Raw genomic sequence first — 103253 nt, 5'->3', positions numbered from 1 at the left:
TACGGCGACAAGAAGCCGTTCGTGCGCCGCGATGGCGATGCACCGCGTGAAGGCGGCTACGGCCAGCGCGACCGCAGCGAACAGCCACGCGGCAACTCCGGCGACAAGAAGCCGTTCGTGCGCCGTGATGGCGATGCCCCGCGTGAAGGTGGCTTTCAGGGCCGCAGCAGTGGTGCATTTGGCGACAAGAAGCCGTTTGTGCGTAGCGAGGGGCCGAAAGTGCCGCGCGCCAAGAAACTGGCTTTGCGCGCGCCAACCCAGGCGATCGCCGAGAAGGCGCAGCGTCTGCGCGAGACCCGCGTAGATCTGGACAAGATCGAGCCGGTCCGCCTGCAAAAAGCGCTGGCAGCATCGGGTTCCGGTTCGCGCCGTGAAGTCGAGGAGATGATCGAAGCCGGCCTGATTCTGGTCAACAACAAAGTGGCCGTATTGGGCGATCGCGTGGGTCCGCATGATCGCGTGACGGTGAAAGGTCATCCGGTCAAGCTCAAGTGGGCCGACCGTCTGCCGCGCATCATCATGTATCACAAGCAGGAAGGTGAAATCGTTTCGCGCGACGATCCGGAAGGCCGTGTGACTGTATTCGACCGCCTGCCGCAGGCCAAGTCCAGCCGTTGGGTGGCCATCGGCCGTCTGGACGTGAATACCTCCGGTCTGTTGCTGGTGACTACTAGTGGTGAGCTGGCTAACCGCATGATGCATCCAAGCTTTGAAGTCGAGCGCGAGTATTCGGTACGCGTGCTGGGCGAGCTGACACCGGAAATCATGAAGGCGATGACGCAAGAGGTTGAGCTGGAAGATGGTACGGCGCATTTCGAGCGCGTCTATCAGCTGGGCGGGCGTGAAGAAGGCGCCAACCACTGGGTGAATGTGGTGATCAAGGAAGGCCGTAACCGCGAAGTGCGTCGTATGTTCGAACACTTCAACCTGACCGTCAGCCGCCTGATCCGTATCCGTTTCGGTACCGTCGGCTTGCCGGGCCGCCTGAAGCGCGGCCAGTTCTACGAGCTGAACGAAGCTGAAGTGGCCGGCGTGATGAAGTGGTCGGGTCTGACCTCGACCGGTTTGCAAAAGCGCCGCTAAAACGCCGTCTTGTTGATGGCAGGCTAGCCGATAACCGCCCGTGCACTTTGTGTTGCGGGCGGTTTTTTTGTAGAAAGGGCAAGGGATGAATAAAGCATTTACACGCGAAAGTGATGATGACGATCTCGAGGAAGGCTTGCCGGCCGAGAGCCGACTGCCCGCCACTGGCAAGAACTACATCACGCCGGCCGGCTGGCGCCGCCTCAAGGATGAGCTGTCGCAACTGGTGCACCGCGAGCGTCCGGAGGTGGTGCAGATCGTCAACTGGGCGGCTTCCAATGGCGACCGTTCGGAAAACGGCGATTACATCTATGGCAAGCGCCGCTTGCGCGAGATAGACCGCCGCATCCGTTTTCTTACCAAGCGTCTGGAAGTGGCCGAAGTGGTCGACCCCGAGTTGCGCGAAGCGTGTGACCAGGTGTTCTTTTCGGCCACGGTCGATATCGTGCGCGGGGATGGCAGGGCGCAAACCCTGAGCATTGTCGGTGTGGACGAGATTAATCCCGAGCGCGGCCATATCAGCTGGATTGCCCCGATTGCACGGGTTTTGCTCAAGGCGCGCGAGGGCGACGTGGTGGTGCTGCGCGGGCCGGACGGGATGGAAGAAATCGAAATCTGTGCCGTGCGTTATCAGCGTCTAGATTGACGCCGCACCCTCGCGTGCAGCCAGGGCCTCGTTCAGTGCCAGCCAGTGGCTGCTGGCCTGGGGGCCCAGCTGCTTAAACGTCTGCGTCAGCAGGCGTTGTTGTTCCTGGAATAAAGCTTGCTCCAGCGCCTGGCCTGCTGGGCTGAGCTGTAAAAGTTTGACCCGGCGGTCGTGGCTGGCGCTATGGGTTTCAATGAGCCCGTCCGCGATCAGCCGGCGTAGCGGCAAGTTGATGGCTTGTTTGCTGACGCCCAGCGCCTGCAGCAGTTCGCCCACATTCAGCCCGGGCTGGTGAGCAATAAAAAACAGGATGCGGTGATGCACGCGCGCCAAGCCACGTTCGGCCAGCATCTGGTCAGGCTTGGCAGTAAAAGCCTGATAGGCGTGGAAAAATGTCGCCATCGTGTGGCGGATTTCTTTGTTGCTGTAATTATCAGGCATATTGACAGCAGCCTAGGTGCTCGGTAAATTGGTCAAATATATTGACATTAATGTCCGAGACTATCAAGAGGCTGCCATGTTTTCTCAACGTATCGAACGCTTGTCCGGCTCGCTGATCCGCGAAATATTGGCGGCAGCACAACGCCCCGAAGTGATCTCTTTTGCCGGCGGCCTGCCGGCTTCGCAGTGCCTGCCCGAACTTGACTTTAGCGATATGCCGCAAGCGCTGGCGCAGTATGGCACCACCGAAGGCGAGCCCGAGCTGCGGGAGGCCATCGCCCGCGAGGCGCAGAAAATGGGGATAGCGTGCGGTGCAGATCAGGTCCTGATTCTGTCCGGCTCGCAGCAGGCGCTGGATCTGGCTGCCAAACTGTTTGTTGACCCGGGTACGCCTCTGGTGACCGAAGGGCCGACGTATCTGGCGGCCTTGCAGGTTTTCAATCTGTTTGGCGCCAGCGTGCATGCTGTTCCCCAGCAGCAGGGTTCGCTAGATCCAGCTGATCTCGCGCAGGCCTTGGCCGAATTCAAGCCGCGCATGACATATCTGATTCCAAGCTTCCAGAATCCGTCCGGTGCCTGTTACGACGAGGCTACCCGTGCTGCGCTGGCTGAGGTGATTGATCAGGCCGGTGTCCCCCTGTTCGAGGATGATCCCTACCGTGCATTGTCCTACGACGGGGATGCGCCTGCGCCTCTGGTTTCGCATCTGAAGAAGGCCTCGTGGATCTATGCCGGCTCTTTTTCCAAGACGCTGGCACCGGGCTTGCGCGAAGGTTATCTGATTGCCACGCCCGACCTGTATCCCTACCTTGTCAAACTCAAGCAGGCGGCCGATCTGCATACCAACCGTGTCGGCCAGTGGTTTGCGGCGCGGGCATTGAATGATGCCGCTTACCCCGCCCATATTGCCCGCTTGCGTGCGACTTACCGTGCCGGGCGCGATGCGATGCAGGCTTCGCTGGAAAAGCATTTTGCCGATCTGGCTGACTGGCAGTTGCCTAGCGGCGGTCTGTTCTTCTGGCTGACCCTGAAGCAGAAGCGCGATACGCGCAGTCTGCTTAAGCTGGCGCTGGAGCATGATGTCGCCTTTATGCCGGGCGAGCCGTTTTATCCGGTGCCGGAAGAGGGTATCGGCCATCTGCGCTTGAATTTCAGCCATACTCCGGCGCATAGGATTGAAGAGGGGATTGAGCGCCTCGCCGGCTTGATTCGCAACTCGCAGCCGTAACGCCATATCAGCGGGCGGGTGTCTGTCGCGCGCAGGGAAAAGCCCGTACCTATTGGTGCGGGTTTTTTTGTTTAGCGGGTGGGACGCAGGAGAATGCAGACCGGATCAGGGGCAGGCGGCTGGCGCAGGCTTTTACTTCAGTAATGGGCGCAGTGCTTTTTCTACCGTTGCGGCCATCAATGGTTGCGCTTGGGCGTTCGGATGGATACCGTCGTTTTGGAACAGAGCCAGCTTGCTTTCAAAGCCGGCAACCAGTACCGGGACATACGCCGTCTTGTGTTTTTTTGCCACATTGTCGTATGCCTTGCGGAACCTTGCCGTGTAGTCCGGGCCATAGTTGGGGGGCAGCGCCATGCCGACCAGTACGACTTTGGCCTTGCTGCGCTGGGCCAGCGCAGCCATTTGTGCGAGATTGGCTTCCATTACAGACAGTGGCAGGCCGCGCAGGCCGTCGTTGCCACCCAGTTCCAGTACGACGATATCGGGCTTGTGCCGTGCCAGTGCCTGCGGCAGGCGGGCGAGGCCGCCGGCGCTGGTTTCGCCTGATTGCGAGGCATTGACGACCTTGTGTTTGGGTGCCAGACGTTTTTCCAGTAGCGAGACCCAGCCCTGGCCGGAGGCCAAACCATAACCGGCGGACAGGCTATCGCCGAATACCAGTACGGTGGCGGCCATGACTGGCGTGCACCACAACATACAACATACAACAAGCAAGCGGAACATGATGAATCCATCCGGAGAAACGACCGCCATTTTGCGTGCCAGCGCCGTGGGCAAGCAAGTGGCTTATCACGGCGAGATGCTGACTATCTTGCGCGATGTCAGTCTGGCGGTGGCGCGTGGCGAGACCATCGCCATCGTTGGCGCATCCGGTTCGGGCAAGTCCAGCCTGTTGGCCATTCTTGCCGGGCTGGATCAGGCAAGTTATGGCGAGGTGACGCTGTTTGGCGAACCCTTGTCAAAACTGGATGAAGATGGCCGCGCCGCGCTGCGCCGTGCGCGCGTGGGTTTCGTGTTCCAGAGTTTCCAGTTGCTGCCGCAGTTAAGCGCGCTGGAAAACGTGATGCTGCCTCTGGAGCTGTGTGGCCGCAAAGACGCCGCTGCACTTGCGCGGCAAAGGCTGGAGCGGGTGGGGCTGGGGCATAGGCTTAAGCATTATCCGCGCCATTTGTCCGGCGGCGAGCAGCAGCGTGTGGCGCTGGCGCGTGCCTTTGTGACCGATCCCGAGCTTCTGTTTGCCGACGAGCCCACCGGCAGCCTGGACCCGGTGGCGGGCGAGCAGGTGATCGATCTTTTGTTCCGGATGAATGCCGAACAAGGCACCAGTCTCGTGCTGGTGACGCATGACCCGGATCTGGCCGCGCGTTGTGACGCCATCTATCGCCTGCATGATGGTTGTTTGCTGGGGGCGGGGGTATGAATCTGCTGCAACGCTGGGCTTTTGCCTTGAGATTGTTGCTGCGCGAATGGCGTTCGGGCGAGCTGGGGGTGCTGCTGCTGGCGCTGGTGGTGGCGGTGGGGGCGATGACCAGCGTGTCGTTTTTTGCCGACCGTATCGAACGCGGGCTGAGCCAGCAAAGCGCGCGCTTGCTGGCGGCCGATCTGGTGGTCAATGCCAATGCACCGCTGCCGGCACCATGGCAGGACGAGGCGCGGCGCCTGGGGCTGAGTCTGGCCAGCAGTGTGTCTTTCCCTTCGATGAGCTTTGCCGGCGATGAGGCAGCGCTGTCCAATCTGAAGGCGGTGAGCGCAGCCTATCCGCTACGCGGTGAAGTCAGCCTGCGCCTGATGAATGGGCGCGAGCAGAACGGACGCTTTGCGCCGGCGCAAGGGGAAGCCTGGGTGGATGCACGCCTGTTGTCGCGTCTCAAGCTTAAATTAGGAGACCGCCTGGGTGTGGGGCGCTTGCAGTTGACCATAGCGGGCGAGATTTTGCGCGAGCCGGACGGTGCGCTGGATCTTTACAATTTTGTGCCGCGGCTGGTGTTCAATCAGGCCGATCTGGCCGCCAGTGGCCTGATTCAGGAGGGCAGCCGTGCGCGCTACCGTTTGATGGTGGCGGGCGATGGCCGCCAGGTCGAGGCGTTCCGGCGCTGGGCAAAAAGCCATCTGACGCCCGGAATGCGGCTGGAAAACATAGAAGAAGCGCGGCCCGAGGTGAAAACCGCACTGGAGCGGGCGCGGCGCTTTCTGGGTATCGCCACCATGCTGACGGTGGCGCTGGCGGCGGCCGCGGTTGCGATGGCGGTGCGCCGTTATCTGGCGCGCCACTGGCAAAGCGTTGCGGTGATGCGTGCGCTGGGCATGGGGTCGGGCGAAGTGTGGCAAGTGTTTGCCTTGCTGTTCGCCATGCTGGCGCTGGCGTGCGGGGTGATCGGTGCCGGGCTGGGTTATGGCTTGCAATGGCTGCTGATCAGCGTGGCTTCGGGTCTGGGTGTCGAAACCCTGCCGCAACCGGCCTGGTGGCTGGGTTTGCTGGGGCCGCTATCGTCTCTGGTTTTGCTGTTGGGACTGGCTTTGCCGCCCATTCTTGCCCTGCGCCAGGTGTCGCCATTACGGGTGATGCGTAGTGAAACGGGGGCGCCGCGTATCGGTGCGCTGGCGCCGGTGCTGGCCTTGTCGGCTTTATTGCTGCTGGCGGCATGGCAGGTGGGCGATGCAACGCTGGGCCTGTGGTTGCTGGGAGCATTGGGCAGTTTTTTTGTCGCGGTCGCGCTGGTCAGCATGGCTTTGCTTGCGCTGGTGCGGCGACTGGCGCGCCGTTCGGGCAAGCTTGGCTGGCGCTATGGTGTTGCCAACCTTGCGCGGCGGCCGTGGTTGGCGCTGATTCAGCTGGTGGCCTTGTCGGTGGGGCTGATGGCCTTGCTGCTGCTGACCGTGGTGCGCGGCGATCTGATCAATAGCTGGCAGAACAGCATTCCGCCGGATGCGCCCAATAAATTTGCCATCAATATCCAGGAGGATCAGCGCGCGGCGCTTGGCGACAGTTTCGTGCAAAGCGGCAGGCCCGCACCCGAGCTCTCGCCCATGGTGCGGGCGCGCCTGCTGGCCATCAACGGCAAGGCGGTTAATCCGGCCAAGCTGGCAGATGAACGTGCACGGCGCCTGGCCGAGCGCGAATTCAACCTGTCCTGGCGCGACAGCCTGCCGGCCGGCAACCAGATTGTGGCTGGGAAGTGGTGGGAGGGCGCCCGCGTCACGCCACAGTTTTCGGTGGAGGCGGGACTGGCCGACACGCTGGGCATACGCTTGGGCGACAGTCTGTCGTTCGATATTGCCGGCACGCCTTACCAGGCCAAAGTCACCAGCTTGCGCAAGGTGGCTTGGGATAATTTTCGCGCCAACTTTTTTGTACTGGCGCCGCCAAACTGGTTTGCCGGCGAGCGCGCCAGTTATATCACCAGCTTTCGTCTGCCGCCCGAGAGCGAGGGCTTTGTCAGCCAGTTGCTGGCACGTTTTCCCAATCTGACGGTGATAGACATCGGCGTCATCATTACCGAAGTGCGTGCGGTGGTCGAGCGCCTGTCGCGGGCGGTTGAAGTGATGTTTTTATTGTCACTGGCCGCCGGTGTGCTGGTGTTGTGGGCGACTTTTGCCGCAACACGGCATGAGCGGCTGGCCGATATGGCGCTAATGCGGGCGCTGGGTGCCTCGCGCCGCCAGTTGCGCGTGGTCTTGCTGTCCGAACTGGCTTTTATCGGTGCCTTGTCCGGTTTTCTTGCCGGCGCTGGCGCCATGCTGACTGGTGCCGTTATTGCCAAAGAGCTGCTGGCCTTGCCGTTTACGCCCAATCTGTGGCTGCTGCCCGGTGGCGTGCTGCTGGGCATGTTGGTGGTGTGCGGCGCGGGCTGGCCGCTGGTCGGCCGTGTCGCCAATGCGCCACCCTTAGCGGTATTGCGGGCGGAGTTGTGAGTGGGGATCAGGAACTCGGGAATGGGGAATGGGGAATGGGGAATGGGCGCTCCCAACCCCTGATCCCTGATCCCGCCCTCGCGCGTGCGGGTTTGTGAATCGACAGGGAAAAATCATGGATCAACAAGTGCTGGCCGCGATGGCCAAGTGGCCGGATGTACCTGCTGTGTATGGCTGGCTGGCGCTGGATGCGCGCGGGCAATGGCGGCTGAAAGGCGAGCTGCTGAGCCAGCCGGCGATGACTTCATTTTTCGGGCGTAATTATCAGGCGGATGCGGCCGGGCGCTGGTTTGTGCAGAACGGCCCGCAGCGCGTGTATGTCGCGCTGGAGGCGGCGCCGCTTGTCTTGCGTCGTCACCCCGGCGCCTGGCAGGCGGCGCCGACTGGCGCCAGTGCCAAGGCGAGTGCCTTTTTTGTGACAGCGGGCGGTGAGATGTATGCCGCTTTTGCCGGGGTGCTTGCCTTGGTGGACGACAGGGATCTGGCTGGCGTGCTGGCTGAATGCCTGCCCGATTGGGATGGCGAGTTGGCGACTTTGCCGGCAGAGCTGGTGTGCGATGGCGTGGCTATTGCGCTGGAGCCATCTTGCGCTGCCGATTTGCGGGCCCGTTTCGGGGTGTGCATGACACCGACGGCGGATGCCGGTTAAGCCGTGCGGATGGTATCATCCGCTTTTATTCAATCATTGATTGACTTCGCTTTATGCGCATTTTGTTTGTTCGCTTTTTTGCCGCTTTGCTTGCCGCCGCTGCCTTGTGGCTGGCCTGGGTCGTCATCGTGCCGGTGCCGCTGCCCGCCACCCCTTACAATGTGACCGTTGGTCCTAACCGTACCCTGTCGCAAGTGGCGCGGGCGCTGGAGGCCGATGGCGTAATCCGTAACCGCTGGGTGATGGTGGCCCTCTCGCGCATGACCGGCGCCGACCGCAAGGTCAAGGCCGGCTTGTACGAGTTTTCCAGTCCGGTCGCAATGTGGGAGATCCTCAAGCGTCTGGCCGAAGGCAGCCCGGATCAGCCCAGCGTAACCGTGATCGAAGGCTGGACTTTCCGCCAGTTCCGCCAGGCGCTGGCGCGCGAACCGGGGCTTGTGCAGACATCGGCCGGCTGGAGCGAGTCGCGCATTATGGCCGAACTGGGGGCGAGCAATCAGGCGGCCGAGGGCATGTTCTTCCCCAGTACCTATTTCTATACGCCGGGCGCATCAGACCTGGAGGTGCTGCGCCGTGCTTATCGCACCATGCAGCAAAATCTGGAGTCGGCCTGGAATGCGCGTAAAGAGGATGTGCCTTATGCCACGCCTTACGAGCTATTGACCATGGCCAGCCTGATCGAAAAAGAAACCTCGAAAGACAGCGACCGCCCCATGGTGTCTTCGGTGTTTGCCAACCGGCTGAAAATCGGCATGCGCTTGCAGACCGATCCGTCGGTGATCTATGGCATGGGCGAGCGTTATCAGGGGCGCATCGGCAAGGAAGGCCTGCGTCGCGACACGCCTTACAATACCTATACCCGTAGCGGCTTGCCGCCTACGCCGATTGCCCTGCCGGGCGCGGCAGCGCTGCATGCGGCGGCGAATCCGGTCGAGAGCCGTGCACTGTATTTCGTTGCCAAGGGCAAGGGTGAGTCGCACTTCTCCGAGACGCTGGACGAGCATAATGCCGCCGTGCGCCAATACATTCTGAAGAAAGGGTCGTGATGCGGCCACGCTTTATCACGCTGGAAGGCGTAGATGGTGCCGGCAAGAGTACCCATCTGGGCTTTATCCGCGACACCCTGTCTGCACTGGGGGTGGATGCCTGTTTTACCCGCGAGCCAGGCGGCACCGCGCTGGGCGAGCATTTGCGCGCGCTCTTGCTGGCGGTGGAGACCCAGGTTTCGCTGGAAACCGAAACCCTGCTGATGTTTGCCGCGCGTAGCCAGCATCTGGACGAGGTGATACGCCCTGCGCTGGCAGCAGGGCGCTGGGTGGTGTCCGACCGTTTTACCGATGCGACCTTTGCCTATCAGGGCGGCGGGCGCGGCGTGGCAGACGCGCGTATTGCCGCGCTGGAAGACTGGGTGCAGCAAGGCTTGCAGCCGGATCTGACCTTGCTGTTTGATGTGCCCACCGAAATTGCAGCCCAGCGCATGTCGGCCACGCGCGAGCTGGACCGTTTCGAGCGTGAGCAGGGCGATTTTCATCGCCGCGTGCGCGCCGCCTACCTTGTACGCGCCAAGGATAATCCGCGTTTTTATGTGTTGGACTCGACCCGCAGCATTGCTGACATCCAGGCCGATATTGCCCGGCGCCTGGCGCTACTGGCGGAGCAGGCCTGATGCTGTATCCGTGGCATCAGGCCGACTGGGCGCGTATCAGCAGCGAGTTTTCGCGCCTGCCCAATGCCTGGCTGTTTACCGGCATGGCCGGCAGCGGCAAGCTTGAATTCGCCGAACATCTGGCGCAGGCACTGTTGTGCGACCAGCCTCTGGCCGACCATGGAGCTTGCGGCCAGTGCGAATCGTGCCGCTGGTTTGGTAGCGGCAGCCATCCCGATTTTCGCCGCTTGTCACCCATTATCGAGGGCGAGGAAGAGGGCAAGGAAGGCAAGCCGACGCGCAAGCTGGCTCAGATCAAGATCGAGGCGGTGCGCGAGATCATCGAATTCTCGCAATTGAGCTCGCACCGTCACGGCCAGCGCGTGGTGCTGGTGGAGCCGGCCGAGACGCTGAACCCTGCGGCGGCCAATGCCTTGCTCAAGGTATTGGAGGAGCCGCCGGATGATGTGCTGTTCTTATTGGTGGCACATTCGCCACAGCGGCTGCTGCCGACCATCAAGAGCCGTTGCCGCCAGTATCCGCTGGCGCGCCCGTCGCATGAAATGGCGCTGGCCTGGCTGAAGTCGCAAGGCATCGCGCGCGCCGAAATCGAGCTGGCACACAATGGCGGCGCGCCTTTGTTCAATCATGACCCGGCTTTGACGGCGCTGCGCGACCAGTTTGTCGCCGCGCTGGCCGCGCCCATGCTGACCGGCATGCTGGATATGGCCGAGCTGGTCGACAAGCAGAAATTGCCGCTCGCCGTGCCGCTGGACTGGCTGGCCAAGTGGCTGCATGACCTTGCCGGTTTGAGTCTGGCATGCAGACTCCGCTATTATCCCGAGCATGAAGATGCATTATCGTCGCTGGCGCGCCGTGCCAGGCTGCCCGAGCTGATGCGCTGTCAAAGCGCGGTGACGACACTGGTGCCTTATGGCCAGCACACGCTGAATGTCCGCCTGCAACTGGAGGCGCTGTTAATGGACTATCTCAAGGTATTTGCCTGATATGACGAGCCTGGAAACGCCTGCTGAACGTACTGATCCCGCTGCCCGCGCCGGTGTGCTATCGCTGTCCATCCGCGAGCGCAGCGCCTTGTTTGCCGCCTATATGCCTTTTCTCAAAAATGGCGGGATGTTTATTCCGTCGGCGCGGGAGTACACGCTGGGGGATGAGGTCTTCCTGTTGCTGACGCTGATGGACGATACGCAAAAGACTGCATTGCAGGGCAAGGTGGTGTGGCTGACGCCGGCCGGGGCCAACAATAACCGCACCCAGGGCGTCGGTGTCGAGTTTGCCGCCGGAGAAGCCGCAGATCAGGCGCGTGAGCGCATCGAAAAACTGCTGGGCGGGGTGCTCAACTCCAGCCGTAATACGCATACCATGTAATTAAGGGAGCCGCAGTCCGGTAGCAGCGATCCGGTTTGTTGATGTTATTGCCCCCTGTTCCCGAATCCCGAAAGAAAAACCATGCTTGTCGACTCCCACTGCCACCTGAATTTTCCCGATCTGGTCGCCCACTTGCCCGAAGTGCTGGCCAATATGCAGGCGGCGCAGGTGACGCACGCCATGGTGATCGGGGTGGCCATGCCCGAGTATCCGGCGGTATTGGCACTGGCCGAGGCACATGCCAACCTGTTTGCCACGGTGGGGGTGCATCCGGACAGCCAGGAGGCCGAGGTGCCATCCGAGGACGAGTTGGTGGCACTGGCCGCTCACCCGCGCGTGGTGGGCATAGGCGAGACCGGGCTCGATTACCACTGGTGCAAGGGCGATCTTGGCTGGCAGCACGCGCGCTTTCGTCGCCATATCCGCGCCGCGCGCCGCGCCGGCCTGCCCTTGGTGATTCACACCCGCGAGTCGGCACAGGACACCTTGCGCATCATGCGCGAGGAGAATGCGGGCGAGGCCGGCGGGGTGATGCATTGTTTTACCGAAAGCTGGGAAGTGGCAGAAGAAGCGCTGGATCTGGGCTTTTATATTTCGCTGTCCGGCATCGTGACCTTCAAGAACGCCAGGCAGATCCATGAGGTCGCGCAAAAAGTGCCGCTGGATCGCCTGCTGGTCGAGACCGATGCACCTTATCTTGCGCCGGTGCCATATCGCGGCAAGACCAATGAGCCGGCTTTTGTGCGCCATGTCGCCGGACATATCGCGTCTTTGCGCGGCATGACGCTGGAAGAAGTGGCCGCGGCAACAACTGAAAACTATTTCCGCCTGTTTGCCAAAGCCGGTGCGCAGCGTGGCTAGGCGCGGGCGTATCACCTTATTGGGGTGTGGCTCCAGTTCGGGTACGCCGGCGCTAGGCTGCAGCTGCCCGACCTGTGTGTCGGACAACCCTAAAAACCGCCGTACCCGCTGCTCGGCCTATATCCGCATCGATGAGCTGGGCCTGTTAATTGATACCGGGCCGGACTTGCGCCAGCAAGCCTTGCGCGAAGGGCTGACCCGGGTCGATGCGGTGCTGTATACCCACCCGCATGCCGACCATCTCAACGGTATCGATGATCTGCGCGCGTTTTGCTATGTGAAGCGCGGCCCTATCGATCTGCTGGGCAATAGCTTCACCATGGACAATATCCGTGCGCGTTTCGGCTACGGCCTGATGCCGGCCTCGCCAAGCTGGGATAAGCCGGTACTGGTGCCGCATGATGTCGAGGGGCCGCTGAGTTTTTCCGGGCTGAAACTGACGCCTATCCCGCTTAAACACGGCCACTGGCCATGTAGCGGCTGGCGCATCGGCGACATGGCCTGGCTGACCGATGTGTCGGACATTCCCGAAGAAAGTCTGGCTTTGCTGGATGGCGTACGCCTGCTTTTTCTCGATTGTCTGCGCGACACCCCGTATTTTTCACACCTGTCGTTTGCGCAGGCGCTGGACTGGGCGGCACGCATCGGTGCACAGCGCACGGTGCTGATTCATATGACGCACGAGCTGGAATTTACCGCTTTGTCGGCGCGTTGCCCGGCGGGGGTCGAGGTCGGCTTTGATGGTTTGCAGCTGGATTTCAATGTGAATTTTTAGCTTAAATGAATTTATAAATTCAAAACGAAATGATAAATAATTAATATTAGCCAGTATCTACTTGCCTTGTTGACGACAAACTAGCCTGCCTTATAGATTGCCCTATTCAAGTGATAAAGAATAAGGAGAGGCGTATGGCTTTGCGGTCCCCTTTGCCGATGTGGGCAAAAATTCTGATCGGCCTTGTTGCCGGTGTGGCGACGGGTTTTCTCGCCGGAGACTGGGCTCACTATCTTAAGCCGGTTGGCGACCTCTTTATCACCCTGATCCGCATGGTGGTGTTGCCGGTGATCTTTGTGTCGCTGGTGTGCGGCGTGACCGCGATGCACGACCTGAAGAAAATGGGGCGTGTGGCAGGCAAGACCATGCTGCTGTACATGCTGACCATGGCTGCAGCCGGTGCGCTGTCGATGACGGTTGCCAGCTATCTGGGTATCGGCTCCGGTCTGGGCTACACCATCCCTGCCGTGGCGCAGACTGCGGAAGTACCGTCTTTTGTCGACACCATCATGTCCATCGTGCCGGCTAACCCGTTCAAGGCGTTTGCCGATGGCGCCATTTTGCCGGTGATCGTGTTTGCCATCTTCTTCGGCCTGTCCATCAATCTGGCGGGCAAAGAGGGCAAAGTGGTGGCGGACTTTTTCCGTTCGCTTAACCAGGTCGTGTTTCAGCTGGTGAATATCGCGCTGTCTTTTGCACCTTATGGCGTGTTTGCGCTGATGGCCTATGTGACCGCGGATAACGGCTTTGCCATTTTGTCCGGTCTGGCTGCGCTGGTGGGCACTATCTACTTCTCCTGCCTGGTGATGCTGACCGTGGTATACGCCGTACTGCTGCTGGTGTTCGGCCTCAATCCGTGGCACTTCATCCGCAAGATGCTGCCGGTGCAGCTGTTTGCCTTCTCCACCACCAGCTCCAACGCGACCTTGCCGCTCAACCTTAAGGCCGCGGAAACCCAGCTGGGCGTGCATAACAGCATTGCCTCCTTCGTGCTGCCACTGGGGGCAACGGTGAACATGAACGGTCTGGCGACCTATCTGGGCGCGGTGGCGATCTTTGCCGCCAACGCCTATGGTATCGAGCTGTCCATGATGCAGAAGGTGACCGTGGTGCTGACCACTACGCTGGCTGCCATCGGTGCTGCCGGCGTGCCGGGTACGGGTCTGGTGGTGATGAGTCTGGTGCTGTCGTCGGTGGGCTTGCCGCTGGAAGTGATTGCTGCGATTGCGGCGGTTGACCGTATCATCGATATGATCAATACCCCGACCAATGTGTCCGGCGACACGCTGGCGGCGGTGCTGGTCGCCAAGAGCGAAGGCGAGCTGGAGCTGGATGTCTACAACGGTGACGTTGAGCTGGCCGAGGCGGCAGTCGTCTGAGTGGTGTTTTGAAATATTAAAAAAGGGATGCCTCGGCATCCCTTTTTTATGGCTAAGCCTGCTTAGAAGCGGCGGCTCAGGCCGGCCTTGTGCAGGATGGTCGTGGAGATTTCCTCGATCGACTTGTGGGTGGTGCTGATAAAGGGGATGGCATGCTGGCGGAACATGGACTCGGCCTCGTTCACCTCGGAGCGGCAGTTTTCCATGCTGGCGTAAGTGGAATCACGGCGGCGCTCGCTGCGGATATTATGCAGGCGTAGCGGATCGATGGTCAGACCGAAAATCTTGTTGCGGTAAGGCAGCAGGCTCTTGGGCAGGGTGGGGCAGCCCAAATCTTCCGGTGTAAGCGGGTAGTTGGCGGCCTTGATGCCGTATTGCAGCGCCAGATACAGGCAGGTTGGCGTCTTGCCCGAGCGCGATACGCCGACCAGAATCACGTCTGCTTCTTCCAGATCTTTCAGCTTGATCCCGTCATCGTGGTTAAGCGAGAAGTTGACGGCCTCAATGCGGTGATCGTAACGCTCTTCGTTAATCAGGCCATGTGCCTTGCCTATGGTTTGCGCCGCCTTTTGCCCCAGTTCGTTTTCGATCTGGCCGATAAAGCTCTCGAAAAAGTCGATGGACAGCGCGCAGTCGAGCTTGAGGTGGGCGCGGACTTCCGGATTGATGATGCTGGTAAACAGCAAAGGACGGTGATGGTCGCTGGCCGCACGGGTGCAGATTTTCTGTGCGACTTCGGCGGCTTTTTCAACCGTATCGATGTAAGGAATGGTTTCGCGCTTGAATTCCTGCATATCAAACTGGGTCAGCAAGGTGGAACCCATGGCTTCGGCGGTGATGCCTGTGCGGTCGGAAACAAAAAAGGCGGAGCGGCGGTGTGGCATGCGGGTACCTGTCGGAGTCGGGTCAGCCAGTCGGCAATGGCGCCATTATATCGCGGCTGAGCACTGCGGCCCTACCTCGTGGCATGGTTGTGATGCAAACTTATGATGCAGTGCAAAACGTTAGCCAGATTAGCCGTTATTCGTATAGAATTCCGGGCTTGATATCATCCCAATCCACTACAGGAAGAAGAAGTGATGGCTGAGAGCTACGTGATCTGGTTCGAGAAGCTGCGCATGACTGACGTTGAACAGGTAGGCGGCAAGAACGCCTCTCTGGGTGAAATGATCAGCCAGCTGGCCGGTTCCGGTGTACGAGTCCCCGGTGGTTTTGCCACTACGGCTGACGCATACCGCGTCTTTCTCAATCACAATGGTCTGGCTGACCGCATTAATGCCAAGCTGAACCAGCTGGATATCGATGATGTCAGCGAACTGGCACGCGTGGGTAAGGAGATCCGTCAGTGGATTATCGACACCCCGTTCCCGGAGAAGCTGGACGCCGATATCAAACAGGCTTGGGACCAGATGGTGGCTGACGCTGGCGGTGCCGATATTTCGGTTGCCGTGCGCTCGTCCGCGACTGCCGAAGACCTGCCGGATGCTTCGTTTGCCGGCCAGCAAGAAACCTTCCTGAATATCCGTGGCCTTGAGAACGTCAAGGACGCGATGAAGCATGTATTCGCTTCGCTGTATAACGACCGCGCCATTTCCTACCGCGTACACAAGGGCTTTGCCCATGACGTGGTGGCCTTGTCTGCCGGCGTGCAGCGCATGGTGCGCTCCGACCTGGGCGCTGCCGGTGTGATGTTCACCATCGACACCGAGTCCGGTTTTGACCAGGTGGTCTTCATCACGTCGTCCTATGGCCTGGGCGAAACCGTGGTGCAAGGGGCGGTCAACCCTGACGAATTCTATGTCCACAAGCCAACGCTGGCTGCCGGTCGTCCTGCCATTTTGCGCAAGACCATGGGCTCCAAGCTCTTGAAGATGGAATTCACCGACGCCTCGCAAGCCGGCCGTTCGGTACGCACCATCGATGTGTCTGCCGACGAGCAGAAGCAGTTCTCCATTACCGATGCCGAAGTGGCCGAACTGGCCCACTACGCCCAGATCATCGAAAAGCACTACCAGCGTCCTATGGACATCGAGTGGGGCCGTGACGGGGTGGATGGCAAGCTCTACATCCTGCAAGCCCGTCCAGAGACCGTGAAGTCGCAGGAAAACCGTGTTGATACGCTGCGTCGCTACCGCCTGAACAGCAAGGCTGCCGTTCTGGTCGAAGGCCGTGCCATCGGCCAGAAAATCGGTCAGGGCGTAGTGCGTCTGGTGCGTGATGTGTCCGAAATGGACAGCGTCAAGCCGGGCGATGTGCTGGTGACCGACATGACCGACCCGGACTGGGAACCGGTGATGAAGCGTGCCGCTGCCATCGTGACCAACCGTGGTGGCCGTACCTGCCACGCCGCGATTATCGCGCGCGAACTGGGCATCCCGGCCGTAGTGGGCTGTGGCGACGCGACCCGCGTGCTGCGTGACGGCATGGAAGTGACCGTTTCCTGTGCCGAAGGCGATGCCGGCCTGATCTACGATGGCCTGCTCGACATCGAAATCATCGATCTCAAACTCGACTCCATGCCGAAGAGCCCGGTCAAGATCATGATGAACGTCGGTAATCCGGAACTGGCCTTCGACTTTGCCCAGCTGCCGAATGAAGGCGTGGGCCTGGCGCGTATGGAATTCGTGATTAACCGCCAGATCGGCATTCACCCGAAAGCCCTGCTCGAGTTTGACCGCCAGTCGGCCGAACTGCAGGCGGTGATCCGCGAGCGTATCGCCGGTTACGCCAGCCCGGTTGACTTCTACGTCGACAAGCTGGCCGAAGGCATTGCCACGCTGGCCGCTGCCTTCTCGCCGAAAAAGGTGATTGTGCGTATGTCCGACTTCAAGTCGAACGAATACGCCAACCTGATCGGCGGCAGCCTGTACGAGCCGCACGAAGAAAACCCGATGATCGGTTTCCGTGGCGCCGCGCGTTATATCGCACCGGCCTTCCGCGACTGCTTCGAGCTTGAGTGCCGCGCGATGAAGAAGGTGCGCGACGACATGGGCCTGACCAATGTCGAAGTGATGATTCCGTTTGTCCGCACCCTGAGCGAAGCGCGTCAGGTCGTGGAAATTCTGGAAAGCTTCGGCCTCAAGCGTGGCGAAAACGGCCTGCGCCTGATCATGATGTGCGAGCTGCCATCCAATGCCGTACTGGCCGAGCAGTTCCTCGAGTACTTCGACGGCTTCTCCATCGGCTCCAACGACATGACCCAGCTGACGCTGGGCGTGGATCGCGACTCCGGCGGCCCGATCGCTACGACCTTCGACGAGCGCAACGAAGCCGTACTCGCCATGCTGTCGATGGCGATCAAGGCGTGCCGCAAGCATGATAAATACATCGGTATTTGTGGCCAAGGCCCATCCGATCATCCGGACTTCGCCAAGTGGCTGGTCGAGCAGGGTATCGAGACCATCTCGCTGAACCCGGACACCGTAGTCGAGACCTGGATCTATCTTGCCAAGGAACTGAACGCGTAAGCGTTGGCATCCGGAAAAAACCGCCCCGCCTCACGGCCCGGGCGGTTTTTTATGTGTAGCGCGGATTGGCTGGCGATGCAGATGGGCGCAATGGAGATATGGATGAACATATGAGATGCGTATTGTTGCTGTTGCTGTGCATGCCGCTCCAGCAGTAGTGCCGTCTCCACCTGTTCCATCGCTCCCCTGAGTTCAGCCGTGCGCGCCGCGACCTCCTGTCCCAGCCGGCTTTCCGCCTCGCGCGCTACCTTGAGCGCTTCGGCTTGCGCCGCCTCCTTTTCGGCGCGCAGGTCGGTGTAGCGCAAGGTGATGGCCGAATTCATGATCAGGAAAAAAGCCATCATTCCCAGATAGTGTGCATTGTCGGCCAGCAGCCCCGGTTCGATGGCGCCGATATTACGTGCCAGACGCAGGCAGGCGCCGCCTTGCTGTAGCACCAGTACCAGTACCAGCACCAGCGCATGTGCTGCTCGGTTGCCGTGTGCCAGTTGCCATCGCGAGACCAGCAACAGCAGCAGGTTGATGAGTATCGTCCAGACAAAATAGGCCGAGCGCAGCCAGACGACATTGACCAGGGGCAGCCACGGTGTAGCCAGCAGCGCGATGGCGATGCACAGGGCGCTGGCCCCCAGCGCGATACGCCGCCAGCGGCCGCGGTACAGCCCGAGGTAGTGGCAGGTGAACAGGGTGTTTAGTGGTGTGATGGCAAACCAACTGATGATGAACAGGTCTTCGAACAGCCCTGCTTGCCCGGGCAGCAGGTAGAGCAGGCCGTGTCCCTCTGCGTTGAGCATGCAGGCCAGATTGGCCAGCACACACAGGCCGAAGAGCGCGAAGGGCTGGCTGCGCGTGCGCAGCCAGAACCAGGAGCTGCTTACCAGCAGCACCAGATGGATGGCGTAGAACACGCCGAACAGCAGTTGCTCGCGCCCGACACCGGCAACCAGTTCCGAGGGGGTATTCAACTGCATTGCAAAGCTCAGCGTGCTGCTGCGTAGCCTCAGGCTGCGCGTCGGGCCAGTCTATGCGGAACACCGGATAGCGGCAGTCGAGCGGACGTCGTGCTGCCGGCGTGTGGTCGCCGGCCTGCTGCAGCTGCTAGCGGCCATTTGCCTCGCGCTGATACAGCACTGTGTCGTTCAGCAGGGGCGAGCGCAGTACCAGCTAGCTGTAGCCGCTTGGTGCGGAGTCTGGCGACAGAGTCAGCCGCAGCCACACCATGCCCGTACGATAGCCCAGCGCCGGCTCACCCGTGGCGGGGGTGAAGCGCTGGCCAGTCACCGTGTCTATGCTTTGCATGCTGTGCGGGTCGGCTAGCAGCGCCCAGCGGATAGATTCAGGCGCCGTACCTGCCTGTGCCAACTGCCAGAGCGTCAGCAGGAACAGTGCGAGCAGGCGTATGCCGAACAGCCAGTTCTCATGGGTGCGGCGTGGCGGAGAAGAAAGAGGCTTCATGTAAGGTCTGGTAAGTTTTGTACGGATTTTTATCTATACGATATGGGCATTCTTTAGTCTTGCATTGTATGCAATGTAAGCTTATGCCGCGAGCCGGTTGCAGTCGGCCGTTATCCCAAGGAAAACCCGCATGAACAAGATCCACCGCATCGTCTGGTCGGCCGCCCGCCAGAGCTACATCGTCGCCCACGAACACTCGGCTAGCTGCGGCAAGCCCAGCAGCGCCAAGCAGGTGGTCGTCACTCTAGGCCTGCTGGCCGCTACTACCTTCTCTAGTCCGCTACTGGCGGCCAATGTGCAGGTGGGGGATGGAGCGATGGCCACAGTGCAGAATTCGACTGCCGTGGGGGAGGGGGCGCAAGCTCAAGCGGTAAATTCGACCGCCGTGGGGAAGACCGCGAATGCCGCAGGGGAGGCTTCGACCGCCTTGGGATCGGGCGCGAATGCCACAGGGCAATATTCGACCGCCTTGGGGGTGATCGCGGAAGCCACAGGGCAATATTCGACTGCCTTGGGGGTTCAGGCGAACGCCGCAGGGGTGTCTTCGACCGCCTTGGGGACGTTTGCAAAAGCCACAGCAGATTCTTCGACCGCCTTGGGGATGAGTGCGAACGCCGAGGGGGTGTCTTCGACCGCAGTGGGGCAAGGGGCGCAAGCAATCGCAGAGAATTCGACCGCCTTGGGGGTGAGTGCGACCGCCAATGGGTTTAATTCGACCGCCGTGGGGACGTCTGCAAAAGCCACAAACCAGTCTTCGACCGCCTTGGGGGTGAGTGCGAACGCCGCAGGGTTGAGTTCGACCGCCGTGGGGCAGGGGGCGCAAGCCATCGCAAACTATTCGACCGCCTTGGGCATGGGGGCGAAAGCCGAAGGGGTGTTTTCGACCGCCGTGGGGGAGGCGGCGCAAGCCATTGCAAACTTTTCGACCGCCGTGGGGCGGGGGGCGCAAGCCACAGCAGAGTATTCGACCGCCTTGGGGATGAGTGCGAACGCCGCAGGGTTTGGTTCGATCGCCTTGGGATCGGATGCGAACGCCGCAGGGTTGAATTCGACTGTCTTGGGGACGGGGGCGCAAGCCACAGCAGACTATTCGACCGCCTTAGGCATGTGGGCGAACGCCGCAGGGTTGAATTCGACCGCCTTGGGGATGAGGGCGTTGGTGAGTGGGATAAATTCTGTCGCGATCGGTGCGTATTCTGTAGCCGATGCGGCGAATGTCGTGTCGTTCGGTAATGCCACGCAACAACGCCGTCTGGTCAATGTGGCTGAAGGCAGCGACGATAACGATGCGGTCAATATGAAGCAGTTCAATGCGCTGAAGACCCAGGTTGACGGTTTGAGTGCAGGCGGCGAGGTGGTCGACCAGGTTGCTCGCGATGCGGCGTTGGATGCGAAAAATGCTGCCAGTGCTGCCGATGCCAAGGCGAGTGCTGCGCAGACCGACGCGACGAGTGCGCAGAATAACGCCGGGACTGCGCAGTCCACAGCAGATCGTGCCGAAACCAAGGCAGATAAGGCGCTGGGCATACTGGAGGAGGGTACTTTGCGCGTGGCGGGTGCCCAGAGTTCGGGTGAGAGGAACTCGATTGCTATCGGTGCCGACGCGAAAGCGGATAAGGCCAACAGTATTGCTATCGGCGCGGGTTCTTATGCCAAGTCGTCCGTCGCCATCGGTGTGAACAGTGCTGCGTCTGGCACCAACACCACAGCGATCGGGGATGAAGCCAAGGCGCGTGGCGAATTCGCGGTAGCGCTGGGCAATAATGCCGAAGTGAAGGCTAATGCCAAAAATGCGGTCGCGCTGGGTAATGGTTCGGTGGCCACCGAATCCGACACCGTGAGTGTGGGTGCGGCGGGGGCGGAGCGTCGAGTAGTGAATGTGGCGGATGCAACCAGCAAGACCGATGCGGTCAATCTGGGGCAATTGCAGCAGTTTACCCGCGAGCTGGGTAGCCAGTTTGACCAGCGTATGGATAGCTTGGAAGACACGATCAAGAGCAGCCAGCGCGAGTACCGCGCCGGCATTTCGCTGGCTGGCGCCAATGCGGCGGCGGTGACCAATGCGATGCAGGTGCAGGGTGTCGGAGTGGGCCTGTCCAGCTTTGCCGGGCATGGCGCGCTGGCGCTGGCCTTGGGGCGCAGGCTGGAGAGTGGCAATTCGCTTAGCCTGAGCGTGGGCGTGAGCGGCAGCAAAACGCAGGTGTCGGGCGGCTTTGGCGTGCCGTTGAAATGGTAAAGTAGTTTTACCGGATGGGATGCTTGGGTTCGAAAGCGAGGGGAGATCCCTCGCTTTTTTGTTTTTACATGGTTAAGTATTCCTTAATCTCTAAATGATTAAATGCCGCCTATCGAAACCGGATGCACAAGGAACACCACCATGAAAAAACTCGCCATCACCACCCTGATCGTCACCGTTCTGCCACTGGCAGCCTATGCAGGCGATGCCCAGAACAGCTACACCGGCCCGAGCGCCGTACCGAGTGTGACGACAATTACCGCGGCGCAAAAAGCGGCCGACGATACCCGCTTCGTGCTGGAAGGGCAGGTCGTCAGGCAGCTCAGCAAAGACACTTACCAGTTCCGCGATGCCAGTGGCGAGGGCGTGGTCGAGATCGATGGCAAGCATCTGCCGACGGTCAAATTTGACGACAAGACCCGCGTGCGCCTGTCCGGCAAAGTCGACAAGGACTGGTATCAAGCCACGCCGGAAATCGATGTGAAAATGGTCGAAATCCTGAACTGAACCCATCCGGCTGCATGGCGGAATGGATAGCTTCAGGCGCCGGAGCGGCAGACTGAAACCCCTCTGCTATAACATTTAGCATGTGATAAATAATTTTTTATGAGTTTGGCTTGTTTGTATCTTGAGTGGGTATTGCCAGCAAGCTGATCTGGAGATGATGATGAAACGTTTTGCTTTGACTGCGATGATTGCCGCCCTGCCTTTTGCCGCACATGCCGAATATACCGGCCCGGGCGCTGTCCTTGCGGCACCCGCTACCGTGGTGACGGCCGCTGCGGCCGCCAGGCTGGCGGATCACGCCGCGGTGACGCTGGAAGGCAATGTGGTCAATAAACTGAGCAAGGACAAGTACACCTTCCGTGATGCCAGCGGCGAGATCCGGGTCGAGATCGACCATAAATATCTGCCGGCAGAAAACTTTGATGCAACTAGCCGCGTGCGTCTGAGCGGCAAGGTGGACAAGGAAATCAGCGGGGTGGAAGTCGATGTGAAGTCGGTGCAGATCCTGCGTTAAGCACGTCTGCTGTTGCAAGATGAAAAACGAGCCTCAGGCTCGTTTTTTTATGGAGCATGGTGTTAGCTTGTTTAAATATGCATTAAGGGTAGATAATGCTGTTTAAAATCATGTGAAGTTTACCTGCCATGCTGCCCTATCTTGCCCTGACACTGGCCATGCTGTTGTGGGCCAGTTCCTTTATTGCTCTCAAGTATGTGTTTGCCGTGTTCGACCCGGTATTCGTGCTGTTTGCGCGCATGGTGATTGCGTCGTTATGCGTGCTGCCGCTGATCCTGCGTGCCGGCAAGCGCTGGCGCTATCAGACAGGTGACTGGAAATGGCTGCTGGGGCTGGGACTGGCCGAGCCCTGCCTGTATTTCCTGTTCGAGGCCAAGGCCTTGATGCTGACCAGCGCCTCGCAGGCGGCGGTGATTACCGCCACGCTGCCGATTCTGGTGACCGCCGGTGCCATGCTGTTTCTGGCCGAACGCCACGGCCGTCAGGTGTGGGCCGGCATGGTGGTGTCGTTTGCCGGCGTGGTGTGGCTGACTGTGGGCGCCAGCAGCAGTGCCGACGCGCCCAATCCCTTGCTTGGCAATGCGCTGGAGTTTCTGGCCATGGTGTGTGGCGCCGGCTACATGCTGATCGCCAAGAAGCTGTCGCCGCGCTACTCGGCGCTGCTGCTGACCGGGGTGCAGGCGCTGATGGGTTCGCTATGGTTCGGCATCGGTATGCTGACGCCGTGGGGACAGTGGCCGGATACGCTACCACTCTGGCCTAGTGTGTGGGTGGTGTATCTGGGGGCATGTATCACGCTGGGTGGCTATGGCCTGTATACCTGGGCGGTGAGCAAGGTCGATGTGGCGCGCGCGGCCTCCTTTATCAACCTGATTCCGGTGTTTTCGGTGGCACTGGCCTGGCTGATTCTGGGCGAGATGCTGAATTTGTCGCAGTGGCTGGCATGTGCGCTGGTGTTCGGCGGGGTGCTGGTCAGCCAGAAGAAGCCGCAGACGGCAATGCGGATGCCGGTGCCAGCAAAAAGCTGATCGTTTTTGTGTTAAAGGAGTCGTTATGCCCCACCTGAATATCGAATATTCGGACAATTTGTCGGCATTGGATACTGGTGCGCTGCTGTTGGCGATGAATCAGGCACTGCTGGCTTGTGGCCAGTTTGAAGAGCGCGATATCAAGAGCCGGGCACAGAAGATGGATGCCTTTCTGATAGGTGTTTCGCTAGCGCAGCGCGCATTCGTGCACGCCAAATTGTCCATTCTTGATGGACGTACACCGGCTATCAGGCAGGATTTGGCGGCGTGCCTGCTGCAGGTGTTGCAGCAGCAGTGCTGGCCTGGTGGTATCGAAGTGCAACTGTGTGTAGAAGTGCTGGAAATAGAACGTGCCTCGTATGCCAAGGCGTGTATTGAGTGCTAAGCCATACTCTGTGGCAAACGGGCAGGGAATAGGGCGGAGTTGATGGCCGCGACAGACTTTCGTCACGGCCGTCGTGATGTTTACTGCTGGCCGTAGCTGCGCGCAACTTCGCCTGCCACCAGCGCCTTGAACTGGCCGACGCCGAATTCGGTCAGCGGCTTGCCGTTGACGAACAGCCCCGGCGTCATGTCGACTTTCAGTGCCTGACGGTCGGCCTCGTCCTGCTGCACGATGGCGTTGATGGCCGGCGAATTCATGTCCTGCGCCAGACGCGTCATGTCCACCCCCTCATGCATGAAGATGGCTGCCACTTTGTTGGCGTCGGCCTGATGGTTTTGCGCCCAGTAAGCCTGGTTCTGGTACAGGGTTTCCAGCAGCGGCCAGTACGGCTTTTGCAGGCGGGCCGCTTCCAGCATGCGCACGATCTGGTCCGCGCCGTGGTGCAGGGCGGCGTAGCGGATCACCACTTTCACCTGCCCGGGATACTGCTCGACCATGCCCTTGACCAGCGGCGAAAACGCGGCGCAGGTCTCGCAGGCCGGATCGGTAAATTCGACGATGGTCACCTTGGCGTCGGCGGGGCCGAGCACCGGCGCATGTGCGCGGACCAGTTGTTCGCTGTTGACGCTGCCTTGAGCAGCCATATTTTCGGCTTGCTGCGACTGGTAAAAACGGGCCGCGCCAAAGAAGGCAAGCAGTGCCAGCAGCACGCTGGCCAGCAGGATGGATTTATTTTTCATTTCGTGGTGCTTTCGAGGCAATAAACAATAAGGTGTTGATGGCGGCAAAGGCCAGCAGCGACAACAGCGGCAGGGTGATAAAGCCGAACAGCTGCAGGTCGATCTGGGCGCAGGACGTGCTGCCCTGGCCGCAGGGTTGCAGATCCTGCGGGATCAGACCGGCGTAGATCAGGTTGTGATAGAAGGCCGCCAGCGCGCCGATGATGCCCAGTGGCAGCGCATAGCGGATGGCCGCAGCATCCGCTTTGGCCAGCCCCTGGCCCAGAATCAATACCAGCGGGAACATGGCGATGCGCTGATACCAGCACAGCACGCAAGGTTCGATGCCGACGATTTCGCTGAAAAACAGCGCGCCCAGCGTGGACACGAGCGCGATCAGCCAGGCGATAAAGACCAGATTCCATTGACGCGGATACTGCATATATTTCCTTGTTAGCCGCCGGTCTGCGACATAAAGCGCACAACCTGATCCGGCGTTTCGTTAAAGTGGTGGCGTTCGGGCTTGCGGGCGATGGCATCAATAATGGCGGCGCTAAGCGTCGCATCATCGGCACCTGCACGCAGCATGCGCCCCAGTTCCAGCTTGTCGTTCTGCCCCAGACACAGATAGAGCGTGCCATCCACGCCCAGACGCACGCGGTTGCACGCCTCGCAAAAATGCTGCGAAACCGGCGTAATCACGCCGAAGCTGAGCTGACCAGCGGCGTCGCGCCAGTAGCGCGCCGGTGCGCGGTTGCCGCTATTCGTTTCTGGGCTCAGGCCAAATTCGGCCGCCACACGCTCGCCCAGTGCGCTTAAGTCCAGATAGGCAGCCGCCTGCCCGGTCGCACCTATGGGCATGGTCTCGATCAGACGCAGCACAAAGCCGTTTTCCAGCGCGTAATGCACCATGGTGTCGACATCGCGGTCATTGACCCCGGCTTGCACCACCATATTCAGCTTGATCGGGGTAAAACCTGCCGCGCGGGCTGCGGCCAGGCCTGCCAGCACGTGATCCAGCTTGTCGCGTCCGGTGATGCTGGCAAAACAGGCCTTGCTCAGCGTGTCCAGGCTGACATTCAGGCGCTGCACGCCCGCCTGTTTCAGTGCCTGCGCATGGCGCGTCAACTGGGTGGCATTGGTTGACAGCGATAAATCACGCAAGTTCGGGATGGCGGCTATGTCGCGAACCAGTGTCGTCAGGCCGCGGCGCAGCAGGGGTTCGCCGCCGGTCAGCCTGACTTTGGCTACGCCCAGCCCGACAAACAGCCGTACCAAGCGTGCCATTTGTGTGTGGCTGAGCCAGTGTGCCGGCTCCTCGAAGCCCTTGAAGCCTTCGGGCAGGCAGTAAGTGCAGCGCAAATCGCAGCGGTCGGTGACCGAGACGCGCAGATAGTCGATGCTGCGCCCGAAACCGTCTATCAGTCGGGGTGTACTCATGGCCGGGCCTTGTTGTTGCTATGTGCGGCCTGCTCGTGCGCAGCCTCGCTCATCATGTCGATAAAGCGCAGCCGTTCGGGATCGCCCGTTTCCAGTTGGCGTGCCTTGTCCAGATGCGCAAGTGCGCGCGCCGTGTCTTTGGCTTCCATCAGGGTTTGCGCGATAAACACATGCAAGGCACTGTCGTCCGGGTTATGGGCGATGGCGCGCTGCAAAATGGCCAGTGGCGGATGCGGCTGCTTGCCCGCCGGTGCCATCACCAGCGCCATGCCGTATTCGGCCAGCAAATTGGGCTCTTCATCGAGCGAGGGTTCGATGCGGGCAAAGGCGTCCACTGCCGCATCGTAGTCGCCCAGCACATAGTAGCTGTGCGCCAGCATGGCCCAGCCGGCCTTGTCATCCGGATTGGCCGCCAGTCGCGCTGCCAGCTTGTGCACCATATCATCGGCAAGCATGGGGCTATCTGGTTGTACGCCGTTTACCATATCGAAGCGCCCCAGATAGGCATAGGTTGCAGCCGATAGCGTCAGGGTCAGGCATAGTGCCGTGCCCAGCAAGACAGGTGCAAGGCGGCCGGATGCTGCCGACGCCAGAGCCGGGGCGGTTTTTTCTTCTTCGGCCATGCGCCGGGCCAGATCCTGGCGCAGCGCCTCCGCTTGATCCTTATTCAGTTCACCATTGGCGCGCTGCTGTTCCAGCATCAGCCAGTCATCATCCTGCACGGGGCGCAGATCGGTGCAGCTTTCTTTGGGCGGGCACCATAGAGGCCAGACAAAGGCCAGCGCGATAAGCAGGCTTAAGCCCAGCACGGCAAGCAAAAAGGCAGTCATGCCAGGGTGTCCTTGTTTTGTTGGGCCAGCAGGGCGTTGATGCGCGCGGCGGTCGCGGCATCCGGCGGCGGGGCATCTTGCTGTTTTTGCCGTTGCACAATATGCCCAAGCATCAGTGCACCGCAGCCCAAGAGGGCAAACGGCCCCAGCCATAACAGCCAGGTCAGTGGCTTGAATGGCGGGCGGTAGCGCACGAAATCGCCATAGCGCTCGGTGAGAAAGCTGATGACTTCGCTGTCGCTATGGCCGTCGGCGATCAGCTTGCGCACTTCGCGCCTGAGGTTTTGCGCCAGCTTGGCATTGGAGTCGGCCAGCGTTTCGTTCTGGCACACCAGACAACGCAGTTCGCGCGAAATGGCCTTCAGGCGTGCATCAACAGCGGCTTCGTCCGGGCTGAGCGCCGGTGTCGCGGCGAGTGCCAGCGTGGTGCAGACCAGCAACAACATGGCTACCAGGGTTTGCAGCCAGAGCAGGGTATGGCGGGTGCGCTTCATGCCTGCAGCTTCCGTATCAGTGGCAGCAGAACGTCGTTGATGCTCTGTTCGGTCACCGGGCCCAGATGGCGGTAACGGATCACGCCCTGCTTGTCGATGACGAAAGTCTCGGGCACGCCGTAGACGCCGTAATCGATGCTGACCCGGCCATCGTCATCGGTAGGGGTCGCCAGGTAGGGGTTGCCCAGTTCGGCCAGCCACGCACGGGCGGCGCCGGCCTCATCCTGCTGGTTCAGGCCGACAACAGGCACCTGCTTGGCCAGCTGGCCGATCAGCGCGTGTTCGCTACGGCAGGCGGCACACCACGATGCCCATACATTAAGCAGCCATACCTGGCCGTGCATCTGCGCCGGCGAAAAGCTGGCCTGCGGATTCTCCAGCAGGGGCAGGGTGAAGGCGGGGGCCGGCTTGTCCAGCCGCTGCGAGGGCAGTTCGCGCGGGTCTTTGTCCAGACTGGCAGCAAAAAATCCGACCATCACCACAAACACCGCCAGCGGCAGGGCCCAGATCCATTGTTTTTTCATTGTGCTTTCCTTTTGCCCGGACGATAGCGCCGGTCGGCCACCGCGATCAGTCCGCCCAGTGCCATCAGCAGGCCGCCATACCAGATCCAGCCGACAAAGGGCTTGTGATAGAGGCGTATGCCCCAGGCCGTGTCGCCTATCTTGTCGGCCAGTGCCACATAAACATGGGCGAGCAGGCCGTCGTGGATGGCCGCTTCGGTCATCGGCATGCCGGGCATGGACAGGTAAACGCGTTTTTCCGGCTTGAGCGTGGCCACCGCCTTGCCATTGCGGCTGACGGTGATGCTGGCTTGCTCGCCCAGATAATTCGGGCCTTCTAGAGGACCCGCGCTTAGCAGGGTAAAGCGGTAGCCGGCCAGCGTGGCGTGTTCGCCCGGGGCCAGCGCTACATCGCGTTCGCTCTCGTAGCCCGAGGTCAGGGTGATGCCGATCACGGCGATAGCGACGCCGATATGCGCCAGATGCATGCCCCAGACGGCAAGCGCAGGGCGCTGGCCTTTGCGCAGACGGCTTGCCAGATCAAGCAAGGCCGACAGTGTAATCCATAGCGCCAGTGCCACACCGATGACGGCTAGGGCCGACACGTTGCCCACGCCCCAGACCCACAGCACGGCCAGCAAGAGCGAGACGAGCAGCACCCAGCCCAGACGCCGGGTGATTTCGGCCAGTGCATGCGCCTTCCAGCGCGTCACCGGCCCCACGCCCAGCACGAACAGCAGCGGCAGCATCAGCGGCACGAACACCGCATTGAAGTAGGGCGGGCCGACCGAGAGTTTGCCCAGATCCAGCGCGTCCACCATCAGCGGGTAGAGCGTGCCCAGCAGTACCGAGCCGGTGGCTACGCATAGCAGCACATTGTTGGCCAACAGCAGCGACTCGCGTGACAGCGGCTCGAAGCGGGCATGGCTTTGCAGTGCCGGCGCTTTGAGGGCGAACAGCAAAAGCGAGGCGCCGACCACCAGCGCCGTCAGTACCAGAATGAACAGGCCGCGCGACGGGTCGGATGCGAAGGCGTGAACCGAGGACAATACGCCCGAGCGCACCAGAAAAGTGCCCAGCAGCGACAGCGAAAAGGTGAGGATGGCCAGGAGCACGGTCCAGCTTTTGAACACGCCGCGTTTGTCGGTGGCGGCCAGCGAGTGCATCAGTGCACTGCCGGCCAGCCACGGCATAAAGGACGCGTTTTCCACCGGATCCCAGAACCACCAGCCGCCCCAGCCCAGCTCGTAATAGGCCCACAGGCTGCCGATGGCGATGCCCAGCGTCAGGTTGACCCAGGCAAAGGTGGTCCACGGCCGCGACCAGCGTGCCCAGGCCGCATCGATGCGGCCGGACATCAGCCCGCCTATGGCCATGGCAAAAGCGACCGAGAAACCGACATAGCCCATATACAGCAGGGGCGGGTGGATCACCAGCCCCGGGTCCTGCAGCATGGGGTTCAGTTCGCGCCCTTCCAGTGCCGGGATGTCCAGCCGGGTAAACGGGCTGGAAGTCAGCAGCAGAAACAGGCCGAAGCTGCCGGCAATCCAGCTCATCACCGCGATTACGCGGGCTAGCAGTGCCGGGTCCAGCGCGCGCGAAGACAGCGCCACCGCCAGCGTCCACAGGCAGAGCAAGAGCAGCCACAGTAGCAGCGAGCCTTCATGCCCGCCCCAGACTGCAGCCACGCGGTAGACCGTGGGCAGCAGGGTGCTGGAATGCTGGGCGACATAGCCGACCGAAAAATCGTTGAGCAAAAACAGCGCAGTCAGGCAGGCAAACGACAGCAGCACCAGGGTACTGAGCGCGAACGCCAGCGGGCGTGCCGCCGCCATCAGCCGGCTGTCGTTGAGCGCCGCACCGGTAAACAGCAGGGCACCGGACAAGAGCGACAGCACGACGGCGGCAATCAGGCTGAACAGGCCCAGTTCGGGCAGCATGGCCATCATGGCTGTACCACCGTCTGGCCTGCGCGTTCGAGCGCATCGGCGGCCTCGGGCGGCATATAGTTTTCGTCATGCTTGGCCAGCACTTGCGAGGCCTGGAATACACCATCTGCACCCAGTACGCCTTGCACCACCGTGCCTTTGCCCTCGTTAAAAAGGTCGGGCAGGATGCCCTGATAGCGCACCGGCACACTATGCACCTTATCGCTTACGGCAAAGCTGACCTGCAAGCCGCCGGCGCTGCGCTCGATGCTGCCAGGCACCACCAGGCCGCCGATGCGCAAGGTGCGATCGGTGGCGACTTGCTTTGTTGCCACCTCGGTCGGGGTGTGGAAGAACACCAGGTTGCTGCGAAAGGCATTGAGGATCAGCGCGCTGGCGATGCCGATGACGGCGAGGGCCGCCACGACCAGCAGCAGGCGTTTTTTTCTTTGTGGATGCATCAGTCTTGTCCTGTGTGGCGGGGCTTGAGCGGGGGCCGTGCCGCTTTTGTCTGCTGGCGGATTTCATCTGCCACGCGCCGCGCACGGCGCGACAGCAAAGCCGTTTCCAGTGCCAGCAGCAGCAAGGTCACGCCGAACGAGCCCCAGACATACAGGCCGTAGCCACCCATATGCAAAAAGGCGGAAACGCTGTCCCAGTTCATCGTGCGTCTCCCGCGAATTGTCGTCTGGCCCATTCGCTGTCGCCTTCACGCTCCAGCAGCAAAGTGCGCGCGCGCTTGAGCGAGGTGGCGATGGTGTAGGCCCAGGCGGCCAGCGCCATCACCAGCATGCCGAAGAGCATGGTAGAAGCCATGGACGGGGCGCGCGTCAGGCTGACCGACGCCCCCTGATGCAGGGTGTTCCACCATTTGACCGAGAAATAGATCACCGGCACATTGACCACGCCGACCAGCGCAAACAGCGCACAGGCGCGGTCGGCGCGGCGCTCGTCGTCAATGGCGGCACGCAGTGCCATCAGTGCCAGATACAGGAATAAGAGAATCAGCTCCGAAGTCAGCCGTGCATCCCACACCCACCAGGCGCCCCACATCGGCTTGCCCCACAGTGCCCCGGTCCACAGCGACAAAAAGGTAAACAGTGCGCCGGTGGGCACCAGCGCCTGGGCCATCACCATGGAGATGCGGGTCTTCATCACCAGGCCCATCGCGCTCCAGAAGGCGATCACCAGATAGATGAACATCGACATCCACGACACCGGCACATGCACGAAAATAATGCGGTAGCCCTCGCCTTGCTGGAAGTCGGTCGGCGCGACGAAAAAGCCCAGATACAGGCCAAGCGTGGTCAGTAGCAGCGCCAGCGCAAAAAACAGCGGCGACAGACGGCCGGCCAGCGCGTAAAAGCGGGGCGGCGAGGAGAAATAGAACCAGTTGATCTTCATGGTGTGTGCTATTCGCAGGCAAGTTCAAGACAGGCGGCACTGGCAAACGGGGCAAAAAACACCGATAGCAGGCAAAGCGCCGCGAGGATGGACAGTTCGGCCTCAAAGCCACTGCCGCTTTGTGCGCCGGCCACCGCCAGCGCGCCGAAAATCAGCACCGGGATATACAAGGGCAGCAACAGCAGCGACAGCAGCATGCTGCCGCTACGCAGGCCCAGCGTCAGAGCGGCGCCTATGCTGCCGACAAAGACCAGCGCCAGCGTGCCCAGCGCCAGTGTCAGCGGCAGCAGTAGCAGCGCGCTGCCGGACAGCTCGAACTGCAGGCCCAGCAGCGGCGATACCAGCACCAGCGGCAAGGCCGAGCCCAGCCAGCGTGCCAAAGCCTTGGCCGCGACCATCGCCGGTAGCGGCAGGGGGCTGAGCAGTAACTGCTCCAGCGTGCCATCGCGCCAGTCACCTTCGAACAGCTCGCCCACCACGATCAGCGAAGAGAGCAAGGCGCACACCCATAACGCCCCCGGCCCCAGCGCCCGCAATAGTTGCGGTTCTGGATTGATCGACAGCGCGAACAAGGTGGCGCACAGCACAAAGAAAAACAGCGCGGACAGCGCGTCGCCAGGCTTGCGCAGCACCAGCGCGCATTCGCGTTTGAATAAAACCAGCGCCAGAGTCATCAGGCGAAGTCCTCCAGCGCCAGCACCCGCACGCCGGCGACGGCCGCGTGATGGGTGAACAGTACACGCCCGCCCGCTGCCGCATGGCGGTGTATGGCCTGCCATAGCTGGCGGCAGGCGGTGTCATCCAGCGCGTTGAAGGGCTCGTCCAGCAGCCAGAGCGGACGAGCCAGCAGGGTGAGGCTGGCCAGTGCCAGACGCCGGCGCTGGCCTTGCGACAATAGGCGCGCGGCCAGCGACCATTGCTCGGCCACCTGCCACTGCGCCAGCGTCTCCCGTATGGCGGCGTCGTCCAGTTGCACGCCGGCCAGACGCAAGCTGGTGCGGATATTTTCGCCCACGCTTAAGGCGTCCTTGAGTGCCGGCTGGTGCGTGCACCAGGCGAGGCGGGCGCGCCAGGCGTGGCTGCGCGCATCGACCGCCTGGCCTTGCCAGCGCAGCTGCCCGCTTTGCAAGGGCGCGAAACCGGCGATCTGGCGCAGCAAGCTGGTCTTGCCGCAACCATTGCTGCCGGCAAGGTGCAGCACTTCGCCGGCGCCCAGGCTAAAGCCCAGTCCGGAAAAAAGCGTGCGCCGGCCTTTGCGGCAGCCAAGATCTATGGTTTCAAACATGCGTAAACGGGCACCAAAAAAAGGGGAGGATTTTACATTAGAAAATAGCTATATGCTTGCATTTAAAGAGAAAAACCGGCCGGACGGGCAGTCCGGCTGGTTTTTTACTCTGCGTTGCCTGCGTGGATCTGTGCGCCACCTTCGTTCTGCTGGCCTATGCCCTGATCGACCGGTGGCATGCGGTGGGCGATGCCCTTATGGCAGTCGATGCAGGTCTGGCCGGCGGCTTGCGCTTCTTCATGCTTGAGCGCCGAGCGCGTGCCTTGCACGCTGGTGTCCATGAATTCGAAGTTGTGGCAGTTGCGGCATTCGCGCGAGTCGGAAGCCTTCATCCGCGCCCACTCGTTCTGGGCCAGACGCAGGCGGTTGGCTTCGAACTTCTCCTGCGTATCGATGGAGCCGGTGAGTTTGCCCCACACCTCTTTGGACGCTTGTGCCTTGCGTATCATCTTGTGGACGAAGTCCTTGGGCACATGACAATCCGGGCAGGTGGCGCGCACGCCCGAGCGGTTGTTGTAATGGATGGTTTCCTTGTATTCCTCGTAGACATTGTTCTTCATCTCGTGGCAGGAAATGCAGAAGGACTCCTGGTTGGTCGCCTCCATCACGGTATTGAAACCGCTCCAGAAAATAATGCCGGCCACGAACAGGCCGAGCACCGTCCATGGGCCGGTTTTCTTGAACCACTGCCATGCGCGCTGGTGCAGCTTGGGTTTGACTTCACTCATGGTGTTCTCCGGGCTTATTTCTTGAAGGTGTTGCCAACCAGCGGCTTGGCATCGACCTGAGGTACATGGCACTGGGTGCAGAAGTAGCGCGCTGGCGACAGGTTGGATAGTTCCTGGCCGGAACGGCTCTTGAAGTGGGTGACTGGCACGCGCGTGGTGTTCATTTCCACGTAACGGCTGGACGAGTGGCAGTCCATGCACTTGTTGAAGTTCTTGCTGATCTCGTAACGGCTGACATCGTGCGGCACCAGCGGCGGCTGCTGCACATAGTCGCGCACGATGCGCTTGGTGTCCTTGATCGGCTTGTACATGTCGGCCTTGCTATTGCCCAGTTCGGCACGGGCTTCCAGTGGCGCATCGGCCGGGGCTGCATGGGCGGCAAAACCGGCAGGGAACAGCAGGGCACAAAGCGCGGCGCTTAACGCCAGACGGGAGAGTTTATTCACGGTTTCTGACTCCTGATTTCAAAACGGTGGCCGAAGCGGAACACCTGCTGCTCGCAGACGTCGATGCAGCGGCCGCAGTTGCTGCAGGCGCCGCTTCGGATAATGGATGAGCCTTCGCCTTTGAGGACGGGCTTGAGTACCTGGGGTTCGGGGCAGACCTTGAAGCAGTCCATGCAGTCGTCGCAGTTGTCGCGCTTGTCGGCGCGTATGCGCAGCAGCGCGCCTTTGCCCAGCAGGCCGTAGGCGGCGCCCATCGGGCAGATATGGCCGCACCAGCCGCGTTGGGCGATGGTCAGGTCGTAGACGAAGATGGCTGCCACCAGTACCAGCGACAGGCCTGTGCCGAAAATCAGCTCGCGCTGCAATAGCGAGACCGGATTGACCAGTTCCCACAGCAAAGAGCCGCTGATGGCGCTAAACAGCAGCACCGAGCCCAATAGCCACAGGCGCAGGCTTTTGGCCGGCGCATGCCCGCCCTTGATGCCGGCACGGCGTCTCAGCCACAGGGCACTGTCGGTGACGGCATTGACCGGACACACCCAGGCGCAGAAGCTGCGACCGCCGGCTAGCAGATAGAAGGCGATGACGATGGCGGCTCCGATCACGGCGGTCAGTTCGGGCAGATGACCGGCCGCCAGCGACTGGGCCAGCACGAACGGGTCATTCAGCGGCACGGTATCGGCCACCAGGCTGGCACTGAGGTTGCCCTTGAGCAGCCACAGCCCGCCCAGATAGCCGGACAGGCTGCCCGAGAAGGCAAACAGCAACAGGATGGCGGCCTGGCTGACGCGGCGCAGGATCAAAAAGCGTTCCCGCAGCAAAAAGCTTCGCTTCATGGTTTCCACTCCCCATCCAGTGGCGGTGGCGTCCAGGCCGACCCGGCGCTGGTCTCCAGTCCGCGCACCGGCAGTTCGACCATATCCTCGCCCAACAGCGATTTGCCGTGGTTGCCGGCCTTTTGCTCCCAGCCCAGACGGTAGTGCGCGCCCAGCTTGCCCTTGGCTTGCGACAGCGGCAGGACCTTGATCGCCGCTTCTTCCAGCACGCAGGCGTGCTCGCACTTGCCGCAGCCGGTGCAGTGCGCCGAATGCACGGTAGGCAGCAGCATGCCGTGGCGGTCCGAGCGCGGGTTGCGCTGCTTTTCCAGGGTGATTGCCTCGTCTATCGCCGGGCAGACGCGGTAACAGACATCACAGCGCAGGCCGAGAAAGTTGAGGCAGGTTTCCTGGTCCAGCAGCACGGCCAGACCCATGCGCGCCTGATTGATATCGCTAAGCCGAGGGTCGAGCGCGCCGGTCGGGCAGTGCTGCAGGCATGGCATGTCGCTGCACATCTCGCAGGGTATGTGGCGTGCCTTGAAGTAGGGCGTGCCCACGCCCAGGCCTGCACCCAGCGGCGCCAGCTTGAGCGTGTCGTACGGACAATCGCGCACGCACAGGCCGCAGCGCACGCAGGCCGATAAAAAATCGGCCTCGGGCAAGGCACCGGGTGGGCGCAGGGCATCGGCCGGGGCGCTTTGCGCCTGTGTGCTGTAGCTGGTGAGACCCGCCCCGACCATCCCTGCGGCGCAGGCCGCGCCCAGCGAGCCGGACATGAACAGCCGGCGCACAGGGTTGGCGGGCTTGCCGCTGACAGGTTTGGCCTGCTTGCTCATCAGAGCTTGACCACGCGCACGGCGCACTTCTTGTAGTCGGTCTCTTTCGAGAGCGGGCAAGTCGCGTCCAGTGTCAGCTTGTTGATCAGGCGGCCTTCATCGAAGAAAGGCACGAACACCAGACCCTTGGGCGGCTTGTTGCGGCCGCGGGTTTCCACCGACAGCTGGATCTCGCCGCGGCGCGACTGGATCTTCACCTGCTGGCCGCGCTTGATGCCGCGCCGTGCCGCGTCGTCCGGGTGCATAAACAGCTGGGCATCCGGTACGGCGCGGTACAGTTCGGGTACGCGCCGCGTCATGGTGCCGGTATGCCAGTGCTCCAGTACGCGGCCGGTACACAGCCACAGATCGAAGTCCTTGTCCGGGCTTTCCGCCGCCGGCTCGTACGGCAGCGCGATGATGCGTGCCTTCTTGTCCTTGTAACCGTAGAAGCTGAAGTTCTCGCCCTTTTTCACATACGGGTCGAAGCCTTCACGGTAGCGCCACAGCGTTTCCTTGCCGCCCACCACCGGCCAGCGCAGGCCGCGCGCCTTGTGGTAGGTGTCAAACGGGGCAAGGTCATGCGCATGGCCGCGACCGAAAGCCGCGTATTCCTCGAACAGGCCTTTTTGCACGTAAAAGCCGAAGTGTTTCGACTCGTCGTTCATATAGCCCTTGCCGTTGACCTTTTCGACTTCGGCCAGGGTAAAGCGCTTGATATGCGGCTGGCCGTACAGTACGTCGTACAGGGTCTTGCCACGGTATTCCGGCTTCTTGGCCAACAGTGCCGCCGGCCACACTTCCTCCATCTTGAAGCGCTTGGAGAACTCCATGATCTGCCACATATCGCTCTTGGCTTCGCCCGGTGCGGCCACTTGCTGGCGCCAGAACTGGGTGCGGCGCTCGGCATTGCCGTAAGCGCCTTCCTTTTCCACCCACATCGCCGTCGGCAGGATCAGGTCGGCCGCCTGGGTCGAGGCGGTCGGGTAGGGGTCGGACACGATGACGAAAGCGTTCGGGTTGCGCCAGCCCGGATACAGCTCTTCATTGATATTGGGGCCGGCCTGCATATTGTTGTTGCACTGCTGCCAGTAGACCTTGATCTTGCTGTCTTTTAGCGCGCGCGCCATCGCAACGGCGTGCAGGCCGACTTTGGCCGGAATGGTGCCGTCCGGCAGCTTCCAGATGTTCTCCGCAGTCTTGCGGTGCTCGGGGTTGGTGACCACCATATCGGCCGGCAGGCGGTGGGCGAAGGTGCCCACTTCGCGCGCGGTGCCGCAGGCCGAAGGCTGGCCGGTGAGCGAGAACGGGCCGCAGCCGGGCTGCGAGATTTTTCCGGTCAACAGGTGGATGTTGTAGACCAGATTGTTGGCCCAGGTGCCGCGGGTGTGCTGGTTAAAGCCCATGGTCCAGAAGCTGACTACCTTCTTTTTCGGGTCGGCATAGGTTTCGGCCAGCTTTTTCAGATTGGCAGCCGGCACGCCGGAAATTTTGGCGGTGTACTCCAGCGTGTAGCTGGATACGAACTTCTTGTAGGCGGCAAAATCGATAGGCGACATCTTGCCGGAGTTGGCGTTCTTGGCCTTTTTCTCCAGCGGATGGGTCGGGCGCAGGCCGTAACCGATATCGGTGTCGCCCTTCATGAAAGCGACGTGCTTGTTGATGAAGTCCTGATTGACGCGGCCGCTACTGATGATGTGGTTGGCGATGTAGTTGAGGATGGCCAGATCGCTTTGCGGCGCGAACACCATCTTGTTGTCGGCCAGCTCGAAGCTGCGGTGCTGGTAAGTCGACAGTACATGCACTTCGCTGTTCTTGCTGGACAGACGGCGGTCGGTGATGCGGCTCCACAAGATCGGGTGCATCTCGGCCATATTCGAGCCCCACAGTACGAAGGCATCGGCTTTTTCGATGTCGTCGTAGCAGCCCATGGGCTCGTCCATATTAAAGGTGCGCATGAAACCGACTACGGCCGAGGCCATGCAGTGGCGTGCGTTCGGGTCGAGGTTATTGCTGCGCAGACCGGCCTTCATGAACTTGGATGCGACATAGCCTTCCCAGATCGTCCACTGGCCCGAGCCGAACATGGCGATGGAGTCCGGTCCCTGCGTTTTCAGCGCTTCCTTGTACTTCAGCTCCATGATGTCGAAGGCCTGCTTCCACGAGATCGGCGTGAACTTGCCGTTCTTGTCGTATTTGCCGTTCGTCATGCGTAGTAGCGGCTTTTGCAGTCTATCCTGGCCGTACATGATCTTGGACAGGAAATAACCCTTGATACAGTTCAGGCCACGGTTGACCGGCGCATCCGGGTCACCCTGGGTGGCCACCACGCGGCCGCCCTTGACCCCGACCAGCACCGAGCAGCCGGTGCCGCAAAAACGGCAGGCAGCCTTGTCCCACTTGATGTCGCCAGCAGCGGCCGCCTGGGCGTTACCCGCCAGCATCGGCATCTGTACCGCGATGGCGGTTGCCGCCGCTGTTGCGGCGTTGGCCTTGATGAAATCGCGTCGATTTAGGGTCATTGTGATTTTTCCTGATTAAACAAGCTGGGGATATCGCCCTCGTCCGCATAGGCGTAAACGAGAGATACATTGAGTACGCCATCGACGTCGTGCAGCGCGACATAGGCATCGGCCGCCTCGCGCGTGTTGTCCTTGTCGATGACTACGACCACACGACCATCGTCGGTGGCAGCATGGATTTCCACGCCGTCCATGGCTTCGAAGGCGGCACATACCGCATGGCGTTTTTCTGGAGTGCAGCGCACGGCAACGCCGGAAACATTCATGGCTGTTTGTCCTTATGGGGAGTGGGGGCGAGCGTGATGGCGGCGGCCGGGCAGGCGCGGACGCATTCGCCGCAACCGGTGCAGGCCTCAAGTGCTAGCAGCGGGCGTGGTGCCTGGCCTATGGCCAGCTCGAAGCGGATGGCATCCGCATCGCAGCTTTCACCGCACACCCGGCATTCGATCTGTTGTGCGGCGAGGCAATTTTTAGCGATGACCGCCTGCCACGGCAGGCTATGGGCCGCTTGCCGGCTCAGGGCACCGCTTGGGCAGGCCGCTTGGCACTGGCCGCAAAAGCTGCAGCCACCGCGCTTCATGTCCAGTACCGGAAAACCGCCTTGCCCTGCCGTGATAATCCCTTCGGGGCAGGCGCGCGCGCAGTCGCCGCAGCGGGTGCAGCGGTTTTCCAGTTGGGTGTCAGGTAGCGCACCTGGCGGATAGAGTTGCGCCTGGCGACGGCGACCCCAGTTGCCGCGTATCAGATCGGCACGGCTCAGTGCTTGCATATCGAGGCTTGGACTTAGGATTTTTAATAGGGAGTAAATACCACCTATCAAATTTGCCAAGTTTGATTTGCATCAATGCTGGTCTAGGGGAGCTATCCGGCTAGTTCGTGAGGACTAGGCGAACTAGTTCTAAAGGCGTAGACATGGGGGGCTGATGTCGCTTATCGGTTTGATGGGTTTGATTATGTCACTTGTCATGAACAATTAACTTGTAATGGTTTATGCGTGCTGTATAAATAGATTTGTCTTTGCCGGGGGCGAACTGTCACCAGTTGGTGATGGGCAAACCGCTGAGGAGGGAATATGGACGACGAACTGGAGTTGCTGGAACTGGATGCTTCTGAAGAAGAACACGGTGATGTGGCGGCCGTCGAGTCCGAGCGTGAGGAGGTGACCGACATCATCCAAGTCTATCTCAACACAATAGGGCAAAAAGCCCTGCTCAAACCGGCAGAAGAACTGGCCTTGTCCCGGCGCGTGGTCGCCGGCGATTTTGATGCCCGCCAGGAGATGATCTCGCGCAATCTGCGCCTGGTTGTCAATATCGCCAAGCGCTATACCAACCGCGGTCTGCCGTTTCTCGACCTGATAGAGGAAGGCAATATGGGGCTGATGCACGCGCTGGACAAATTCGACCCCGAGCGCGGCTTCCGTTTTTCTACTTATGCCACCTGGTGGGTGCGGCAAAATATCGAGCGCGCCATTATCAACCAGTCGCGCACCGTGCGTCTGCCGGTGCATATCGTCAAGCAGCTTAATAGCTATCTGCGCATCCAGCGCAAGCTGGAAGCCCGTCTGGGCTATGAGCCGACACATCGCCAGATCGCGGACGAGGCGGGGGCGGACGAGGCGATGGTGCGCGAGATGATGAATCTGAACGAGCGCATGTTGTCGCTGGATTCCCCCTTGAGCGATGACCCTGCACTCAGTCTGGGCGATGCCATTCCCGACGAGTCGCAGGATGTGCCCGAGTTGCAACTGCATCTGAAGCAGGTGAACCGCTATGTCGAAGGCTGGATGAGCGAGCTGCCGGCCAAGATGCGCTTCGTGGTCGAGCGGCGTTACGGCCTGGCCGGGCAGGAGGTGAGGACGCTGGAAGACTTGGCCCTCGAACTGGGCCTGACCCGTGAGCGCGTGCGCCAGATCCAGATCGAGGGCCTGGAACACCTGCGCCGCCGTTTACGCCACCATGGCGTGGATAGAGAGGCGCTGGCCTGAGCTGGCATTGTTGTCACATTGCGTAGTCTGGCTGAAAAAATCCCCGCCCGTTTTTGACCGGCGGGGATTTTTGCGTGGCAAGCGTGGCGTCTTGGCGTGATTGTTGTGGTCTATGTTAATTCACATATAATATTTTATATATTGTTTTAATTTACCTGTGCTGCTGTATTGTGTGGCCAGCGCGTACCGGGGTGGATAAATGGCCTCGAAGCAAGCCCACCCGCAATCATCAAGAATTGAGTATGGCCAAATTACTGTTGCTGGAAGACGAAGCCGAATTGCGCGAGGAGCTGGCTGATTTTTTGCGCGCGCGTGGCTGGGATGTGCTGGAAGCCGGCAGTGTGGCGCAAAGCCTGCCCTTGCTGGCGCAGGTCGATATGGCGGTGTGCGATGTGATGCTGCCTGACGGCAGCGGTTTTGATGTCGTCAGCTGTTTACGCGAACACTATCCGGCGTGCGGAGTCGTGCTGTTGACTGCGCTGGGTACGACACAAAATATGGTCGCAGGCTTGCAGCAAGGCGCCGACCATTATCTGGTCAAGCCGGTCAACCTGCTTCAGCTGGATGCCACCTTGCACGCGCTGGCTCGCCGTCTGTTGCCATGTTCGTGGCAGTTGAACCGCGCGCAGCGGCAGCTGTGTGCTCCTGATGGCAGTGCGCTTGACCTGTCGGTGGCAGAGTTGCAATTGCTGAGCCTGCTGGTTACGCGTCAGGGCGAGGCTGCCAGCCGGCGCGATATCGTCGAAGCCTTCGGCTACGACTGGCTGGACTACGACCAGCGCCGCCTCGATACGCTGGTCAGCCGCCTGCGCCAGCGTTGCAAGCAAGAATGCGGCAGCGAGCTGCCGCTCAAGACCGTACACCGCGAGGGTTATGCGCTGACGGCGTGTGTGATGCTGGCCTGAGCCGGTATCTGTGCCGGCAGGCGCAGCGTGGCGCGGCAGCCGCCGTGAGACAGGTTGTTCAGCGTCAGCGAACCACCCTGCCAGGCCAGCATCTGCCGCGCCAGCGGCAAGCCCTGGCCGGTTCCCGCCTGGGCTCGGCTGCTGCGGCCTCGGTAGCCATATTCGAATACATGCGCCAGCTCGTCCGGGTCTATGCCCGGCCCGTTGTCGCTGATCTCCAGCACTAGTTCGTTCCCTTCTTGCCGGCCACCCAGCACGATGCGGCAACCGGCGGGGGTGTACTTGACCGCATTGTCTGCCAGCGTGCGCAGCACCAGCATGGTCAGCTGCGGATCGCAACACCACTGTGCCGGCAAGCCCTTGCAGTTGACTTCTATGGCATGCTCATCCGACAGTGCTTGCGCGGCCCGCGCCGCGTCTTCCAATAGTGCCTTGGGCACGCAGGCTTGTGCGGCGGCACGGTGGCGCAACAGTGCGAAGCGCTTTTCATGCAGGGAGTCTTGCAGCAATAGCGTCAGCCGCCGGCTGGCGTTGAGGATCTTCTCGTAGCGACGGCGCGTGCGTATGTCGGACGGGCTGTCCTGCGGCTCGGACAGCATCAGGTTTTGCGCTGCGCTATCGATCACCGCCAGCGGTGTGCGCAATTCGTGCGACACCGTCGCCAGAAACTGCTGTTGCTGTTGCTGTGCATGCCGCTCCAGCAGTAGCGCCGTCTCCACCTGTTCCATCGCTTCCCTGAGTTCGGCCGTGCGTGCCGCGACCTCCTGTTCCAGCCGGCTCTCCGCCTCGCGCGCGACCTTGAGCGCCTCGGCTTGCGCCGCGTCCTTCTCGGCGCGCAGGTCGGTGTAGCGCAAGGTGATGGCTGAATGCATGATCAGGAAAAAAGCCATCATTCCCAAGTAGTGCGCGTTATCGGCCAGCAAGCCCGGCTCGAGCAGGCCGATATTGCGCGCCAGCCGCATCCCGATGCCGCCAAGAAACAGCAGCTGTACCAGAAATAGCGGCCCTGCAGCACGGTTGCCTTGCACCCGTTGCCACAGCGACACCAACAGCAACAGCAGATTGGCGAATAGCGCCCATAGCAGGTAGGCCGGGCGCAAGGCGCTGACGTTGGCCCAGATCAGCCACGGTGCAGCAAATAGTGCGATGGCCGCGGCCAGCCAAGTCGCACCCAGTGCAGTGCGGCGCCAGCGCCCGGCATACAGCCCGAGATACTGGCAGGCGAACACCACCCCCAGCGGCGTCGATATAAACCAGCTGACCACATAAAGCGCGTCGGTCAGCCGTGGCCGGTCCGGCAGCAGATATTGGTAGGCATGGCCTTCGGCGCACAGGGTACTGACCAGGTTGGCCAGCACGCACAGCGCGAACAGGACGAAGGACAGGCTGCGCGTACGCAGCCAGAACCAGGTACTGCTCACCAGTAGCACCAGATGGATGGCGTAGAACACGCCGAACAATAACTGCTCGCGGCCGGCGGAGGACATGAAGGAGGAGGGAGTGTGCAGCGCCCACGGAAAGCTCAGCGTGCTGCTGCTGGCGAGCCTCAGGTAAACCGTGACTGGCTGGCCGTCGGGCCAGTTCACGCGGAACACCGGCTGGCGATAGCTCAGCGTGTGGTCGGTAATCGGTACCCGGTCGCCCGCGTGCTGCACTTGCCAGCGACCATCGGCATCGCGTTGGTAGAACGTCACACGGTCGAGCAAGGCCGAGCGCAGTTCCAGCCAGCCGTAGTGTTCGCCGCGTAAGGCGGGTAACTCCAGCCGCAGCCAGGTGGCACCGGCACGGTAGCCCAGTGCCGGCTGGCCGCTGGCGGGGACGTAGCGCTGGCGAGCGGCTTGCTCGATATCCAGCCGCCCTTGCGGGTCGGCCAGCTGCGCCCAATGAATGGGGGCAGGTGCCGTCTCAGCCTGCACTGCCAGCCACGGGGCTAGCAGCCATAGCGCGAACAGCAGGTAGCGGCAGATCTGGAGTAGCAGGTTGCGGGGTGGTTGGTCTGCCGCCACTAAAAAGAGTTTCATGTAAGAATTTGTAAGTTCTTTGATGGGTTAGTCTTGATAGTATCACGTCATTTTATGGCGATGTCTTGATGTGCTGTAAGCGTTGCATCAAGACCGCCAACCTTTATCCATCGCAAGGGAACACCGCATGAACAAAACCCACCGCATCGTCTGGTCGGCTGTCCGCCAGGCTTACATCGTCACCCATGAGCACGCCACCACCCACGGCAAGCCGGCGTCGACACGGGCTGCTGCCGTGTTTGTGGCAGCGGCCTTGCTCTCGGGGGGCGTGTTGGCGGCTACCGCGCCTTCGGCCGTGGATCTGGATAAATTTTTCAATGGGTCAAGCATCAGCACCCAGGACGGTGCAGCTAAAGGCGGCTGCATGCTCGGGGTGAGCGGCGCAGCTTGTAATACCGCTCCCAAGACCGAGAATGTGACCTACACCAACTACCACACCAAGGGCGGCGATGGCAGTGGTGGTGGTGCAGGCTTGGGCGGGGCGCTTTTTGTCGACAAGGGCCAGACAATTACCCTGAGCAATGTGCAGTTTACCGGTAACGTGGTCGAAGGCGGCACAGGTGGCGGCGCGCCGGATGTCCGCGTGCAAAGCGCCAATATCACGCTGGTGCAGCGCGAAGCCAATGTGGTGGCATTTTCTGCATTTAATACCATTCCCAAGGTGGAGAGCGACGGCAAGAGTATCCAGACCATCAACCTGGGGGACAACGCTACACCGCTGAAAGTTGGCCAACTGGTGACGCTGGATGGTACCACCGGGACGGCAAAAGTCGCATCGGTTTCGGCCGATGGAAAAACCGTCAGGCTGGACAATGCGCTGACCCTGTCTGACAAGGCCATCAAGGATGTTTCGGGCAGCCTGTCGATTGAAAAAGTTGACGATAAAAGCTCCAGAATTACCGGACAGGCTTTGGCGAATCTAGGCGCTGGCGGGCGGATCGAGATGGGAGCGATTGTCTCGGGCGTGGTGGGCATTCCCGACGGCACGATGGTGACCGACGTCAAACGCGACAGTGACAACAAGATCACCGAAGTGATCCTGAACAAGCCGGTGACCGGTACGCTGAGTACGAGCGCCTTGAAGTTCATCAGCACGCCCAAGCTCAATAGCGCGCAGTTTGTGGTGGATGGTGCAGACCGTAAAACCATTATCCTGGCCGCCGCCTCGCTGGGCTTGAGCGTGGGCATGGCTCTGAAGGGTGAGGGGATTCCAGATGGGACGGTTGTCACTGCCATCGACTCAAAAACCGGCAAGGTCACGCTTAGCAAGGAAATGCCCGACGGCGTGCTGAGTTTTTCCAGTAAGGCGGAAATCGGCAAGCAAGGTGCCAATACCATCACGCTGGCCGCGCCGGATGGCCGGATTCAGGTTGGTGGTGTCATTAGTGGCGACGGCATCCCGGCCGGGACGACCGTGACCGCCTACGACAAAACGACCGGTCAGGTCACCTTGAGCAAACCACTGACTGCCGATCTGGCTGACAAGTCTAGTATTGTGACTTCGGCGGTTAAGGCACAGACCACGAACAGCATTACCCTAGGCGAGGTTAAAAATCTGAAGGTGGGGATGACAGTTTCGGGGGAAGGGATTCCTGACGGGGCAAAGATTACGAGTATTGTCGGTAATACCGTTACTTTTGATAAAACGCTGACTAATCCTGTGCAGGGGTTTGTTGCGACTTCGCCGCTCAATACCGGTGGCTCGCTCAATGGGTTGCAAGCAACTGGGCCTACCGGCACGGATGGGAAAAGCGGCAATAATGCCAACTCCGTGTTGCCTTATCTGACCGATGGCGAAGGGTTGGCTGGTTTTAGCGGCCAGAACGCGAATAAGACTCCGCCTAGCAACGGTGTCGGTGGACGTGGTGGTGATGGTGGTGATGGCAGCCAGGGTGTCGCCTTCAATTACACCTTGATCAAGGATACGGCAACGGCAGGGCTTGATTTTGCAAATGCGGTGTCTGAAGCCGGTGCGGCCTTTTCCAATGCACCATTCCCTTCATTTGCTACGGGCGCGACGAAAATTGCACAGTCCGTTATTGCGGGGATTGAGCTTGCCACCCAAATTGCCAATGCGGCCGAATGGGTGAAAGGGTTGAACGATGGTACCCGGGCAAAAGGTGGCGACGGTGGCGATGGTGGCAGTGGCGGTAGTGGCTCCGAGTTTTTTGGAGGCGGTAGTGGCGGCAGTGGCGGTAATGGTGGTGCGGGCGGCCTGTCGAAAACTGAAGGCGGTGCTGGCGGTGCTGGCGGCAGCGGCGGTGCTGGCGGCTTCGGTGCCGGTGGCGGCTCGGGGGGCGCCGGCGGCGCCGGCGGTTCGACCGGTTTTGCCAAGGAAGGCGATGCGGGTGAGGGCGGTTCTGCCGGTTTTGGCGCCGGGGTCGGTTCGAGCGGCGACGGTAGTGGTGGCGGCGGCGGTTCCGGCTACGGCGGGGCGATCTTTGTGCGCGAAGGCGGTTCGCTGACTATTACCGGCAATGCCCTGTTCCGTGACAACTATGCGGTGGCGGGTTCCAGTACTAACGGTGGTGAAGCTGGCCAGGCTACCGGAGCCGATATTTTTGTCATGAAGGGCGGCAGCGTCACGCTGAGCCCGGGGCAGGGCAATACCATCCGCTTTGAAGGCGGCATTGCTGACGACAGCGCAGGCAGTATCGATGGTGCAGCCTATGCCTCGGGGCGCGGTGCGGATGTGCGCATCTCAGGTGGCGGATTGGTGCAGTTCGCCGGTACCAACACCTATACCGGCAAGACCATCATCGCCGGCGGTACGCTGGAAACCACGCTGGGCGATGGCATCCACAGCGACAGTAATATCGTGTTCAACGGTACTGGTACGACGCAGCCAAACCTGAGTGCGGGCGTGCTGTTGCTGTCGGAAAACGTGACCAAAAAGGTGGGCACCATTGTGCCGGGGCAGATCGCTTGGGACGGTGCGGGCGGCTTCGCCTCCGGCCGTGTAGAGGGGATCCAGCTTAATTTCGGCCGTACCGCCAATTCGGCCGACAAGGGGCAGACCCTGCAATGGGGCAGTGACGCCCTGAAAACCAACTCCACGCTGGTGTTCGGCTCTGAATATGGCCTAGGTTCGGTCGAGTGGATGAACGCCATCAACCTGAACGGCCAGACCGGCAAGGTGGTGGTGTTCGATAGTCAGCAGTTGGTCGACGGCAAGAAAGTTGACGATGTAGCCTTTATGCGCGGGACGATTTCCAACGGCAAGCTGGAGGTTGGCGATAACGGCTATACCGGTACGCTGTACCTGACCGGGCAGAATAGCCTGACCGAGCTGACCGTGCACGAAGGCAAGGTGTTGACTGGTGACGGTAAAACATCCGGCAAACTTTCGGCTACCGGATCTACCAAAGTGACTGTCAAGGACGGTGGCAGCCTGTTGCTGGCCGGGGCCGAGCAGCTTTCCACGCTGGCAGTTGACAAGGGGGGCGCGCTGGGGACTCTGAAAGGCGCGGCGCTGACCGCAACCGACATCAGCAACCTGGGCTCCCTGATGCTGGGGGACAAGGCCACGATGACCAGCCTCAATAATGGCGCAGACGCCTTGCTGTCCAATATGGATACCGTCACGGTGTCGGGTGCGCTGGTGAATAACGGCACCCTGTTGCAAGGCCAGATGCTCTCTGGCGAAGGTACGCTTGTCAGCGACAATGCCAATATCAGCGCCGCCACGGTGACCAATAACAAGGACTGGGGGGTGGTCGGCGAGCAGCGGATCACGACCACGGCCCTGGATGGCAACGGCAAGTTTGTGCTGGAAAACCTGACGTCAGGTGGTGCGACCAAAAAAGCTGTGCTCACACTTGATCAGTCTGGCAACTCTGCCTTTGCCGGCACCTTTACCGGCACGGGCGCGCTGAACAAGGCAGGCAGTGGCACGCTCAAACTGACCGGAGCCAATACCGCCACCGGCGGGCTGACAGTCAAGCAAGGCACGGTGGACACCACCGGAGGCGGCACGCTGGCCGACAGCGGTGCGATCACCGTCGAAAAAGACGGCACCTTTGTTGCCGGCACGGTGGACACCGTCGGTGTGGTGACCAATAGCGGCAACTACACGGTGAACGCCGCGCAGACCGTAGCCAGCCTCAATAACACAGGCACAGGCATCAGCACGCTCAAGGCCAACCTGACTAGCACCAGCACCGTTAGCAACGCGGCAGGTGGCACCATTGATCAGCAGGCCGACATCACCGCGGACGGCAAGCTGACCAACGACGGTACGCTGAACATCAGCGGCGAGCGCACCATCACCACCGCCGGGCTGGAGGGCGCCGCGACGGGCGTTGTCAACGTGGCCGATAAGCTGACGCTCGCGCAAAAAGGCAACTCGACCTACGCCGGCCAGATCAACGGCGCAGGCGCGCTGGACAAGACCGAAGCGGGCAAGCTGACGCTGACCGGCGCCAACGGTTTTAAAGGCGGGCTGACAGTTAAGGCCGGTGTGATCGACACCACCGGCGGCGGCACGCTGTTTGACACCGGTGCGATCACCATCGAACAGGGGGCGGGCTTTATCGCCGGTACGGTGGACACCGTCGGCGCGGTGACAAACAGCGGCAGCTACCAGGTGAACGCCGCGCAGACGGTAGCCAGCCTGAGCAATACCGGCACTGGCGTGAGCACGCTGGCGGCCAACCTAGTCAGTAATGACACCGTGACTAACGCGGCAGGCGGCAAGATCGTGCAGCAAGCCAACATCACCGCGACCAACACGGTGACCAATGATGGCCTGATCGAGGTGACGGGTAACCGGATCACTACTAGTGGCGGCTACCAAGGCAGCGGTGAAACCAATCTTGCCGAGGCAGCCAAGCTGACCATCGCGCAGGATAAAGACTCGCTGTATAGCGGTGCTTTTACCGGCAAGGGTGCACTGGATAAAACCGGCACTGGCAAGCTGACGCTGACCGGTGCCAACACCGCCACCGGCGGGCTGACGGTCAAGAAAGGTACGGTCGACACCACCGGCGGCGGCACGCTAGCCGACACTGGTGCGATTACCATCGAAAAAGACGGCACTTTCATTGCCGGCACGGCGGACACCGTCGGCGAGGTAATAAACAGTGGCAACTATCAGGTGAACGCCGCGCAGACGGTGGCCAGCCTGAGCAATACCGCAACTGGCGTGAGCACGCTCAAGGCCAACTTGACCAGCACCAGCACCGTCAGCAACGCGGCAGGTGGCACCATTGATCAGCAGGCCGACATCACCGCGACCGGCAAGGTCAGCAACGACGGCACGTTGAATATCAGCGGCGATCGCACCATCACCACCGCCGGGCTGGAAGGTGTCGCTAGCGGTCGCGTCAACCTTGCCCAAGGCACTGACAAGCTGACGCTGGTGCAGGGCGGCGATTCGACCTACGCAGGCCAGATCAACGGCGCAGGCACGCTCGACAAGACCGGTGCGGGCAAGCTGACGCTGACCGGCGCCAATGGTTTTGGCGGCGGACTGACGGTCAAGGCAGGTGCGATCGACACCACTGGCGGCGGCACGCTGTTTGATACTGGCGCGATCACCATCGGACAAGGCGCTTCCTTCATCGCCGGCACGCTGGATACTGTCGGTGCGGTGGTGAACAGCGGCAACTATCAGGTGAACAAAGCGCAGACGGTGGCCAGCCTGATTAACACAGGCACTGGCGTGGGTACGCTGTTGGCAGACCTGATCAGCAAGAGCACGGTTGACAATCAGGCCGGCGGCACGCTTAAGCAGCAGGCCAACATCAGCGCGATCGGCACGGTGACCAATAACGGCCGGATCGAGGTGACGGGCAACCGGACCACCACCAGTGCCGGTTACACCGGCAGCGGTGTCACCGATCTTGCCGAGGCAGCCAAGCTGACCATCGCTCAGGATCAGGGTAAAGACTCGCTGTATAGCGGTATCTTTACCGGCGCGGGTGCGCTGGACAAGACCGGCGCGGGCAAGCTGACGCTGACCGGCGCCAATACCGCGACGGGCGGGCTGACGGTCAAGGCCGGCACGGTGGACACCACGGGCGGCGGCACGCTGGCCGATGCGGGTGCGATCACCGTCGAACAAGGCGCCAACTTTATCGCCGGCACGGCAGACACCGTCGGTGTGGTGACGAACAGCGGCAGCTACCAGGTGAACGCCGCGCAGACAGTCGCCAGCCTCAACAACACCGGCACCAGCACGCTGAACGCTAACCTTAGCGCGACCGGCAAGGTGAGCAACGACGGCACGCTGAATATCAGCGGCGACCGTACCATCTCCACCGCTGGTCTTGCTGGTGCCGCGACGGGCATCGTCAATGTGACCGACAAGCTTACGCTCGCGCAAAGCGGCGATTCGATCTACGCAGGCAAGATCGCAGGCGATGGGACGGTACAGAAAACCGGCGCCGGTACGCTGACGCTGAACGGTACTGCGGGCAGCTTTGACGCCAGTAACCTGATCGTCGATCAGGGAACGCTTGCGCTGCAAGGTGCCTTCCTGCTTGCCGAGCGCGTCGGGGTGACGGTCAACAGCAGCGCGGACAAGGTGGGTACGCTCAGCCTGGTGCAGGGCGACCAGCGCATCACCAACCTCTCCGGTGCCGGCAATGTGGCGCTGGGAAATAACCGGCTGACGGTGCTGGGCAAGAGCGCGTTTACCGGCAAGGTCAGCGGCACCGGCGTGCTGGATATCCGCGAGGGCGCATTTGAAGTCAAGGATTCGCTCACATCGTCTGACCCGAACAGCGTGTTCAACGTTGGCAGTGCGTCTGGAAATGGTTCGTCGGGCACAGGCTCGTCAAGCAGCGCGGTGGTGACGGTCAGCAAGGACTCGACACTGGCCTTCCCCAAGGTCGATCTGCAGTCCGGCTCGACCCTGGCAGTCAAGGAAAACGGCATGGTTCAGGCCGGCAATATCAATCTTGGCGATAAGACCTTGCTTGAGGTGGCCACGACCGGACAGGTCAATACCGGTACTGGCGGTAAGCTGACGTTGAGTGGCGATAAGGCGCATCTGCTGGTTCAGCAAGGAGCCAGCGTGATCAGTCCGACTGTGACGGTATCCGCTGCGGGCAGTCGCCTGGATGTGGTTGGCAACCTGCAGGCCAGCAATCTCAATATCAGCACTTCGGCGCAAAAGCGTGAAGACGCGGCCATCCTGCATCTTGGCCAGGCCGGTGGCGGTGTTGCCGGTGCGGTGAACGCCGGCCAGACCAGCGTGTCTGGCGGTGTGGTGTCGGGCGCAGGCAAGCTCAGTGGCAGCCTGAGCATGGGGAAAAATTCCTGGCTGACGCCGGGGAACTCGCCTGGCAAGCTGACCGTGGGCAACCTCAACCTGCAAGGTGGCTCGGTCGCGGAAATGGAAGTCGGTACCTCGGGGGCGGGTGCTCGTGTGGCAGGGGTTCATTACGACCAGATCGTGGTCGACGGCAACCTGACCATCAGCGGCGACGCCCAGTTGCAGCTCAAGTCTTATCAGGGCGGTACGTTGGCCGCAGGTGAAGCCCTCCAGCTGTTTGCCGTCCAGCCGGGCAAGGTCAGCGGTCAGTTTGGCAGCGTGCAGAATGCCGGGGTCGGTAACGCCTTGTTCAGCCTGGGTACCGGCAGCGTGGTCGGTCTGGACTCGGGCGGTTACACCGGCTTTGCCGGGCAGGTGATCCGTGACGACAACCAGCGCCAGATTCTGGGCGGCCTGATGGTGAGCGATGCTGGCGGCGTGCAGCAGTTCTACGGTGGCAAGCTGCTGCAGCGCCTGGTTGCGGCTTCTGTGGCCGGCGCGGATACTGATGCCATCTTCGATCGCTTCTCGCCCGAGACCTACGCGTCCTTGCTCGATCAGGCGAAGTCGTCTGCGCTGTACGCGGCGCCGGATGTGTACGACGACCTGCAGAAAAATGCGCGTGGCGTCAGCGCCAGCTACTTCAGCCGCAAGCAGGAAGCCGGGAACGATGCCGGTTATCAGTCCTACGATCTGAACAGCTCCGGTCTGCGCATCAGCTATGTCGACCAAGTTGCGGGGAACCTGACCTGGCGTGGCAACTTCACCGTCGAGCGCAACAAGGTCGGTAGCCAGTACTTCAACGCCGATGGTGACGGGTTGGCGGCTGGCCTGCAGCTGGCCAAACCGGTATTTGCCGACGGCAATGGCTACCTGACCGGACGGGTAGGGTTCGGTGCGCAAAACAACGACGTCACCCGCCAGACCAACGATGGCAAAGCTGAGGTGAATAACCTGAATTCCAGCGCCTGGCTGCTGGGTCTGGGGGTCGCCCATGTAGGCAAGGTGGCTGATTTGCGCCTGCAGTCCGCAGCCGAAGTGATCGGCTATCAGGCGAAAGTGGACGCACTCAAAGAGCAGAATGTGGGTTCGCCATCGGATGCGCTCAGCGTGGACGCGCAAAAGCAGTCCGGCGCGGCGGTGCAGCTCTCGGCCAGCCTGTCCGGCACTGTCACCGAAAAGCTGGATCTGTCTTTTGGCGGCCGTCTGATCCACTTTGATAAGGACGGTTACGACCTGAGCGCACAGCTGAATACCGAGCAACAGGGCTTCAGCGTGCGTGCCAAAGGGCTGGATGCAACTCAGTTCAGCCTGGATGCCGGGGTGAATTACAAGGTCACGCCGTTCGACCACATCGCCGCGAAAGTGCAGGCCTTTGGCCAGGGCGGTTACCAGGCCAATCTGACCTACTCGCGCCTGTTCTAAGCCGGAGCGTCTCACCCTCAAACCCCGTCCTTGCCTGTGCAAGGGCGGGGTTTTCTTTTCTGTGGGGCGAGGGCGAAGGCAGGGGCAAGGACCGGCGTTGACTGGCAAGTCACGGCCAAACGGCAAAAAAGCGCGGCATGTAAGGTTTGGTAAGTTTTTAGCGAGTTTTTATCGATACGATAGCGGCATTGTATGGCTACGCATTTATGCGATGTGTGTTCATGCCGCGAGCCGGCTGCAGCCGGCCTTTATCTCAAGGAAAAACCGTATGAACAAGACTCACCGCATTGTCTGGTCGGCTGCCCGTCAGGCCTATATCGTCGCCCACGAACACGCCACCGCCTGCGGCAAGCCGGCATCGACCCGCGCCGCTGCCGTGGTGCTGGCCGGCCTGCTCGCCGCCGCCACACCGGCGCTGGCGACGCCGGTTCCCACCTGTAGTGAGTGGGGTGGCGAAAGTGTTGTCACCGGAAGCGCTACGAGTAGCTGTGTGGTTTTCGGTAGCTATGACGGCTCGGTCAATATCACCGTTAATGAGGGAGCCTCCATTGATGTGAGTGCCAGCTCGGATGGAGGCGATGCCATTTATGTCGAGTCTAGTGATACCGGTGGGGGTACTGTAGTCAAGGCTATCAATAATAAAGGTTCGCTGATTACTGGTGCCGGGTGGAATAATAGTGGGGGCTCGGCAGGCATTAAGGTTAGCGGTCATGTAGCCGTCAGTGGTGATATCACCCATAGTGGTACGATCAACACCGAGACCAATCCTGGTGATGATTTGGAGCGGCATGGCATCGCCATTGTTTCTGCTAATCCGGTGACTTTTTATGCCTTCAATCCTGTCAATCAAGTGGGCTCACCGGTGATTGAAGGTCAGGTGAAGGTTGAGAAAACGGGTGTTATCCATGCTTGGAATGGCGGTGACGGCATCCATGTTAAAGGCGATCGCTCGGATAATAGCCAGCTGCAGATCAAAGGTGGGATTGACAATGCAGGCACGATCTACGCGGAGGGAGAGGGCGCGGCAATTCGTGTCAATGACGCCACCGTCGGTCATATCAACAATAGCGGCCAGCTGATTACCTATGCCGCCGGCGACCCCGGTCTTGCGGGCGATCAAGGGCTGTACGTCGGCTCCAGTATTGTTAGTCACCACATCACAAACGCTGCAGGTGGCAAGATTAATAGCAATTACGCGGGTGTCGAAATTTACGGCAGTACGCTGGGTGGGGGGAAGGATGGCGACGGGGTTTTCAATCGCGGAGAAATAAATAGCGTTAATGGTACGGCCATATTGGTTAGCAACAGTACGATAAAAGGCGATATCCTCAACGAGGGGACGCTTTCCGCCTATAGCTCGGGTTATTCGCTCTCCAAGACTACAGTTGAAGGCGCTTTTGAAAACAAAAACACGATTACGACTACAGACGGAGAAGGTATTGTAGTTTCAAAATCGACTATTAAAGGAGTGGTTCGTAATTCCGGCACGATCCAGGCCGGCGAGCCTGGCGGTGGTGGGGATAATAATAGTGGGTATTATATTCAAGACTCGACATTGAAAGGCGGTCTGGAAAATACGGGCACTATTCTGGCAAATGAAGATGGTATCCGGTTTGAAGGTAGTGTCGTGGAGAAAGGGCAGGCTGGTAACGCTATTTCAAACGCTGGTAGTATTTCTGCTGGCGAGATTGGCATTGGGATTCTTGGTGCCGGAATCTGGGATGGTGACGATTATGTTGGAGAAAAGCCCAGTCTGGTTAATGGAAATATAGTCAATGGCGGTGATATTTACGCAGGCGAGTATGGGATTTATATTGACCAATCGGAAGTGACTGGCGATGTTGTCAATCATGGCTCGATCATAGCGGGTGATACTGAAAATTTTGAAGATAATTCAGATTCAGATGGTATTCATGTTGCAGCATCCACGATAAACGGTCGCCTGACTAATAGCGGCAGTATTCGCGCGCAAGATGATGCGATCATGCTTTCTGGTGATGATATTGCTGCAAAATTGACCGGCAGCCTGATTAATTTCAAAACCGGCACTCTGACGGCCAACGATGATGCTGTGGATATTGATGGTGCGGAGATTGGTGGCGAAATCCGTAACGAGGGCACTATAGTCGCCGGGGATAGTGGCTATGAAATCGAACGACTGAAGCTTACAGGTAATCTGATCAACACTGGGACGATTACGGCTAAAGACGATGGCTTGGATATAGCGGACTCAGTCATCAGTGGTGCCATCGTCAATAACGGCATCATCGTCGCTGACTACAAGGCGATTGCACTGTATGAGGGCACCACGGCCGCTGGCGTGACCATCGCCGGCATCGGCAGCAAGCCGGCCGTGCTCGACGGCAAGCAGTTTGCGCTGTTTGCGCAGGGGCAAACCGAAAACGAACTGCCGCTCGGCAGGGGCGCTATGCCTGTGGCCAGCTTTGGCGGCATCGCCCTCGCTGGCAGTACCCGCATTGTTGGCGATATCTACGCCCAGGCCGACGCGTTGACGGTCAAGGGTGCTGACAACCGCATCAGCGGTGCGATCGATGTGAAGCAACTAACGGTAGAAAGTGGCGGCGTACTGGTGCTGGACAGCCTAGCTTCCAGTAGCAAGGCGTGGATTGCCGCGCACCCGGATGCAGACGATCTGCCAACCCTTGCCGACGCGCTTAAAACCAGCGATGGTACTCACAACCACGGCCGCTTGGTGCTGGCCAAGGCAGAGAGCTACCAGATTATCGGTGACTACCACCAGACGACCGATGCGACGCTCTCCGTGCGCGCCACCGGCGACAAGACTTACAGTCAGCTGAAAGTCGAGGGTATGGCAGCGCTGGATTCTGGCACCAAGATTGACGTCGACGTGCGCCAGGATAGCGAGATCGCCGCCGGCGCCACCAGCTCCAACACGCTATTCACCACTAACCGCCTGGCTGGGGTGATCCAGGCGACTAACCTGGTGAGCGACGGCAAGTTCAGCGTCAGCGACAACTCGGCGCTGTTCGACTTCAGCGCGGAAATTGACAAGAATAACCTCAACAACGTTGACCTGGTGCTGAAAAAGCTGGTCACGATCGAGCAGGTGGTCAAGGACAACAAGGGCTCGGTACCGCTGGCAAGCCAGGACGCGGCGCGGGTGCTGGACAAGATTGCCGACCGTCTGGTGGCGAATGGCAACGCCGGGGCGATGGCGCCGGTGATCGACGCGCTGGGCAAACTGGGTACAGATACCGGTCTGGCGCAGGCTGTTGAGCAGCTAACGCCGGCCTTGCCGTCGGCAGCGCTGTCGGCGGTCAGCGACAGTCTGGGCGCGATCAACCGCGTGGTGCAGGCTCGCGTCGAGGGCAATATCGGCCTGTCGTCCGGCGACGAGCCTTCCGCCGAGCGCTATGTGTGGGTGAAGCCGTTCGGCTCCTACGCCAAGCAGGATGCGCGTAGCGAGACTTCCGGCTTCAAGGCCAACACCGGCGGGCTGGTGTTCGGCGCCGATGCGGCGATCAGCCCCAAGCTGCGCCTGGGCGCGGCGCTGGCCTACGCGCATAGCGATGTGGATGGCAAGTCTGCCTCCGCCCCGCAGTCGTCCAAGGTCGATGTGTATCAGCTGATTGGCTACGGCAGCGTGCAGTTGGACGCACGCACCGAGCTCAACTTCCAGCTCGATGCTGGCCGCAACCGCAATCAGGGCGAACGCCAGCTGTCGTTTATGGGGGTGAAAGCAAGTTCGGACTACGACAGCCTGAGCTATCACATGGGTGCCGGCATCGGCCGCACTTTTGCGCTGCCGCGCGAAATCACCACCACGCCGTCGCTGCGTGTGGATTACACGCGTATCAAGGAAGACGGGTACAGCGAGACGGGGGCTGGCGCGGCAAACCTGATCAACGGCAAGCGTTCGGTCGAACAGACGCTGCTGGCGGTCGACAACCGCTTCATGCTGCCGCTGAATGCGCGCCAGTCTGCGTCGCTGAACGCGGGTGCCGCCTACGACCTGATGAACGATGGTGCGGTGCTGACCTCGGCCTTCGCCGGCGAGAGCAGTGCCTTGTTTTCGACCGAGTCCTCCGGCCAGAGCCGCTGGCTGTGGCGCGCCGGCATCGGTCACACCTACAAGGCCGATACCGGCAAGGGTGGCCTGGAGCTGAGCACGCGTCTGGATGGCGAATGGCGCAAGGGCGGCTACAGCAATGCCACCGCCTCGGTTAAGGCACGTTACGCTTTCTAAGGAGAAGCTGTTTGACCACTGGTCTATCGATGCAAAGCCGCGGCAGGGTCCGCGGCTTTTTTGCCATCTGTTTGCTTGCTGTGCTGGCCGGCTGTGCCAGCGCGCCGCCGGCCAGTGTGGCGCTATCGGCGCAGGCCGATACGCGCTGGCAGCGCCATGCGCTGGCCGGGGCGGGCTTGCCGCTGGTTTACTGGCAACCGCGCCAGCCGCTAGCCGGGCAGACGCTGGTGGTGTATCTGGAGGGCGATGGCCGCGCGTATGCCAGCCGCGACATTGTGTCGGCCGACCCGACGCCGCAGCAGGCGCTGGCCTTGCAGCTGGCGCTTGTTGATGTGCGCCCGAATATCGCTTATCTGGGGCGGCCGTGCCAGTACGGCGGTGCGGATAGGCAGCCGTGTGCGCCGCGCTACTGGAGCAGCCACCGTTTTGCACCCGAGGTCGTCGACAGCCTGATGCGGGCGCTGGACAGGCTGAAGGCTGAAACCGGCGCGGGGTCGCTCGAGCTGATCGGCTATTCCGGCGGCGGGGCGCTGGCGGTGCTGCTGGCAGCGCGCCGCAACGATGTGGTGGCGGTGCAGACGGTGGCCGGCAATCTGGATCATGTGGCGTGGACCCGGCAACTGGGCTTGAGCCCGCTTGCCGGGTCGCTTAACGCCGCCGATGCCCTGCCCGCCATTGCTCATATCAGGCAGACGCACTGGGTGGGGGAGGCGGATCGGGTGGTGCCGCCTGCGCTGACGCAGGACGTGCTATCCCGTCATGCTTTGGCTGGCAGCCTGCGCGAGGTGGCGGCCGGACATCAAGAGGGCTGGCTGGCGGTCTGGCAGGGCCGGTACTGAGCGCAGTCTCAGCCGCCAGCCTTTTTCACCGTCCAGCCTTGCGCCTGCAGCAAGGGCAGCACCTTGTCGACGTGCCCGCCCTGAATTTCAATCACCCCATCTTTGACCGTGCCGCCGGCGCCGCAGAGCGTGCGCAGGCGTTTGGCAAAGGCGGCCAGCTCGTCGGCCATTAGCGGCACGCCGCTAATGGCGGTGACTTCCTTGCCGCGTCTTACTTCGCGGCGCACGCGCACCACGCCGTCGCCTTTGGGTGCTTGCGCCTTGCAGATGCAGGCTGCTTGCGGCTGGCCGCATTGCGGGCACATGGTGCCGTGTTCGGTGGAGTAAACCAGACCGCCTAATCCCTTGTGTTTCATTGCAGTGCTTTCAGTATTTCTTTGACTTTAATCACGCGCGCCGGCACGTCGTCCAGCTTCACTTCCACCCGCAGCTTGTCCGGCCCTGCCATCTTGTAGCCTTTGCCGCTTTGCATCAGCGCGATGATTTTCATCGGATCGATATCGGGCTTCTTGACGAAGGCCAGCTGGATGACGCTGTCGCTAGCTTCCAGCTTGGCGATGCCCAGCGGGCGTGCCATCAGGCGCAGCAGATGGCTTTCGATCAGCGTCTTGACCGCTTGCGGCGGCAGGCCGAAGCGGTCGATCAGTTCTTCGTAGATGGCGTCGATTTCTTCGCTGCTCTCGCAACTGGCCAGACGCTTGTAGATGACCAGCCGCTCGTGCACACCCGGGCAATAGGCGTCGGGTAACAGTGCCGGACTGTACAGGTTGATCTCGGTGGTCACGCCCAGCGGTGCATCCAGATCCGGCTCACGCCCTTTTTTCAGGTCGCGTACCGCCTGCTTGAGCATCTCGGTAAAGAGACCAAAACCCACTTCCTGCATCTCGCCCGACTGGCCCTCGCCCAGCACTTCACCGGCGCCGCGGATTTCCAGGTCGTGCATGGCCAGATAAAAGCCGGCGCCCAGCTCGCCGGAGAGCTGGATTGCTTCGAGGCGTTTTTGTGCGTCGCGCGTCATGCCGTCCGGGGTGAGCAGATAGGCATAGGCCTGATGGTGGCTGCGTCCGACGCGGCCGCGCAACTGGTGCAATTGCGCGAGGCCGAAGCGGTCGGCGCGGTTGATCAGGATGGTGTTGGCGTTGGGAATGTCGATGCCGGTTTCGATAATGGTCGAGCACAGCAGTACATTGCTGCGCTGCTGCATAAAGTCGCGCATGACCTGTTCCAGTTCCCGCTCAGCCAGCTGGCCATGGGCGACGGCGATACGCGCTTCGGGCACCAGTTCGGCCAGTTTCTGGCGCATGTTTTCTATGGTGTCGACTTCGTTGTGCAGGAAGAACACCTGACCGCCACGTTTGAGTTCGCGCAGCACCGCTTCGCGTATGACCGCGTTACGCGTCGGGCTGACGAAGGTCTTTACCGATAGCCGCCGGCTGGGGGCGGTGGCGATCACCGAAAAGTCGCGCAAGCCTTCGATCGCCATGGACAGCGTGCGCGGAATCGGCGTCGCGGTCATGGTCAGCACGTCGACGTTGGCTCTGAGGCGTTTGAGCTGCTCTTTCTGGCGTACGCCGAAACGGTGTTCCTCGTCGATGATGACCAGCCCCAGACGCTTGAACTGCACATCCGGCTGTACCAGCTTATGGGTGCCGATCACGATATCGACCGAACCGTCGGCCAGCCCAGCCAGCGCAGCCTTGGTTTCCTTGCCGCTGTTAAAGCGCGACAGTGCGGCGATTTTCACCGGCCAGTCGGCAAAGCGGTCGGCAAAACTTTGTGCATGCTGCTCGGCCAGCAGCGTGGTTGGCACCAGTACCGCCACCTGCTTGCCGCCCAGCACCGCGACAAAGGCGGCGCGTAGGGCGACCTCGGTCTTGCCGAAGCCGACATCGCCGCACACCAGGCGGTCCATGGGCTTGCCGGAGGTCATGTCGGCGATGACCGCGCTGATGGCATCGGCCTGATCCGGCGTTTCCTCGAAGCCGAAGCCGGCGGCAAAGGCGTCGTAATCGTGATGGCTCATGGCAAAGGCGTGGCCTTCGCGCGCCGCGCGTTGCGCGTACAGGTTCAACAGTTCGGCCGCGGTGTCGCGCGCCTTTTCTGCCGCCTTGCGCTTGGCCTTGTCCCATGCGGGATTACCCAGCTTGTGCAGTTGTACTTCGTCGCTGGCTTGACCTGCATAGCGCGAAATCAGCGCCAGTTGCGACACCGGTACATAGAGGATGGCGCCGTCGGCGTACTCCAGCTGCATCATCTCGGTTTCGCCCACGCCCAGGTCCAGGTTGACGAGGCCCTGATAGCGGCCAATGCCGTGTGCCTCGTGTACCACCGGGTCGCCGATCTTGATTTCGGCCAGATCGCGCAGCATGGCGTCGGTGCTGCCGGCCTTGCGCCGCCGGCTATGGCTGCGCGTGACATGCTGGTACAGCTCGGACTCGGTGACAACGGCAATGGCAGGCTCGGTGAGGGCAAAGCCGGCCCATAAGGGGCCCACGGCAATGGCGAGCCTGGCCTTGCTGTCGATAAAGCCGGCCCAGTCGTCGCACGCATGGGGCTTGATGCCGTTGTCGGCAAGAAACTGCAACAGGGTTTCGCGCCGGCCCAGACTCTCGGCCAGAATCAGTACGCGCGAGGCGGTGTTGCCGATAAATGCCGCCAGTTTTTGCAGTGGCGCATCGGCGCGGCGCTCGACCGCCAGCGGCGGCAAGGGCAACACCGGCAAGGCGGGCATGTCGCCGCTGCCGGCTTCAAAGCGTGCCAGTTGCTTGATTTGCCCCATCAGCGCGTCGGGGCGCAAAAAGACATCGGCCGGCGGCAGGATGGGCCGCTCGGGATCGTTTCGGCCCATCTGGTAGCGCGACTCGATATCGCGCCAGACGTTCTCCGCTTCTGTCTGCACATCATCCAGCAGTACGGCCAGCGGCGGCTGGCTGAAGTAGTCGAACAGGGTGGCGGTTTCGGCAAAAAACAGCGGCAGGTAATACTCGATGCCGGCCGGCCAGGCACCGGCCGAGACATCGCGGTAAATGCGGCTGCGGCTGGGATCGCCTTCCATGCGCTCGCGCCAGTGCTGGCGGAACGCGGTGACGCCGGCGTCGTCGCTCGGATATTCGCGCGCCGGCAGCATATGCACCTCGGGCAGCGGATAGAGCGTGCGCTGCGTGTCCGGGTCGAAGGTCTTGATGGTTTCGATTTCGTCGTCGAATAAATCGATGCGTAGCGGCAGGGCGCTGCCCATGGGGTAGAGGTCGATCAGCCCGCCGCGTATCGAAAACTCGCCCGGCGCCATGACCTGCGACACATGCTGATAGCCGCCGGCTACCAGGTCGGTGCGCAACTCTTCGCCGTCCAGCTTCTGCCCGGTCTTGAGGAAGAAAGTATGGGCGGCCAGAAAGGACGGCGGTGCCAGACGCACCATGGCCGTGGCCACCGGTGCAATCACCACCTCGCATGCCTTGTGGCGTATTTGCCATAGCGTGGCCAGCCGTTCGGACACCAGATCCGCATGCGGCGAAAAATGGTCGTAGGGCAGCGTTTCCCAGTCCGGCAGCAAGGCGACGCGGATGGCCGGCGCAAAAAAGGCAATTTCGGTTTTCAGGCGCTGGGCGGCTTGTGCCGATGCGCACAGCACCAGCAGGCACTGACCGGGACGCGCTTGTGCCGCGATCCAGGCCGAATCGGCACTTTGCGGCAAGGCGGCGATACGGGTTTTCTGGCCGGCAGCCGGCGCACTTGGCAGGGCTTTTAATGACATAAAGCTATACATTCAAGGGTAAGTGTTTATTATAAGCCTGATATGTCAAAGGGGCAGCTGCATATGGGCTTCTGGCGGGTAAGACGCATAAATAATAAGGGGGATGTGTGGGCGCACGTTTCAAGCTGAATGCCGGCATCGGCGCTGCGGTGCTGCTGGCCTTGAGCGGCCTGTGGCAAGGCGGGGCCGGGCTTGCCGCAGGTGCTGCGCAGTGGCTGGTGCATGGTGTGCTCATCTATCTGCTGCTTGTCCGGCAGCAGGATAGGCCCGGGCGCGGTTTGGGGGTCTGGTGGTGCCTGGGATGGCTGCCCTTGCTTTCGCTATGGCGTTTGCCGCTGGCCGATGCGCTACTGTGGTGTACTTCCTTGATGCTTACCATGGCAAGCCTGCAGCTTGCCTTGCGCTTGCGCCGTTATACCTTGGGTTCTGCTGACGAGTTGCTGCCGCTGGTGTTGAGCCTGCTCTTGCTTCCCGCCTTGTCGGCTGTTCTGCCTTTGCTGGTGTTGGCATGGTGGCGTGATGGGTTTCATCAGGCATGGTTGCTCAATGGTCTGCTGCAATGGGGGCAGGCTGCACTGGTGTTCTCCATGCTTGTTAGCTTTGCCTACCAGCGCCTTCCCAGCGTGCGAGCCTTGCTGGATTTGACGCTGATTGTGGGGGCGCAGTTAGTACTCTGGAGCTTTTTCAGTACGACACATGCCGTATTTTTTCCGCTGGAGTTGCTGTATTTCCCTCTGTTTTTGTGGGCAGGCAGCCGTTTTGGCATCGCCGGTCCTGCTGTTGTCGGCTTGTTGGCTTGCGTCTTGCCGGCAGCAAGCGATGCTGGCTTTATTTCCTCTTTCGAGCCGCAACTCCGTGCACTCTCGCTTTTGTTTGTGCAGATTTTGTGTTTCGCCTCGGCCCTGGCCTTGACGGTGGCTTTGGAGGGGCGGCGTCTGAAAGACAAAGCGCTCAAGGATTTCCGTTCCCGGGTCGGGACACTGATCGATCAAAGCCCGAATATTATTGCGTTCAAGGATATGCAGGGTCGTTACCTGATGGTTAACAAGGCTTGTGCACATCTGGTCGGCTCTAGTCCCGAGCTGATGATAGGCAAGACGCCGGAAGATCTGTTTCCGCCAGAGCAGGCTGATAAGCTTAATGCCTTAGGCGAGCGGGTGATGGCTAGTCTGGTGCCGTGCGAAGCCGAGGCGACCATGCTTGTGGCCGGGCAGGAGTTGACCTTGCTGGTGAGCCAGTTTCCATTGTTTGATAGTCATGGCCACCCGGCCGGGATTGGCACCATAGGGTCGGATATCAGCTTGCGCTATCAGGAGGAGAAGCAAAAGCGCGAGAGCATGGAGAAGTACCGTGCCGTTGTTGAGCAGTCGCTGGTGGGTATTTTTATTCAGCAAGATGGCTTGCTGATCTATGTGAACCCGACGCTGGCCCAGATGGGTGGCTACAGCGCGGATGAATTGCAGAATGTGCCTCTGGACTCGATGCTGGTCGAGGATGAAATTGAGCGCATTAACCAGCAGATTCTTCACCGGAAGCAGGCCAATCTGGAAATTTTGTGTTTTCCAACCCGTTTGAAGCATAAAAATGGCTCAGCCATCGATATAGAAGTTCATAGCCGGCTGATCGAATACGGTGGTCGCATGGCCTTTATCGGCGTGGCGATCAATGTGACCGATCGTGTGGCGGCACAAGGCGAGTTGCGCCTGGCTGCCAAGGTGTTCGAAAACTCGGCGGAAGGCATCCTGATTGCGGATGCCGCAGGTGTGATAGTTACTGTCAACGAGGCTTTCAGCCGCATTACTGGCTACAGCCGGCAGGAGGCGGTAGGGCGCTGCTCGCGCATGCTGCGTGATCTGGATGTCAATGGCGGCTTGCGTGAGGACCTGGCGCGCTGCGGACATTGGCAGGGCGAAATGTATGATCGCCGCAAGAGCGGCGAATGGTATCCGGCCGAGCTGACCATTTCTGCCGTGCGGGATGGCGATGGCGGGATGCTTAATTATGTAGGGGTCTTTGCCGATATCACCGAGCGCAAGCAGGCTGAAGAACGTCTGCATTTTCTGGCCAATCACGATCCGCTGACCACCTTGCCCAATCGTTCGCACCTGATCGGTCACCTGGATACTGCGCTGGGCGGGGGGGGCGATGATGGCTTTAGTCTGGCGCTGATGTATATCGATATTGACCGCTTCAAGCTGATTAATGATTCATTTGGTCATCGCACTGGCGACGATATCTTGTGTGAGATTTCCCGCCGTCTGACCTATGTGTCCGGACGTTATGGCATGGTCGCGCGTTTGGGGGGCGATGAATTTACCCTGATCGTCGAGGAGTACGAGGGCTTGGAGCAGTTGGGCCGGATCGCAGAAGAGGTGCAGGCCGAGCTGGCTAAACCTTTGCAGGCCGAGGGGCAGGTGTTATTTGTGACCGGCAGTATCGGTATCAGCCTGTATCCGCATGATGGCGAGGATGCGCATACCTTGCTGAAAAATGCCGATGCCGCCATGCATCGCGCCAAAGAGCGGGGCAAGAATACCTGGCAGTTCTTCGATGCTGATATGAATACGCAGTCGGTTGAACGCTTGCTGCTGGAAAACGCCCTGCGTCAGGCGCTGGAAAAGAACGAATTCGAGTTGCATTACCAGCCGCAGGTGGATAGCAATACCCTGCAGCTGGTTGGCGTCGAAACCCTGATCCGCTGGCGTCATCCGCAGCTGGGGCTGGTGTCGCCGGCCCGCTTCATTCCGCTGGCCGAGGAAACCGGCCTGATCAAGCCGATCGGTGCCTGGGTGTTGCAAGAGGCGTGCCGCCAGCTGGCGCGCTGGGATGAGGCCGGGCAGATCGTGCCACGGGTGGCCGTCAATTTGTCGCCGCGCCAGCTGGAGCAGGGTAATTTGCTGGCAGTGGTGGATGCAGCGCTGGAGGGGGCCGCTATCGATGCCGAGCGTCTGGAGCTGGAAATCACCGAGAGCATGCTGATGCAAAGGCCGGAAGAAGCGGTTCGCATCCTGAATCAGCTCAAAATGCTGGGCGTAAAACTGTCGATTGATGATTTCGGCACCGGCTATTCTTCCTTGTCCATGCTTAAGCGTTTCCCGCTGGACTACCTGAAAATAGACCGCTCTTTTGTCGAGGGCTTGCCGGGAGATGATGACAGTGCCGCCATTACCCAGGCGATTATCGCCATGGCGCGCAAGCTGCGTTATACCGTGATTGCCGAAGGCGTAGAAACCGCCGAGCAAGGAGATTTTCTGTGCCGCAACGGCTGCAATATCCTGCAGGGCTATTATTACAGTCGCCCGCTGCCGGTTGCCGAGCTGGATGCGTTTTTTTCACGCCATGCCGTGGCGGTCAGGGCGCGAGCCGGAGTAGAATGCGCCGTTTTGTAGGGAGTGACATCAGGTGAGCAACCGCAAACTTATCCATGGCTTTCACGCGGTGAATGCCCGCCTGTGGCAGAACCCGAAAAGCCTGATTGAAATTTATGTAGCCGGCGGCCGTCAGGATGCGCGCACCAAAGAAGTTCTGGACAAGGCCGGTGCCGAAAACGTCAAACTGCACATCGTCGACAAGGCGCGCATGGACAGCATGACCGGCAATGCCCGCCATCAGGGCGTGGCCGCCGTGATCGATGCCAGCCGAAATTATGTGGATCTGGACGATGTGCTGGACCATATCAGCGAGCCGCCGCTATTGCTGATCCTCGACGGCGTGACCGACCCGCACAATCTGGGCGCCTGCCTGCGCGTCGCCGACGCCATGGGCGTACATGCGGTGATCGCCCCGAAGGATCGTTCGGCCGGCATTAACGCTACCGTCAGTAAAGTCGCCTGTGGCGCGGCCGAAGTGGTGCCCTATATCACCGTGACCAATCTGGCGCGAACCATCCGCGACCTGAAGGATATGGGCGTATGGATAGCCGGCACCACCATGGAAACCGAAACCGACCTTTACCACTTCGATGCCTCAGGCCCCTTGGCCTGGGTGATGGGTAACGAAGGCGAGGGCATGCGCCGCCTGACGCGCGATCTGTGCGATGTGCTGGTGTCCATCCCGATGTTCGGTACGGTGGAAAGCCTGAACGTGTCGGTCTCCTCCGGCATGGTGTTGTCCGAAAGCCGCCGCCAGCGCGTGCTGGCCGGCAAATAAAGGAGTCGCAAGATGCAAAAACTGGTTTTGCAGGTTGCCGGCATGAGCTGTGGCGGTTGCGTCGCCGGGGTGACCCGTGCGGTCGAAGCGCTCGATGGTGTGCATGGCGTGACGGTTGATTTGTCCAGCGGCCGGGTCGAAGTCGAGTACGACGGCTCGCTGCCTTCGCGTGAAGAAGTCATCGACGCCATTGCCGACGCCGGTTTTGAAGTTGTAGCCTGATCCGGAAGCGGCGGTTGTGCATTTGCCATGTACGGCAAAAATGCGTACAATCCGCCGGCTTTAACCCTTGCCTTTTGCTATCGCATGGCAAAAGGCTTCACAGCCACAAGGAGTTTACATGCGTCATTACGAAATCGTGTTCATCGTCCACCCGGACCAGAGCGAGCAGGTTCCGGCCATGATCGAACGCTACAAGGGCATGGTCCTGGGCGCCGAAGGCCTGATCCACCGTCTGGAAGACTGGGGTCGTCGTCAACTGGCTTACCCAATCCAGAAAGTTCACAAAGCTCACTACGTTCTGATGAACGTAGAGTGCAAGGTTGAAACCCTGGCTGAAATCGAGCACGCCTTCAAATTCAACGATGCCGTTCTGCGTCACCTGACTATCAAAATGGACAGCGCGATCACCGAAGCGTCCCCGATGATGAAGGATGAAAAGGCCAAGAGCCTGCTGGAAACCCAGCCGGCTGCTGAAGCCGAGGTTGCTGCCTGATTTCAGGTAACACCTTGCAGAACAGACTGGTACTGACTGCGACGGTTGAACGTGAAGATGTCCTGAGATACACCCCCGCCGGCGTGCCGGTGCTGGAAATGTGGCTCAGACACCAATCACGGCAGACCGAAGCGGGGGCCGAGCGTGATGTGATCTGTGAAATCCAGTCCGTCATGGTGGGCGAAGCGTGTCGGGCATGGGCCGGACGCGTGGCCGGGCAGGAATTGACCGTCAGCGGTTTTCTCTGTCAGCGCAGCTTGCGCAACCCCCGGTTAGTACTACATATCGAATCCGCAGAATTTGTAAAAGGTTAACAAAATGGCTCGTCAACTCTTCAAGCGCAAGAAGTTCTGCCGCTTTACGGCAGAAGGCATCAAGCATGTCGATTACAAAGCAACCGACCTGCTGAAGGATTTCATTGCCGAAAACGGCAAGATCATCCCAGCCCGTATCACCGGCACCAAGGCACGCTATCAGCGTCAGCTGACGACCGCAGTCAAGCGCGCTCGTTTCCTGGCTTTCCTGCCTTACACCGACCAGCACTAAACCGAGAAGAAAGGATAAACAATGCAAATCATTCTCCTCGAGAAAGTCGCTAACCTGGGTAACCTGGGTGATGTTGTAACCGTTAAAGACGGCTACGCACGTAACTTCCTGGTACCACAAGGCAAGGCCAAGCGTGCAAACGCCGCTAACCTGGCAGCTTTTGAAGCCCGCCGTGCCGAACTGGAAGCCAAGCAAGCCGAGATCCTGGCCGATGCCAAGGTTCGTGGCGAGAAGCTGGAAGGCGCCAACATCACTATCGCCCAGAAGGCCGGTGTTGATGGCCGTCTGTTCGGTTCCGTGACCAACGCCGACATCGCCGAAGCCATCACCGCTTCCGGCGTGGCTGTGATCCGTTCCGAAGTTCGTATGCCTAATGGCCAGCTGAAGGCTATCGGCGAATACGATCTGGAAATCGCACTGCATCACGACGTAGTCGTGAACGTTGTGATCACCGTGGTAGCTGAAGCCTGATTTTCAGGTCTCGCTGCACGAAAAAAGCCGGCTCAAACGAGCCGGCTTTTTTGCGTCTTGCTTCTACACAAACAGTACCAGCGCCGCCATGGCGCCGTGCGCGCCCATGACCAGACTTTGCTCGATATCGGCCGTGCGCGACGAGCCCGAGATAAAGCAGCCGAAGCCGTGTTCCTCGATCCTGATGTGGCGGTAGGCGTCGCGCATGGTGTCGACCAGTTGCGCGCGCGGCACGACCAGTACCAGCTTTTGCGTCAGAAAATAGAGCGAACGGTAGCGGTTGCCGGGCGTACTGACCCATACCGCCGCATTCTCGGCGACCGCGAGCTGGCCGGGTACGATCGCGACATCGACATCATGCCAGGCATGCGGGCTATCGGCCTCCTCGTGTCCGGCTTGTGTTAAATCGACCAGACGGCCGTGAGCGGGGAAGTGCGCCGCGACGGCTTGTCTGATGGTCTGGTTTTCTGCCAGTTGCAGCGCCTGCCCGCCTAAGTTGGCGATCAGGCCGGCAAATGCCGCGTAGCGGTCGTCGTACTGCACGAAAGGCAGTGCATGGATGTCGGGCAAGGCGGTGGCCGGCGGACGGGCGGTGCGTATCCGCGCGAGGATGGCATCGCGGCTCATGGTTTTTTCCTGTTTTGCTGCCACCACTGCTTAAAGCTTTGTGCTGGCATCGTTGGCAACTCGCGTCCGGGGCGGCTGTAAGGAATGGCGCTATTGAGGCGTTCGGGCAGGATGGGGACGATTTTGCGCATGGCACCACCGGCCAGCTCGAAGAGCTTGGGGTGGCCAAGCAAGGTGCGCAGTGCCAGTACGCCACCCTTTTTTCCCTTAGCCATGGCGCCGGCGTCAAAGGCGCGGGCACGCTGCGCGACCAGCTGGTCGGCCAGCGGAATCTTGACCGGGCACACATTGTTGCACGAGCCGCAGGTGGTACAGGCAAAGGCCATGCTTGCATGCTTTTTGATGTCACGGCTGGGACCCAGCGTCGAGCCTATCGGCCCGGGAATGATGTAGCTGTAGCTAAAGCCCGAGCTTCTGCGGTACACCGGGCAGGTATTCATGCAGGCACCGCAGCGTATGCAGCGCAGCGACTCGTAAAAATCGGCGCGGCCGAGGATGTCGCTGCGGCCGTTGTCGACGATCACGATATGCATCTCGCCACCGGGGCGGGCCCGTTCGAAGTGCGAGGTATAGGTGGTGGTGGGCGAGCCGATGGCCGAGCGCGCCAATAGCCGGGTAAACACGGACAGGTGTTCGAGCTTGGGAATGACTTTTTCCAGACCCATGCTGGCAATATGAAGCGGCGGCAGGGCTGCGCCCAGATCGGCATTGCCTTCATTGGTACACACCACCACCGCGCCGGTTTCGGCGATGGCGAAATTGACGCCGGTAAGCCCGGCATCGGCGCTGAGAAAGTGTTCGCGCAAATTGGTGCGTGCGGCGTGGGTGAGGTAGGTCGGATCGTTATTGCCGGCCGCTGTACCCAGCTCGCGCTGGAACAGTTCGCCTATTTGCTCTTTTTTCAGATGGATGGCCGGCATCACGATATGGCTGGGCGCCTCGTGCCTGAGCTGCACGATGCGCTCGCCCAGATCGGTGTCTATCACTTCGATGCCGCGTGTTTCCAGATAGGGGTTGAGGCCACATTCCTCGGTCAGCATGGACTTGGATTTGACCAGTTTTTTCACCGAATGCGCGGCCAGAATGCCGTGCACGATGCGGTTATGTTCGGCGGCATCTGCCGCCCAGTGCACCATCACGCCATTGGCGCGGGCCTTGGCCTCGAATTCCTGCAGGTAAACATCCAGATGCGACAGCGTATGCGCCTTGATCTGGCGTGCCAGCTCGCGCAAGCCTTCCCACTCCGGCAATTGTGCCGCCTGTACATCGCGCTTGTGCCTGACCCACCAGATGGCCGAGTCGTGCCAGCTGGCGTGGGCATGGTCTTGTAAAAAGTCGCGTGCGGCGCGGGCGTGGTTGACGCTATCGTCTTTCATGCCGCGGCCTTTCCGTTCAGGATTTCGACAATGTGCAAGGTGCGCAGCGTACCGTGCTGGTGGCGCAGGATGCCGCCCATATGCATCAGACACGATGCTTCGGCGCCCACGATAAACTCGGCGCCGGTCGCGGCATGGCCGGCGATACGATCCTGACCCATGGCGACCGAGACGTCCGCTTCATCCACGCAGAATGTGCCGCCAAAGCCGCAGCACTCGTCACGCCTCTGCGGCTGGGTGAGGGTGATGCCGTCGACCAGCGCCAGAATGCGTTCCAGCCGCGACTGGTAGGGCAGCATCAGTTCGGAGGCGGTGGCATGGTTGCGTTGACGCAGTCCGTGGCAGCTCTGGTGGATGGAGACCTTGTGCGGAAAATACACCGGCTTGGGCAGCGCGCTGACGTTGAGTACGTCTTGCAGGAATTCGACGATTTCGTAGATGCGCGGCTGCAGGGCGGCATAGCCGGGCGTATGTGGCGGGTAATGGCAGGCGGTGTGGCTGACGCAACTGCTGGATGGCGCTACCACATAGTCGTAGCCGGCAAACAGCTGGCTGAAGCGGTGCGCCGCCGCCGCCGCGCCCTTAAGATCGCCATTATTGAAGAGCGGCTGGCCACAGCAGGTTTGCGCCATCGGATAGTCGACATCCAGACCGTAGGCTTCCAGCAGTTCCAGCGTGGCAATGGCTATATGCGGCGTCAGCGCGTTGACGTGACAGGGGATAAACAGACCGATTTTCATGGGTTCGCACGGCATGTGGGCATGGGCGAATTAAAGCGTAGCATCCGAATGTTTGCTATCGGGTTTGACCCTATGCCGGACGGGCTTGGCGGAAGATCACAGGAGTCGAACCTGTTTGAGTTACGACTTGAAAGCCTTGCTGGATAAGGCTTTGCGTTTTGTGCTGTTTTTTTTGTGCGACAGTTGTGCGAATTAGCCGGTAGGTTCGGCGGCTTTTGAGCCGGTCTGGAGCGGTGATGACCAGTCATTGACGGGCTTGTATCCGCCTGCTTTGGTTGTGTCAGGTATCCATCTTCCATAGTTTCGGATAACCATCTCGGTGTCTACATGGCCAAGCTGTGCCGACACCCACATGATGTTTTCACCGGCCGACAGCATCATGGACGCGAAGGTGTGCCTGGTCTGGTATGCGTTGCGCTTTGCCACCCCGGCGCGCTTCAGTATCGTCTCCAGCTGGCCGTCGATGTGCTCGGCTTTTTCCCAGGGTTTGCGCTGGTGCGGGTTGATCCAGACATGGTTGTCGCCGATGTCCTGCCAGGTGATTTGCCGCTGGGCGTGCAGTGCGTCGAGAGACGCGGGGAGTAGCAACACCTTGCGCGTGCCGGCTTCGGTTTTGGTACCCTTTTCCTTTCCTTTGACGAATGCGCGACTGACATGCACAGTTCCGGTGGCGAAATCCACGTCGCACCAGCGCAAGGCGATCAGCTCCGAGGTGCGCAGGCCTGTATAGCAGGAGAACAAAAACTGGTTGTGCATGGAGCCAGAGCAGGCCGACAGTACCGACTCGATCTCAGCTTGGTTGAAAGGCATGGGGGCATAGTCTGTGGTGGCGGTGCTACGCGGGACTAGCTTCTTGAGTACGACACCGACAAAAGGGTCGCGCTCGATGATGCCGTCGGCTAGTGCCTGTTGCACGATGTGTCGCAATGGGATCAAATCATTGCTGACCATCTTGATCGTCACCCTACGTTCCGCGGCCCAGTCCCGGATATCGGCGCCGCACAGATCCACAATGCGCATCGCGCCGAATGCCGGCTTGAGTTTGAAACCTACCGCCTTGCGGTACTCGATCATGGTCGAGTGCGCCAAGATGTGCTCCTGCTGGCGCAGGAACTTGTCCAGTAGCTCGCTGATGGTCGAAGATGCCGCGGTCATACCAAACAGCTTGGCCCGTTTGGAGCGCGGAAAATAGTCACCATAAGCGAACGTGCCGCGCTCGATGGCGTTGATGACTTCTGCCCGTAGCCTGGCTGCGTACTTCATGTTTGCCGGTGTGGGCTCCAGCTTGATGGTTTCCCGGCACTCGACGCCGCGAAATGAAAAGGCCACCTGTATCGACTTGCCGCGTGCGTTTACGCCGACCGTCGCGGTGCCGAGCTGCTTGTTGATGCCCATTTCTCTACTGCCTTCAGGTTGATCCAGATTTTCTTGTCGCCCGCGCGCCGCCATTCGACGCCTTCCAGCCAGATTCCGCTGCGCCTGCGCGAGCGGATGCACTCGGACGACTCGCCGGATGCTTCACAGTAGCGTGATAACGGCACCCACTCAAGCAGGCGCTGCCCACCCATCGGACTTGCGGATGTTGCGGCCTTGTGCCGAAGCTCGGCCACTTCCGACTCTAGTGTGGCAAGCCGGTCGGCGAGTTTTGCGGGAGCGGAGATGGCCGACGCCAGTGCGGCGGCCAGTGATTCGTGCGATTCCATTGCATCCTCCAATAAGAAACCCCGCTCAGTGGCGGGGTGTGATGTAGCGCAGTAGTGGCTTGCCATTGCGGTAGCCGATGTGAACCCAGCGACCTAGCATTCGCACCCCCTTGCAGTTTTGTTTCCATGTGCCGGCGTGATGCGGAAGCCAAATAGGGCTGTCTCCTCCACTTTATTCTTGAGTAGGAGGGGGTTATGTTCTGGTCGGGTCATGGCGAAGGTGGGGAATGCCATGTGTGCTGTCCTGTCGCAATGATGGTGCAGTCCTGCCTGGCCCAGCTGCGCCAGGCGCTGATGGTGCTGTGCTGGTTTCCGCTGTAAAACACTGTGGTGAGCGTGCCTCGGGGGTTTAGCTCGATGCGCTCAACGCTGCGGGTGCAGCCGAAGCGTTTCAGCACATCGCCAGGTGTGGGGTGTTTTCTGGGGTCTCGGGTCATCGGTCGCCTTGCCAATATGAAAGGCCCGATGTGGGCCTGGTCGTGGTGTGGATCTGTGTTCGGGCTTGTCTCGGCTGCGGCCAAGTCGGTCACGTGAGCTGAAGGGGCCTCGCTGCGCTGCGCCCGGGCTCGTCTTGCTAGACTGCCGCTTGTTCACCTTCGGTTTTCACCTGTTGGCCCTTCACTGCCGAGCGCAGGCTTTTGTATAGATCGGGATGGCTTTCTGCCAGATACGCAACGATGGCCAGATCCTCGTGCTTGATCTTGGCGAGGTCGATCTGTTCGATATGGACCAGGCGCAGCAGTTCTCGCGTTGGCTTCGGCATATTGCGGCCGGCTTCATAGCGGCTGCCGCCGGACTGGGTAACGCCGATGGCGGACCAGAATGCTTGCTGGTTCAGGCCAAGCTTGCAGCGGATGTCACGGGGATGCTCGATGGGGGCAAACAGTTTCATGGGTGTGTCCAGTCAAAGAGAAGTAGGGCATTAAGATGGGGCGGCTGACGGTGATGCTGGCTTATCTGGACGGTGTATTTGTTCAGATGAGTTCCAGGCTGGAGATTCCGCCTTCCGGCATGGGGCGGGTGCCTATGGTGTCACCTTGCACATGACGCTCCTTGAAGTGGCGGGCGCCGGGCGTGGTCGGTACATAAGGTTTGCAGGTCTGGATCGGTTCTGCGCCATCAGCGCGTGGCCGCCCCAATTTGACGCCCTTTTTCAGGCAGCCACAGCTTTTCACCCGGCCTTCCCTGACGCGATAGACCGAGAGAACGGCTTCCTTGCCGCAGATGCAGCGAAAGCGGGCCATCCTGATCTTGCGCCCCCTGACGATTTCGAAGCCGGTATCCTCAATCAGGGTGAGGTATTTGAGTTCGGGATTGCCTGCTGCGGAGCAGGCGGTGGCGGGGGCTGTTTTGGGGTGGGGTTTGGCGGTAGTCATGATGATCTTTCTTTCAAGATGGTGTGGCCGTCGAGCGGCGCTGTTACATGCCCGGCTGGCTGTTTCATGCCGCTGCAGCCTGCGGCGGATTCAGGAGGGGTTGCAGCTGGCGGCTGACATCCTCGCGGATCTGCCATAAGCGATGGCGCGGCATGGTGCCGAAGGCTTCATGCTTGAGTGCTTGTTCGAAGGTCAGCGCCTTTTCGGTCATCAAGGCCAGATCACGGCCGTAGGTCTCGCTATTGCGCCGTTGCAGGGTGACGACGCCGGCAATGCGCGCCCGGTATTTGAGATAGAGACTGGACTCGGTAAAGCTGCGCCCCTCCCGTTCGACCGGGCCAAAGAATTCATTCAGCCACACCACCACCGGGGCATCGGTACTGGCCAGTAGCGCGGACAGGCCGGCCAGGGTGTCCTCCATTGCTTGCCCGCCCACCAGAACGCTGTGCAGCAGGACCTGCTTGCCGACATCGCGCAGCACCGCCAGCGCACCGGTCTCGGCCAGATAGCCGGTAACCGGAATAAAGCTGGTCGCGCCGTTGTCGACCACACTGTCGCCGTCATGCGCCAGCAGCCATTCGATCATGTCGTCGATGGCGCGGCTGTTGACCTGGCGTTCGCGGTCGAGCAGCGGCAGGGTGCAGACATTCAGTGCCTGGTAACGGGCCAGCGTCTGGTTGACCGGATCGGTATCGATGGCCAGCAGCGGACGGCCGTTGTCGGTGATGGACTGGGCAATCAGGCTGGCGATCAGGCTCTTGCCGACGCCGCCTTTGCCTTGCAATACGATATGGATGGTGTCTTGGGTCATGGCTTTACCAATCGGTGGGTTTGTCACGGTACTGCTGGTAATCAAAACCGGCGCTTGAAGGCGCCGGTGTGCGGGGAATGGGTAGGGCCGGCGGGACGGCCTGGCTTGGCGCATGAGGCGGCTTTCGTTTGGGGTGGCGGATGCGGTACAGGGTGACGCGCAGCTGATCCAGCGTGAGTGTCAGGCCGGCAGCGGCGAGGGACTGCACCAGCTCGGCCTGACTGACACCGCGCGCCATGGCCGCCTCGATCTCCGGTAAAAGCATCCGTAGCGCGGCCGTCTTATTGATTGGCCGTTCTCGCCCCGGCAGCGCCCTGACTGCCTGTTTGCGCTGCTGTTCGCTGTTCATGCACGCTTATTCCTGTTCATACGGTGTTCATTTCGGGTTCATGGGGTGTTCATACCGTGTTAATGCGAGGACATGACGTGTCATGAACATGGACGGCAAATAAGTCAGCGCACCGTGGCAATGACCCGCTGGGGCGCACCGGTGGTTGGGCGCACCGCGATAAAGACCGGCTCGCCGGCGGCGGTAAAGTAGGGCGATTTGATGATCCAGCCCGAACGGCGCAGCGTGCGCAGGGCGGTGTCGGAAGCGTCCAGCAGTTTGATTTCATCCATGGTGTTTCTCCCTGGGAAGGTATGGGGTGGCGCCGACCACCCTTGCTATCGGGTTTAGCGGACGTTCCCTTGAAGTGGCCTCGCTTAAGGAGGCCGTCATGGCGGTGGCGCTATGCGCCTGCCTGTTTACGCGTCAGTGATGGCGGCTTCATCCCACCACGCCTCTGCCTGGCGGCCATCTGCGGTGACATAACGCACGAGATAGGATTTTGTGCCCGTGCTGTATTCTGCACGCCCAATCACGACGCCCTTTTCGGCAGATAGGGTGAGCTGTACTTCTTGGTTCAGTTGGTATTCAAAGTCATGCATGTGATGTCCTAAGTTTGAGGTTTGTGCAAACTCACGTTCTGAAAACACGCGGCGCGATACAAGGCAAAGATGACTGGCGCGGACGCTAAACAGCCTGGGGCTCATGGCTTACCTTCTTGCGTGCTGGTCGAATGAATAGCAAAGGGATACGGGTGATTTCTGACAAGGGGGATGGCGCCATCGGACTGCCGGATGGCTGGCGCCTGCCGTTTGCACTCCTCAACCTGGTGGGTCAGAGTGCGTGACCCGGATAACCCGGCCTAAGCCGCTGCGCAGGTCGTAGCGCAGAGATCAAACAACACGAAAACGGGGTGCGCTTAGGCTGTCGCAGGGGTGGACGAACCATCCGGACGGCTTGATGGTCGTGCCAGATCCAGGGCGATACTGAGCGCGAAAATAGCCGCGGATGCCGGATCGGTGTGCGGGTAGCTCTTGATGACCTGACCATCGACCAGGTAGTGGAAATCGACGGCATTGGGCTGGCTGAGATCCAGTAGCCAGGCATGGCCGTGCGCTGGAATCAAAGCGGCCGGCGGTGCTTGCTGGGGCGCTGTTTGGGAAGGTATGTCTATCTGGTTGATCAGCCTGGCCGCTGCCAATAGGTCGTTGGCTAGTTTTTCGGGACCAGACACGCCCATGCTGGCCGGCCAGCTCTCCAGTTTGCAGTGGCCGGAGGCTTCACATACCGCCTCAAAAATCCGTCGTTGCTGTGACGGGCTGACCGCAACCAGGGGCAAGGTGGCGGCTGGGCTTGCGGATGCTGCTTTCATTGGCCTGCTCCTATGATGGACACCCCAACCGCCTCGATGAAGCGGCTCGGGTGTGGCCCCTGACGGGGGCAGTCGTTCAAACTGTCATGCTCAGGGCGCTGGCAACTGCTTTACGGAACCGGTAATAGTGGTGGCGCCAATTGCTGTGGGGGTGACCCCATCGTGTGCGGCAAGTCAGCAGCTTGTTCATGCGCACTCCATTGGGGCGCTTTTTTTTCGGGAATGGCGCATATCGCAGCGGCCCTGCGCAGTGTGTTGTGCTTGCCATACGGGTCTCCTGTTCCTTGCTTTCATCTGTTAGTGCCTGGTCGCCGCACCGCGAGATGCGGGCTATTTGTAGCGGGTTTGGCCGCTTACGGCCGGCCAGTCGTTCAAGCCGTTGTGTTCAGGCCGCTCCCGCCTGTTTCTTGCACTTCTGCCGCGCCTCATGTTTCCGTCTTCTGCGTTAAGTGCCTGCCATCGTTGCCTTCTGTGGGTGCGCCTACGTCGCTCGCGCTTTGTCCACCCATTCCGGCCTCGCGCATCAGGGTGAGGTGTGGGGATCTTGTTGACGCCATCATTGCGGTGCTGTTGCTGCAGCCCGTCGCGTCTGGCGTCGTAACGTGGATTATTTTGTTAAGGATCGGAGCTCTTAAATTAAGTTCTCTGGCATGTCGGCAATTTAGCAAGCTAAATTTGATGCGTCAAGGTAAAAGTTTAGCATGCTGAATTTCTGGTTTGGGAGTAGTGGTTTTAGGAACGCAAGTGCATCTCTAGATCTCTAGAAAAGATTGCTCTGCCTTGAGTGGGAGCTGTAATGCTGCTTGGTGTGCTAGGGAAGTGAGATCTTTGCCGAAGGAATTCGGAGAGATAGGAAAAAACAAGAGTGGGTTGTTGCTTAATGGATGAAGCATGTAGGTATGTGCCTACATGCTTTTGTCTTAATTTAGGCTGTGATTTATAAGTTAAAACTTACTGATACGACCTGGCCAACGATATGTAATGTTTCGGGATCTTCAGGGCGTAGTTCCATATCTTTGTAATTTTCGCGATTATCAGACCGTGCCAATAAGCTCCCATCCATCTGAAGGATCAGTCGCTTAACGTAGCACTCATTGCCTTTGCAAATTACATGTACTTTCCCGCTAACTATCTCGTTCTGTTTATGTACGATCAGACTAGCCCCATTCGGTATGGTTGGTTCCATACTGTCGCCGTTAGCGACAATAGAAAACAAGTCTTCCGCTTTGTAGCCATTACGTTTAGCCCAGCCTCCTCGGCAGTAGTTTGGTTGCCCCTTAGTATCAATTTCTAGCACTGGTTCTCCATTGCCAGCAGAGGCCTTTACCGTGTAGCGAGGGATGGCTATGACATCATGCTCAATGTCTTCATCACTATTTATCACTACTACAGGACGCCATGGCGTTTGGATGGCTGCTCCAAGGTTCGGAGCCAACATTTCACCCTTCCCAGTCGCAAGCCACTCGGGGTGAACGCCAAGAGCTTTTGCAGCTTTATGCAAGTGCGTTGATTTTATGTCTTTGGTTTCGCCTGTTTTCCACAGAGTGAGTGCGCCAGGTGAAATGCCGATTTCGCCCGCGATCTCCCTTTGGGATTTCCTAGAGTGCTTGATAGCTAAAATTACTCGTTCTGCCAGTGTCATGTTCAGAATTCTAAACCCTGATAGATTTAGCATGCTTGCACGTCTGTCATTTAGTATGCTAAATTTCACGTATGAAGAAAACGACCGCACTAAATTATTTTGGTTCGCAAGCTGCTCTCGCAAAGGCGGCAGAGGTGAATCCAAGCGCGGTATCTCAATGGGGCGATGATGTACCAAATGGGTCAGCCTACGTTTTGGTGAGGTGCCATCAAGCGTTAGCCCGTCTTGATCGGAAGGAATGGCTTCAACAGTCGAAAGAACAGAGCTTGTAGTGTCTTTTTGACATCGAGCGCAGTAGCACTAGTCCTTTGCATGCAACAGCCTCCGTTAGTGACTCGCACGACGGTTGAAGGTTTCCCTTGCTTGCCCTTGCCTGGGCGAGCTTTGCCGGTCTTGGCCGGCGTTTTTATTCACTGTAGTGGCTGTATTGGAGCGCGTCATGAAAGCAAACCCACATCAAACATGGATCAGTGTGTTGCGTGATCATGTCGGCGCTTGGCGCCAGCGTAAGCGTTGGTCCAATGAGACCGTAGCTGCCGAGATTGTCGAGTCCTACTACCAGCTCGGCTTCGATGCGGTCTGGTTGGTGGACTTCCATCGCGCCGGTCCCTGCATCGATCCGGTGACCGTCATGAAAACCAATAATCAGCGCCTGGTGCGCTGGCTGGATGACCAGTCCAAAGACACCAGTTTGCTGCCGGCCAATATGGTGCCGCTGGTTCTGCTGGCGCTGCCTCTGGATCTGCGCCTGTCAGCGGCGACCGAGATGTTGTCGCGGGTCGGCCTGTCGGTCGGTCTACGGGTGATGGGCAATCAGGCGCAGGCGCATGCCCCCTTGATGACACGCCTGGCGCGTGAAGCGGGCGAGGGCGTCGCGGCATTTGCCAGCCTGGGCGAGCAACTGGATGTGGAACGTCTCAAGTCGGCCGAGCTGGAGCTGGAACAGGCCGCGGCCGAGATCCAGCATTCGCTGAGTTTTGTCCGTAACCAGTTGGTACAGGTATCGCCGGCATGAGCCGCGACTTTGCCCGCCAGCAGATGCAACTGGCCGCCTGGCGTATCAAGCGTTGCCCGGAACGGGAGAAAGCCCAGAACCGTGATCGGGCGCTCCATGCCATCAAGTCGTTTCTGGAGGGTGTCACGCGTGATCGCGTGGGACAAAGAGAGCGGCAGGGCTGAGGCCGATGCCGACTACGTGATGACGCTACCGATAGTCGGCTGGCGCAAACGGGAGTTGCGCCGGCTGGGCGAGATCTACGGGGTGGCCTACCGCAAACGGGTCGAAGAGATGGTGAGTACGCAGTGGACGCGACGCGACAGGTCGAACGAGCTGCCGCTACTGGAACTGGATGGCAACCCGCGCGATACGGCGCTGAGTTTGATCAGGGAGAAATAGGGATGGGTATACGGGACATAGAACGCAGCATGGGGCCACTAGAGTGTGCGGCCATCGAGATGTTGCACCCCAGTAGCGAACGACTCTACCGGCGCCTGCGTCGGCTGGTAGACCGGGAGTCTGGCATGGTCGGCAATCGCCCTGACAATCAGGCCAGCTATGCCATGCTGGCCCAGTTCGCCCGCTGGGATCCGCCACAAGGTAGCAAGCGTAGCCCTTGGCTGGCGACGCGCCGCCAGACCGAATGCGCCGTCGACGAAATGGTGCGTTGTGGTTTGGTCGAACGGGTTCAACTTCCCGATATGCAAATGCGCCTGTGTTTGCGTTTCCCTTTGGTATTGCAGGATTCTTGCGCCCTATTTGATGATCGTGTGATGAACGTGCCCCTGGAGAGTACGGATGAGCGGGTGAGTCCAAGCCCCGCCCCGCAAGTCTTTGCCATGCCTGAACGTGCGGTAGAGGCGGTGCTTGAGGGGCAGGATGATCGGGCCATATCTAGTCATCTGGATAGAGATGAGATGAACGCGCGCGCGACGCCTTTTGATGAACATTGGGCAACTGCCGACGACGTGGTCTCCTTGTCAACGTCAGGACTGGCTGCAGCTGATGCTGTCGCGGTACTGCGTCAGCAACTGGCGAAACACAATATGGTGCCCGATGGACGTTTCATGCGTGCGGTACAGCCGCTAATCACTATCTGCCAACAACGACCGGTCAGCCGGACCGAGATCCTGTGCGCCTTCGACGATGCGCTCACACGCAAGGTCGGCAACACCACGGCTTACGCCGTCAAGATCATCGAGAGCGGCAGTCTGATTGAGCTCCCGTCCTGTGCGACACGTACTTCCTCCCGAGCCGGTTCGTCCCGCCATTCGCCAGCCGGTGGGAGAGGGCGTGTCTCTGCTGTTGAATCGTTTATGCAGGAGGCGTGGCAATGAGCAATATCTCCGTGTTTGACCCGCAGGCCGAGCAGCAGCCGCGTAAAGCCCACCCCAGTGCGGCAGCTTATGTGCTGAGCCGGTTCTCTAGCATCTACCGTGGCCGGCTGGATAAATCGCTGCCATCTGTCGAGTCGGTGCGTGCCTGGGTGGCCGAGATGGATCACCACCTGAAGCGTTGCCGTATTAGCCGCGAACAGATCGACATGGCCCTGCAGCGCGCTGTCGACGGTTATGAGTGGCCACCATTGGAAGTGCCGGTGTTCTTGCAGTTGTGTAGCAAACTGCCCGACTTAGAGCTGGCTTTCAGTGAGGTGCAGCGCTATGCCTACGCCCGGCAAATGGGCGAGGTGGTGCGGGATGCGCAGGGGCGCGAACAGGCATTGTCGCATCCGGCACTGCACTGGGCCGCTGACCGTCTGGGCTGGGATGTTGTGCGCAACAGCAGTTACAAGAAAGTCACCAAGCGGTGGAGGGAGGCCGTTGATGAGGTGATGCAATGGCCGTCATGGCCTTCGCCCACCCCTTTACGAATCACCGACGCTGGCGGATTGCGTACCGCCGGCGCCCACCGTCAGGCCATGGAGGAGGCACGGCGCATTCTAAAGCAAAGGCACAGCGCTTAAGGTTAGGCAGGACCCAACAATAAAGCCGCACAACGATGGGGCTAAAGGGATCTCCAGGCAAATATTCAGGGGGGTCTGTGATGTGTAAAGTATTAAAGCAGGTGCGTTGGGCGATCGAATACCTGCAGTCGGGTGGTGTCGGTGCCGTTCATTACAGTGATCTGCCGCGCGGCAAGGGAAAACAGGAAGGGCTTTGCGGTCGTATCGAAGCCACCCGCTTGCTGGAAGCCCTGATCAGTCTGCCGGTCGAGCAGCATCTGGCCATCATGGCCAGACTGCATGCCGACAATATCCGTCTCGGGCCGCCGGCCTGGAAAGAACTGGCGGCGAATGTCCGGCATGTAAAGGGGCCGGACAGCGTTCGCTTCGGACAGGCCGGGTGCGACTGGATGGTGCGCAAGTGGATGCGCCCGGGCGATGGCAGCTGGGCCGAGTTCGGTCGGCTGTTTGGTTGCGATGGCGCGACGGCGCAGAGCCACTACCGCAAGGTGTTCGAGCCGCTGCTGGATGGCTGGCTGATCGCGGCTCGCGGCTCGCTGGAAGTGATACTGGAAACGGTGTTCGAACCGAATCCACTGGCTGCCTAAGCGGGAGGCCGGCCGATGGTGTCCCTGTCAGGCATGGCATGAGGGCATCAAAGGCCGGCAGCCTGGGCCGCCTGACCTTGGTCGGTTTTCTCGCACTGGCTCTCCAAGGTGGGGCAGCCCAACCGATCACCCACCCCGGTCATGACCCAGCCAACTAGTCATCACCGCCATGTCCCAGTCTTGAGCGGTTGGCGTTCGCCGGCCTAGCGGAAATTAAACATGGTCATCAGTCCCCGTCGACAGGATCTGCAGCAGGGGGAGGGTGGGGTCAAAGTCTAGGTAAAACTGGTCGGAACCGCGTGCCTAACTACGAATTTTTATGGAGAGCTTTTTAGAAAGGGGGGGGGTAACCAGGGATGCGCTGTGCTGCATGCAAAGTGCAGCGGCGTTCTTTTATGGAGCCGGAAGGGCAGAACGTCCGCCATTGGCCCCGCACCGGCCGCTGTCGGTCATGGCTGGATGGGGGCGGGGAAACTAGGCATGCAAGCAAGCTGGAAACGTGATTTAGCCTGGTGGCCATCCATTCACGTCGATCTATGTGATCCGTGTCGCAGGTTGCTAGGAAAAAAAACAACTGAGCGGCTGACGGAATCCCCGTATGCGTCTAATCATCCCACCTTGCTAAACAGGATGCGGCGAGGTTGGCACTTGAGGCCGGGGTACGTCGAGTATTGAATAGCGGCGGCACTAGTCTTTGTCTCTCTATAAAACCCACTAAACCGCGCTGAGAGGAGAGAGGCTATCAAGCAGTTTTTTTGAAGCGGTAAGGGAGTCATCCAGGCTGCAGGGAGTGCCATTGGCTCTTGCAAAAATGTACCCGCCTTGAACAGATGAAAGCAGCAGATGTGTAATCGCCGTGGCATCCAGCATCCTGGATAGTGCCCCTTGCTCCTGGGCAGCTTGAACATTACTTTTAATGAACTGCTCTACCACTGTGAAATAGAGGCGAATCGGCTCATAGACTTCAGGCTTCTCGATGGATGACTCGTAAACAAATCGACCTAATTTGCAGCCTCTGAGAGCATCCCGCTGGATTTCAAGGTACTTGTAAAGGCGCTTGAGCGAGGAGGACTCGGTCGAAACGATGTCTTCGAGAACTGCAATTTCACGGGAAGAAATATCCTCAAGTACGGCGTGTAGCAAGTCCAACTTTCCGGTGAAGTGATGATAGAAGCTTCCTTGACCAACACCGCTGAAGGCGTAGAGATCATGGGGGCTTGTCGATTCAAATCCTTTGACCCAGAACAGCTCTCGGGCTGCGCTAAGTAGTTTTTCTCGCCCTCCTACCCGCTTTAGGGGGGCTTTGTTACGCGATATATCGACCAATGTGGATGCTTTAGACATAATTTAATGTACCTACTAGTATGTATTGTGCAAGTATAGCACTTGGCTCTCTTGCCGCAGCCAAGGAAATGGGGCCGTGTTCGTATAAAACGATAAGGGATTTGTAATGAATATCAAATCAAATGTTGCTGTTTCTGGCCTGCCTATCACCCAGCCTGAGTCCGTTTCGCCTGTAAGCCATTTATTGCTTCCGTTGATGTTTGTGGTGTTGTACGGCAGTGGATTTGTTGGCGCGAAGTACGGTTTACCCTACTGCCCACCTCTAACTTTTTTGGTTCTTCGTTTCACAATAGCGGCGGCCTTGATTGTTGTTTTAGCGATGCTCGTTCGAGCACCGTGGCCAAAATCTCTGAGAGAGATTTTGCATATTGCCGTAGCTGGAGCCCTTACGGTTGGGGCGTTCTCTGCTGGCGTATTTGTGGCTATTTCTGTTGGCCTGTCACCAGCAATTTCCGCACTGATCATTGCTCTTCAACCGATATTGGTCGCCGTATTTGCGCGCCGGGTCTTGGGGGAGTATTTGTCGTGGCAGCAATGGATTGGCTTGGGAATGGGGCTGATCGGTGTTGCATTTGTAGTCTGGCATAAAATCGATTTCAGTGCCTTCCAGCTTTTTGGAGTGGGAATGTCGATTATCGGCCTGTTCGGGGTCACGCTGGGTAATCTCTATCAGAAGCGCTTTTGCGCAAGCATGAGCATTTTTCCTGGCGGAGCTATTCAGTCTGCCACCTCGGCTGTACTACTCCTGCCGTTCGCAGTTATTTTTGAGCGTATAGAGGTTGTCTGGCATCCCGAATTCGTCATCGCACTAACCTACATGTCAGCCGGAGTATCGATTGGTGCGCTTAGTTTGCTTTACATCATGATTCGCCGTGGTGATGTGAGCAGAGTAGCCAGCGTTTTTTACCTGGTTCCCGTCTCTGCAGCTGTCGCTTCTTATTTGCTCTACGGCGAAATCTTTGACATTCAAGTGATCACCGGTGTTTCGGTGGTTGCTATTGGTGTGTATTTCGTTAACTCGAGTTCGAATATCGTGGTTAAATTTTTTCGGACACCCCGGTAGGGTGTTTTGCTGCCATAGTCCGCTCATTGAATCCCCCGAGTTTTGTAGAGGCTCTCTCTACACGATTGGGTGTGGGCCTGCAGTCATGAACGCCCCAGCATGGCGCTCGGCGGCCTGACCCCGAAACAGAAATTCGCATGGTTAACTAACTAAACTTCAGAGCTTTGCTGAAAATGGGGGGGGCTGTAATTTCGCACACTTTCTTTTTCGTGGCCGTCATGTCGAATTGAGCTGGAAGTAGGGGGGAGAGCGCCTAAAAACGGAGTGTGAGACACTTAAAAAGTGTGCGAAAGTCTGACAAAGTGTGCGATTTAGCCCTTCAGTCCTTGCTAGTTCCCAGGTTTATCATTACGGCAGAAAAAATGTTCTAATAGCGCCAAGATGTTGAGAAGCCCATAATCTTTCTAATAGCAGCAAGGGGTCAAGATCAGCCCTTGAAAATGTGATTTAGGCAGCGAAGTTCGAGGGACAGAGGATCAGTCGAATCGCTATTCGCTCACGACTGATTGTCCGATCGTAAAAATGAAGGCGTTGAGCGTTAGGGAACCCGAAGAAGAACCTGACATAGGCCTTAGTTAGCCACACTGCGAGCAATGCCTGAATCGATGAAAAAAGCTCCGCATTCAGACTGGTGAACTGCAATCTGCAGCATTCAAGCAAGATCAGTCCCTCCATATTCCCCGCCGCAGGCGTCGCCCGCGCCTGACCCGAGAGGGACTGGCGAGTTTGGTTTTCGCCGTAGGCGTCTCCTTGGCCGCAGGCTTATTCCCTAGCCGCAGGCTTACTCTTTGGCCGAAGGCCTTCACTCCCGCCGTAGGCGTTGGTCATTTTGTGTGCGGTGTGTACCGAGCACTGTTAGAATGCTGTTACAGATTTCTAATGGTGGTATCTATGAGCCCCATCTCCAAACGCGGCGGTGCCCGTGCCGGGGCCGGCCGCAAGCCCGGAAGCGGTCGTTTTCTCGAACACACGGTGGTGAAGCGTGTGCCCGCATCGCTCGTGCCGGAACTGGATAGCTGGCTTGCCGGCTTCGTTCAGTTGCAGGCTGAGAATGCGGCGCTGCCGCCGGGGGCTCTGGCGCTAGCCGAGTCGCTACTGCCTGCAGCCATCCCGTTGATGCAGGACCCAGTACGCGCGGGTTTTCCGTCGCCGGCCGCGTCGTATACGCAAAAGCGTCTCGACTTCAACGACTATCTGGTGAGTAATGCTGCCGCGACCATTGCGGTATACGCCGCTGGAAATTCAATGGCCGATGCCGGTATTGACGACGGCGACATGCTGGTCGTGAATCGCTCACGTGAGGCGATCAATGGCGACATTGTGGTCGCGCAGGTCGGTACCGAATTCACGGTCAAGCGCTTGCGCAAGCAGGGCACGCATATCGAACTGCACCCGGAGAATGCGCGGGAGACTTTTCCGGTGATTGTGCCGACCGAGGACGCCGAGTGGCAATTGATCGGCGTGGTCACCTTCGTCATCAAGAAGCTGTAAGCGTGTACGCCCTGATCGACGGCAACTGTTTCTACGCCTCATGCCAGCGTATCTTCCGCCCGGATCTGGCGCACAAGGCCATCGTCGTCCTCTCCAATAACGATGGCTGTGTGGTGACCCGCACCCGCGAAGCCAAGGCCCTGGGCATCAAGATGGCCGTGCCATTTTTTCAGATCGCGCATCTGGAGCGGGCCGGTCTGTTGACTGTGTTTTCCAGTAACTATGAACTGTATGCCGACGTATCGGCGCGCATGATGGCCAGCATCGCCAGCCTGGTGCCGCAGGTCGAGGTGTATTCCATCGACGAGTGTTTCGCCGATCTGGCCGGCATGCCTGACGAGCTGACCACGCTGGGGCATCAAATCCGCGCACGTGTCGCCCAGTGGGTGGGCATCCCCACCTGTGTCGGCATCGCGCCGACCAAGACCCTGGCCAAGTTCTGCAACCATCTGGCCAAGCGCCATGACCGGCTGGGAGGCGTACTCAACTGGCAGGATCTAAACCCAGAACGACAGGCCAAGGCCCTAGCCAGTGAGCCGGTGGGGGAGGTGTGGGGCATCGGTCGCCAGACCGCCGACAAGTTGGGGCGGATGGGTATCCTCACCGCGCTGGATTTGGCGCGGGCAGACCCTGCGACGATTCGAGCCCGGTTTGGCGTGGTGGTGGAGCGTACCCAGCGTGAACTGCAGGGTATCGCCTGTCTGAAACTGGAGGATGCGGCGCCGGCCAAGCAGCAGTTAGTGCGCAGCCGCAGTTTTGGCGGCCTGATCCATGACCAGGCAGAACTCGCTGCCGCCATTGCCCACCATGTCGCCGAAGCCGCCGCCGACCTGCGTGCCCAGGGCAGCGTGGCCGCGATGCTGGGGGTTGAACTGCACACCCACCGCTTCCACGAGCAGACCCCACAGCATCACGCGCTGGAGTGGACCGCCTTGCCGGTACCGTGCAACGACACCCTGGCTTTAACTCGTGAGGCTCAACGCCTGCTGGAACGCCTGTACCGCCCGGGCTTCGGCTACAAGAAAGCGGGCGTGCTGCTGAGTGGAATTGAGACCGGCCCGGCCCGGCAACTGGACCTGCTGGCCGAAGCGGTATCGCCGACACGGGAGGCCTTGCTGGCTACGCTGGATACCATCAACACGCGCTATGGCCGCGGCACCCTGCGGCTGGCTGCCGAAGGTCTAGGCCAGCAATGGCATATGCGCCGTGATCGGGTGAGCCCATGCTATACCACCTGTTTTGCTGACCTGCCGCGGGTGGGCTGAGCACGGCAAGGGTGACCACACCAATCAAAACAGATAGGTGCAGACGCGGTAGGGCACTCGCGCACCGTCACAAAGGGAAGTTCGCATAGGGCACACATCCGGACGGGCGGCCCAATCTTGATGCGCATGCAAACCAGTCATCCACCCCCAAGCCGCCGCAGGCGTTTCCAGAGCCTGCCCCGCCAGGGCAGGCGGGGTTTGTTTTAGGCGATGTCCCAATTGCAAGTTGGTCAACTAAGCTGAAGCAAGCCCTTTATCAGGGAGTGCGATGATGGATACCCAATCCTTTCAACGTCTGCTTGCTCAGCTTGATTCTCTCAGCCCCAAACAGCGGGCCTCGCTTCAAGTCGCCTTGCAGGCTTCTCCTCGGCATGACGTCTTGGAGGAGTCGCTTCCCGATCTGCAGGCATGTCCGCACTGTGCAGCGCCTGTCCAGCGACTCATTGGCTGGGGCTGGCAGCGTGGCCTGCGCCGCTACCGTTGCAAAGTTTGCTTGCGCACCTGCAACGCCTTGACCGGTACACACCTAGCCCGCCTGCGCAAAGCCGATCGCTGGCTTGATTACGGCGACGCCCTGATTCAAGGGCTGACCGTGCGAGCTGCCGCTCGGCAGTGTCGCGTCAACAAGAACACCGCCTTCCTGTGGCGGCATCGTTTCCTGTGCAGTGTCGCTGGCCATCAGGCCGAGCACGAACGGGGTGTGGTGGAAATAGACGAAACATTCTTCCTCGAATCCTTCAAGGGACAACGCCGGTTACCGCGCCCTGCCCGACAGCGGGGCGGTGTCGGCGCAACCCGTGGCACAGGCAAAGATCAGATTCCGGTGATGGTGGTACGCGACCGTGATGGACATGTTGCGGACTTCAAGCTCGACAAGCTGGATGCCGTGCATGTGTCAGCCGCCCTGGAGCCATTGGTGGATGCCGAAGCCGTGTTGTGCACGGATGGAGCGGCGGTCTACGCAGCATTTGCCCGCAGGCACGGCATCACCCACCAAGTCGTGCAAGCCAAGCCAGGTCTTCGGGTACGAGGCGCCTTCCACATCCAGAACGTGAATGCCTATCACGGACGCCTGAAGGATTGGATGGCGCGCTTTCACGGCGTAGCAACCAAGTATCTGGTCAACTACTTGGGCTGGAGACGTATGCTGGAACGATATCATCGACAGATCCAGCCCGTGCACTGCCTGCAGGAGGCGTTAGGTCGCGGTTACCAACTCGTTATTGGGACATAGCCTTGTTTTACGCCGAAGGCGTTTCCCTGGCCGCAGGCCTTTACCCCCCCCGAGGCACGAGGGGAGGGGCTTATAACTAAAGCACTCGCATTGTCTGTTGAAGTTCAATAGCGGACATCATGGGTCGTTTCTGAATCATCCACTTTGGCCGCATAACGGACGACCCCGTACAGTCCGGTTGTCGGCCAAGGCTGTCGGTCAGCAAGGAGATGAGTACCGACCATTTACACAGAATTTCGGTCACTCCTATATCAACATTCTCCGTAGGTTGTCCCCAGCCTCTCCCACACCGATGGACCACGAGTTCAGTCTTGTGGAGTCCGCCAAGGGCTTTCATATTACTTCTTTTAGTGTATGAATTTGAAATAATCAGACTGAAAAATTAGACTCTATTTTGCTGCTATGGGTCCAATCCATAGCCAATAAAGCATACCTGAAAAAAGAAAGAAAATAATCACATATTGCAGATAATTTAATGCGTAAAGGAAAAATATTTTTGCCCGTAAATAAATGCATTTTGCAAAGCTAAATTTGTAATTTTCTGGCATATCAATTTGGGCGCGAATGTAATCAGCCCGAAAATCATTTATTGCTGCCGTTTCATATAGTTTCAAAATTTCATGATAATCATCTTTAAAGCAATTATATTGCTCTTGAGTTCCTGAATCTAAGTGAGGATATATTTTTTGCTTGAGCTCACCCAGTCTTGATGCGCAGGAGTACATTTTCTCCGAAAGGCTGGAAAAATCATTTTTATCAATAAGAAGAGAATAAACCAATACTGTAATTGATGAAAAAACCTGGATCAGAGCTAGGTATTTTGATTTTATATTAACACCAAGATCATATGCCTGCATCAGTGACGTTAAAATAAGAACGAGCGAAATAAAAACAATGGTGGCGGTGCTGAGCTTGGTGTGAAGCTTTAAGCGTCTTGAGGAGTGAAATCGAGTTTTTGATGTGGCATCAATTTTTTTATAAAGATTGCCGAAATCATTTTCTTTTTTCAACTGGATAAAGTCCATTAATTTGTGATATCTAATGCTTGAGTTCGGTGCACACCACTAATTTGGCAATAGTACCAAAATCATGCCTCCTGACACGAGGATTTATATTTTGACCAGTTTGCCATAGTACTCCTCATGCATTTTCGCTGCGATACTTGCTAGCTTTGATTCGTTACTCCTTGCAGCCGCCTCGACTAGTTGTTGTACGGTCTTATTCTTGAACTCTACCTGTGATAAATTTTTCGCATTAACTAACTCAACGAAGTTTGCCCGCGGTTTTTGGCTGGAGAATTTTCCAAAAATCCTTGTGTCACTCGGCAGAACATTATTGAGGTAGTACGCCCAGCGCTCCATTGTAATGGAGTCAAGAATTGATTTGGCATAGGCCTGTGCAGACCAAGCAACGCCGTACTCGTTACCGAGCGTTACACACAGTAACGCACTAAGGCAGGCGGGAAAGGCAGGTGTCGGAATAGTTGTACCAAGCCGAGTAAGAGCCTTTACAGCAGCCGCTTCGTTGTAAAAATTATTCAGCCCCTCATGTGCCTTGATGACTGCATCCGCAGCTTTGACGAAAGTATCGCTGCGCAGGTTCTCAGGAACAAAGTCAAATCCCTTGACTTTGAGAAGCGCACTTTTCAGACCACCGACGACTGTTGTCTTACCATCCGCATATGCTTCAGCATATGCATGCCCAACTTGCCAGCGTTCCGTGTGTCGAAGGTTATCCCAGAGCGCAGGCACCAGAGTATTGATATTGGCGAGGGCATGTTCCAAGTTTGCGCCAACATTCTTCTTGGCAGCATTCATTAGCACACTGATGGTGAGCTTATAGAAGAAGTACGGCGATCCTTTCAGCATCTCAACATATGGGTCATCTTCAGAAATGCTCTTTGACTCCAAGGCAGCCCGGAATTCGATGAATTTTGTAGCGACTTCAATCTTGGGTCGACCAAGCACCCCAGCGACACAAGTCTGTAGCGACGCGAGCGCCTCGTGGCTGTTCAATTTTTCGAGATCGCCGTCATCACTGTCCATCTGCGAAAAATGAGTGATGAGCTCGTAGGTATGTCGCAATCTCATCCCATCCGTCGATGAGATGACGCCCAGCTCCTCTGCTAGGCGAATCGCCTCCCTCTCGGTCAGGATGTCGTTGATGTCGTCATCTTCATCTACATCGGTCCGACCAAGCATTTCGCCGATCAGGCCAACACCTACATTCGAGAGTTCTTTCTTGAGCGCATTGATCGTGCGCCCCCAGAGGTAGGTGACACCCATCTCAAAGTGACCTGAATCAAAGGCGGCAACAATTTGCTGCTTATCCTTCTTGCTGAGCTGTAATGCATAGTCGGTGATCGCGAATGGCGTTTTAGCTGTCGCAGGTACTATTTCATTCGGGGCAGGTTGCCAGAGTGCAATTGTGGCCATTGATTAGGCTCCCTTGAATTCAGACCAGCCATCTTGTGACTGGATGAACGCTGCGTGCAACGTATTCCCAACATCGTCCGCGAGCGTGGTAAAAGCTCTTTTACGCGCACCACCTACAACATCATCAGTACTTGCTGTCTTGACGAAACAATTGAAACCGAGGAGCTGGGCATATTGATTGAAGACAATGATCCCATCACTATTCAGCATCCCTTTTAGTAACGTGCCTTTGCTATCTAGCTGGGCAGAGTCGATGCTTTTGCTTGCGACTTCCGCCACAAGTTCTGAGAAGTTGATCGCATTCTCGAGGATGACCCCATCGTTAGATAAGAGTGCCGGAACCTTGTCATTGGCCGAGACTACGATGAGGCAACCATGCGACTGGCGAAGAGCGTCGTAGAGAAGTTTGTTTAGGTAGCTCTTCAGTGCCTCTAGATATTCGGCAGGAACCTTTGACGTGATCGCCTCAACCAGACTTTCTAGATATTGAAGTGGCGGGGGGCTATCCTCATCTCGATGGTTAAGAAAGATATAGTGACGGTCGCCGTGACTTGAATGTGTCTCAACGCAATCTTTGGCCAACTGGCTAACCCTAACGGTGTGGAAATCGTTATCCGAGGAGAGAAGTATTGAGTCGATCGAAACGGAGATGGGGTTGCTTTCCCCCTTGAAGACTCCGTACTCAATTTTATTGCCAGCATCAGCGATGTAGATCATCCAGTCACCGGTTGCGAGGGGGGCGCATTTCTTTAGAGCCTGCTTTATACCCTTTTGATCCGCAGAACTGCCTCCCAGCTTGTACTGTTCGCCGCCAGGTAGCATCCTTGTCATGGCTTGAACATCGCTCGTGATATATACCCGAGGGGACAAGTCGACACCTTCTTCTTGGTATCGAGACAGCAATACGATCAACTCAACGAGATTGAGTTGATCGCTCAGTATGCTCAGCTTGGAGTTCCTACAAAAAGTGTGCACATCCCCGATCAGCTTCGATCGGAAGGTAATGTTGACTGGCATGTGCCTCTCTCCCTGATGCCCTCATTCAGCCGACACAGTATCGACGTTTTTGAACGTCATAATCTGGCCGCTTTTATTTACTGCAATTAGCACGCTACCATCTAATCTGGTAGCACTTCAGCCTCAACTCGATTCAGGTTCGCATTTCATTTCAGGCGGTTTAGCCTGAAATTTTAGCACAAATGAGTACATCAAAGCTACGACTCATGCAGCAGTAAAGAAGCTGTACGAGAGCAGTGGTAATCCCCCCATTTTTAGCAATGGCGAGAAGTAGAGTTGGTTAAAAGTGCTGACTTCTGTTTTGGGGTTATGCCGCCGAGCGCCATATTGGGGCGTTCGTGATTGTAGGTCCACATCCAGTCGGTCGCATAGTTCTGCACCTCCTCAATCGACTCGAACAGGTAATGGCTGAGCCAGTCGTAGCGGACCGTCCGGTTGTAGCGCTCGATGGAGGCGTTCTGCTGCGGCTTGCCCGGCTGGATGTGATCCAAGCGGATGCCTCTGCGCTCAGCCCAGGCAACAAACGTCCCGCTGATGTATTCCGGACCGTTGTCACTGCGAATGACCTGCGGTTTGCCACGCCACTCGATGATCTGATCCAGCGCCCGTACCACCCGTTCTGACGGTAACGACAGGTCAATGTCGATCGCCAGCGCCTCCCGGTTGAAATCATCGATGACATTGAACAAGCGGTAGCTGCGGCCGTCGGAGAGTTGGTCATGCATGAAATCCATCGACCAGCATTGGTTGAGGGCTTCCGGCACCGCCAACGGTGCCGGCTTCTCCCGAACGATCCGCTTTCTTGGCTTGATCCGCAGGTTCAGTTCCAGTTCGCGGTAAATGCGGTACACCCGTTTGTGGTTCCAGCGGTAGCCCTTCACGTTGCGCAGGTACAGGAAGCACAGCCCGAATCCCCAGTTACGCTGGTTGTGGGTCAAACGGACCAGGTGATCGGCGATTTCGGCATTCTCTGCGGACTGCTTGGCCTGGTAACGGTAGCAGGTCTGGCTGATGCCAAACGCCAGGCAAGCCAGTCGGATGCTGACGCCTTTCGCGACCGTTCGCTGCGCCATCTCGCGTCGGCGAGATGGCATCACCACTTTTTTTCGAGCGCTTCCTTGACGATTTCGGCCTTGAGCCGTTCTTCGGCGTACATCTTCTTCAGCCGCCGGTTCTCGTCTTCCAACTCCTTGAGGCGCGCCATCAGCGAGGCATCCATGCCGCCAAACTTGCTGCGCCACTTGTAGAACGTGGCCGAGCTGATGCCGTGCTCGCGGCACAGTTCTGGCACTGGTGAACCACCCTCGGCCTGCTTGAGGATGGCAATGATCTGGCTATCTGAAAAACGTGACGTCTTCATGTAAAACTTCCTCGGGCTGCATTGGAGAAAATTCTACTTTTAACCGCCGCTAATTTCCGGGGGGATTACCATTGCACTCTGACGCATTTTCTGAATTTTGGCATGGAGCATAGCTGGCACATCAAGTGTGCTGACGTTTCAGCGGACATTAAAACGGAGGAAAAGTGGTTTTACAAAAATACCTACGAATTTGGCGCAGGCTTCCATTTGAAAATTTCAGGCATGAAAAATAAAATGGAAATTGGTCGAACAGATCCACAGATAATCATTAAATAAACATGGGGACCGCATGAAACATAAACATGATTCAATAATAGACATTAGCGGCGTAAGCAGCATCAGAATACATCGCAATTTATCGTTTGAAAAATATTTTTCCAACTACAAAAGAGAAACTGATGGCGTCGCAAAAATAGCCACGTACAGCTTTAATAGTCAGGCAATAAATTCATTTCACAAACTAATGCCATTCTCCACGTTTTATATATCCGATAAACATAAAAGTGAAGCCGAAAAATTCATCAAACGATATCCATTATATGTAGTTTATATTGTCAAAGAATTACATACAAAATGCATCTACTTTGTGAAATCTCAAAGAGCACTCATCGGTAGTGAAAATTTTTACTCTGCCAACTCATCATTCGAAGAGTTAAATTGCGAAATTTCGATACCAACCAGTTCCACAAATAGTTTTGTGAATTTTGCATTTGATTTTTCTGATGCCAACTATCTTCGTGCAAAATACAGCGACAAAGACATCGCTATCTATGGCAAAAGCAAGCAGCATGTAGAAGGCAAACCCTACTTACCCTGCCACTTAGAGTATGAATACTGGCAACATTGGGGAGTCCATGACAATGATGACCTAGGTCAGATTAATCATTATATTTATGTGATATTAGAGTATGACCTTCAAGGAAAGAGATGTTATCTTTCATTTGATCGACATTACCAATTTTGTGGCGAGATCGACGAAAGCGCTTTCAATTTTCTAAGCAGAAAATTTCAGCTTAGAAAACAAAACTACTCATTTCTCAATAAAGGTTTAACTCTGCCAGACAGTGCGCCACTAAAAGATCAATTCGCGCTTTACCACCCCATAGCACAGAACAATAACCCCACCTACTCTTACTACATTGATTAATTTCATTTTGAAAAAACGGCACCATCTACCGGTGGTGTAAAATCGCTGACCGAGCAGAAGATAGGAATATGTCCACACAGAAAAAATCATTCAGCCCTTCAGATCTGAAAACCATCCTGCACTCCAAGCGGGCCAATCTTTATTATCTCGAGCATTGCCGTGTTCTGGTCAATGGCGGGCGGGTCGAGTATGTGACTGATGCTGGAAAACAGTCGCTGTACTGGAACATTCCTATCGCCAATACCACCACCTTGCTACTGGGAACCGGGACATCTGTCACGCAGGCCGCCATGCGTGAGTTGGCAAAAGCAGGGGTCATGGTGGGTTTTTGTGGTGGCGGTGGCACACCGCTGTTTACCGCAGGAGAGCGCGAACTCGAGATCGATTGGCAGTCGCCGCAGTCCGAATACCGGCCCACCGAATATCTGCAATGGTGGGTGAAATTCTGGTTTGATGAAGATAAAAGGCTGGCTGCCGCCAAACAGCTGCAACAGGCCCGACTTGGCCGTATTCGGCAGCAATGGCTGGACAGCCGCCCCCTGCGTGATGCTGGGTTTGATGTGGATGCGGCCAAGCTTGATGCATTATTGGAGGGCAGTATTTCGGCTCTGGCCCATGCGCCTGACCATGGCAGTCTGCTCACTGAAGAGGCTCGCCTGTCCAAGCAGTTGTTCCGCATTGCCGCGCAAGCCACGCGCTACGGTGACTTTACCCGCGCCAAGCGCGGAAGCGGTAACGATCCGGCAAACCGCTACCTTGATCACGGTAACTACCTCGCCTACGGACTGGGCGCGACGGCGACCTGGGTGCTCGGCCTGCCGCATGGCCTCGCCATTCTGCATGGCAAGACGCGGCGCGGCGGGCTGGTTTTTGATGCGGCCGATCTTGTCAAAGACGCTATCATTCTTCCGCAAGCCTTCATCAGTGCCATGCGAGGTGATGACGAGCAAACCTTCCGCCAGCAATGCATCAGCCAGCTGACCCGCAGCGAGGCGCTGGATTTCATGATCGACCAGCTCAAGGCGATTGCCGAACAGCAGGGGAGAGCGGCATGAACATCCTGCTGGTTTCACAGTGTGACAAACGCGCGCTGACCGAGACGCGCCGCATCCTCGATCAGTTTGCTGAACGCAAGGGTGACCGAGTCTGGCAAACGCCAATTACTCAAGCCGGCCTCGACACCTTGCGCAAACTGCTGCGCAAGACGGCACGCAAAAACACCGCCGTCGCCTGTCACTGGCTACGCGGCCGCGATCACAGCGAGCTCATGTGGATCGTCGGCGATGCGCGCCGTTTCAATTCGCTAGGCAGCGTACCCACCAACACCACCCAAAGCGATATTTTGCGCGATCACGACGAAAACGACTGGCTGACAGGCGAAGACATCCGTCTCGTCGCTACCCTGGCTGCGCTGTTTCACGATCTGGGCAAGGCCTGTGCCGTCTTCCAGACGCGCTTGCGCGACAAAGGCCCGCATCCGACCAACGTGTACCGTCACGAATGGGTGTCGCTGCGGCTGGTCCAGGCCTTTGTCGGGCAGGACGACGACGCCGGATGGCTGGCGCGGCTGCAAGAGCCCACGCAGATGACGACAGCCAACTGGGAGAAGCGTCTGAAACTAGCTACCCTACGCGATGGCGCAGATACCCAAGCGCGTGACAACAAGCCGTTTGCCGATGGTGTGTTGCCTCCCTTGGCCGCCGCCGTGTGCTGGCTGGTGCTCAGCCATCACCGGCTGCCGGTCAGTAACGATGAAACCCTGACCGCTGCTCGCATCGACACCGGCCTGCGCGACCTCAATAGCAAGTGGAATCAACCTTTCGATAGTGTCACTAGCAAGGACGCCAAGCCTTACTGGCAGTTCCCCTACGGCCTGCCGTGTGACGACAAGCTGTGGTGCGAGCGCGTGGCCGATATTGCCCGGCAACTGGCCGCACGCCAAAGCGTGACGACGATGTGGCTGGATCAGCCTTACCCGCTGCATCTGGCGCGGCTCACACTGATGCTGGCCGACCATCACTTTTCCAGCCAGACCGTCAAGCAAGGCTGGCAGATGGGCAAGGAAGGCGAAACCGCCTTCGCCAACACCCTGTCCCATGCCCAGAAAAACGGCCCCAAATACAAGGGTCGCCAGTTCAACCAGACCTTGCCTGAACATCTGAACGGCGTTGCCCGCCATGCGTTGAGTACTGCCCGCGCCTTGCCGGGCATTGCTCGCGCGCTGCCACCGCTGGGTCGTCATCCCTTGCTGCAAAAGCGCAGCGCCGATCCGCGTTTTGCCTGGCAGGACAAGGCCTATGATCTAGCCGCCAGCTTGCGAGAACGGGCGGCCGCGCACGGTGCCTTCATCGTCAATATGGCCTCGACCGGCTGCGGCAAGACGCTAGCCAACGCACGCATCATGTATGCACTGGCACGGCCAGACACCGGCTTTCGCTGCGCCTTCGCGCTGGGCCTGCGCACGCTGACGCTGCAAACCGGACACGCCTTTCGCGACAAATTGAAGCTGGGCGAAGACCAGCTCGCCATCCGCGTCGGCGGCGCGGCCAGCCGCGAGCTGTTCGAGCAGCAGGCCAAAGACGCCGAAGCCGCCGCCGAGGCGACCGGCTCGGCCTCAACCGAGGCGCTGCTGGGCGAGGACAGCGCCATCCACTTTGAAGGCAACCCAGATCACCCGCTGTTGCAACAACTCAGCCATGACCCGCGCTTCAATGCCCTGTTGGCCGCACCGTTGCTGGTTTGCACGATCGACCACCTGACGCCTGCCACCGAAGGCACACGCGGCGGCCGGCAGATCGCGCCGATGCTGCGTTTATTGAGTTCGGACTTGGTGCTGGATGAGCCGGATGACTTTTCAGTGGAAGACATGCCGGCACTCACCCGCCTCGTGTACTGGGCGGGTTTGCTTGGCAGCCGCGTGCTGCTGTCGTCCGCCACTTTGCCGCCAGCGCTGGTGAAATGCCTGTTTGATGCTTGGCTGGCCGGTCGCGCCCAATACCAGCAACATCGCGGCCAGCCCGGCTTGCCGCTGGATGTCTGCTGCCTGTGGGTGGACGAAAACGGCAGCCATGCGGCCAACTGTGGCGACAGCGCCAGTTTCGCCGCGCAACATTTGGCTTTTGCCCGTAGCCGCAGCGATTGGCTGGCTAGTCAGAAGCCACGTCGAACCGCGGCCTTGCTGCCGCTCACCGGCGTGCCACGCGATGAAAAAAACCTGTTTGAGCCGCTGGCCAGCCTGCTGCGCGAACAGGCGTGGCAATTGCATGCGGCCAACCATGACTGTGATCCGCACACCGGCAAGCGCGTCAGCATCGGCCTGATCCGCCTCGCGCATATCGACAAGATTTACCCGCTGGCCCGCGCGCTGTACGCGCAAGATGCGCCAGATGGCAGCCGTATTCACCTGTGCGTTTACCACTCGCAGTACCCGCTCTTGCTGCGCTCCGCCATCGAACGGCGGCTGGACGCCGCGCTTACCCGTCACAACAAAGCCGCGCTATTCAGCTTGCCCGACATCCGCGCCAAGCTGGACGGCAGCACGGCAGAAGATCACCTGTTTATCGTGCTGTCTTCACCGGTCAGCGAGGTTGGTCGCGATCACTCGTATAGCTGGGCCATCGCCGAGCCATCGTCCATGCGCTCGCTGATCCAGCTCTCCGGCCGCGTGCGCCGCCACTGGCCGGAGGACTATCATGTCCAGAATCTGCTGATTCTGCAGCACAGCCTGGCCGCCTGGTTGGGGCAAAGGCTCGCCTATTGCCGCCCCGGCTTCGAGAGTGGCGAATTCAGCCTGCAATGCCACGATCTGGCCGCCATCCTGCCCGAATCCGACTACCGCCACCCCGATGCTCGCCCGCGGCTGCTGCCACGGGCAGACTTGCAGCCCGAGTACCGGTTAGTGGATCTGGAGCATGCACGTTTGGCGGCCGATCTTAATCAGACGCACACGCCTGCCCAACGTCGTGGTAAAAGCGCACAAGCTAGGCTATGCGCCGCCAGCTGCTGGGCCATGCCCCGCGCCAGCCTGCACGGCACGCTGCAAAAAAAACAGCCCTTCCGTCAAAGCCACGGCGAAGAGTGGGAGATGGTGCTACTGCCGGATGGCGAAGGCGGTATCAGCCTGAAACGGCGGGAAGAGGGCGATAAAAAATGGGAAGTTCGCGAGTCGGACAACAACCATCTGATCCATCCGATCAGCGATGGCGAACTGCTAACAGGGCAGGACATCCGCCCGTGGGGCAATGAAGACTATCAGGTGGAACTGACGAACCTCGCCACAGCGCTGGACATGGACGACACCACCTGTGCCCGCCGCTACGGCGGCTTCAGCCTGCGTGTGGACAGCAATAATCTGCAAGGCTGGCACTTTCACCCGGCACTGGGATTTTGCCAAAAGCGGGATTGAGCGCGGCGGACATATTTGTGGCCAACTTTAAGGTTGGCCACAGGTATTTTTTAAGGCAAATCAAAGCATCATTCATTAATAAATGATTTTTTTGTAATTGAATTATGGCAATGATATTGTCACACGGATTCATGGTCTGTGATGGCCAAGTGCTTCCAAACCCTTTTGCAGGTGGAGGATATGGGCGAACAAACTCTACGCAGCAAGGCCCTTGCAGCCTTGATTGCCGAATTTATTAACGGCCGCCTCACCGACAAGCTTGACAAGCTAGCCGAAGACGATCCCAAACGCGACGCGCTGATTGCGCAATACCAGCCCGCCGTCTGGCTGGTAGACGCTGCCCGCCGCGTGTCGCAATTGCAGTTGGTGACGCACCCGCTGAAAGCCACTCATCCCGATGCACGTGGCAGCAGCCTGTTTGTCACCCCCGACCTCCTGCCGGTGCGGCAGGAGGTCGGTACCCATGCACTGGCCGGTTTTGTCAGTGATGTGGTGGGCAATGCGGCGGCACTGGATGTCTACAAATTCCTTAAGCTGGAACACGAGGGCCGCAGCCTGCTGGCGCTGTTGCAGTCCGGCGATGCCGATGTGCTGGCCGCCTTGAGTGACGATGCCGAACAGGCCGAAGCCTGGCGCGAAGCGTTTTGCAGCATTACCGAGCCGGCCGGTGGCCCCGCCAGCCATAGTCTGGCCAAACAGGTCTACTGGCCGGTGTCGCCAGACGACTTTCCGCCCGATGCGCTGGATGACAGCCATTTCCACCTGCTGTCGGTGCTGAATTCTAGCCCCTTGTCGCACTGGCTGTATGGCCGGATCCAGGCGCACCGCTTTAGCGAGGAAGCCAAGGCCGCGCGGCAGGCGCGGCGCGATGGCGTGGATCATCCGCATGGCTATCACGATTACCCATTGCTGGCCGAGGAGAAAAAAGGCGGTACCAAGCCGCAGAACATTTCCCAGCTCAATAGCGAGCGCAAGGGCAGCAACTACCTGCTCGCCTCCTTGCCGCCACAGTGGGACAGCAGCCTCACCCGCCCGTTGTACGGTGTGGATAGCCTGTTTGTGCGTTTTGGCAGCCTGCCGCAGGTACGCCGCCTGCTGCGCGAATTGCGCGACTACCTCGGCAAGCAAAAGTCCGAGGCCAACAATATGCACATCCGTAACCGCCGCGATGCCTGGCTGGATGACATTTTTACCGAGCTGTTGCAGTTTGGCGCGGCGTTCAGCAATGGCCCAGCCAAAGGCTGGACAGCCGATAGCAACTGCCGCCTGCCGCTGGAGGAGCAGTGCTGGCTGGATCCGTACCGCGCCGAAGACGACGCAGACTTCAACCAGACTTTCCAGTGGCAGGATTGGCCGACTCAGCTGGCCGAACGCTTTGCGCGCTGGCTCAACGGCCAGCTGGGAGCGGAGCGCCTTGCCAAACTCCAGTTGTCGCTGAACGAGGCCGAGTTTGACTACTGGCGGCGCGAGTTGGCGCACGATCTGGCCTGGCAGCGTGATCTGGACAGCAAACGCCGCGAGCTGGGCCAGCGCCTGTTGCCCACCGCCAGCGCCGAGGAGACACAGCATGAGCCAGCCTAAGCTACCCGATATTGACGCGCTGCTGCACATCCCGCAGCTGGCGGTACAAAACGCCAATGCCATCAGCGGCCCGCACAGCTGGGGCCATCCCGGCCCGACGCATTTCACCGGCCAGATGACGGCACTGGAACGCAAGCTGGGCGCGGATTTTGGCCTGCACTTTGTCGCGGTCGGCATCATCAGCCACGGCTACCAGACCCAGACCAATGGCGATTATGTGCAGCGTTTCAATCTCAGCCGTAACCCGGTCGGCAAGGATGGTTCAACCTGCGCCATTGTCGAGGAAGGCCGCATTCACCTGCAGCTGTCGCTGGTCTACGGCCTGCAACTGGATACGGCACGCAAAGCCGCCAGCGATGAGACGCTGGACGCGCTGGCGCAACAAGTTGGCCACACGCTGGCGACCTTGCGCATTGCCGGTGGCAGCATCTTGCCCGGCCGCAGCGCACTCAAGCCACGCCTGATCAGGCTGGCCGATGGCCAAGACGATCGCGCCACGCAGTTCCGCCATTTGCGGCGTTACCTGATGCCGGGCTATGCACTGGTGGCGCGTGACGACCTGCTGCACAGCCACTTGGCCACGCTGCAGCAGGACACCCCCGACGCCAGCTTGCTGGACGCCTGGCTCGACCAGTCGCGCCTGAACCATATCCCGACGCACGACGACGGCAACACCGTATGGCAGCAGCAACGCGGTAGCGGCACAGGCTGGATTGTGCCGCTACCGGTGGGCTACGGCGCGATTTCGCCGCTGTATGAGGCGGGCACGGTAGCGGGCACCCGCGATGACTGCACGCCGGTGCGTTTTGTCGAAAGCCTGTATTCGCTGGGCCAGTGGCTTAGCCCGCATCGCCTGCATGATTATCGCCAGCTTTTGTGGTACCCGACGCACGACGCGGCCAGCGGTGTTTACCGCTGCCGCAATGACTACCAAGCCGCCACCCAAACCGAACACGACACTGTGGGAGTAACAGCATGAGCAAACTGGAAAATGCCTCCGTCCTCGCTTTTGAACGCAAGCTGGACCCGTCCGACGCGCTGTTTTTTACCGGCAACTGGGCCGACCGCCAGGCCAGCGAAGCTTGGCCGCATGTTGAAGTGCGTGAGAAATCCGTGCGCGGCACTATCTCCAACCGGTTGAAGGCATCCGAGCAAGATCCTCTAAAGCTCAATCAGAAGATTGAAAGCCCCAACCCGCAAACCGTAGACGTGGCCACCCTGCCGCACGATGTCGACACCCTGAAAGTGCGTTTCACCTTGCGCGTGCTGGCCGGCGTGGGCGAGCCTTCCGCCTGCAACAAGGCCGATTACCGCGCCAAGCTGCTGGCCACCATCGCCGCCTACCGCGAGGCCCACGGCTTTGGTGAGTTGGCCTGCCGTTATGCAGCCAACCTGGCCAATGGCCGCTATCTGTGGCGCAACCGTGCCGGTGCCGAACAGGTGGAAGTCCATGTCGAGCAGCTGCAAGACGGCAAGGCCGTGCAGGGCTGGACGTTTGACGCGCTGGCGCTGAGTCTTAACGAGCTTGCTACCAGCGGCAATATCACCGAGCTGGGCGCGCTGATCGAAGACGGCCTCGCCGGCAAGGCGCATGTACTGCTGCAAATCACTGCCTATGTGCGCAGCGGCGCCGGGCAGGAAGTGTTCCCGAGCCAGGAACTGATTCTCGACCGCGGCCGTGGCGACAAGAGCAAGACGCTGTATTTTGTGGCGCAGAAAGACCGCAAGATCGCCGCCATCCACTCGCAAAAGATCGGCAACGCCCTGCGCACCATCGATACCTGGTACGAAGACGCCGCCGCTAACGGCCCCATCGCCATCGAGCCCTACGGCTCCGTCACCACCCAGGGCAAGGCTTATCGTCAACCCAAGCAGAAGCTCGACTTCTACACCCTACTCGACAACTGGGTGCTGAAAGATGCCACGCCGTCAGCCGAACAGCAGCATTTCGTCATCGCCACCCTGATTCGCGGTGGTGTATTCGGTGAGGCGGGCTAAATCATGGACCACTATCTGGACATCCGCCTGAGGCCGGACCCGGAATTCGCCCCGCCGCTGTTGCTGGGCGCGCTGTACGCCAAGCTGCACCGCGTGCTGGCCGCACAGCAGCGCAGCGACATCGGCGCGAGCTTCCCCGGCTATGCGCTGGCGACCCCAACCGGCAAAGGCAAAACCGTACCGCCCACGCTGGGCGACACCTTGCGCCTGCACGGTAGTGCCGCCGCGCTGGATGGCCTGATGGCCGCCAACTGGCTGGCCGGCATGCGCGACCACGTCACACTTGGTCACATCCTGCCGGTACCGGCTGCAGCCAACCTTATCCGTGTGCAGCGTAAGCAGACCAAGAGCAACCCGGGTAAGGAACGCGACCGGCTGATGCGGCGCAAGGGCGTCAGCGAAGCCGAAGCACTGCGGCTGATCCCTGACGACAAGGCCAAATGGCTGGATTTGCCTTACCTGACGCTGACGAGCCAGACCACCGGCCAACGCTTCCTGCTCTTTATTGCGCAGCAAGCGGCAACGCAGGATGCCAGCGGCGAATTCAACGCCTATGCTCTGAGCCAGACCGCCACCCTGCCGGCGTTTTAACGGCAAAGGGTTGCGGCCAACCTACCTGCGTTGGCCGCAACCCTTTTTTTGCGGGTAGATTATGTTCTTTAAAAATCAGATACTTATGGCCGTGTACAAAAAAAGGGTTTTTAGCAGAAAAATCGCGACGCTCCTTGCCTGTCAAGGAGTGCAGCGGGAAGGCCGCTAGTTCACTGCCGGACAGGCAGCTCAGAAAATTTAGCAACCCGCCGATATATAGGGCATCAGGTTCACTGCCGGACAGGCAGCTCAGAAATACTCCACCAACAAGGGATCTACAATGAATCAGTTCACTGCCGGACAGGCAGCTCAGAAAGTTTACCCAGTTCGCGCTTTCACGCAGCTTACGTTCACTGCCGGACAGGCAGCTCAGAAAAGGCGTATGGCCGCGAGGCGTCGGACTGGATGGTTCACTGCCGGACAGGCAGCTCAGAAAAGCTACCTGGCGACGGCTGTTGGAATGGCGCAGTTCACTGCCGGACAGGCAGCTCAGAAAATCAGCGCCAGGTTATGCTCGACCGGCAGACAGTTCACTGCCGGACAGGCAGCTCAGAAAACATTCGCAAATGAATCCGCATACATCAAAGCGTTCACTGCCGGACAGGCAGCTCAGAAAACAAAACATCAACCCGCAACACCGCAGCCAATGTTCACTGCCGGACAGGCAGCTCAGAAAGTCGGCCCGTGCCAACTTCCTGACCAAGGATCGTTCACTGCCGGACAGGCAGCTCAGAAAATATGGACTCGCTCAAAGAGAAGATCGCCATCGTTCACTGCCGGACAGGCAGCTCAGAAATTGGCGGTGCAGTAGTAGGCGCCGGGGCGGGGGTTCACTGCCGGACAGGCAGCTCAGAAATCTGGATGGCGTCGTAACGCTCACCCTCAAACGTTCACTGCCGGACAGGCAGCTCAGAAAAAGCGTTCCACCCACACTCTGGTGGAAGTGAAGTTCACTGCCGGACAGGCAGCTCAGAAAACGACGTATTCGGAGTGTCCGCGTTATCGAAAGTTCACTGCCGGACAGGCAGCTCAGAAAATGCGGCGCGGGTCATCAGCTAGGCCGGACTTGTTCACTGCCGGACAGGCAGCTCAGAAAAGCTCGTCGCCGGTTGCCTGGTTCTTGATTCCGTTCACTGCCGGACAGGCAGCTCAGAAAGTTGTTAAACAGTTCGTTGCTGATGTCTTTTCGTTCACTGCCGGACAGGCAGCTCAGAAATAGGCTTTTGCCAAATCGAGTATCGGCACCGGGTTCACTGCCGGACAGGCAGCTCAGAAATAGTGGCGCCTACCGGCTGCTGCGCCGGATGGGTTCACTGCCGGACAGGCAGCTCAGAAAATGGCCAGCGGTACGCTAGACCCGGATTACACGTTCACTGCCGGACAGGCAGCTCAGAAAATGCTGTGATCGACAACGGCGCCAGCGGCTTCGTTCACTGCCGGACAGGCAGCTCAGAAAATACTCGCACGTCGCCCAGCGGCGGTACCGGCGTTCACTGCCGGACAGGCAGCTCAGAAATGCTCACCCTCCAGCAGGCAGTCTGTGAGCTCGTTCACTGCCGGACAGGCAGCTCAGAAAACGCGACCCTCGGTTTTCTCGATGCGCTCAATGTTCACTGCCGGACAGGCAGCTCAGAAAGGTACTGGACATAGAACACGCGCGGCGCTGATGTTCACTGCCGGACAGGCAGCTCAGAAAACCCTGCCAGACGCCGCCGCCGAAGCCGGCATGTTCACTGCCGGACAGGCAGCTCAGAAAAGACGTTTAACCCCCGGCTGGCAAGCCAAGCGGTTCACTGCCGGACAGGCAGCTCAGAAACTGCCGTCGAAATATTCATTGCATCACTCAAAGGTTCACTGCCGGACAGGCAGCTCAGAAAATGAAGCACAAACACCCAAGGCGACACGCACAGTTCACTGCCGGACAGGCAGCTCAGAAAACTCGCCGCCTTAAAAACCGTGAGCTGCTGTCGTTCACTGCCGGACAGGCAGCTCAGAAAATTTCATCGACGATGTAATCGGCCTTGGTGCGGTTCACTGCCGGACAGGCAGCTCAGAAATCAATTACGCACCAGACCGGCAGACGCTGGCGGTTCACTGCCGGACAGGCAGCTCAGAAAACGTTGGCACCGCTGCCGATGACGTGAATGCGGTTCACTGCCGGACAGGCAGCTCAGAAAGCCGCGAATCACGCGACGAGCTGCTTTCACTCGTTCACTGCCGGACAGGCAGCTCAGAAATACTGCCGCGCAAGCGGTAGGGGCGAAGAAATGTTCACTGCCGGACAGGCAGCTCAGAAAGATGTAGCCAAGGTCGTCGGCATATCTGACGTGTTCACTGCCGGACAGGCAGCTCAGAAAATTACCGGAGACATGGGCGACAGCCTGTTTTCGTTCACTGCCGGACAGGCAGCTCAGAAAACACGCCGACCACCGCCGCCGCGCCCATCCATGTTCACTGCCGGACAGGCAGCTCAGAAATGCCGCGCACAATGCAACGGCTCCAATCATCAGTTCACTGCCGGACAGGCAGCTCAGAAAACCATGCGGAGTCGCGAAGGCGTGCCCTGATCGTTCACTGCCGGACAGGCAGCTCAGAAATTCCGCAACTCTACGCTGGCTCTGGCTTGCTCGTTCACTGCCGGACAGGCAGCTCAGAAATACAACCTCTGGGCCAGCTGTACAGGCGCAGCGTTCACTGCCGGACAGGCAGCTCAGAAAAAACGTAACGTCAGGCACGCGCAATCTGATCCGTTCACTGCCGGACAGGCAGCTCAGAAATCACCAATCGAAACCGTGCTATTTGTCACATTGTTCACTGCCGGACAGGCAGCTCAGAAAAACGCCAACACTCGCCGCTCCGCCAACGCCCGGTTCACTGCCGGACAGGCAGCTCAGAAATTGGGTATTGTTGGTCATGATTGACCTCCTATGTTCACTGCCGGACAGGCAGCTCAGAAAACTCGTCGTCTTA

95 protein-coding genes and 1 CRISPR repeat array are annotated in these 103253 nt (G+C 59.3%); of the genes, 50 read left to right on the top strand and 45 right to left on the bottom strand.

The genetic code is table 11. From position 1 onward, the window contains the following. The first annotated feature begins 21 nt into the window (after positions 1–21). Together GQF02_RS10045 and greB are read left to right on the top strand one after the other, a co-directional pair. The gene (locus GQF02_RS10045) at positions 22–1083 is read left to right on the top strand and encodes a pseudouridine synthase (RefSeq protein WP_407924827.1); all 1062 of its coding nucleotides are present in this window, start codon (positions 22–24) and stop codon (positions 1081–1083) included. Positions 1084–1168: 85 nt separating this feature from the next. After that, positions 1169–1729: a transcription elongation factor GreB gene (gene greB, locus GQF02_RS10040; RefSeq protein WP_160796829.1), complete on the top strand. Its 561-nt coding sequence runs from the start codon at positions 1169–1171 to the stop codon at positions 1727–1729. On the opposite strand, the gene GQF02_RS10035 is transcribed toward greB, so the two are convergent. After that, positions 1721–2170, bottom strand: coding sequence for a MarR family winged helix-turn-helix transcriptional regulator (locus GQF02_RS10035; protein WP_124735702.1), 450 nt, complete (start codon positions 2168–2170; stop codon positions 1721–1723). The genes greB and GQF02_RS10035 overlap by 9 nt on opposite strands. Before the next feature lie 76 nt (positions 2171–2246). On the opposite strand from GQF02_RS10035, the gene GQF02_RS10030 reads away from it, so the two are divergent. Continuing rightward, a complete protein-coding gene (locus GQF02_RS10030; RefSeq protein ID WP_124735701.1) occupies positions 2247–3398 on the top strand; it encodes an aminotransferase-like domain-containing protein in 1152 nt (383 codons plus the stop codon). Positions 3399–3530: 132 nt separating this feature from the next. On the opposite strand, the gene GQF02_RS10025 is transcribed toward GQF02_RS10030, so the two are convergent. After that, positions 3531–4073: an arylesterase gene (locus GQF02_RS10025; RefSeq protein ID WP_235930144.1), complete on the bottom strand. Its 543-nt coding sequence runs from the start codon at positions 4071–4073 to the stop codon at positions 3531–3533. Between the two features lie 49 nt (positions 4074–4122). On the opposite strand from GQF02_RS10025, the gene GQF02_RS10020 reads away from it, so the two are divergent. The 10 genes from GQF02_RS10020 to GQF02_RS09975 all read left to right on the top strand — a co-directional run bounded on the left by GQF02_RS10020 (position 4123) and on the right by GQF02_RS09975 (position 14008). Beyond that, entirely contained in the window at positions 4123–4818 is a 696-nt protein-coding gene (locus GQF02_RS10020) for an ABC transporter ATP-binding protein (protein ID WP_124735714.1), read from the top strand. Then, entirely contained in the window at positions 4815–7310 is a 2496-nt protein-coding gene (locus tag GQF02_RS10015) for an ABC transporter permease (RefSeq protein WP_160796827.1), read from the top strand. The genes GQF02_RS10020 and GQF02_RS10015 overlap by 4 nt, the downstream gene beginning before the upstream one ends. 115 nt (positions 7311–7425) lie before the next feature. Then, positions 7426–7959 carry a DUF2946 family protein gene (locus tag GQF02_RS10010; protein WP_124735698.1) on the top strand — a complete coding sequence of 178 codons (534 nt, stop codon included), beginning with the start codon at positions 7426–7428 and terminating at the stop codon, positions 7957–7959. Between the two features lie 53 nt (positions 7960–8012). Next, positions 8013–9005: an endolytic transglycosylase MltG gene (gene mltG / locus GQF02_RS10005; protein ID WP_124735697.1), complete on the top strand. Its 993-nt coding sequence runs from the start codon at positions 8013–8015 to the stop codon at positions 9003–9005. After that, positions 9005–9625: a dTMP kinase gene (tmk, locus tag GQF02_RS10000; RefSeq protein WP_220789427.1), complete on the top strand. Its 621-nt coding sequence runs from the start codon at positions 9005–9007 to the stop codon at positions 9623–9625. Before mltG ends, tmk begins: the two co-directional genes overlap by 1 nt. After that, entirely contained in the window at positions 9625–10611 is a 987-nt protein-coding gene (locus GQF02_RS09995; protein ID WP_160796823.1) for a DNA polymerase III subunit delta', read from the top strand. Before tmk ends, GQF02_RS09995 begins: the two co-directional genes overlap by 1 nt. 1 nt (position 10612) lies before the next feature. After that, complete coding sequence (locus GQF02_RS09990) at positions 10613–10993, top strand: PilZ domain-containing protein (RefSeq protein ID WP_124735694.1); 381 nt, start codon at positions 10613–10615, stop codon at positions 10991–10993. 81 nt (positions 10994–11074) lie between these two features. Continuing rightward, positions 11075–11854: a TatD family hydrolase gene (locus GQF02_RS09985; protein ID WP_160796821.1), complete on the top strand. Its 780-nt coding sequence runs from the start codon at positions 11075–11077 to the stop codon at positions 11852–11854. After that, positions 11847–12629 (top strand): MBL fold metallo-hydrolase, encoded by a 783-nt coding sequence (locus GQF02_RS09980; RefSeq protein ID WP_328698609.1) that lies wholly within the window; start codon positions 11847–11849, stop codon positions 12627–12629. Before GQF02_RS09985 ends, GQF02_RS09980 begins: the two co-directional genes overlap by 8 nt. Positions 12630–12763: 134 nt before the next feature. Then, positions 12764–14008: a dicarboxylate/amino acid:cation symporter gene (locus GQF02_RS09975; RefSeq protein ID WP_124735691.1), complete on the top strand. Its 1245-nt coding sequence runs from the start codon at positions 12764–12766 to the stop codon at positions 14006–14008. 62 nt (positions 14009–14070) lie between these two features. On the opposite strand, the gene ppsR is transcribed toward GQF02_RS09975, so the two are convergent. Then, a complete protein-coding gene (ppsR, locus tag GQF02_RS09970; RefSeq protein WP_124735690.1) occupies positions 14071–14892 on the bottom strand; it encodes a posphoenolpyruvate synthetase regulatory kinase/phosphorylase PpsR in 822 nt (273 codons plus the stop codon). A gap of 195 nt (positions 14893–15087) precedes the next feature. On the opposite strand from ppsR, the gene ppsA reads away from it, so the two are divergent. Next, positions 15088–17475: a phosphoenolpyruvate synthase gene (gene ppsA, locus GQF02_RS09965; RefSeq protein WP_160796819.1), complete on the top strand. Its 2388-nt coding sequence runs from the start codon at positions 15088–15090 to the stop codon at positions 17473–17475. On the opposite strand, the gene GQF02_RS09960 is transcribed toward ppsA, so the two are convergent. Then, complete coding sequence (locus tag GQF02_RS09960) at positions 17448–18446, bottom strand: 7TM-DISM domain-containing protein (protein ID WP_160796817.1); 999 nt, start codon at positions 18444–18446, stop codon at positions 17448–17450. The genes ppsA and GQF02_RS09960 overlap by 28 nt on opposite strands. A 193-nt stretch (positions 18447–18639) precedes the next feature. Next, positions 18640–18930 (bottom strand): 7TM-DISM domain-containing protein, encoded by a 291-nt coding sequence (locus tag GQF02_RS09955; protein ID WP_160796815.1) that lies wholly within the window; start codon positions 18928–18930, stop codon positions 18640–18642. A 130-nt stretch (positions 18931–19060) separates the two neighbouring features. On the opposite strand from GQF02_RS09955, the gene GQF02_RS09950 reads away from it, so the two are divergent. The 5 genes from GQF02_RS09950 (at position 19061) to GQF02_RS09930 (ending at position 23600) form a co-directional block, all read left to right on the top strand. Continuing rightward, positions 19061–21166: an ESPR-type extended signal peptide-containing protein gene (locus GQF02_RS09950; RefSeq protein ID WP_160796813.1), complete on the top strand. Its 2106-nt coding sequence runs from the start codon at positions 19061–19063 to the stop codon at positions 21164–21166. 141 nt (positions 21167–21307) lie between these two features. Continuing rightward, positions 21308–21673, top strand: a complete 366-nt coding sequence (locus GQF02_RS09945) for a YgiW/YdeI family stress tolerance OB fold protein (protein ID WP_160796811.1) — start codon at positions 21308–21310, stop codon at positions 21671–21673. Positions 21674–21833: 160 nt separating this feature from the next. Beyond that, positions 21834–22187 carry a YgiW/YdeI family stress tolerance OB fold protein gene (locus GQF02_RS09940; RefSeq protein ID WP_235930143.1) on the top strand — a complete coding sequence of 118 codons (354 nt, stop codon included), beginning with the start codon at positions 21834–21836 and terminating at the stop codon, positions 22185–22187. 128 nt (positions 22188–22315) lie between these two features. Further along, complete coding sequence (locus tag GQF02_RS09935; RefSeq protein WP_160796809.1) at positions 22316–23215, top strand: DMT family transporter; 900 nt, start codon at positions 22316–22318, stop codon at positions 23213–23215. Positions 23216–23240: 25 nt separating this feature from the next. Further along, complete coding sequence (locus GQF02_RS09930) at positions 23241–23600, top strand: 5-carboxymethyl-2-hydroxymuconate Delta-isomerase (protein WP_124735685.1); 360 nt, start codon at positions 23241–23243, stop codon at positions 23598–23600. An 80-nt stretch (positions 23601–23680) separates the two neighbouring features. Here GQF02_RS09930 and GQF02_RS09925 read toward each other — a convergent pair whose 3' ends face one another. From GQF02_RS09925 to napF, 19 genes are all read right to left on the bottom strand, one after another. Beyond that, positions 23681–24340, bottom strand: coding sequence for a DsbA family protein (locus GQF02_RS09925; protein ID WP_160796807.1), 660 nt, complete (start codon positions 24338–24340; stop codon positions 23681–23683). Next, a complete protein-coding gene (locus GQF02_RS09920) occupies positions 24330–24761 on the bottom strand; it encodes a disulfide bond formation protein B (protein WP_160796805.1) in 432 nt (143 codons plus the stop codon). The genes GQF02_RS09925 and GQF02_RS09920 overlap by 11 nt, the downstream gene beginning before the upstream one ends. 11 nt (positions 24762–24772) lie before the next feature. After that, positions 24773–25759, bottom strand: a complete 987-nt coding sequence (gene moaA, locus GQF02_RS09915; protein ID WP_160796803.1) for a GTP 3',8-cyclase MoaA — start codon at positions 25757–25759, stop codon at positions 24773–24775. Beyond that, a complete protein-coding gene (gene ccmI, locus GQF02_RS09910; protein WP_160796801.1) occupies positions 25756–26589 on the bottom strand; it encodes a c-type cytochrome biogenesis protein CcmI in 834 nt (277 codons plus the stop codon). Before ccmI ends, moaA begins: the two co-directional genes overlap by 4 nt. Next, on the bottom strand, positions 26586–27083 hold the full coding sequence (locus GQF02_RS09905) for a cytochrome c-type biogenesis protein (protein WP_220789419.1): 498 nt from the start codon (positions 27081–27083) through the stop codon (positions 26586–26588). The genes ccmI and GQF02_RS09905 overlap by 4 nt, the downstream gene beginning before the upstream one ends. After that, positions 27080–27607, bottom strand: a complete 528-nt coding sequence (locus tag GQF02_RS09900; RefSeq protein WP_160796799.1) for a DsbE family thiol:disulfide interchange protein — start codon at positions 27605–27607, stop codon at positions 27080–27082. The genes GQF02_RS09905 and GQF02_RS09900 overlap by 4 nt, the downstream gene beginning before the upstream one ends. Next, positions 27604–29535, bottom strand: coding sequence for a heme lyase CcmF/NrfE family subunit (locus GQF02_RS09895; RefSeq protein WP_235930142.1), 1932 nt, complete (start codon positions 29533–29535; stop codon positions 27604–27606). Before GQF02_RS09895 ends, GQF02_RS09900 begins: the two co-directional genes overlap by 4 nt. Continuing rightward, positions 29532–29975 (bottom strand): cytochrome c maturation protein CcmE, encoded by a 444-nt coding sequence (gene ccmE, locus GQF02_RS09890; protein ID WP_160796797.1) that lies wholly within the window; start codon positions 29973–29975, stop codon positions 29532–29534. The genes GQF02_RS09895 and ccmE overlap by 4 nt, the downstream gene beginning before the upstream one ends. Beyond that, positions 29975–30178: a heme exporter protein CcmD gene (ccmD, locus tag GQF02_RS09885; RefSeq protein ID WP_124735678.1), complete on the bottom strand. Its 204-nt coding sequence runs from the start codon at positions 30176–30178 to the stop codon at positions 29975–29977. The genes ccmE and ccmD overlap by 1 nt, the downstream gene beginning before the upstream one ends. Further along, entirely contained in the window at positions 30175–30918 is a 744-nt protein-coding gene (gene ccmC, locus GQF02_RS09880; protein WP_160796795.1) for a heme ABC transporter permease CcmC, read from the bottom strand. Before ccmC ends, ccmD begins: the two co-directional genes overlap by 4 nt. Before the next feature lie 8 nt (positions 30919–30926). Next, complete coding sequence (gene ccmB / locus GQF02_RS09875) at positions 30927–31592, bottom strand: heme exporter protein CcmB (RefSeq protein WP_124735676.1); 666 nt, start codon at positions 31590–31592, stop codon at positions 30927–30929. Next, on the bottom strand, positions 31592–32203 hold the full coding sequence (gene ccmA, locus GQF02_RS09870) for a heme ABC exporter ATP-binding protein CcmA (RefSeq protein ID WP_160796783.1): 612 nt from the start codon (positions 32201–32203) through the stop codon (positions 31592–31594). Before ccmA ends, ccmB begins: the two co-directional genes overlap by 1 nt. Before the next feature lie 104 nt (positions 32204–32307). Then, positions 32308–32931, bottom strand: a complete 624-nt coding sequence (locus GQF02_RS09865; protein WP_160796781.1) for a NapC/NirT family cytochrome c — start codon at positions 32929–32931, stop codon at positions 32308–32310. A 14-nt stretch (positions 32932–32945) separates the two neighbouring features. Beyond that, complete coding sequence (locus GQF02_RS09860) at positions 32946–33377, bottom strand: nitrate reductase cytochrome c-type subunit (protein ID WP_328698608.1); 432 nt, start codon at positions 33375–33377, stop codon at positions 32946–32948. Continuing rightward, positions 33374–34213 (bottom strand): quinol dehydrogenase ferredoxin subunit NapH, encoded by an 840-nt coding sequence (napH, locus tag GQF02_RS09855; protein ID WP_160796779.1) that lies wholly within the window; start codon positions 34211–34213, stop codon positions 33374–33376. The genes GQF02_RS09860 and napH overlap by 4 nt, the downstream gene beginning before the upstream one ends. After that, positions 34210–35031, bottom strand: coding sequence for a ferredoxin-type protein NapG (gene napG / locus GQF02_RS09850; RefSeq protein WP_124735672.1), 822 nt, complete (start codon positions 35029–35031; stop codon positions 34210–34212). Before napG ends, napH begins: the two co-directional genes overlap by 4 nt. After that, positions 35031–37532, bottom strand: a complete 2502-nt coding sequence (gene napA / locus GQF02_RS09845) for a nitrate reductase catalytic subunit NapA (protein ID WP_124735671.1) — start codon at positions 37530–37532, stop codon at positions 35031–35033. Before napA ends, napG begins: the two co-directional genes overlap by 1 nt. Beyond that, positions 37529–37798, bottom strand: coding sequence for a chaperone NapD (locus tag GQF02_RS09840; protein WP_124735670.1), 270 nt, complete (start codon positions 37796–37798; stop codon positions 37529–37531). The genes napA and GQF02_RS09840 overlap by 4 nt, the downstream gene beginning before the upstream one ends. Then, complete coding sequence (napF, locus tag GQF02_RS09835) at positions 37795–38301, bottom strand: ferredoxin-type protein NapF (RefSeq protein ID WP_160796777.1); 507 nt, start codon at positions 38299–38301, stop codon at positions 37795–37797. The genes GQF02_RS09840 and napF overlap by 4 nt, the downstream gene beginning before the upstream one ends. Positions 38302–38604: 303 nt before the next feature. Between napF and rpoS the strand changes: the two genes are divergently transcribed. Then, positions 38605–39519, top strand: a complete 915-nt coding sequence (rpoS, locus tag GQF02_RS09830; protein ID WP_124735668.1) for an RNA polymerase sigma factor RpoS — start codon at positions 38605–38607, stop codon at positions 39517–39519. Between the two features lie 242 nt (positions 39520–39761). Beyond that, positions 39762–40424 (top strand): response regulator transcription factor, encoded by a 663-nt coding sequence (locus tag GQF02_RS09825; RefSeq protein WP_160796775.1) that lies wholly within the window; start codon positions 39762–39764, stop codon positions 40422–40424. Here the strand turns inward: GQF02_RS09825 and GQF02_RS09820 are convergent. Further along, positions 40391–42445, bottom strand: a complete 2055-nt coding sequence (locus tag GQF02_RS09820) for a sensor histidine kinase (RefSeq protein WP_160796773.1) — start codon at positions 42443–42445, stop codon at positions 40391–40393. The two genes, GQF02_RS09825 and GQF02_RS09820, sit on opposite strands and share 34 nt — an antisense overlap. Before the next feature lie 127 nt (positions 42446–42572). On the opposite strand from GQF02_RS09820, the gene GQF02_RS16100 reads away from it, so the two are divergent. The 3 genes from GQF02_RS16100 (at position 42573) to GQF02_RS09805 (ending at position 56195) form a co-directional block, all read left to right on the top strand. Further along, complete coding sequence (locus GQF02_RS16100) at positions 42573–51128, top strand: autotransporter-associated beta strand repeat-containing protein (protein ID WP_160796771.1); 8556 nt, start codon at positions 42573–42575, stop codon at positions 51126–51128. A 268-nt stretch (positions 51129–51396) separates the two neighbouring features. Then, complete coding sequence (locus GQF02_RS09810; protein ID WP_160796927.1) at positions 51397–55356, top strand: autotransporter domain-containing protein; 3960 nt, start codon at positions 51397–51399, stop codon at positions 55354–55356. A gap of 11 nt (positions 55357–55367) precedes the next feature. Further along, positions 55368–56195, top strand: coding sequence for an alpha/beta hydrolase (locus GQF02_RS09805; RefSeq protein ID WP_160796769.1), 828 nt, complete (start codon positions 55368–55370; stop codon positions 56193–56195). Between the two features lie 8 nt (positions 56196–56203). Here GQF02_RS09805 and GQF02_RS09800 read toward each other — a convergent pair whose 3' ends face one another. Further along, positions 56204–56551, bottom strand: a complete 348-nt coding sequence (locus GQF02_RS09800; protein ID WP_160796767.1) for a translation initiation factor Sui1 — start codon at positions 56549–56551, stop codon at positions 56204–56206. Then, complete coding sequence (mfd, locus tag GQF02_RS09795) at positions 56548–59949, bottom strand: transcription-repair coupling factor (protein WP_160796765.1); 3402 nt, start codon at positions 59947–59949, stop codon at positions 56548–56550. Before mfd ends, GQF02_RS09800 begins: the two co-directional genes overlap by 4 nt. Before the next feature lie 107 nt (positions 59950–60056). Between mfd and GQF02_RS09790 the strand changes: the two genes are divergently transcribed. From GQF02_RS09790 to rplI, 7 genes are all read left to right on the top strand, one after another. Then, entirely contained in the window at positions 60057–63338 is a 3282-nt protein-coding gene (locus tag GQF02_RS09790) for a bifunctional diguanylate cyclase/phosphodiesterase (RefSeq protein WP_328698607.1), read from the top strand. Between the two features lie 13 nt (positions 63339–63351). Continuing rightward, positions 63352–64098, top strand: a complete 747-nt coding sequence (gene rlmB / locus GQF02_RS09785) for a 23S rRNA (guanosine(2251)-2'-O)-methyltransferase RlmB (RefSeq protein WP_160796763.1) — start codon at positions 63352–63354, stop codon at positions 64096–64098. A gap of 12 nt (positions 64099–64110) precedes the next feature. Next, a complete protein-coding gene (locus GQF02_RS09780; protein ID WP_124735657.1) occupies positions 64111–64320 on the top strand; it encodes a heavy-metal-associated domain-containing protein in 210 nt (69 codons plus the stop codon). A gap of 118 nt (positions 64321–64438) precedes the next feature. Beyond that, positions 64439–64813, top strand: a complete 375-nt coding sequence (rpsF, locus tag GQF02_RS09775) for a 30S ribosomal protein S6 (RefSeq protein WP_124735656.1) — start codon at positions 64439–64441, stop codon at positions 64811–64813. A gap of 14 nt (positions 64814–64827) precedes the next feature. Next, positions 64828–65127, top strand: a complete 300-nt coding sequence (priB, locus tag GQF02_RS09770) for a primosomal replication protein N (RefSeq protein WP_160796761.1) — start codon at positions 64828–64830, stop codon at positions 65125–65127. A gap of 4 nt (positions 65128–65131) precedes the next feature. Then, positions 65132–65359 (top strand): 30S ribosomal protein S18, encoded by a 228-nt coding sequence (gene rpsR / locus GQF02_RS09765; RefSeq protein WP_124735654.1) that lies wholly within the window; start codon positions 65132–65134, stop codon positions 65357–65359. A gap of 21 nt (positions 65360–65380) precedes the next feature. After that, positions 65381–65830, top strand: coding sequence for a 50S ribosomal protein L9 (gene rplI, locus GQF02_RS09760; protein WP_124735653.1), 450 nt, complete (start codon positions 65381–65383; stop codon positions 65828–65830). A 63-nt stretch (positions 65831–65893) separates the two neighbouring features. Here the strand turns inward: rplI and GQF02_RS09755 are convergent, their stop codons facing one another. From GQF02_RS09755 to GQF02_RS09735, 5 genes are all read right to left on the bottom strand, one after another. Then, positions 65894–66457, bottom strand: coding sequence for a LutC/YkgG family protein (locus GQF02_RS09755; protein WP_160796759.1), 564 nt, complete (start codon positions 66455–66457; stop codon positions 65894–65896). Then, positions 66454–67833: a lactate utilization protein B gene (locus GQF02_RS09750; RefSeq protein ID WP_160796757.1), complete on the bottom strand. Its 1380-nt coding sequence runs from the start codon at positions 67831–67833 to the stop codon at positions 66454–66456. The genes GQF02_RS09755 and GQF02_RS09750 overlap by 4 nt, the downstream gene beginning before the upstream one ends. Continuing rightward, positions 67830–68573 (bottom strand): (Fe-S)-binding protein, encoded by a 744-nt coding sequence (locus tag GQF02_RS09745; protein WP_160796755.1) that lies wholly within the window; start codon positions 68571–68573, stop codon positions 67830–67832. The genes GQF02_RS09750 and GQF02_RS09745 overlap by 4 nt, the downstream gene beginning before the upstream one ends. Before the next feature lie 192 nt (positions 68574–68765). Next, positions 68766–69968: an Arm DNA-binding domain-containing protein gene (locus tag GQF02_RS09740; RefSeq protein WP_160796753.1), complete on the bottom strand. Its 1203-nt coding sequence runs from the start codon at positions 69966–69968 to the stop codon at positions 68766–68768. Continuing rightward, positions 69926–70276, bottom strand: a complete 351-nt coding sequence (locus GQF02_RS09735) for a hypothetical protein (protein ID WP_160796751.1) — start codon at positions 70274–70276, stop codon at positions 69926–69928. Before GQF02_RS09735 ends, GQF02_RS09740 begins: the two co-directional genes overlap by 43 nt. Before the next feature lie 195 nt (positions 70277–70471). Between GQF02_RS09735 and GQF02_RS16095 the strand changes: the two genes are divergently transcribed. Next, the gene (locus GQF02_RS16095; protein ID WP_268891010.1) at positions 70472–70597 is read left to right on the top strand and encodes a hypothetical protein; all 126 of its coding nucleotides are present in this window, start codon (positions 70472–70474) and stop codon (positions 70595–70597) included. A 253-nt stretch (positions 70598–70850) separates the two neighbouring features. Here the strand turns inward: GQF02_RS16095 and GQF02_RS09730 are convergent, their stop codons facing one another. The 8 genes from GQF02_RS09730 to GQF02_RS09695 form a co-directional block, all read right to left on the bottom strand. Next, on the bottom strand, positions 70851–71168 hold the full coding sequence (locus GQF02_RS09730) for a helix-turn-helix domain-containing protein (protein ID WP_160796749.1): 318 nt from the start codon (positions 71166–71168) through the stop codon (positions 70851–70853). Positions 71169–71250: 82 nt separating this feature from the next. Further along, a complete protein-coding gene (locus tag GQF02_RS09725; protein ID WP_160796747.1) occupies positions 71251–71652 on the bottom strand; it encodes a hypothetical protein in 402 nt (133 codons plus the stop codon). A gap of 64 nt (positions 71653–71716) precedes the next feature. Further along, positions 71717–72463 carry a nucleotide-binding protein gene (locus GQF02_RS09720; RefSeq protein WP_160796745.1) on the bottom strand — a complete coding sequence of 249 codons (747 nt, stop codon included), beginning with the start codon at positions 72461–72463 and terminating at the stop codon, positions 71717–71719. Positions 72464–72467: 4 nt separating this feature from the next. Further along, complete coding sequence (locus tag GQF02_RS09715; RefSeq protein WP_160796743.1) at positions 72468–72812, bottom strand: hypothetical protein; 345 nt, start codon at positions 72810–72812, stop codon at positions 72468–72470. Positions 72813–72916: 104 nt separating this feature from the next. Beyond that, positions 72917–73084: a hypothetical protein gene (locus tag GQF02_RS09710; RefSeq protein WP_160796741.1), complete on the bottom strand. Its 168-nt coding sequence runs from the start codon at positions 73082–73084 to the stop codon at positions 72917–72919. A 126-nt stretch (positions 73085–73210) separates the two neighbouring features. Then, positions 73211–73498 carry a hypothetical protein gene (locus GQF02_RS15840; protein ID WP_220789418.1) on the bottom strand — a complete coding sequence of 96 codons (288 nt, stop codon included), beginning with the start codon at positions 73496–73498 and terminating at the stop codon, positions 73211–73213. Positions 73499–73710: 212 nt separating this feature from the next. Further along, positions 73711–74163 (bottom strand): hypothetical protein, encoded by a 453-nt coding sequence (locus GQF02_RS09700; RefSeq protein ID WP_160796739.1) that lies wholly within the window; start codon positions 74161–74163, stop codon positions 73711–73713. Positions 74164–75100: 937 nt separating this feature from the next. Next, positions 75101–75805 (bottom strand): XRE family transcriptional regulator, encoded by a 705-nt coding sequence (locus tag GQF02_RS09695; protein WP_160796737.1) that lies wholly within the window; start codon positions 75803–75805, stop codon positions 75101–75103. Between the two features lie 71 nt (positions 75806–75876). Here GQF02_RS09695 and GQF02_RS16215 point away from each other — a divergent pair, with 71 nt between their 5' ends. The 7 genes from GQF02_RS16215 to GQF02_RS09660 all read left to right on the top strand — a co-directional run bounded on the left by GQF02_RS16215 (position 75877) and on the right by GQF02_RS09660 (position 79352). Further along, positions 75877–76077, top strand: a complete 201-nt coding sequence (locus tag GQF02_RS16215; RefSeq protein WP_160796735.1) for a Cro/CI family transcriptional regulator — start codon at positions 75877–75879, stop codon at positions 76075–76077. Between the two features lie 167 nt (positions 76078–76244). Continuing rightward, positions 76245–76820 (top strand): hypothetical protein, encoded by a 576-nt coding sequence (locus GQF02_RS09685; RefSeq protein WP_160796733.1) that lies wholly within the window; start codon positions 76245–76247, stop codon positions 76818–76820. After that, complete coding sequence (locus GQF02_RS09680; RefSeq protein WP_160796731.1) at positions 76817–76984, top strand: hypothetical protein; 168 nt, start codon at positions 76817–76819, stop codon at positions 76982–76984. Before GQF02_RS09685 ends, GQF02_RS09680 begins: the two co-directional genes overlap by 4 nt. Then, on the top strand, positions 76950–77201 hold the full coding sequence (locus GQF02_RS09675) for a hypothetical protein (RefSeq protein ID WP_160796729.1): 252 nt from the start codon (positions 76950–76952) through the stop codon (positions 77199–77201). The genes GQF02_RS09680 and GQF02_RS09675 overlap by 35 nt, the downstream gene beginning before the upstream one ends. Positions 77202–77203: 2 nt before the next feature. After that, positions 77204–78139 carry a hypothetical protein gene (locus tag GQF02_RS09670; RefSeq protein ID WP_160796727.1) on the top strand — a complete coding sequence of 312 codons (936 nt, stop codon included), beginning with the start codon at positions 77204–77206 and terminating at the stop codon, positions 78137–78139. Next, on the top strand, positions 78136–78765 hold the full coding sequence (locus GQF02_RS09665) for a hypothetical protein (protein WP_160796725.1): 630 nt from the start codon (positions 78136–78138) through the stop codon (positions 78763–78765). The genes GQF02_RS09670 and GQF02_RS09665 overlap by 4 nt, the downstream gene beginning before the upstream one ends. Before the next feature lie 80 nt (positions 78766–78845). Further along, complete coding sequence (locus GQF02_RS09660; RefSeq protein ID WP_160796723.1) at positions 78846–79352, top strand: hypothetical protein; 507 nt, start codon at positions 78846–78848, stop codon at positions 79350–79352. Positions 79353–80066: 714 nt separating this feature from the next. On the opposite strand, the gene GQF02_RS09655 is transcribed toward GQF02_RS09660, so the two are convergent. Next, positions 80067–80696, bottom strand: coding sequence for a TetR/AcrR family transcriptional regulator (locus GQF02_RS09655; RefSeq protein ID WP_160796721.1), 630 nt, complete (start codon positions 80694–80696; stop codon positions 80067–80069). A 106-nt stretch (positions 80697–80802) separates the two neighbouring features. Here GQF02_RS09655 and GQF02_RS09650 point away from each other — a divergent pair, with 106 nt between their 5' ends. The 4 genes from GQF02_RS09650 to GQF02_RS09635 all read left to right on the top strand — a co-directional run bounded on the left by GQF02_RS09650 (position 80803) and on the right by GQF02_RS09635 (position 85749). Further along, positions 80803–81759, top strand: coding sequence for a DMT family transporter (locus GQF02_RS09650; RefSeq protein ID WP_160796719.1), 957 nt, complete (start codon positions 80803–80805; stop codon positions 81757–81759). An 891-nt stretch (positions 81760–82650) separates the two neighbouring features. Then, positions 82651–83250 carry a LexA family protein gene (locus GQF02_RS15955; RefSeq protein WP_160796717.1) on the top strand — a complete coding sequence of 200 codons (600 nt, stop codon included), beginning with the start codon at positions 82651–82653 and terminating at the stop codon, positions 83248–83250. Positions 83251–83252: 2 nt separating this feature from the next. Continuing rightward, the gene (locus GQF02_RS09640) at positions 83253–84515 is read left to right on the top strand and encodes a Y-family DNA polymerase (RefSeq protein ID WP_160796715.1); all 1263 of its coding nucleotides are present in this window, start codon (positions 83253–83255) and stop codon (positions 84513–84515) included. Positions 84516–84786: 271 nt separating this feature from the next. Next, positions 84787–85749: an IS1595 family transposase gene (locus tag GQF02_RS09635; RefSeq protein WP_160796713.1), complete on the top strand. Its 963-nt coding sequence runs from the start codon at positions 84787–84789 to the stop codon at positions 85747–85749. A gap of 389 nt (positions 85750–86138) precedes the next feature. Here the strand turns inward: GQF02_RS09635 and GQF02_RS09630 are convergent, their stop codons facing one another. From GQF02_RS09630 to GQF02_RS09615, 4 genes are all read right to left on the bottom strand, one after another. Next, positions 86139–86774 carry an SLATT domain-containing protein gene (locus GQF02_RS09630; protein WP_220789417.1) on the bottom strand — a complete coding sequence of 212 codons (636 nt, stop codon included), beginning with the start codon at positions 86772–86774 and terminating at the stop codon, positions 86139–86141. 84 nt (positions 86775–86858) lie between these two features. Beyond that, entirely contained in the window at positions 86859–88184 is a 1326-nt protein-coding gene (locus GQF02_RS09625) for a hypothetical protein (protein ID WP_160796709.1), read from the bottom strand. Between the two features lie 3 nt (positions 88185–88187). Continuing rightward, the gene (locus GQF02_RS09620) at positions 88188–89201 is read right to left on the bottom strand and encodes a hypothetical protein (RefSeq protein ID WP_160796707.1); all 1014 of its coding nucleotides are present in this window, start codon (positions 89199–89201) and stop codon (positions 88188–88190) included. Between the two features lie 254 nt (positions 89202–89455). Continuing rightward, positions 89456–90561, bottom strand: a protein-coding gene (locus GQF02_RS09615) for an IS3 family transposase (protein WP_160796705.1) whose coding sequence is annotated in 2 segments (ribosomal slippage) — positions 89456–90300 and positions 90300–90561 — 1107 coding nt in all. Because the reading frame shifts where the segments join, the coding sequence is not laid out codon by codon here. A gap of 289 nt (positions 90562–90850) precedes the next feature. On the opposite strand from GQF02_RS09615, the gene GQF02_RS09610 reads away from it, so the two are divergent. From GQF02_RS09610 to cas6f, 7 genes are all read left to right on the top strand, one after another. Beyond that, positions 90851–91708, top strand: coding sequence for a hypothetical protein (locus tag GQF02_RS09610; protein WP_160796703.1), 858 nt, complete (start codon positions 90851–90853; stop codon positions 91706–91708). Positions 91709–91776: 68 nt separating this feature from the next. Then, on the top strand, positions 91777–92763 hold the full coding sequence (gene cas1f, locus GQF02_RS09605; protein ID WP_160796701.1) for a type I-F CRISPR-associated endonuclease Cas1f: 987 nt from the start codon (positions 91777–91779) through the stop codon (positions 92761–92763). Then, positions 92760–96113: a type I-F CRISPR-associated helicase Cas3f gene (gene cas3f / locus GQF02_RS09600; protein WP_160796699.1), complete on the top strand. Its 3354-nt coding sequence runs from the start codon at positions 92760–92762 to the stop codon at positions 96111–96113. The genes cas1f and cas3f overlap by 4 nt, the downstream gene beginning before the upstream one ends. 180 nt (positions 96114–96293) lie before the next feature. Beyond that, a complete protein-coding gene (gene csy1 / locus GQF02_RS09595) occupies positions 96294–97694 on the top strand; it encodes a type I-F CRISPR-associated protein Csy1 (RefSeq protein ID WP_160796697.1) in 1401 nt (466 codons plus the stop codon). Then, entirely contained in the window at positions 97681–98673 is a 993-nt protein-coding gene (gene csy2 / locus GQF02_RS09590) for a type I-F CRISPR-associated protein Csy2 (protein ID WP_160796695.1), read from the top strand. The genes csy1 and csy2 overlap by 14 nt, the downstream gene beginning before the upstream one ends. Beyond that, positions 98670–99692, top strand: coding sequence for a type I-F CRISPR-associated protein Csy3 (gene csy3 / locus GQF02_RS09585; protein ID WP_160796693.1), 1023 nt, complete (start codon positions 98670–98672; stop codon positions 99690–99692). The genes csy2 and csy3 overlap by 4 nt, the downstream gene beginning before the upstream one ends. Before the next feature lie 3 nt (positions 99693–99695). Next, entirely contained in the window at positions 99696–100283 is a 588-nt protein-coding gene (cas6f, locus tag GQF02_RS09580) for a type I-F CRISPR-associated endoribonuclease Cas6/Csy4 (RefSeq protein ID WP_160796691.1), read from the top strand. A 168-nt stretch (positions 100284–100451) separates the two neighbouring features. Further along, positions 100452–103240: direct repeats of the CRISPR family, unit length 28 nt; unit sequence GTTCACTGCCGGACAGGCAGCTCAGAAA. Between the last annotated feature and the right edge of the window lie 13 nt (positions 103241–103253).

The organism is Craterilacuibacter sinensis (genome assembly GCF_009831765.1).
GTDB classification, from domain to species: Bacteria; Pseudomonadota; Gammaproteobacteria; order Burkholderiales; family Chromobacteriaceae; genus Craterilacuibacter; species Craterilacuibacter sinensis.
The sequence above is the reverse complement of the archived record's forward strand: the minus strand, read 5'-3'. Positions and strand labels throughout refer to the sequence as shown.

Excerpts from the sequence above, each read along its gene's own strand:
- rpoS (WP_124735668.1), top strand. The coding sequence starts at position 38,605 with ATGGACGACGAACTGGAGTTGCTGGAACTGGATGCTTCTGAAGAAGAA.
- cas6f (WP_160796691.1), top strand. The coding sequence starts at position 99,696 with ATGGACCACTATCTGGACATCCGCCTGAGGCCGGACCCGGAATTCGCC.
- GQF02_RS10035 (WP_124735702.1), bottom strand. The coding sequence starts at position 2,170 with ATGCCTGATAATTACAGCAACAAAGAAATCCGCCACACGATGGCGACA.
- GQF02_RS09740 (WP_160796753.1), bottom strand. The coding sequence starts at position 69,968 with ATGGGCATCAACAAGCAGCTCGGCACCGCGACGGTCGGCGTAAACGCA.
- ccmA (WP_160796783.1), bottom strand. The coding sequence starts at position 32,203 with ATGTTTGAAACCATAGATCTTGGCTGCCGCAAAGGCCGGCGCACGCTT.
- GQF02_RS09710 (WP_160796741.1), bottom strand. The coding sequence starts at position 73,084 with ATGGATGAAATCAAACTGCTGGACGCTTCCGACACCGCCCTGCGCACG.
- rpsF (WP_124735656.1), top strand. The coding sequence starts at position 64,439 with ATGCGTCATTACGAAATCGTGTTCATCGTCCACCCGGACCAGAGCGAG.
- GQF02_RS09730 (WP_160796749.1), bottom strand. The coding sequence starts at position 71,168 with ATGAAACTGTTTGCCCCCATCGAGCATCCCCGTGACATCCGCTGCAAG.
- GQF02_RS16215 (WP_160796735.1), top strand. The coding sequence starts at position 75,877 with ATGAAGAAAACGACCGCACTAAATTATTTTGGTTCGCAAGCTGCTCTC.
- mfd (WP_160796765.1), bottom strand. The coding sequence starts at position 59,949 with ATGTCATTAAAAGCCCTGCCAAGTGCGCCGGCTGCCGGCCAGAAAACC.
- GQF02_RS09745 (WP_160796755.1), bottom strand. The coding sequence starts at position 68,573 with ATGAAAATCGGTCTGTTTATCCCCTGTCACGTCAACGCGCTGACGCCG.
- greB (WP_160796829.1), top strand. The coding sequence starts at position 1,169 with ATGAATAAAGCATTTACACGCGAAAGTGATGATGACGATCTCGAGGAA.
- GQF02_RS09610 (WP_160796703.1), top strand. The coding sequence starts at position 90,851 with ATGAAACATAAACATGATTCAATAATAGACATTAGCGGCGTAAGCAGC.
- GQF02_RS09920 (WP_160796805.1), bottom strand. The coding sequence starts at position 24,761 with ATGCAGTATCCGCGTCAATGGAATCTGGTCTTTATCGCCTGGCTGATC.
- GQF02_RS09900 (WP_160796799.1), bottom strand. The coding sequence starts at position 27,607 with ATGAAAAAACAATGGATCTGGGCCCTGCCGCTGGCGGTGTTTGTGGTG.
- moaA (WP_160796803.1), bottom strand. The coding sequence starts at position 25,759 with ATGAGTACACCCCGACTGATAGACGGTTTCGGGCGCAGCATCGACTAT.
- GQF02_RS09960 (WP_160796817.1), bottom strand. The coding sequence starts at position 18,446 with ATGCAGTTGAATACCCCCTCGGAACTGGTTGCCGGTGTCGGGCGCGAG.
- GQF02_RS09680 (WP_160796731.1), top strand. The coding sequence starts at position 76,817 with ATGAGCCGCGACTTTGCCCGCCAGCAGATGCAACTGGCCGCCTGGCGT.
- cas1f (WP_160796701.1), top strand. The coding sequence starts at position 91,777 with ATGTCCACACAGAAAAAATCATTCAGCCCTTCAGATCTGAAAACCATC.
- napA (WP_124735671.1), bottom strand. The coding sequence starts at position 37,532 with ATGACCCTAAATCGACGCGATTTCATCAAGGCCAACGCCGCAACAGCG.
- GQF02_RS09660 (WP_160796723.1), top strand. The coding sequence starts at position 78,846 with ATGTGTAAAGTATTAAAGCAGGTGCGTTGGGCGATCGAATACCTGCAG.
- GQF02_RS09650 (WP_160796719.1), top strand. The coding sequence starts at position 80,803 with ATGAATATCAAATCAAATGTTGCTGTTTCTGGCCTGCCTATCACCCAG.
- csy1 (WP_160796697.1), top strand. The coding sequence starts at position 96,294 with ATGGGCGAACAAACTCTACGCAGCAAGGCCCTTGCAGCCTTGATTGCC.
- GQF02_RS09950 (WP_160796813.1), top strand. The coding sequence starts at position 19,061 with ATGAACAAGATCCACCGCATCGTCTGGTCGGCCGCCCGCCAGAGCTAC.
- GQF02_RS09975 (WP_124735691.1), top strand. The coding sequence starts at position 12,764 with ATGGCTTTGCGGTCCCCTTTGCCGATGTGGGCAAAAATTCTGATCGGC.
- GQF02_RS09940 (WP_235930143.1), top strand. The coding sequence starts at position 21,834 with ATGAAACGTTTTGCTTTGACTGCGATGATTGCCGCCCTGCCTTTTGCC.
- rplI (WP_124735653.1), top strand. The coding sequence starts at position 65,381 with ATGCAAATCATTCTCCTCGAGAAAGTCGCTAACCTGGGTAACCTGGGT.
- GQF02_RS15840 (WP_220789418.1), bottom strand. The coding sequence starts at position 73,498 with ATGAGCCCCAGGCTGTTTAGCGTCCGCGCCAGTCATCTTTGCCTTGTA.
- GQF02_RS09725 (WP_160796747.1), bottom strand. The coding sequence starts at position 71,652 with ATGACTACCGCCAAACCCCACCCCAAAACAGCCCCCGCCACCGCCTGC.
- GQF02_RS09620 (WP_160796707.1), bottom strand. The coding sequence starts at position 89,201 with ATGCCAGTCAACATTACCTTCCGATCGAAGCTGATCGGGGATGTGCAC.
- GQF02_RS09820 (WP_160796773.1), bottom strand. The coding sequence starts at position 42,445 with ATGAAACTCTTTTTAGTGGCGGCAGACCAACCACCCCGCAACCTGCTA.
- GQF02_RS09780 (WP_124735657.1), top strand. The coding sequence starts at position 64,111 with ATGCAAAAACTGGTTTTGCAGGTTGCCGGCATGAGCTGTGGCGGTTGC.
- GQF02_RS15955 (WP_160796717.1), top strand. The coding sequence starts at position 82,651 with ATGAGCCCCATCTCCAAACGCGGCGGTGCCCGTGCCGGGGCCGGCCGC.
- GQF02_RS09995 (WP_160796823.1), top strand. The coding sequence starts at position 9,625 with ATGCTGTATCCGTGGCATCAGGCCGACTGGGCGCGTATCAGCAGCGAG.
- GQF02_RS10025 (WP_235930144.1), bottom strand. The coding sequence starts at position 4,073 with ATGGCCGCCACCGTACTGGTATTCGGCGATAGCCTGTCCGCCGGTTAT.
- GQF02_RS16095 (WP_268891010.1), top strand. The coding sequence starts at position 70,472 with ATGTTCTGGTCGGGTCATGGCGAAGGTGGGGAATGCCATGTGTGCTGT.
- mltG (WP_124735697.1), top strand. The coding sequence starts at position 8,013 with ATGCGCATTTTGTTTGTTCGCTTTTTTGCCGCTTTGCTTGCCGCCGCT.
- GQF02_RS09630 (WP_220789417.1), bottom strand. The coding sequence starts at position 86,774 with ATGGACTTTATCCAGTTGAAAAAAGAAAATGATTTCGGCAATCTTTAT.
- GQF02_RS09985 (WP_160796821.1), top strand. The coding sequence starts at position 11,075 with ATGCTTGTCGACTCCCACTGCCACCTGAATTTTCCCGATCTGGTCGCC.
- ccmD (WP_124735678.1), bottom strand. The coding sequence starts at position 30,178 with ATGAACTGGGACAGCGTTTCCGCCTTTTTGCATATGGGTGGCTACGGC.
- napH (WP_160796779.1), bottom strand. The coding sequence starts at position 34,213 with ATGAAGCGAAGCTTTTTGCTGCGGGAACGCTTTTTGATCCTGCGCCGC.
- GQF02_RS09895 (WP_235930142.1), bottom strand. The coding sequence starts at position 29,535 with ATGATGGCCATGCTGCCCGAACTGGGCCTGTTCAGCCTGATTGCCGCC.
- GQF02_RS09930 (WP_124735685.1), top strand. The coding sequence starts at position 23,241 with ATGCCCCACCTGAATATCGAATATTCGGACAATTTGTCGGCATTGGAT.
- GQF02_RS09715 (WP_160796743.1), bottom strand. The coding sequence starts at position 72,812 with ATGAACAGCGAACAGCAGCGCAAACAGGCAGTCAGGGCGCTGCCGGGG.
- GQF02_RS09695 (WP_160796737.1), bottom strand. The coding sequence starts at position 75,805 with ATGACACTGGCAGAACGAGTAATTTTAGCTATCAAGCACTCTAGGAAA.
- GQF02_RS10015 (WP_160796827.1), top strand. The coding sequence starts at position 4,815 with ATGAATCTGCTGCAACGCTGGGCTTTTGCCTTGAGATTGTTGCTGCGC.
- GQF02_RS10020 (WP_124735714.1), top strand. The coding sequence starts at position 4,123 with ATGAATCCATCCGGAGAAACGACCGCCATTTTGCGTGCCAGCGCCGTG.
- GQF02_RS09665 (WP_160796725.1), top strand. The coding sequence starts at position 78,136 with ATGAGCAATATCTCCGTGTTTGACCCGCAGGCCGAGCAGCAGCCGCGT.
- ccmE (WP_160796797.1), bottom strand. The coding sequence starts at position 29,975 with ATGCATCCACAAAGAAAAAAACGCCTGCTGCTGGTCGTGGCGGCCCTC.
- GQF02_RS09840 (WP_124735670.1), bottom strand. The coding sequence starts at position 37,798 with ATGAATGTTTCCGGCGTTGCCGTGCGCTGCACTCCAGAAAAACGCCAT.
- ccmI (WP_160796801.1), bottom strand. The coding sequence starts at position 26,589 with ATGACTGCCTTTTTGCTTGCCGTGCTGGGCTTAAGCCTGCTTATCGCG.
- ccmC (WP_160796795.1), bottom strand. The coding sequence starts at position 30,918 with ATGAAGATCAACTGGTTCTATTTCTCCTCGCCGCCCCGCTTTTACGCG.
- napF (WP_160796777.1), bottom strand. The coding sequence starts at position 38,301 with ATGCAAGCACTGAGCCGTGCCGATCTGATACGCGGCAACTGGGGTCGC.
- GQF02_RS09825 (WP_160796775.1), top strand. The coding sequence starts at position 39,762 with ATGGCCAAATTACTGTTGCTGGAAGACGAAGCCGAATTGCGCGAGGAG.
- GQF02_RS09670 (WP_160796727.1), top strand. The coding sequence starts at position 77,204 with ATGGGTATACGGGACATAGAACGCAGCATGGGGCCACTAGAGTGTGCG.
- rpsR (WP_124735654.1), top strand. The coding sequence starts at position 65,132 with ATGGCTCGTCAACTCTTCAAGCGCAAGAAGTTCTGCCGCTTTACGGCA.
- GQF02_RS09655 (WP_160796721.1), bottom strand. The coding sequence starts at position 80,696 with ATGTCTAAAGCATCCACATTGGTCGATATATCGCGTAACAAAGCCCCC.
- GQF02_RS09755 (WP_160796759.1), bottom strand. The coding sequence starts at position 66,457 with ATGAGCCGCGATGCCATCCTCGCGCGGATACGCACCGCCCGTCCGCCG.
- GQF02_RS09810 (WP_160796927.1), top strand. The coding sequence starts at position 51,397 with ATGAACAAGACTCACCGCATTGTCTGGTCGGCTGCCCGTCAGGCCTAT.
- GQF02_RS09625 (WP_160796709.1), bottom strand. The coding sequence starts at position 88,184 with ATGGCCACAATTGCACTCTGGCAACCTGCCCCGAATGAAATAGTACCT.
- GQF02_RS09735 (WP_160796751.1), bottom strand. The coding sequence starts at position 70,276 with ATGGAATCGCACGAATCACTGGCCGCCGCACTGGCGTCGGCCATCTCC.
- GQF02_RS10030 (WP_124735701.1), top strand. The coding sequence starts at position 2,247 with ATGTTTTCTCAACGTATCGAACGCTTGTCCGGCTCGCTGATCCGCGAA.
- napG (WP_124735672.1), bottom strand. The coding sequence starts at position 35,031 with ATGAGCAAGCAGGCCAAACCTGTCAGCGGCAAGCCCGCCAACCCTGTG.
- GQF02_RS09905 (WP_220789419.1), bottom strand. The coding sequence starts at position 27,083 with ATGAAGCGCACCCGCCATACCCTGCTCTGGCTGCAAACCCTGGTAGCC.
- ccmB (WP_124735676.1), bottom strand. The coding sequence starts at position 31,592 with ATGACTCTGGCGCTGGTTTTATTCAAACGCGAATGCGCGCTGGTGCTG.
- GQF02_RS10010 (WP_124735698.1), top strand. The coding sequence starts at position 7,426 with ATGGATCAACAAGTGCTGGCCGCGATGGCCAAGTGGCCGGATGTACCT.
- GQF02_RS09720 (WP_160796745.1), bottom strand. The coding sequence starts at position 72,463 with ATGACCCAAGACACCATCCATATCGTATTGCAAGGCAAAGGCGGCGTC.
- csy3 (WP_160796693.1), top strand. The coding sequence starts at position 98,670 with ATGAGCAAACTGGAAAATGCCTCCGTCCTCGCTTTTGAACGCAAGCTG.
- cas3f (WP_160796699.1), top strand. The coding sequence starts at position 92,760 with ATGAACATCCTGCTGGTTTCACAGTGTGACAAACGCGCGCTGACCGAG.
- GQF02_RS09925 (WP_160796807.1), bottom strand. The coding sequence starts at position 24,340 with ATGAAAAATAAATCCATCCTGCTGGCCAGCGTGCTGCTGGCACTGCTT.
- csy2 (WP_160796695.1), top strand. The coding sequence starts at position 97,681 with ATGAGCCAGCCTAAGCTACCCGATATTGACGCGCTGCTGCACATCCCG.
- ppsA (WP_160796819.1), top strand. The coding sequence starts at position 15,088 with ATGGCTGAGAGCTACGTGATCTGGTTCGAGAAGCTGCGCATGACTGAC.
- GQF02_RS09750 (WP_160796757.1), bottom strand. The coding sequence starts at position 67,833 with ATGAAAGACGATAGCGTCAACCACGCCCGCGCCGCACGCGACTTTTTA.
- GQF02_RS16100 (WP_160796771.1), top strand. The coding sequence starts at position 42,573 with ATGAACAAAACCCACCGCATCGTCTGGTCGGCTGTCCGCCAGGCTTAC.
- GQF02_RS09635 (WP_160796713.1), top strand. The coding sequence starts at position 84,787 with ATGGATACCCAATCCTTTCAACGTCTGCTTGCTCAGCTTGATTCTCTC.
- GQF02_RS09685 (WP_160796733.1), top strand. The coding sequence starts at position 76,245 with ATGAAAGCAAACCCACATCAAACATGGATCAGTGTGTTGCGTGATCAT.
- ppsR (WP_124735690.1), bottom strand. The coding sequence starts at position 14,892 with ATGCCACACCGCCGCTCCGCCTTTTTTGTTTCCGACCGCACAGGCATC.
- GQF02_RS09955 (WP_160796815.1), bottom strand. The coding sequence starts at position 18,930 with ATGAAGCCTCTTTCTTCTCCGCCACGCCGCACCCATGAGAACTGGCTG.
- tmk (WP_220789427.1), top strand. The coding sequence starts at position 9,005 with ATGCGGCCACGCTTTATCACGCTGGAAGGCGTAGATGGTGCCGGCAAG.
- GQF02_RS09945 (WP_160796811.1), top strand. The coding sequence starts at position 21,308 with ATGAAAAAACTCGCCATCACCACCCTGATCGTCACCGTTCTGCCACTG.
- GQF02_RS09990 (WP_124735694.1), top strand. The coding sequence starts at position 10,613 with ATGACGAGCCTGGAAACGCCTGCTGAACGTACTGATCCCGCTGCCCGC.
- GQF02_RS09935 (WP_160796809.1), top strand. The coding sequence starts at position 22,316 with ATGCTGCCCTATCTTGCCCTGACACTGGCCATGCTGTTGTGGGCCAGT.
- GQF02_RS09800 (WP_160796767.1), bottom strand. The coding sequence starts at position 56,551 with ATGAAACACAAGGGATTAGGCGGTCTGGTTTACTCCACCGAACACGGC.
- GQF02_RS09700 (WP_160796739.1), bottom strand. The coding sequence starts at position 74,163 with ATGAAAGCAGCATCCGCAAGCCCAGCCGCCACCTTGCCCCTGGTTGCG.
- GQF02_RS09865 (WP_160796781.1), bottom strand. The coding sequence starts at position 32,931 with ATGAGTGAAGTCAAACCCAAGCTGCACCAGCGCGCATGGCAGTGGTTC.